This is a genomic window from Pantoea nemavictus, from assembly GCF_037479095.1.
In the GTDB taxonomy this organism is placed as follows: Bacteria; Pseudomonadota; Gammaproteobacteria; order Enterobacterales; family Enterobacteriaceae; genus Pantoea; species Pantoea nemavictus.
On record NZ_JBBGZW010000002.1, the window covers coordinates 576714 to 692056 of the forward strand.

General features: G+C 54.7%; 110 protein-coding genes (2 of these 110 cut by a window edge). 64 read left to right on the forward strand and 46 right to left on the reverse strand.

Going from position 1 to position 115343, the window contains the following annotated elements:
- The 3 genes from WH298_RS22265 to WH298_RS22275 all read right to left on the reverse strand — a co-directional run.
- On the reverse strand, window positions 1-800 hold the 5' portion of the coding sequence (locus WH298_RS22265; protein ID WP_180824092.1) for a mandelate racemase/muconate lactonizing enzyme family protein. It extends 364 nt beyond the left edge of the window; the window shows 800 of its 1164 coding nt (coding positions 1-800); the start codon lies at window positions 798-800; its stop codon lies beyond the left edge, outside the window.
- Window positions 801-817: 17 nt separating this feature from the next.
- Window positions 818-2059 (reverse strand): MFS transporter, encoded by a 1242-nt coding sequence (locus tag WH298_RS22270; RefSeq protein ID WP_180824311.1) that lies wholly within the window; start codon window positions 2057-2059, stop codon window positions 818-820.
- A 526-nt stretch (window positions 2060-2585) separates the two neighbouring features.
- Window positions 2586-2801 carry a YdgH/BhsA/McbA family protein gene (locus tag WH298_RS22275; RefSeq protein WP_049853205.1) on the reverse strand — a complete coding sequence of 72 codons (216 nt, stop codon included), beginning with the start codon at window positions 2799-2801 and terminating at the stop codon, window positions 2586-2588.
- A gap of 138 nt (window positions 2802-2939) precedes the next feature.
- On the opposite strand from WH298_RS22275, the gene WH298_RS22280 reads away from it, so the two are divergent.
- Together WH298_RS22280 and WH298_RS22285 are read left to right on the forward strand one after the other, a co-directional pair.
- The gene (locus WH298_RS22280; RefSeq protein WP_238344508.1) at window positions 2940-3323 is read left to right on the forward strand and encodes an ASCH domain-containing protein; all 384 of its coding nucleotides are present in this window, start codon (window positions 2940-2942) and stop codon (window positions 3321-3323) included.
- A gap of 50 nt (window positions 3324-3373) precedes the next feature.
- Window positions 3374-3730 carry a DUF4440 domain-containing protein gene (locus WH298_RS22285; RefSeq protein ID WP_180824093.1) on the forward strand — a complete coding sequence of 119 codons (357 nt, stop codon included), beginning with the start codon at window positions 3374-3376 and terminating at the stop codon, window positions 3728-3730.
- A gap of 44 nt (window positions 3731-3774) precedes the next feature.
- Here the strand turns inward: WH298_RS22285 and WH298_RS22290 are convergent, their stop codons facing one another.
- The gene (locus tag WH298_RS22290; RefSeq protein WP_180824094.1) at window positions 3775-4041 is read right to left on the reverse strand and encodes a hypothetical protein; all 267 of its coding nucleotides are present in this window, start codon (window positions 4039-4041) and stop codon (window positions 3775-3777) included.
- 154 nt (window positions 4042-4195) lie between these two features.
- Here WH298_RS22290 and araC point away from each other — a divergent pair, with 154 nt between their 5' ends.
- Complete coding sequence (araC, locus tag WH298_RS22295) at window positions 4196-4903, forward strand: arabinose operon transcriptional regulator AraC (RefSeq protein ID WP_238344529.1); 708 nt, start codon at window positions 4196-4198, stop codon at window positions 4901-4903.
- A gap of 126 nt (window positions 4904-5029) precedes the next feature.
- On the opposite strand, the gene WH298_RS22300 is transcribed toward araC, so the two are convergent.
- Window positions 5030-6364: an aminotransferase-like domain-containing protein gene (locus WH298_RS22300; RefSeq protein WP_180824095.1), complete on the reverse strand. Its 1335-nt coding sequence runs from the start codon at window positions 6362-6364 to the stop codon at window positions 5030-5032.
- 112 nt (window positions 6365-6476) lie between these two features.
- Between WH298_RS22300 and WH298_RS22305 the strand changes: the two genes are divergently transcribed.
- Complete coding sequence (locus WH298_RS22305) at window positions 6477-7367, forward strand: EamA family transporter (RefSeq protein ID WP_180824313.1); 891 nt, start codon at window positions 6477-6479, stop codon at window positions 7365-7367.
- A 16-nt stretch (window positions 7368-7383) separates the two neighbouring features.
- Here WH298_RS22305 and WH298_RS22310 read toward each other — a convergent pair whose 3' ends face one another.
- Complete coding sequence (locus tag WH298_RS22310) at window positions 7384-7893, reverse strand: GNAT family N-acetyltransferase (RefSeq protein WP_180824096.1); 510 nt, start codon at window positions 7891-7893, stop codon at window positions 7384-7386.
- Between the two features lie 63 nt (window positions 7894-7956).
- Here WH298_RS22310 and WH298_RS22315 point away from each other — a divergent pair, with 63 nt between their 5' ends.
- Together WH298_RS22315 and WH298_RS22320 are read left to right on the forward strand one after the other, a co-directional pair.
- Window positions 7957-8535, forward strand: coding sequence for a helix-turn-helix domain-containing protein (locus WH298_RS22315; RefSeq protein WP_007885171.1), 579 nt, complete (start codon window positions 7957-7959; stop codon window positions 8533-8535).
- A gap of 325 nt (window positions 8536-8860) precedes the next feature.
- Window positions 8861-9145, forward strand: a complete 285-nt coding sequence (locus WH298_RS22320; protein ID WP_007885172.1) for a biofilm development regulator YmgB/AriR family protein — start codon at window positions 8861-8863, stop codon at window positions 9143-9145.
- Between the two features lie 217 nt (window positions 9146-9362).
- On the opposite strand, the gene WH298_RS22325 is transcribed toward WH298_RS22320, so the two are convergent.
- From WH298_RS22325 to WH298_RS22355, 7 genes are read right to left on the reverse strand one after another with little or no spacing between them, the layout of a single operon-like run.
- Window positions 9363-10238 carry an EamA family transporter gene (locus WH298_RS22325; protein WP_180824097.1) on the reverse strand — a complete coding sequence of 292 codons (876 nt, stop codon included), beginning with the start codon at window positions 10236-10238 and terminating at the stop codon, window positions 9363-9365.
- Window positions 10235-11605, reverse strand: coding sequence for an amidase (locus WH298_RS22330; RefSeq protein ID WP_180824098.1), 1371 nt, complete (start codon window positions 11603-11605; stop codon window positions 10235-10237). The genes WH298_RS22325 and WH298_RS22330 overlap by 4 nt, the downstream gene beginning before the upstream one ends.
- Entirely contained in the window at window positions 11598-11801 is a 204-nt protein-coding gene (locus tag WH298_RS22335) for a hypothetical protein (protein WP_049853146.1), read from the reverse strand. Before WH298_RS22335 ends, WH298_RS22330 begins: the two co-directional genes overlap by 8 nt.
- A gap of 9 nt (window positions 11802-11810) precedes the next feature.
- The gene (locus WH298_RS22340) at window positions 11811-12827 is read right to left on the reverse strand and encodes an ABC transporter substrate-binding protein (protein WP_180824099.1); all 1017 of its coding nucleotides are present in this window, start codon (window positions 12825-12827) and stop codon (window positions 11811-11813) included.
- A gap of 2 nt (window positions 12828-12829) precedes the next feature.
- The gene (locus tag WH298_RS22345; protein WP_235440758.1) at window positions 12830-13666 is read right to left on the reverse strand and encodes an ABC transporter permease; all 837 of its coding nucleotides are present in this window, start codon (window positions 13664-13666) and stop codon (window positions 12830-12832) included.
- Window positions 13667-13684: 18 nt separating this feature from the next.
- Window positions 13685-14467: an ABC transporter ATP-binding protein gene (locus WH298_RS22350; RefSeq protein ID WP_180824100.1), complete on the reverse strand. Its 783-nt coding sequence runs from the start codon at window positions 14465-14467 to the stop codon at window positions 13685-13687.
- Entirely contained in the window at window positions 14460-15377 is a 918-nt protein-coding gene (locus tag WH298_RS22355; protein WP_007885195.1) for a carbon-nitrogen hydrolase family protein, read from the reverse strand. The genes WH298_RS22350 and WH298_RS22355 overlap by 8 nt, the downstream gene beginning before the upstream one ends.
- A 137-nt stretch (window positions 15378-15514) precedes the next feature.
- Between WH298_RS22355 and WH298_RS22360 the strand changes: the two genes are divergently transcribed.
- A complete protein-coding gene (locus WH298_RS22360) occupies window positions 15515-16180 on the forward strand; it encodes a helix-turn-helix domain-containing protein (protein WP_180824101.1) in 666 nt (221 codons plus the stop codon).
- Window positions 16181-16218: 38 nt separating this feature from the next.
- Window positions 16219-16680: an OsmC family protein gene (locus WH298_RS22365; protein ID WP_180824102.1), complete on the forward strand. Its 462-nt coding sequence runs from the start codon at window positions 16219-16221 to the stop codon at window positions 16678-16680.
- Window position 16681: 1 nt separating this feature from the next.
- Here the strand turns inward: WH298_RS22365 and WH298_RS22370 are convergent, their stop codons facing one another.
- From WH298_RS22370 to WH298_RS22385, 4 genes are all read right to left on the reverse strand, one after another.
- Window positions 16682-17758 carry a diguanylate cyclase gene (locus tag WH298_RS22370; RefSeq protein WP_049853140.1) on the reverse strand — a complete coding sequence of 359 codons (1077 nt, stop codon included), beginning with the start codon at window positions 17756-17758 and terminating at the stop codon, window positions 16682-16684.
- 174 nt (window positions 17759-17932) lie between these two features.
- A complete protein-coding gene (locus tag WH298_RS22375) occupies window positions 17933-19768 on the reverse strand; it encodes a methyl-accepting chemotaxis protein (protein WP_180824103.1) in 1836 nt (611 codons plus the stop codon).
- A 216-nt stretch (window positions 19769-19984) separates the two neighbouring features.
- Entirely contained in the window at window positions 19985-20380 is a 396-nt protein-coding gene (locus tag WH298_RS22380) for an FAD synthase family protein (RefSeq protein ID WP_049853457.1), read from the reverse strand.
- A gap of 495 nt (window positions 20381-20875) precedes the next feature.
- Window positions 20876-21925, reverse strand: a complete 1050-nt coding sequence (locus WH298_RS22385) for an NAD(P)-dependent alcohol dehydrogenase (RefSeq protein WP_180824104.1) — start codon at window positions 21923-21925, stop codon at window positions 20876-20878.
- A gap of 111 nt (window positions 21926-22036) precedes the next feature.
- Here WH298_RS22385 and WH298_RS22390 point away from each other — a divergent pair, with 111 nt between their 5' ends.
- Window positions 22037-22468 carry a winged helix-turn-helix transcriptional regulator gene (locus WH298_RS22390; RefSeq protein ID WP_180824105.1) on the forward strand — a complete coding sequence of 144 codons (432 nt, stop codon included), beginning with the start codon at window positions 22037-22039 and terminating at the stop codon, window positions 22466-22468.
- Here WH298_RS22390 and WH298_RS22395 read toward each other — a convergent pair.
- Window positions 22410-23234: a helix-turn-helix transcriptional regulator gene (locus tag WH298_RS22395; RefSeq protein WP_180824106.1), complete on the reverse strand. Its 825-nt coding sequence runs from the start codon at window positions 23232-23234 to the stop codon at window positions 22410-22412. The two genes, WH298_RS22390 and WH298_RS22395, sit on opposite strands and share 59 nt — an antisense overlap.
- A 103-nt stretch (window positions 23235-23337) precedes the next feature.
- Here WH298_RS22395 and WH298_RS22400 point away from each other — a divergent pair, with 103 nt between their 5' ends.
- The gene (locus WH298_RS22400; protein ID WP_180824107.1) at window positions 23338-24225 is read left to right on the forward strand and encodes an SDR family oxidoreductase; all 888 of its coding nucleotides are present in this window, start codon (window positions 23338-23340) and stop codon (window positions 24223-24225) included.
- Between the two features lie 70 nt (window positions 24226-24295).
- Here WH298_RS22400 and WH298_RS22405 read toward each other — a convergent pair whose 3' ends face one another.
- Window positions 24296-25117, reverse strand: coding sequence for a Cof-type HAD-IIB family hydrolase (locus WH298_RS22405; protein ID WP_180824108.1), 822 nt, complete (start codon window positions 25115-25117; stop codon window positions 24296-24298).
- Between the two features lie 127 nt (window positions 25118-25244).
- Window positions 25245-25883: a TetR/AcrR family transcriptional regulator gene (locus WH298_RS22410; protein ID WP_180824109.1), complete on the reverse strand. Its 639-nt coding sequence runs from the start codon at window positions 25881-25883 to the stop codon at window positions 25245-25247.
- A gap of 92 nt (window positions 25884-25975) precedes the next feature.
- Here WH298_RS22410 and WH298_RS22415 point away from each other — a divergent pair, with 92 nt between their 5' ends.
- Window positions 25976-26644: an O-methyltransferase gene (locus WH298_RS22415; protein WP_180824110.1), complete on the forward strand. Its 669-nt coding sequence runs from the start codon at window positions 25976-25978 to the stop codon at window positions 26642-26644.
- Between the two features lie 33 nt (window positions 26645-26677).
- Here WH298_RS22415 and zigA read toward each other — a convergent pair whose 3' ends face one another.
- From zigA to WH298_RS22430, 3 genes are all read right to left on the reverse strand, one after another.
- Entirely contained in the window at window positions 26678-27898 is a 1221-nt protein-coding gene (gene zigA, locus WH298_RS22420) for a zinc metallochaperone GTPase ZigA (RefSeq protein ID WP_180824111.1), read from the reverse strand.
- Window positions 27899-28078: 180 nt separating this feature from the next.
- On the reverse strand, window positions 28079-29185 hold the full coding sequence (locus tag WH298_RS22425) for an ABC transporter substrate-binding protein (protein WP_180824112.1): 1107 nt from the start codon (window positions 29183-29185) through the stop codon (window positions 28079-28081).
- Window positions 29186-29301: 116 nt separating this feature from the next.
- Window positions 29302-30054 (reverse strand): IclR family transcriptional regulator, encoded by a 753-nt coding sequence (locus WH298_RS22430; protein WP_180824113.1) that lies wholly within the window; start codon window positions 30052-30054, stop codon window positions 29302-29304.
- Window positions 30055-30445: 391 nt separating this feature from the next.
- Here WH298_RS22430 and WH298_RS22435 point away from each other — a divergent pair, with 391 nt between their 5' ends.
- The 6 genes from WH298_RS22435 (at window position 30446) to WH298_RS22460 (ending at window position 35261) form a co-directional block, all read left to right on the forward strand.
- Window positions 30446-30838, forward strand: a complete 393-nt coding sequence (locus tag WH298_RS22435; protein WP_180824114.1) for a RidA family protein — start codon at window positions 30446-30448, stop codon at window positions 30836-30838.
- Window positions 30839-30981: 143 nt separating this feature from the next.
- Window positions 30982-31818 carry an ABC transporter substrate-binding protein gene (locus tag WH298_RS22440; protein WP_180824115.1) on the forward strand — a complete coding sequence of 279 codons (837 nt, stop codon included), beginning with the start codon at window positions 30982-30984 and terminating at the stop codon, window positions 31816-31818.
- Between the two features lie 49 nt (window positions 31819-31867).
- Window positions 31868-32605 (forward strand): amino acid ABC transporter permease, encoded by a 738-nt coding sequence (locus tag WH298_RS22445; RefSeq protein ID WP_180824116.1) that lies wholly within the window; start codon window positions 31868-31870, stop codon window positions 32603-32605.
- Window positions 32602-33246, forward strand: a complete 645-nt coding sequence (locus WH298_RS22450) for an amino acid ABC transporter permease (RefSeq protein ID WP_049853125.1) — start codon at window positions 32602-32604, stop codon at window positions 33244-33246. The genes WH298_RS22445 and WH298_RS22450 overlap by 4 nt, the downstream gene beginning before the upstream one ends.
- Window positions 33243-33980: an amino acid ABC transporter ATP-binding protein gene (locus WH298_RS22455; RefSeq protein WP_180824117.1), complete on the forward strand. Its 738-nt coding sequence runs from the start codon at window positions 33243-33245 to the stop codon at window positions 33978-33980. Before WH298_RS22450 ends, WH298_RS22455 begins: the two co-directional genes overlap by 4 nt.
- A gap of 9 nt (window positions 33981-33989) precedes the next feature.
- On the forward strand, window positions 33990-35261 hold the full coding sequence (locus WH298_RS22460) for an alanine racemase (protein ID WP_180824118.1): 1272 nt from the start codon (window positions 33990-33992) through the stop codon (window positions 35259-35261).
- A gap of 188 nt (window positions 35262-35449) precedes the next feature.
- On the opposite strand, the gene WH298_RS22465 is transcribed toward WH298_RS22460, so the two are convergent.
- The gene (locus tag WH298_RS22465; protein WP_180824119.1) at window positions 35450-36139 is read right to left on the reverse strand and encodes an aspartate/glutamate racemase family protein; all 690 of its coding nucleotides are present in this window, start codon (window positions 36137-36139) and stop codon (window positions 35450-35452) included.
- Between the two features lie 15 nt (window positions 36140-36154).
- The gene (locus WH298_RS22470) at window positions 36155-38212 is read right to left on the reverse strand and encodes an FUSC family protein (protein ID WP_180824120.1); all 2058 of its coding nucleotides are present in this window, start codon (window positions 38210-38212) and stop codon (window positions 36155-36157) included.
- Window positions 38213-38475: 263 nt separating this feature from the next.
- Between WH298_RS22470 and WH298_RS22475 the strand changes: the two genes are divergently transcribed.
- Entirely contained in the window at window positions 38476-39423 is a 948-nt protein-coding gene (locus WH298_RS22475) for a sulfonate ABC transporter substrate-binding protein (RefSeq protein WP_180824121.1), read from the forward strand.
- A gap of 357 nt (window positions 39424-39780) precedes the next feature.
- Here the strand turns inward: WH298_RS22475 and WH298_RS22480 are convergent, their stop codons facing one another.
- From WH298_RS22480 to ssuD, 6 genes are all read right to left on the reverse strand, one after another.
- Window positions 39781-40656: a MetQ/NlpA family ABC transporter substrate-binding protein gene (locus WH298_RS22480; RefSeq protein ID WP_180824122.1), complete on the reverse strand. Its 876-nt coding sequence runs from the start codon at window positions 40654-40656 to the stop codon at window positions 39781-39783.
- The gene (locus WH298_RS22485; protein WP_180824123.1) at window positions 40653-41351 is read right to left on the reverse strand and encodes a methionine ABC transporter permease; all 699 of its coding nucleotides are present in this window, start codon (window positions 41349-41351) and stop codon (window positions 40653-40655) included. The genes WH298_RS22480 and WH298_RS22485 overlap by 4 nt, the downstream gene beginning before the upstream one ends.
- Window positions 41348-42367, reverse strand: a complete 1020-nt coding sequence (locus tag WH298_RS22490; protein ID WP_180824124.1) for a methionine ABC transporter ATP-binding protein — start codon at window positions 42365-42367, stop codon at window positions 41348-41350. The genes WH298_RS22485 and WH298_RS22490 overlap by 4 nt, the downstream gene beginning before the upstream one ends.
- Window positions 42364-43758 (reverse strand): LLM class flavin-dependent oxidoreductase, encoded by a 1395-nt coding sequence (locus tag WH298_RS22495; protein WP_180824125.1) that lies wholly within the window; start codon window positions 43756-43758, stop codon window positions 42364-42366. The genes WH298_RS22490 and WH298_RS22495 overlap by 4 nt, the downstream gene beginning before the upstream one ends.
- A 74-nt stretch (window positions 43759-43832) precedes the next feature.
- Window positions 43833-45239 carry an FAD/NAD(P)-binding protein gene (locus tag WH298_RS22500; protein WP_180824126.1) on the reverse strand — a complete coding sequence of 469 codons (1407 nt, stop codon included), beginning with the start codon at window positions 45237-45239 and terminating at the stop codon, window positions 43833-43835.
- Between the two features lie 14 nt (window positions 45240-45253).
- Window positions 45254-46426, reverse strand: coding sequence for an FMNH2-dependent alkanesulfonate monooxygenase (gene ssuD, locus WH298_RS22505; RefSeq protein ID WP_007886124.1), 1173 nt, complete (start codon window positions 46424-46426; stop codon window positions 45254-45256).
- A gap of 274 nt (window positions 46427-46700) precedes the next feature.
- Between ssuD and WH298_RS22510 the strand changes: the two genes are divergently transcribed.
- Complete coding sequence (locus WH298_RS22510) at window positions 46701-48632, forward strand: sigma-54-dependent Fis family transcriptional regulator (RefSeq protein WP_180824127.1); 1932 nt, start codon at window positions 46701-46703, stop codon at window positions 48630-48632.
- Window positions 48633-49081: 449 nt separating this feature from the next.
- Here WH298_RS22510 and WH298_RS22515 read toward each other — a convergent pair whose 3' ends face one another.
- The 3 genes from WH298_RS22515 to WH298_RS22525 all read right to left on the reverse strand — a co-directional run bounded on the left by WH298_RS22515 (window position 49082) and on the right by WH298_RS22525 (window position 53821).
- Entirely contained in the window at window positions 49082-50053 is a 972-nt protein-coding gene (locus tag WH298_RS22515; RefSeq protein WP_180824128.1) for a ParB family protein, read from the reverse strand.
- A gap of 7 nt (window positions 50054-50060) precedes the next feature.
- Window positions 50061-51260, reverse strand: a complete 1200-nt coding sequence (locus tag WH298_RS22520; RefSeq protein WP_007886111.1) for an AAA family ATPase — start codon at window positions 51258-51260, stop codon at window positions 50061-50063.
- Window positions 51261-52891: 1631 nt separating this feature from the next.
- Window positions 52892-53821 carry a RepB family plasmid replication initiator protein gene (locus WH298_RS22525; RefSeq protein ID WP_007886110.1) on the reverse strand — a complete coding sequence of 310 codons (930 nt, stop codon included), beginning with the start codon at window positions 53819-53821 and terminating at the stop codon, window positions 52892-52894.
- Window positions 53822-54301: 480 nt separating this feature from the next.
- Between WH298_RS22525 and WH298_RS22530 the strand changes: the two genes are divergently transcribed.
- The 4 genes from WH298_RS22530 to WH298_RS22545 all read left to right on the forward strand — a co-directional run bounded on the left by WH298_RS22530 (window position 54302) and on the right by WH298_RS22545 (window position 59130).
- The gene (locus tag WH298_RS22530) at window positions 54302-55678 is read left to right on the forward strand and encodes an aldehyde dehydrogenase family protein (RefSeq protein ID WP_180824129.1); all 1377 of its coding nucleotides are present in this window, start codon (window positions 54302-54304) and stop codon (window positions 55676-55678) included.
- A 170-nt stretch (window positions 55679-55848) separates the two neighbouring features.
- Complete coding sequence (locus WH298_RS22535) at window positions 55849-57123, forward strand: nucleoside permease (RefSeq protein WP_180824130.1); 1275 nt, start codon at window positions 55849-55851, stop codon at window positions 57121-57123.
- Window positions 57124-57134: 11 nt separating this feature from the next.
- Window positions 57135-58163 carry an ADP-ribosylglycohydrolase family protein gene (locus tag WH298_RS22540; RefSeq protein ID WP_180824131.1) on the forward strand — a complete coding sequence of 343 codons (1029 nt, stop codon included), beginning with the start codon at window positions 57135-57137 and terminating at the stop codon, window positions 58161-58163.
- Entirely contained in the window at window positions 58150-59130 is a 981-nt protein-coding gene (locus WH298_RS22545) for a PfkB family carbohydrate kinase (RefSeq protein WP_180824132.1), read from the forward strand. Before WH298_RS22540 ends, WH298_RS22545 begins: the two co-directional genes overlap by 14 nt.
- Here WH298_RS22545 and WH298_RS22550 read toward each other — a convergent pair.
- Complete coding sequence (locus WH298_RS22550; protein WP_180824133.1) at window positions 59117-59857, reverse strand: GntR family transcriptional regulator; 741 nt, start codon at window positions 59855-59857, stop codon at window positions 59117-59119. The genes WH298_RS22545 and WH298_RS22550 overlap by 14 nt on opposite strands.
- Before the next feature lie 154 nt (window positions 59858-60011).
- The gene (locus WH298_RS22555) at window positions 60012-60197 is read right to left on the reverse strand and encodes a tautomerase family protein (protein ID WP_007886101.1); all 186 of its coding nucleotides are present in this window, start codon (window positions 60195-60197) and stop codon (window positions 60012-60014) included.
- Window positions 60198-60396: 199 nt separating this feature from the next.
- On the opposite strand from WH298_RS22555, the gene WH298_RS22560 reads away from it, so the two are divergent.
- From WH298_RS22560 to WH298_RS22575, 4 genes are read left to right on the forward strand one after another with little or no spacing between them, the layout of a single operon-like run.
- Complete coding sequence (locus tag WH298_RS22560; RefSeq protein WP_180824134.1) at window positions 60397-61923, forward strand: ABC transporter substrate-binding protein; 1527 nt, start codon at window positions 60397-60399, stop codon at window positions 61921-61923.
- Complete coding sequence (locus tag WH298_RS22565) at window positions 61923-62858, forward strand: ABC transporter permease (RefSeq protein WP_180824135.1); 936 nt, start codon at window positions 61923-61925, stop codon at window positions 62856-62858. The genes WH298_RS22560 and WH298_RS22565 overlap by 1 nt, the downstream gene beginning before the upstream one ends.
- Window positions 62855-63640, forward strand: coding sequence for an ABC transporter permease (locus WH298_RS22570; RefSeq protein ID WP_180824136.1), 786 nt, complete (start codon window positions 62855-62857; stop codon window positions 63638-63640). The genes WH298_RS22565 and WH298_RS22570 overlap by 4 nt, the downstream gene beginning before the upstream one ends.
- Window positions 63637-65040: an ABC transporter ATP-binding protein gene (locus WH298_RS22575; RefSeq protein ID WP_180824137.1), complete on the forward strand. Its 1404-nt coding sequence runs from the start codon at window positions 63637-63639 to the stop codon at window positions 65038-65040. Before WH298_RS22570 ends, WH298_RS22575 begins: the two co-directional genes overlap by 4 nt.
- Here WH298_RS22575 and WH298_RS22580 read toward each other — a convergent pair.
- On the reverse strand, window positions 65037-65558 hold the full coding sequence (locus tag WH298_RS22580; protein WP_180824138.1) for a GNAT family N-acetyltransferase: 522 nt from the start codon (window positions 65556-65558) through the stop codon (window positions 65037-65039). The genes WH298_RS22575 and WH298_RS22580 overlap by 4 nt on opposite strands.
- 141 nt (window positions 65559-65699) lie before the next feature.
- The gene (locus tag WH298_RS22585; RefSeq protein ID WP_180824139.1) at window positions 65700-66248 is read right to left on the reverse strand and encodes a helix-turn-helix domain-containing protein; all 549 of its coding nucleotides are present in this window, start codon (window positions 66246-66248) and stop codon (window positions 65700-65702) included.
- A gap of 102 nt (window positions 66249-66350) precedes the next feature.
- Between WH298_RS22585 and WH298_RS22590 the strand changes: the two genes are divergently transcribed.
- The 5 genes from WH298_RS22590 to WH298_RS22610 all read left to right on the forward strand — a co-directional run bounded on the left by WH298_RS22590 (window position 66351) and on the right by WH298_RS22610 (window position 69661).
- Window positions 66351-67025: an AzlC family ABC transporter permease gene (locus WH298_RS22590; protein WP_180824314.1), complete on the forward strand. Its 675-nt coding sequence runs from the start codon at window positions 66351-66353 to the stop codon at window positions 67023-67025.
- Window positions 67015-67335, forward strand: coding sequence for an AzlD domain-containing protein (locus tag WH298_RS22595; protein ID WP_007886078.1), 321 nt, complete (start codon window positions 67015-67017; stop codon window positions 67333-67335). The genes WH298_RS22590 and WH298_RS22595 overlap by 11 nt, the downstream gene beginning before the upstream one ends.
- Before the next feature lie 51 nt (window positions 67336-67386).
- Window positions 67387-67857 carry a GNAT family N-acetyltransferase gene (locus WH298_RS22600; RefSeq protein ID WP_180824140.1) on the forward strand — a complete coding sequence of 157 codons (471 nt, stop codon included), beginning with the start codon at window positions 67387-67389 and terminating at the stop codon, window positions 67855-67857.
- A 43-nt stretch (window positions 67858-67900) separates the two neighbouring features.
- The gene (corA, locus tag WH298_RS22605) at window positions 67901-68869 is read left to right on the forward strand and encodes a magnesium/cobalt transporter CorA (RefSeq protein WP_049853099.1); all 969 of its coding nucleotides are present in this window, start codon (window positions 67901-67903) and stop codon (window positions 68867-68869) included.
- Between the two features lie 99 nt (window positions 68870-68968).
- Window positions 68969-69661 carry a DJ-1/PfpI family protein gene (locus WH298_RS22610; RefSeq protein ID WP_180824141.1) on the forward strand — a complete coding sequence of 231 codons (693 nt, stop codon included), beginning with the start codon at window positions 68969-68971 and terminating at the stop codon, window positions 69659-69661.
- A gap of 60 nt (window positions 69662-69721) precedes the next feature.
- Here the strand turns inward: WH298_RS22610 and WH298_RS22615 are convergent, their stop codons facing one another.
- Complete coding sequence (locus tag WH298_RS22615) at window positions 69722-70456, reverse strand: SDR family oxidoreductase (RefSeq protein ID WP_180824142.1); 735 nt, start codon at window positions 70454-70456, stop codon at window positions 69722-69724.
- A 160-nt stretch (window positions 70457-70616) separates the two neighbouring features.
- Here WH298_RS22615 and WH298_RS22620 point away from each other — a divergent pair, with 160 nt between their 5' ends.
- The gene (locus WH298_RS22620; protein ID WP_180824143.1) at window positions 70617-71549 is read left to right on the forward strand and encodes an AraC family transcriptional regulator; all 933 of its coding nucleotides are present in this window, start codon (window positions 70617-70619) and stop codon (window positions 71547-71549) included.
- A 1-nt stretch (window position 71550) separates the two neighbouring features.
- On the opposite strand, the gene WH298_RS22625 is transcribed toward WH298_RS22620, so the two are convergent.
- Together WH298_RS22625 and WH298_RS22630 are read right to left on the reverse strand one after the other, a co-directional pair.
- The gene (locus tag WH298_RS22625) at window positions 71551-71682 is read right to left on the reverse strand and encodes a hypothetical protein (protein WP_255438405.1); all 132 of its coding nucleotides are present in this window, start codon (window positions 71680-71682) and stop codon (window positions 71551-71553) included.
- A gap of 207 nt (window positions 71683-71889) precedes the next feature.
- The gene (locus WH298_RS22630) at window positions 71890-72594 is read right to left on the reverse strand and encodes an SDR family oxidoreductase (protein ID WP_180824144.1); all 705 of its coding nucleotides are present in this window, start codon (window positions 72592-72594) and stop codon (window positions 71890-71892) included.
- Between the two features lie 105 nt (window positions 72595-72699).
- Here WH298_RS22630 and WH298_RS22635 point away from each other — a divergent pair, with 105 nt between their 5' ends.
- The 28 genes from WH298_RS22635 (at window position 72700) to WH298_RS22770 (ending at window position 108025) form a co-directional block, all read left to right on the forward strand.
- Window positions 72700-73590 carry a LysR substrate-binding domain-containing protein gene (locus tag WH298_RS22635; protein ID WP_049853094.1) on the forward strand — a complete coding sequence of 297 codons (891 nt, stop codon included), beginning with the start codon at window positions 72700-72702 and terminating at the stop codon, window positions 73588-73590.
- A gap of 251 nt (window positions 73591-73841) precedes the next feature.
- Entirely contained in the window at window positions 73842-75029 is a 1188-nt protein-coding gene (locus tag WH298_RS22640; protein WP_180824145.1) for an amidohydrolase, read from the forward strand.
- Between the two features lie 23 nt (window positions 75030-75052).
- The gene (locus WH298_RS22645; protein WP_180824146.1) at window positions 75053-75901 is read left to right on the forward strand and encodes a transporter substrate-binding domain-containing protein; all 849 of its coding nucleotides are present in this window, start codon (window positions 75053-75055) and stop codon (window positions 75899-75901) included.
- Window positions 75902-75913: 12 nt separating this feature from the next.
- Window positions 75914-76633: an ABC transporter permease gene (locus tag WH298_RS22650; RefSeq protein WP_007886056.1), complete on the forward strand. Its 720-nt coding sequence runs from the start codon at window positions 75914-75916 to the stop codon at window positions 76631-76633.
- A gap of 9 nt (window positions 76634-76642) precedes the next feature.
- Window positions 76643-77329, forward strand: a complete 687-nt coding sequence (locus WH298_RS22655) for an ABC transporter permease (protein ID WP_180824147.1) — start codon at window positions 76643-76645, stop codon at window positions 77327-77329.
- Window positions 77326-78102: an ABC transporter ATP-binding protein gene (locus WH298_RS22660; RefSeq protein WP_180824148.1), complete on the forward strand. Its 777-nt coding sequence runs from the start codon at window positions 77326-77328 to the stop codon at window positions 78100-78102. The genes WH298_RS22655 and WH298_RS22660 overlap by 4 nt, the downstream gene beginning before the upstream one ends.
- A gap of 364 nt (window positions 78103-78466) precedes the next feature.
- On the forward strand, window positions 78467-78964 hold the full coding sequence (tssB, locus tag WH298_RS22665) for a type VI secretion system contractile sheath small subunit (protein WP_180824149.1): 498 nt from the start codon (window positions 78467-78469) through the stop codon (window positions 78962-78964).
- 29 nt (window positions 78965-78993) lie between these two features.
- Entirely contained in the window at window positions 78994-80541 is a 1548-nt protein-coding gene (gene tssC / locus WH298_RS22670; protein ID WP_180824150.1) for a type VI secretion system contractile sheath large subunit, read from the forward strand.
- Between the two features lie 14 nt (window positions 80542-80555).
- Entirely contained in the window at window positions 80556-81896 is a 1341-nt protein-coding gene (gene tssK, locus WH298_RS22675; protein ID WP_180824151.1) for a type VI secretion system baseplate subunit TssK, read from the forward strand.
- The gene (gene tssL, locus WH298_RS22680; RefSeq protein ID WP_180824152.1) at window positions 81893-82567 is read left to right on the forward strand and encodes a type VI secretion system protein TssL, short form; all 675 of its coding nucleotides are present in this window, start codon (window positions 81893-81895) and stop codon (window positions 82565-82567) included. Before tssK ends, tssL begins: the two co-directional genes overlap by 4 nt.
- Window positions 82564-84261 (forward strand): OmpA family protein, encoded by a 1698-nt coding sequence (locus tag WH298_RS22685; protein ID WP_180824153.1) that lies wholly within the window; start codon window positions 82564-82566, stop codon window positions 84259-84261. The genes tssL and WH298_RS22685 overlap by 4 nt, the downstream gene beginning before the upstream one ends.
- Window positions 84262-84265: 4 nt before the next feature.
- Complete coding sequence (hcp, locus tag WH298_RS22690) at window positions 84266-84757, forward strand: type VI secretion system effector Hcp (RefSeq protein ID WP_180824154.1); 492 nt, start codon at window positions 84266-84268, stop codon at window positions 84755-84757.
- A 330-nt stretch (window positions 84758-85087) separates the two neighbouring features.
- The gene (tssH, locus tag WH298_RS22695) at window positions 85088-87688 is read left to right on the forward strand and encodes a type VI secretion system ATPase TssH (protein ID WP_180824155.1); all 2601 of its coding nucleotides are present in this window, start codon (window positions 85088-85090) and stop codon (window positions 87686-87688) included.
- 43 nt (window positions 87689-87731) lie between these two features.
- Complete coding sequence (locus tag WH298_RS22700; protein WP_180824156.1) at window positions 87732-90104, forward strand: type VI secretion system Vgr family protein; 2373 nt, start codon at window positions 87732-87734, stop codon at window positions 90102-90104.
- A 9-nt stretch (window positions 90105-90113) separates the two neighbouring features.
- Window positions 90114-90977, forward strand: a complete 864-nt coding sequence (locus WH298_RS22705) for a DUF4123 domain-containing protein (RefSeq protein ID WP_180824157.1) — start codon at window positions 90114-90116, stop codon at window positions 90975-90977.
- Between the two features lies 1 nt (window position 90978).
- On the forward strand, window positions 90979-93564 hold the full coding sequence (locus tag WH298_RS22710) for a T6SS effector BTH_I2691 family protein (RefSeq protein WP_180824158.1): 2586 nt from the start codon (window positions 90979-90981) through the stop codon (window positions 93562-93564).
- Between the two features lies 1 nt (window position 93565).
- Window positions 93566-94537, forward strand: coding sequence for a DUF6708 domain-containing protein (locus WH298_RS22715; RefSeq protein ID WP_180824159.1), 972 nt, complete (start codon window positions 93566-93568; stop codon window positions 94535-94537).
- A 267-nt stretch (window positions 94538-94804) separates the two neighbouring features.
- On the forward strand, window positions 94805-95071 hold the full coding sequence (locus WH298_RS22720; RefSeq protein WP_180824160.1) for a PAAR domain-containing protein: 267 nt from the start codon (window positions 94805-94807) through the stop codon (window positions 95069-95071).
- Window positions 95071-96282: a hypothetical protein gene (locus WH298_RS22725; RefSeq protein WP_180824161.1), complete on the forward strand. Its 1212-nt coding sequence runs from the start codon at window positions 95071-95073 to the stop codon at window positions 96280-96282. Before WH298_RS22720 ends, WH298_RS22725 begins: the two co-directional genes overlap by 1 nt.
- Before the next feature lie 89 nt (window positions 96283-96371).
- Window positions 96372-99830, forward strand: a complete 3459-nt coding sequence (locus WH298_RS22730) for an ImcF-related family protein (RefSeq protein WP_180824162.1) — start codon at window positions 96372-96374, stop codon at window positions 99828-99830.
- A complete protein-coding gene (gene tssA, locus WH298_RS22735; RefSeq protein WP_180824163.1) occupies window positions 99830-101401 on the forward strand; it encodes a type VI secretion system protein TssA in 1572 nt (523 codons plus the stop codon). Before WH298_RS22730 ends, tssA begins: the two co-directional genes overlap by 1 nt.
- Window positions 101402-101463: 62 nt before the next feature.
- Complete coding sequence (tssF, locus tag WH298_RS22740; RefSeq protein WP_180824164.1) at window positions 101464-103218, forward strand: type VI secretion system baseplate subunit TssF; 1755 nt, start codon at window positions 101464-101466, stop codon at window positions 103216-103218.
- Window positions 103182-104249 carry a type VI secretion system baseplate subunit TssG gene (gene tssG, locus WH298_RS22745; protein WP_180824165.1) on the forward strand — a complete coding sequence of 356 codons (1068 nt, stop codon included), beginning with the start codon at window positions 103182-103184 and terminating at the stop codon, window positions 104247-104249. Before tssF ends, tssG begins: the two co-directional genes overlap by 37 nt.
- Window positions 104227-104763, forward strand: a complete 537-nt coding sequence (tssJ, locus tag WH298_RS22750; protein ID WP_180824166.1) for a type VI secretion system lipoprotein TssJ — start codon at window positions 104227-104229, stop codon at window positions 104761-104763. Before tssG ends, tssJ begins: the two co-directional genes overlap by 23 nt.
- The gene (gene tssE / locus WH298_RS22755; protein WP_180824167.1) at window positions 104760-105215 is read left to right on the forward strand and encodes a type VI secretion system baseplate subunit TssE; all 456 of its coding nucleotides are present in this window, start codon (window positions 104760-104762) and stop codon (window positions 105213-105215) included. The genes tssJ and tssE overlap by 4 nt, the downstream gene beginning before the upstream one ends.
- Window positions 105216-105540: 325 nt before the next feature.
- A complete protein-coding gene (locus WH298_RS22760) occupies window positions 105541-106848 on the forward strand; it encodes a sensor histidine kinase (protein WP_238344511.1) in 1308 nt (435 codons plus the stop codon).
- 4 nt (window positions 106849-106852) lie between these two features.
- Window positions 106853-107464: a response regulator transcription factor gene (locus tag WH298_RS22765; protein ID WP_007889789.1), complete on the forward strand. Its 612-nt coding sequence runs from the start codon at window positions 106853-106855 to the stop codon at window positions 107462-107464.
- An 87-nt stretch (window positions 107465-107551) separates the two neighbouring features.
- Window positions 107552-108025, forward strand: coding sequence for a GlcG/HbpS family heme-binding protein (locus tag WH298_RS22770; protein WP_049853067.1), 474 nt, complete (start codon window positions 107552-107554; stop codon window positions 108023-108025).
- 54 nt (window positions 108026-108079) lie between these two features.
- On the opposite strand, the gene WH298_RS22775 is transcribed toward WH298_RS22770, so the two are convergent.
- From WH298_RS22775 to WH298_RS22785, 3 genes are all read right to left on the reverse strand, one after another.
- The gene (locus WH298_RS22775) at window positions 108080-108835 is read right to left on the reverse strand and encodes a molybdate ABC transporter permease subunit (RefSeq protein WP_180824169.1); all 756 of its coding nucleotides are present in this window, start codon (window positions 108833-108835) and stop codon (window positions 108080-108082) included.
- The gene (locus WH298_RS22780) at window positions 108835-109758 is read right to left on the reverse strand and encodes an extracellular solute-binding protein (protein ID WP_180824170.1); all 924 of its coding nucleotides are present in this window, start codon (window positions 109756-109758) and stop codon (window positions 108835-108837) included. The genes WH298_RS22775 and WH298_RS22780 overlap by 1 nt, the downstream gene beginning before the upstream one ends.
- Window positions 109759-109873: 115 nt before the next feature.
- Window positions 109874-110434, reverse strand: a complete 561-nt coding sequence (locus tag WH298_RS22785; protein WP_049853064.1) for a hypothetical protein — start codon at window positions 110432-110434, stop codon at window positions 109874-109876.
- A 289-nt stretch (window positions 110435-110723) separates the two neighbouring features.
- Here WH298_RS22785 and WH298_RS22790 point away from each other — a divergent pair, with 289 nt between their 5' ends.
- The 3 genes from WH298_RS22790 to ahr (WH298_RS22800) all read left to right on the forward strand — a co-directional run bounded on the left by WH298_RS22790 (window position 110724) and on the right by ahr (WH298_RS22800) (window position 113334).
- The gene (locus WH298_RS22790; RefSeq protein ID WP_180824171.1) at window positions 110724-110993 is read left to right on the forward strand and encodes a hypothetical protein; all 270 of its coding nucleotides are present in this window, start codon (window positions 110724-110726) and stop codon (window positions 110991-110993) included.
- A 122-nt stretch (window positions 110994-111115) separates the two neighbouring features.
- Entirely contained in the window at window positions 111116-112132 is a 1017-nt protein-coding gene (gene ahr, locus WH298_RS22795; RefSeq protein WP_007889780.1) for an NADPH-dependent aldehyde reductase Ahr, read from the forward strand.
- A 185-nt stretch (window positions 112133-112317) separates the two neighbouring features.
- A complete protein-coding gene (gene ahr, locus WH298_RS22800; RefSeq protein WP_180824172.1) occupies window positions 112318-113334 on the forward strand; it encodes an NADPH-dependent aldehyde reductase Ahr in 1017 nt (338 codons plus the stop codon).
- Between the two features lie 101 nt (window positions 113335-113435).
- On the opposite strand, the gene WH298_RS22805 is transcribed toward ahr (WH298_RS22800), so the two are convergent.
- Both WH298_RS22805 and WH298_RS22810 read right to left on the reverse strand, forming a co-directional pair.
- Window positions 113436-115175: a DUF2534 family protein gene (locus WH298_RS22805; RefSeq protein WP_180824173.1), complete on the reverse strand. Its 1740-nt coding sequence runs from the start codon at window positions 115173-115175 to the stop codon at window positions 113436-113438.
- Window positions 115176-115247: 72 nt separating this feature from the next.
- Window positions 115248-115343, reverse strand: partial view of a DUF2946 domain-containing protein gene (locus WH298_RS22810; protein WP_180824174.1) — the end only. 321 nt of this gene lie beyond the right edge of the window; the window shows 96 of its 417 coding nt (coding positions 322-417); its start codon lies off the right edge, out of view; its stop codon occupies window positions 115248-115250.

The window sequence follows — 115343 nt, forward strand, 5'->3', positions numbered from 1 at the left end:
CGCGTACGCTCGGTTTCACCTAACGCAATGCTGACCGCGCTTTTGCCACGTAATTCGCGATGGCCGGCGATATCTTCTGGCAGCAGTGGTGCTTCGAGAAAGCCGACGCCCAGCGCGTGCAGTTGCGCCGCTAAATCGGTAGCCTCTGCCACGCTGTAATTCCAGTGCGCATCAATGAAGACTTGCGCCTCATCGCCGAGCGTTTCACGAATGGCGCGAATATTTTTAATGTCTTCGCGCACGCCGTAACCCAGGGCTAACTTAACGGCATTAAAGCCCTTCTCCTGCCATTGCCTGGCGAGGCGGCAGCGGCTTTCAATGTCGGGCTCAGGTAAACCCGAGACATAGCAAGGAATCACATCGCGGAAAGCACCGCCGAGTAGTTGATGGACCGGAAGACCCAGAATTTTGCCCTTGAGATCCCACAATGCGATATCCACACCAGCAATAGCGTCGATATGATAACCACCGGTATGTCCACGATCGCGCATCGAGTCATACATCCTTGAGTTGAGCACGCCGCTAGAGAATGGCGATTCCCCGATCAACAATGGCGCAAACAGTTGCTTAATCAGTTCCGCGATCACCTGAGGCACCACCGGCGCCAGCGCTTCTCCCCACCCTACATGCCCTTCGCTACTGGTAATTTTCACCAGGCAGGTTTCCATCTTGCGTGAGTAGACGCAGCGGTATTCTGGACGATAGTAATAATCCGGGCCGCTTCCGTCCGACTTACCGCCGAGGTAGGCATGTTCCGGGGTAATTTTGAGTGGGAAACACTCCACTTTCGTTATGTGCATAAAGGCTCCAGTTTCCGTTAATCCAATACTTTTCCGGCAGTTTCTTTGGCAAACCACACTGCAATAAATGAAATGAGGGCGGTGATCATCACGTACCAGGCGGGTGACAGCGGATCTCCCGTTAAGGAGATCAGGCTGGCGGAAGCCAGAGGGGTTACACCGCCAAATACCGCCACAGTCAGGTTGTAGGACATCGCGATGCCGCCATAGCGAATCGCCGTCGGGAACAGTTCGACCATTGCTGCGCCACAGCCGCCATTAAACAGCGCAACACACACACCCAGTACACTCATTGCCGCGATAGAGCTGCCTACCGATCCCTGTGTCATTAGCAGCATGGCGGGATAGGTCAACAGGATGAAACCCGCGCATGCCACCAGCATCAGCGGCCGTCGTCCCCATCTGTCAGACAGGTAGCCCGTGATTGGCATACAAACGGCGACGCTCAGTAAGCCCAGCGTGGTGATGAGATAAGAATCAGTACGGCTGTAGTGCAGATGCGTAGACAAATAGCCGGGCATAAAGGATTGCAGCACCCAGCTGCTGACCGCTTTGATCACGACGAAACCGGTGCAAAACAGCAACGCCGACAATGAGGTTTTGATGGCAGTACGCAGTGGCGATTTTTCGATTTTGCCAGTGGCTTTTAACTTGTGAAATTCCGCCGAATCTTCCATGTTGCGGCGCATATATAACCCACCCAATCCGAGCGGTGCAGCGAGCAGGAAAGGAATGCGCCATCCCCAGTCATTCATTGCCGTCTCACCCAACCAATAGGTCAACAACAGCACCAGTCCAGAGCCGCAAACAAACGCCATAAAACTGAAGTTCTCACTCCAGCAGGTAAGCGTTGCGCGACGATGCGGCTCAGCGCTCTCTGCCAGATAGGTGATTACGCCGGAACTCTCACCACCTGCTGCGAAGCCTTGTACTAATCGAGTCATCACCAGCAGCACCGGTGCGATAATGCCAACCTGATGCCAGGTCGGCAGAATGCCCATCACAAATGTAGATATTGAGGTGATGACAATTACCGTCACCAACACTTTGCGTCGTCCCAGACGATCGCCCATCGAACCGAAAAAGAAGCCACCCAGCGGACGCATTAAAAAGCCGGATCCAAATACAGCAAAAGACTTCAGAAGTGCGGTAGCAGGGTCAGAACTGACAAAGAAGTTGCTGGCAATAATCGCCGCCAGGGTGCCGTATAAGCCAAAATCGAACCACTCGATAAAATGACCAATCCCGGCTGCCATCATGATTTTGGCAGTACGCTTTGGCGGATTATTGGTTTTTGTCGCCACGTACTCACCGCCATACTGACGGGTTGAATTCTCCATACGACCTCCAGAAAGTAAATGTCGCGCCACAGGGAGACGCGTCATGTCTTGGAAGTTAGCGTATGAATTTTGATGGGATGTTGCGCTGGTGATGAGAGATAGCGTGAAGCTAATCAAAGAACAAATCCGGCAATTGCTTCACATAGTGAAGCAGAGAAGTGTTTTCTGCCAAAGTGCTCATTGGAAGCCGGGATTATAGTTAACAGACCATGCCATTACGCATCAACCCAAAGCTTTACCTATACTGCCGGCGGTTTTTTGCAATGCGTATTTGTCATGTCAGCCCACTAAATTTTACAGAACTCAAGGTCATGTTATTACTTTATGAGTACATGGTGATGTCCGTAGCTAAAGGACACACCATGTAGCAGACATTTTAAGCTCAGACGCGAAAAAGGCCGCCATTATGGCGACCTTTTCCGGCACTTCCCTTTGCGACCATCCGTTATTTGTATAATTCTGCGGTCATGTGCACGATATTGTTGGTGTTTGCCTCAGTAATTTTGTACTGAGCACCTTGTTCCTGAGCCTTCGCTGCAATTTTTGCTTCTGCACCATCCAGCGTACCGGAGGTTACTGAAACACTCTGCGCAAAGCTTGCTGCAGACATCAGAGAAAGAGCGGCTACGGCGGCGATAGACATTGCTTTGATAGTTTTCATGGTCATATTCCTTAGTGTGTATGGTTGAAAGCTCGTTCGCTTTCGATGGAATAATAATACCTATAGTTATCATTTCATAATTAACAATAAATGCTGGTATTGTGATCTTGCTAACTATTGCGCCGATAGGCACTTCCTATGGATAACACCTTATCGCAAAGCAGAGTTGAACAAGCACACTACTGCTTTGCAGGAGATAACATGGTTCAAAGCCTTAAAATTGTCCCGCGGCTGCTTTCCGAAGTTCGGACAGGCATAAAAACGCATACCATCCGTTGGCGTGAACAGGAAATAGTTCCTGGTGCGATGATCTATGTGAATGCATCAGATACATCTGACACAGCACGAGTGATGGTGACTAAAGTCAACAGGATGCCGTTGTCTGCTGTTGCAGGTTATCTGGATAAGCGAGATGTGTGGCCTGATAAGGTACTGCTGGCAGGGATGCGTGAACACTATCCTGATATTGAGCTAGATTCTGAGGTAGATGTAATACATCACCTTGCGTCAGCCAACGATTGACACCGAAACGCGGGCAAAATCTAATGCTCATAAGGTCGAGGATATAACCCGTGCTGCTTGAAAAGCTAAAAATTCTGGAGTGCAGCCTTCATGGTGAAAAGCGGAGCGATCGCAACTGGCTTGAGCAAATATTGCATCCACATTTTCACGAAATCACCCGTTCAGGCTTGATGGTTAACCGCATCGAGACCATAGCATCACTCGAGCACGAGAGAGATGCCCCAGATATTCTGAGCGCTGATTTTCAGCTGATCTGCCTGGGTGATGCCTGCGTAATATTGCATTACAGAACCTCCCAATCCGATGGTAGTCGAGCGTCTCTACGCACATCTTATTGGATACTCTGCGAGGAAAACGGCTGGCAGCTCGCTTTTCACCAGGGCACACCAGAAGCAGGTTCAACTTAATAATGCTTATTGAAGCATTAGCAATAAGCTATTTTTGAGGGCCTTTATTTCAGGAACAACGAATTTACCGCGGCCTTCAAGCCAACCGTTAGCGCTACAAACGCTCCACCCGTTGCGAATGCAGACTCCGTCGTCTTTTCTTCCTGGCAAATATCCCTAAAACGTAGCAGTGCAGCTTCAGCATGGGATGCGGTTACTTCTTCAACCTGTTTGTCATATCCCTGACCGATCAGCAACGTTGCTCTGCTTTCATCTGCTCTGTTCACCACCAGGATATGCTTATCCTTCTTATAAAAGCAGTAGTGAGGCATAAGTCGCTCCATTAGCCAAATGCTGTAAACATAATGTACTGCACTGATTAAAGATAAAAGCGATAGCTGTCAAATAGATATCTTCCCCCTCCCCTCTCTGATTGACCACGATACGGAAGCCGTCAGTCTGGCCGGACCCGCGACGTACTATGATCTGAGGGATTCATACTGCACGAACCCTTCTGGAGCAACTGTCAGCTCCGATGGCCCGTATCGACTTTTCCCACCGGGTGTGATTCACCACTACGGCAGGGCAAAGGAGAGCATCGCGTGGGATCATCTCTGGATCTATTTTGTCCCTCGTCCCTACTGGATTGACTGGCTGCGCTGGGATAGCCATCAGGGGAACATTGGTCGCATGAAGCTGCCCGATGATGCCCATAGCCAGCAAATGATTCAGCTCTTTAAAGAGGTCATTGCCAATAATGCGATAGGATCGGCGCTGCCAGAAGCCTTGGCTATGAATGCGCTTGAACGCATCATTTTAAAAACCTTCCAGCTGCAACCCACCAGCAATCGCCACAACAGAGATCCGCGTATTCAGACTGTTTGCGATTACATCAATGAACACCTGTCCGAAGATACGCGTATTGAAGAACTGGCGCGTATGACCTTCCTCTCAACCTCGCGTCTGACCCACATTTTCAGAAAAGAGATTGGCAATACCATCTATGGCTGGCGGGAACAGCAGCGCGTCTCCCGCGCCTGTGATTTACTCCGGCATACCCAGCTCAATGTCACTCAGATCGCGCGGGCGGTGGGCTATGAAGATCCTTTGTACTTTTCACGCGTGTTTAGTCAGCACTATCAGTTGAGCCCGCGCGATTACCGCAAGAAATTTGAGCGCGCGCCACTATTCTGATGAGGCTGGAGCCAATGCCTGGAAGTTGGCGGGGATCGAGCAAGGTCAGGCCGCCAAAGAGATGCAGGCGCTCAGTGACATCCCAGATGCCTTAATTTACTTAATTAACCGGATTGCAGAGTTTCCTTATAAATAGCGCTGATACTCAATCACCTCTCTGACTTTATTTAGCGCGTCTTTCAGCTTATCCAGGCTTACGGAACCCAAGGCGAGGCGAATAGCATGCGGGACGTTTTGAGTCGTACTGAAGGGTTCGGCTGATGAAACAGAAATCTGCTCATTCATCAGCTGGCGTACCACCTGTTCAGCACGAATCTCTTCTGGCAGCGGCAGCCAGATAAAATAAGAGCTGGCATGACTCACATAGTCGAGCGGCGCCAGGCATTCCCGCGCGAGGGTTTGCCGCTGACGAGCATCTTGCCGTTTGAGCGATTCCAGCCGGGTAATCGTTCCATCCTCCAGCCAACCGGATACCAACGCCGTCATCAGCGAGGGCGTGTTCCAGGCAGTGGCACGGATAGCGCGTTCAAGCGCAGGACGAAAAGCCGGCGGACATACCACCGCGCCAACCCGCAGGCCGGTCGCAATGTTTTTAGAAAAGCCGGTTACATACAGGGTTCTTTCCGGTGCGAAATGGGCCAGCGGCGGTGGAGAACCGTGCGCGAGATAAGCATAAGCAGCGTCCTCAATAATCACCAAATCATGTTGACGCGCAATTTCGCTAATCTCACGGCGCTGCGCATGGTCCAATACCCAGCCAAGTGGATTATGCAGGGTTGGCATGGTGTATAGCGCCTTTATGTGGCGACGTTGGCAAAGCTGTCTCAGCGCACTCAGATCTGGACCTGTCGCCGTGACAGGGATGGGAGCCAGCTCCAGATGATAAAGACTGGCCAACGCTTTGAATCCCGAGTAAGTCAGCGCATCCACAGCGACTACATCACCCGGGCGCAGCATCCCCATCGCGGCAACGGTTAATCCATGCTGAGCACCGTTAACGATGAGGATATTTTCAGCCGCCGCCTTGAGACCTGAAGCGGTAAGCCAACTTGCAATGGCCTCGCGATCGTTTTGTCTGCCAGCATGAGGCTGGTAGCGCAGCAAAGAAGCTAAATCACCGGAGGTTGTGAGATGGCGTAGCGCATCGCGCAGTAGTTCTGCCTGGTTTGGTAAGGAGGGATAGTTAAAATTGAGATCCACTACATCGGTGGCTACCACCTGCTGATCCATTCCCAGACCCGGCGGCAGGGAAATCTCCCTGACAAAGGTTCCACGCCCGGTTTCGCCGCTGACCAGCCCCATCACTTCAAGCTCTGCATAAACGCGCGTTGCGGTGGCCAGTGAGATGCGGCGGGACGCAGATAACGCACGGTGAGTCGGCAAACGCGTACCTGCAGACAAACCACCTGCGCGAATAGCAGCCGCGAATTCGTCAACAATTGCCTTATAGCGAGCCTTCATCAAATGTATCCATGACAATATTTTGATTGTTATGGATTTTGGCGTTTACCATCCGCAGCGTCAACGTGTCAGAAAATATTCATCGGTACACATCACTCAAGGGAGTTTTAACGTGGTTAATACGGTGGTTAATAACAGGGACCGAAGCGCCCTGTCGGGCTGGCTGAATGGCCTGCTGGGCGTGATTATTTTCAGCGGCTCACTTCCGGCAACACGCATTGCGGTGCAGGAAATCGACCCGTTCTTTTTGACCTTTATAAGAGCATCCATCGCTGGAGTGTTGGCGCTGATGCTAATTGGTTGCTTCAGAGAAAAGCGCCCTGCTGCTCACCAGTTCGGCTCGTTAATCATCGTATCTTTGGGTGTTGTAATCGGTTTTCCGCTGTTAACTGCAATGGCTTTACAGCACGTTACCTCCGCGCATTCGATTGTATTTCTCGGTCTTCTGCCACTTGCTACCGCTATTTTTGGTGTCATTCGTGGAGGAGAGCGACCACGATTCGCTTTCTGGATATTTTCCATACTGGGCAGTCTCTTCGTGGTGGGGTTCGCGCTGTCACATCAGGTTGCCGTCTCATTAACCGGCGATTTGCTGATGCTCGCATCGGTGGTGGTTTGTGGTTTGGGATATGCCGAGGGGGCCAGACTTTCGCGTCAGCTGGGAGGTTGGCAGGTCATCAGCTGGTCACTGATTCTTTCGCTTCCTTTTATGCTGGCGGCATCATTTGTCACTCTGCCTGAATCCTTTGGCCACATCAGTACATCCGCCTGGTTAGCGCTTGGCTACGTGTCACTGTTTAGCATGCTGATTGGCTTTATTTTCTGGTACAAGGGCCTCGCCATCGGTGGCATCGCCGCTGTGGGTCAGCTACAGCTGCTGCAACCTTTTTTTGGGCTTGGCCTGTCCGCTACATTGCTGGATGAAGCCGTCAGCCCCTTGATGATTGCGGTCACGCTGGGCGTGATCCTCTGCGTTATAGGATCGCGCCGGTTCGCAGGTTAGAAATGTCCTGCCCGTTTCAGCTTGCTTCAGATGTGTTCAAAAACAGCTGCATAAACGTCAGATCTAGCCAGCGGCCAAACTTAGTGCCAACCTCGGCCATGCGGCCCGCTTCGGCAAAACCTAGCTTTTTGTGCAGCGCAATGGATGCGACGTTTTCAGATTCAATGCCAGCGACCATTACGTGCTTGCCCTGTTCTGTCGCCAGCCGGATAAGCTCTTGCATCAGTGCAGTCCCTGCTCCGCTCCCGCGTGCACTCTTATGGACGTATACCGAGTGTTCTACGGTATATCGGTATCCATCCCAGGGACGCCAGTCCCCATAAGACGCATAGCCCAGCACCGCGTCCATTTCGTTTACCGCTACGATGACCGGAAAACCGGCAGCGTGCCGCTCGCTTATCCATTTGATGCGGTTAACAAAATCGACGGTTTTGTCGTTCCAGATTGCGGTGGTGTTAAGCACGGCATCGTTATAAATCTCCGCAATCACTTCCGCATCGCGTTCTGTTGCACTACGAATAAGCATGGTAGACACCTCATCGTTGATTCACTAAAGTAGATAAATCGTACACTATCGTAGTTATCCATTATGTTAGATGAAATGTCCAGTAAAGAAGATCAGCTCAGCGCCCGCATCGGTCAGAAGGTACGACAGGAAAGGGAAAAACGGGGCTGGTCATTAACGGATCTGGCTCAGAACTCAGGCGTTTCGCGGGCGATGATCCACAAAATCGAACGCGGAGAGAGTAGCCCGACCGCCACCCTGCTGGCACGACTTTCAGGATCGTTTGATATGTCCATGTCGCAACTTCTGGCGCTAACAGAGATGCGATCGGGCACGCTGGTCAAATATGAGAATCAGGCTGTCTGGCAGGATCCGGAAACTGGCTACATCCGCCGCCATGTCTCACCAGGACAGATGCCTGTTGATCTTGTCAGCGTTGAACTTCCGCCCAACACGGCGGTGCCGATGCCAGCCATCTCGTATCTTTCACGCCGCCAGCTGATATGGGTGATTGAGGGCAAACTGTCGTTTGAGGAAGGCACGCATACCTTTGAGATGCTAACGGGCGATTGCCTTGAGCTTGGCGATCCCGCCGATTGTGTATTCAGAAATGACACTGACGAAGTGTGCCGCTATGCCGTTATTGTGCTCAAGCCAGCCTGACGGGACTTGCCGATATGCTGGTCATTTTTCTTCACCAAGAGCAAACCCGGCCAGAGGCACACTTCCTCATTTTTGATGAATAATTAGCACTTTTTGCATAAAAAATTAGGTTGTACATAAAGACAATCGCTGTACAAGTTTTCCAGCCATGTATAACTTTACATTTAGACATCACCGGCTATATTTTTAGGAAAGTTCGCCATGCGTCAGCCTGTGGCCTGAAGGTTGATGAGTACCTAGATTGTCTCCGCATGGCTGATAACAGCACAGAGATTCTCTTAATAAGCACACTGCCCCGCCTAACGGACAAAGGAGAGAAAATAAAATGCACCAAAGCACGCAGCAGTCGTCTGTCGAAGCAAATATTATTCACCACTTCCGCAGTGCGGGTGACCAGTTTTCGGCAGAAGCGGCCGTGATGGACGCCGCAATTCGCGACATTATGAATCATGGAGAGAACCTCACCAGCAGCGCCATGATTCTGCATCTCATCGCAGCCATTGAAAACACCTCTGATGAAGCACAACTTGATGTATTAATTAATGCGCTCAAAGTCGTCGTGGGATATACCCCAGGTGAAGAAGAGCGATGGGCCTATTTTGACTGGTGAGTAAATGGTCATGCAGGTCCAACCTGGCATATCTCCCGAATTATGTAAAAGCCGGGAGATATGTCGGGTCGAATTGACATTACCGAACTATTCAACCTTCAGTTCACTTCATTTTCTCGTTCACTTTCTTTGCCTATCCTATTTCGGTAGCGTTACTACTTTATTAAATAACATTGAGTTGGAGCTCAGGCTTATGCCGTGACAGTGCGTCACTTGTTTATGCCAGCACCCGCCGTCTGAACACCTGCCGCCGCACCACCGCCAGCAATATCCCACCCACAATCAGCAGCGTGCCGAGTACTTTGCTGTGATCGAGGGTTTCATGCAGGATTGCCACGCCCAACAGGAGCGCCAGCGCCGGACTAAGCAGCGACCACGGCAAAATCTGGCTGGCGGGATAGCGTTTCAGCAAGCCGTACCACAGCGAATAGGCGAACACCGAAGAACCTAATGCACTGTAAATCACACCCAGCCAGCCACGCCAGCCCGCTTGCAGCAGTAAAGTGAATTGATGTTGCTCGGTGAGTAGCGAACTTATGCCGACCAGCGGGATGGCAAACAACGATAGCCAGCCGGTCATCGCCAGCGGTGCAATGGGCGGCAGACGCTTGATAATCACCGTGCTGCATGCCCAGCCGCAGGCGCTGATCAGCAGCCACATCATGCCCTGCCAGTGCGTAAGCGCAGGAGTGCCCGCCAGAATCATCACGCCGATAAATGCCACCGCCACACCGGAAATTTGCCGATAGCCGAGCCGCTCTTTCAACCAGAACGCCGCCAGCAACATGGCCAGCGGCGTACCCATTTGAATAAACACCGCAGTGGTACCGGCATCAGCGGTTTGCATGCCGATCACCATTAGCCCGAAATGCACAAAGCCGAAGGTGAACGCCAGCAACAACATACCGGGCAGCTGGCGCCGTGTCAGACGGTGAAACGGCAGCAGAATCGCCGCCACCAGCATAAACCGCAGCGTCAACATAAACAGCGGCGGTAGTTCCATGAGGCCGAACTTCATGGCGATGACGTTAAACGCCCAACCGTTGACCACCAGTACCAGAATCAGCACATCGCGCAGCGACAGCGCTTTCACGCGCGCAACCGTCCAGGCGTTTGCTGGTGATAATCGTGCTCCAGCTGGAAGCGGCGTGCCAGTGCCAGCAGCTGACGTTCGGCGCCGTCGCGGCCAATCAGCTGCATACCAATCGGCATGCCGTCGCGATCAAAACCCGCGGGTTGGCTGATGGCCGGTAGCGCCGACAAACTCGCCAGCGCGTTGTAGCGCATGTTGCCGGTCAACACGCTCTCTTCGCGATCGCCCATCTGAATCACTTCCAGACCTTTATGCGGCGCGGTAAACGGCAGCGTCGGCACCAGAATCACATCCACCTGATTAAGCTGTTGCAGCATCTGCATGCGTAACCCGGTACGGAAGCGCTGCGCCTGCAGATACTCCACCGCCGTAATGCTCAACCCGGCCTGTAATAATTTGCGTACGTCCGCGCCGTACTCCTGCGGGCGGTCTGCCAGCCACGCAGCGTGCAGCGAAGCCGGTTCTGCGAGATTGATCAGCACCAGGGCATTCACCGCCTGATCAAGCCCGGTGAAACTTAGCGTCTGGCAACGCGCGCCGGCGGCACTAAACCACTGCACCATTTGATCGTAAGCGCTCGCTACATCCGCTTGCACCTGCTGATGCACATCCGGCAACAAACCGATGCGCAAGCCTGCCAGTTCTGGCATGGCACTGAGTTTTCCTGCTCTGCCCTCAAGCACATCGAACAGTACTTCGCACTCTTCAGCGTAACGCGCCAGCGGACCCACGGTATCGAGGCTGGTGGCCAGCGGGAAAATGCCTTCGGCGGAAAGTCGGCCAACGCCCGGGCGCAAACCGGTGATGCCATTCATCGATGCCGGTAAACGAATCGATCCGCCGGTATCGGTTCCCAGCGTTGCCACGGCGCTGCGCACCGAGGCCGCGACACCCGAGCCGCCGCTCGAACCGGCGGGGATGCGCGAGTTATCCCACGGATTGCTGCTGGCGCCATAATGCGGATTATTGGTGGTGCCTCCCCACGCGAACTCATGCATGTTGGTGCTGCCAATAATCAGCGCGCCCGCCTGCTTTAGACGCTGCACCACCACCGCATCGCGGCTGGCGATGTTACCGCTGAGGATTTTGCTGCCGGCATGCATCTCTTCACCCGCCAGATCGATATTGGCTTTGATGGCGATCGGCATGCCGTGCAACGGGCCAAGATCGTAACCCTGCTCTAGCAGGCGCTGACTGGCTTTGGCCGTTTGCCGCACCTGCGCAGCATAGACCTCAGTAAACGCATTCAGATCGTGGGTGGCCTCTTCGCGTGCCAGACAGGCTTCCACCAGTTCCGGCACGCTGGTCTGTCGCGTGCGCAGCTGCTGCGCCAGCGCCAGCATCGAGGCATAAATAAGTTCAGTCATGCGGCAACTCCAGCGGCGGTTGTAAAGCCGAAACCCACGCTTGCGCCGGCAATAAAGTTGGCGGGAAGTGCTGCGCGGCAAAGGCGCTGACACCCGCCGCACGCGCTTCGCAATCTGTCAGTAAATGCTGCAGCTCAGCGGCATCGGCCGCACAGTGGCGCTGAATCAGCGCCAGCCGTAGTGCAATACTCTCCATGGCGGCTCCTTATTTATCGCCCAGCGCATCAACCGCCGCTTTGGCTTTGGTTGCCAGATCGACATTCACGCTGTTCTGATAAGAGGTGGCTTCCGAGGGATAGGCTTTGATGTTTTTGGCATACAGCGCAATGTTCATGTTGTTGTCCCACGCTTTCTGCGACACCAGTACATTCTCCGGATAACCCTTAGCGTCAATCTCACGCTGTACCGCTTGTTTCACCACCGCTTCCGGCAACGCCGGGAAGTATTTGCGTGCAATCTGTACCGACTCTTCCTGATGCTTATAGATGAAGCGCGAAGCCTGTTCGAATGCGGTCACTACCGCCTGCGCCGCCTGAGGATTTTTGTCGATGTACTGCTGCGTGGTCGTCAGGCTGGAGAAGGCAAACGGATACCAGGATTGTGCCGCCGAAAACGAATAAACCACATGCAAACCGTTCTGCTGCTCGGCCATAGTGACCTGCGGTTCCGCTGCCAGCGCGTAATCGGCTCTCCCCGCCGCCACCGCCGGGATTTCATTGCCGATCGCCACGTGCACCAGCTTCACGTCCTTGAGGTTGTTCTGTTTGATCAGATAACTCATGAACGCCCAGGTGGTATCCGGCTGCGGGCTGGTCACCACGCGTTTACCGGATAACAGCGACAAATTGTCCTGCAGCGAAGCGGCTTCTTTGCCGAAGACAAAGATGGTCGGCGCATTCTGCACACCCGCCACTACCACGCCTTTACCGCCGTTTTCCCGGGTTTTCGGCACAAAAACCGGGTCCTGAATCGAGAAATCCGCCGAGCCGCCAATCACCGCCGCCCAGGATTGCGCCCCGCCACCGCCGGTGCTGATTTTTACCTCAACGCCCTGCTGCTTAAAAAAACCCTGCTCCTGCGCCACGTACAGCGGCAGATAAAGCAGCGACTGGAAAGCCTGGTTGATGCGTACCGGCGTGTCAGCAGCTAACGCCGAATTGACACATACCAATGAAGCCAAAGAAACTGCGGCAGAGATCGTAGCGAAGCGAAATGTTTTCATGATTATTTCCTGTCCCAGGAGAGAATGAGGCGTTCAAGAAAAGCCACCAGCGCGTTAAAACACAGCATCATCAGCATGACCAGCACGATGCCAGCCAGCACAATGTTCATACCGAAGTTGGAGCTGCCGAGCAGGATCATGTGCCCGACGCCCGCATCGGACGAGATGTATTCGCCAACGATGGCACCGACCAGCGCAAAACCCACGTTAAGGCGTAAACCGGAGAGCACCCACAACATCGCTGATGGCACCACCAGCTTGAAGAAAATTGTGCCGCGCCCGGCATTGAAGGAGCGCAGCAGATTAATCAGGTCAGGATCGGTACGCATCGCGCCTTTATATGAGGTGGTCAACGACACCACCACGCAGGAGAACGCCACGATCACCACTTTCGACAGCATTTCGGTGCCGAACCAGATGATGGTCATCGGTGCAATCGCCAGCACCGGAATTGAGCCAATCGCCGCGATAAATGGCGCGGCAAGATCGGAGATAAAGCGGGAATACCACAGCAGCAGGCCAAGGATCGATCCCCCAATCGCGCCCACCGCAAAGCCAACCAGCGTTTCCACTGCGGTGACGCGGATGTCGGTGAGCATTTCGCCGCTGTGGAAGCGTGCCACCAGCACTTCCCAAACCTGCGATGGGCTGGAAAACAGAAACGCGTTGATGTTGCCGCTGCGAACCCCGAGTTCCCAACCGCCAAGCAGCAGCACCACAATCGCAATCTGGAGCACCAGCAGCGTGTAACGGCGCGCGTTAGCCGAGCGGAAGAAGGTTTCGCGGCTGCTGCGATTTGCGGTCGCGCCGACCGTCGGGCGCGAAGACAGCGTATTCATCACCATGTGATCCTCTTGTTAGTTAACCGGCTCAGGTTGCGTGCCGATGCTGCGCCAGATGCGCTCGTAATATTCATTGAAGCGCGGCGCCAGGCGGCGTTCGGGAATGGATAAGCTGTCGGTACCGAGATCGACCTTAATTTCCTGCACGATCTCTCCCGGACGCGCTTTCATTACGTAGACGCGATCCGACATCGTCACCGCCTCTTCGATATCGTGCGTAATGAAAATCACCGTTTTATGCTGCTCCTTCACCACGCTGAGCAACTCGCTCTCCAGCGCGATTTTCAGCGGGTAATCCAGCGCTTTGTAGGCTTCATCCATCAGGATGATTTCCGGGTTGGTCACCATGGTGCGCATTAGCGCCACGCGTTGGCGCATGCCGCCGGACAATTGCGCAGGATATTTCTGTTCAAAGCCGGTCATTTTGTAGAGCTCAAACAGTTCACGCGCTCTGGCGCGCGCTTCGGCTTTCGGCGTGCCGCGTACTTCCAGGCCGAGAATCACGTTGTCGATCACCGTCCGCCACGGAAACAGCAGATCTTTTTGCAGCACATAACCGAGTTCCGGCGATGGCGTGCCGGTGGTTTCACGATTCTTCAGCAGAATGCTGCCGCTGTCGGGCATGAGCAGGCCGGTAATAATGTTGAACAGCGTCGATTTGCCACAGCCGCTCGGCCCCACAAACGAGACGAATTCATTTTGGTTAGCGTGGAAGTTCAGGTTACGCAGAACCGTCACTTCGCCGCCCACCGTCGGATAACTTTTATGGATGCCTGCGGCTTCCAGTACCTTAGTCATGGTTTTCCCCCAGAGGTCGCGCGTGGCGATTGTGAACCGTTAAGGGTGAAGGCGGCGCCTGCACCGGAACGTAATCTTTCAGGAAGTGATAACCGAGATAGTCGCTGCTGCGCGCACGCAGGATGGCGGATTGGATCTCCACGTTGGCCAGCGCCATGCCTTCGCGGCTGCCGCTGTCGGCAATAATCTTGCCGAGCGGATCAATGATGCGACTGTGGCCGTGATAGTGCAGATTGCCGTGCTGCCCGCACAGATTGGATTCGACCATCCAGCACTGATTCTCCAGGGCGCGCACCCGGCCAAACAACGTGTAGCTATCGACCATGGGGTCGGCATCCCCGGCGCTGCCATCACCGCCGTAGCCCCACGCGGTGGGCATGATCATGATGTCCGCCCCTTTCAGCGCCAGCTCGCGCGTACTCTCCGGGAACACCTTGTCGTAACAAATCAGCATGCCGATGCGACCCAGCGCTGTGTTAAACACCGGGAAGTCGCTGCCAGGATAGTAAACGTGCTTCTCATCGCCCGGCTGATGCACCTTGCGATATACGCCGATTAAACCTTGCGGCCCCAGCAGCACCGCGCTGTTGAACAGCACTTCGGCACGTTCGGGGTGGCGCTCCGTCATGCCGAACACCACATGCAGGCCAAGCTGAGTCGCCAGGCGCTGCAGTGCCTGAACGCTTTCACCCTGTGGCACCACTTCAGCCTGTGCCATTTGCCACGCCACCGCATCGCCGTTCCAGTTAAGCGTGTCTGGCAGATAGCCCTGTAAAATCTGCTCTGGAAATACCACCAGATCGGCACCTTCCTGCGCCGCATGCTCCATCCACGCCAGCAGGTTATTGAGATTGCGAGCTTTATCGTAAAACGCCGTTAAGGTGACGCTGGCAATGGTGATGGCGGTCATGACTACAGCTCCCAGAAGTTTTTTTCTAAGCTGCTACGTAACTCACACTATGACCAATACAATTTTCTTATAGGAAATTTTTTATCATATGTGAGAAATTAGTGTTCACATTCACTCTGTTGAAGAGAGTCAGCACGATGAAAACCACCCGACAGCATGAAGCCTCCGGGCTGGGCGCAGCCACCACCGGCGAGCAGGATTTTGGTATGCGCATCAAGACCCTACGTCAGGCGCGTGAACTTACACTGGAGCAGGTTGCCGAGCTCAGCAGCGTATCGATCTCCACGTTGTCGAAGATTGAGAAAGGCCAGGTTTCGGCCTCCTTCGATACCATCGCCAAAATCGCCAGCGCTTTTGATTACTCGCTGGCCGAACTCTTTGCTGAAGAGCTGCCTGATTCACCGCTGACCCGCGGCGCCATTCAGGGGCGTCGCACTTACACGCTGGCGGGCAAAGGAATTGCATTCACCAATCCGTGGTTTCGCTATGAAGTGCACGCCGCCGAGCTGTTGGTAAAAGGTATGATTCCGGTGGTGATGGGCATTGAAACCCAGCAATTGCCGCCGCCAGAAGCCTGGTCGCAGCATGCGGGCGAAGAGTTTATCTACGTGCTAAGTGGTGAAGTGATGTTGCACACGCAGCTGTACGCACCGCTGCGGCTGGCCAAAGGCGATAGCGCCTATATCGACAGCACCATGCGCCATACTTTTGTGCGTCTGAGTGACGAAGCCGCCAGCTTGATCTCCATCTGTCAGACGGAAAAGCTGGATATTGAGGATCTGGCGCGCGGGGCGCCATGTTAGTCTGCTGAGGCATTGTTCATTCGAAAGGAGCTTCAGAAATGGCAGCACGGAAACATCATTATCAGGTCACGGTTCGCTGGACCGGCAATCGCGGCAACGGCACGGCATCCTATACCGCTTACGATCGTAACGCAGAGCTGATTGTCGCAGGAAAAGAGACGGTGGCGTTGAGCGCCGATCCGGCATTTCGTGGCGATGCGGCGCGCTGGAATCCGGAAGAGTTACTGCTGGCTTCAGCCTCGGCCTGCCATAAATTGTGGTATCTGCATCTCTGTTCAGATGCCGGGATTGTGGTGGAAGCGTATGAAGATGCGGCAGAAGGCACCATGATTGAAGGAACGCGCGGTCGCTTTACCCAGATCATCCTGAAACCACGTATTACGCTGCGCGATCCGGCAGATGCGGACCGCGCGCGTGCGCTACATCATCAGGCACATGAGGCCTGTTTTATCGCCAATTCACTTAACTTTCCGGTAACTTGCGCACCCGAGTTCAGTTAAGTCAGGCCGCGCCGGCCAGCGAGGGTTGCCATAAGCGCACACCGTTGCGTCCGGCGCGTTTCACTTCGTATAGCGCCTCATCAGCATGTCGCAGCCATTGACGGATCGATTCCGCATGTGCCGCAGAAGCAATGCCAATACTCACCGAGCAATGAAACTCCGCTGAAGCCGGTAGGCGCACCTGCGCTATTTTCTCTTGCAAACGCCTGGCCAGCGCCACCACCGATTCGTCACTGGCATGGTGCACAATCACGCCCAGTTCATCGCCGCCAAAACGTGCTGGAATATCCTGCAATCCTACATGGTTACGCAGCAACGCCGAGATCTCCGCCAACAGGAAATCGCCCGCCTCGTGGCCCCAGGTATCGTTTACCGATTTGAAATAATCGAGATCCATCAGCAACAAATAGCCCGCGCTATCACCGCGCCGGGTACTGAGAAATTCGCTTTCCAGCCGACGTTCAAACAGGCGACGGTTAGGGATCTCCAGGCCCGGATCCATCAGCGCGATGCGCTCCAGCTCACGATTTCGTTTGCGCAGCTGCCAGGTAAGATTGTATGACGTGACGCTCAACACCAGCATGTAGCAGGTTGCCAGCGGCAACGTTAACCACACGGTTTGCGTGCTAAACGCCAGATGCACGCCTGCGCCATCCACCAGCCATACCAGCACAAACGCAAACAGAAAGGCCTGCATCGCGGCGATTAACTGTGCCGCGCCGCCTGCGGCATAGCGATCGGAGGCCAGCACCGCCATGATGATAAACGAGGGCAGCGGACTTAACGCCATCAGCGCCACCCAGATGCCGCCAAATGCGGCGTCGAGGGTGAGATTATGTCGCTCGCTGGTCGTGGAGTCTTCGGCGCGTAGCGCACGGCGATAAGCCAGCCACGGCCAGAAAAAGGCATTCACGAATAACAGCGCGCTAAATCCCACGCTGCGATTCATCTCCATCAGCACCGATAGAATCGGGAAAAAACATAAAATCGTGCCGAGCTGACGCATGATGAACATGCGACGTACGAAGCGTTGGGAACGCCGCTTCAAATGGCTATCGTCAGGTGAGTAGTAGTTCATGCATGGGAGATATCAGGGCGACAAGAATTGCAGTTTAACGGGAAAAAGTAGCCGCGGATCGCTTTATTTTAAGAATATTTACCTTGCCATTTGTTGGCAGAACAAAAATCTCGCATTGTGTGCAAAAGAGAGGCAGTGGAGATCAATCTGGAGCGACGTCCACTGCCCTGTTGCCTAGCGTGCCGCGCCCTGCAAGCGGAACTGCGCCACCAGCCGTTCCAGCATCATCGCCTGCTCTTCCAGCGAATTCGCCGAGTGTGAAGAGGCGCTTACTAGCGTGGCGTTCTGCTGCGTGGTGGTATCCAGCTCGCCGACCGCTCGGGCGATCTGCTCAATGCCGCGGCTCTGCTCATCGGACGCCGCTGAAATCTCCCCCATAATCTCATTCACGCGCGCAATGCTGCCGAGAATGTGATCCATGGTTTCACCGGCGCGCGCCACCTGCTGGTGGCCATTGCTGATGCGGCCCACCGATTCGCTGATGAGCTGCTCAATATCTTTAGCGGCACCGGCACTGCGCTGGGCCAGATTACGTACCTCGCTGGCGACCACAGCAAAACCGCGTCCTTGTTCGCCGGCACGCGCCGCTTCCACCGCAGCGTTAAGCGCAAGGATGTTAGTCTGGAAAGCAATGCTGTTAATCACGGCGGTGATATCGGCGATTTTCTTCGAGCTTTCAGAGATTTCGCCCATGGTATTCACCACATCGCGCACCGCGATGCCGCCTTTATTGGCATTGTGTGAGGCTTCAGCGGCGATCTGGCTCGCCTGACGCGCATTCGCGGCGTTATTTTTCACCGTGGCGGTGAGCTGTTCCATGCTGGCGGCCGTTTGCACCACCGCCGCAGCCTGTTGCTCGGTGCGCGATGACAAATCCAGGTTACCCTGATTAATCGCGCTGGCCGCCTGCGATACGCTACTGACACTGCTCAACACATCGCCAATCATGCTGCGCAGGCGTTCGTTCATGCGCCCCATCGCCGAAGTCAATTTACCTAATTCATCATGCCGGTCAGTAGCAAACTGCGAACTGAGATCGCCATTGGCGATACGCTCCGCCAGTTCCAGGTTGTGGAAAACCGGACGCGTAATCTGGCGAATGATGTACCACGCCACCAAAACGCCAAACAGAATGGCCAGGCCACCTATCAGAAGCGAAATCGCCGCCGAGCCGTTGGCCAGTTCATCGTTACGCGCTTTAACGATGGTAATAATCTGTTTGATTGCGGCGCTGCTCTTATCGCCCGCCACTTTAACGGTGTCTTCCGCGCTACGCAGTTGCCCATAGGCATCTGCCGCTTGCAGGCTCAAACTTTTGAATTTTTCTGTCTCATTCCACAGCGCGTTAAATTCACCCTGCTGTTCTGGCGGCAGCTGTGCCAGTAAAGCTTTCATACCTTGATCGGCCTGCTGGAAATGGTTCTCCAGCGTTTTACGCAGCGCATCGCTGACGTTAAAGCGCAACGCCCACGCCTCTTCACGGACATTACTGATGGCAAAAAGCTGCTGATAAATTTGGTTGGTGAGATCGGGATTGGTGACGGGAGTGCGAATAAGTTGGGTGTAGCGTGACGTCATATCCTGCTGACTTAAGCTATCAAGCTGCGAGCGCAGGCTGTTGAGTTGCTGCGTGGCCTGCGTCATTGCGCCGATACTGTTGTGGAAACTGGCGAGATGCGTCGTCAATTCATCAACCCGCTCTTTGGCACCTTCTGTCCAGGAGAGCTGTTTCGCTTCACTCGTCAACTGTTGCGCGTGAGTGACGTAGTTCGCCATGACCTGACCGGATTTGTCATCACCATAAAGATATTTGAGGCGATTAATTTTGGCCTGAAACACTTCAATATTGATGTCATAAATCAGGTTGGTTTTCTGATAGATGTCATGAATGGCGTTAAAGCGCTGCACGCTTAATCCGGTGGCTAGCGCCACTAACAACAGTACGATGCCGAATCCTGCCGACAACTTACGGGTAATGCGCACATTACGTAAACGGGATACCAGCCCCATGTTCCCTACTCCTGCGTTTGTTGTTTTTGTAGATTTGTAAGGGAGTTATCGGAACACGGCGGAAAATATTTATTAGGGATTGCGTTAAAAGTGATTGCAGGATGTGACGCACTTCTGAAAGCGGGCCGTGCGAACTAAAACATATAATTTTTATACCATTAGATGATTAGACTGAAACCCATTTTTAAGAACATCAACCCAAACGCAGGAAAGATGTTATAACCGCTTTTTTATCACCTCAATCAGCGATGTGGTAGAAATAGTCGGTGTGCGCTCTAGATAAACGACTTCAGCCAGCGATGAGAAGTGGTCAAACTTGCCTTTCCAGTCATCACCCATAACTAAAATATCTGCGTTATATTGTTTAATATAGTCAGGCTTTAACTCCAAAGACTCTTCCAGAAAAACCTCATCAACATACTTCATGCTCGCGATTATTGATAACCTGTCACTCTCTTCATAGATCGGATAGCGTGCTTTTTTATGGAAATTCAGTGCATCTGATGAAACTCCCACAATCAACCGATCGCCCAGCATTTTTGCGCGTCGCAAAATATTCAGATGCCCTACATGGAAAACGTCAAAGGTGCCAAAGGTAATAATTATTTTCATTTCATAGCCGATTGAAAGAGAGAACAGATAACCTCTTATTTCATCGTGAAAATCATTTCACGCGTCGGAGGTACATCCAACATTACTCCAATCTTTGCAATTTATATGCCATAAAAATAAAAGATTATTTTCAATGACATAGAGTTTTAATTTTAACTTTATAGGAAGAAGTTTTTCCTTGAAAAGGAATTAAACACTAGCGGATTTAAGGGGGAGGATGTCAAAACTTCACCATGTAAAATGCATAGAATTTCATTGTGATTAACCACATCTGCCAACCTCCCCTGATTAAACAATGCATTTGCAGAAGTCAAAATTCGTCGCTATTCAATCTGTGCATTAAAGTATGTTGTAACTATATGGCGTAATTTTGATGAAGGGAGAATTTCAGAACTTTATCTTTGCTTATTTCCAACCACATCAATCAGTTATAGCCCTTCCGATGTGGCGATTTCAGGCTGAAACCGCCCATGCCAAGGCACGGGCGGTACTTTTTTACCAGTGAGTCGCTTGCATATCGATAACGAAGCGATACTTCACCTCGCCTTTCAGCATACGTGCAAAGGCCGTTTCAATCTCTTCACCGGCAATCAGTTCGATATCGGCGGTAATGTTATGCTTGCCGCAGAAATCCAGCATTTCCTGGGTTTCCTGAATGCTGCCAATCGAAGAACCGCTGATGCTTAATCGACGATTTACCATTGGCGTCACGTTAGGCGACTGATGCGGTTGCTCCGGAATCCCCACCAGCACTAAACGGCCGTTGGTTTTCAGCGTGGCGAGATAAGGATCGAGATCGTGTGGTGCAGAAACGCAGTCAACGATGAAATCCAGTGACGTTTGCGCGGCAGCCATCTGCTGCGCATCACGGGAAACGACGACGCGCTTCGCTCCTAAGCGCAATGCGTCCTCACCTTTAGCAGGCGAAGTAGTAAATAGCGTGACCTCTGCGCCCATCGCGCTCGCCAATTTAACCGCCATATGACCCAAGCCGCCCAAACCGACTACGCCAACTTTATCACCGGCTTTGACATTAAAGTGACGCAGCGGTGACCACACCGTTACACCGGCACACAGCAGCGGCGCAACGCCGGCTAACGGCAATGTCTGCGGTACCGAAACCACAAAATGCTGATCAACCACCACGTTTTGCGCATAACCGCCCCAGGTGCTGTCGCCGGTGTATTTATCGATACCGTTGTAAGTCGCGACGAAACCGGATTCGCAATACTGCTCTTCTTTCTGCTGGCAGAAATGGCATTCACGGCAGGAATCCACCATCACGCCCACGCCTACCACATCGCCGGCTTTAAAATTCGTCACATCAGTACCGGTTTCCACCACACGTCCGACGATTTCATGGCCCGGCACCAGCGGATAACGGCTTACCGCCCATTCGTTACGTGCCATATGCAAATCGGAGTGGCATACGCCACAGTAGAGAATTTCAATTTTGACATCCTGCTGCTGCAGCGGACGCAGCGCAATCTGACTGGATGAGAGAGGTTTGGTCGCGTCGTGCGCCACTAATGCATTGATTTTCATACTGCCTCCAAAATGGGCTGGCGTTAGCTAACTGAAGGCGGCAGACTATAGTGAACATGGTGCAGAATTGATAGTAGTTACCATTTGGTAACCATACAGGAGGCGCATACGGTGCCCGCAATCGTTGACGGTAAACTATTTTTTTATGCGGATTCGCCGCCGCGACGCTTAATGGATCTGTTTTCTGTGAAATGGAGCAGCATGGTGCTGCATGCGTTGTATCACTGGCCGAATCACCGCGCACGCACCGGTGAGTTACAGCGCAGCCTGCAGGGGATATCGAAGAAGATGCTGTTTCAAACGTTGAAAGAGCTGGAGCAGCGCGGGCTAATCGCCCGCCATGTCTATGATGTGATACCGCCGAAAGTGGATTACCGCTTAACGCCGCTCGGCATGACGTTCGCGGCACCGATTGAGCAGATGTATCAGTGGGGGCTGGAAAATCAGGCGGCGCTGGATGAAATGGAAACCTGCTATCGCCACGCTAAGAACGCTTCATCAGTCGAGCCACACAATCACGATCGCGCTGCTGACGCGGATTAAATACCACCAGACTCAAGCCGGGTTTGCCCTCCACGGCAAAGGTGCTGTACTCCAGCTCCAGCACGCCTTCGTCCGGCAGCCACAACTGTTTGATGCCTTCGCCATGCTGGCTAACTTCCTGCGATTGCCATAGCTGGCGGAAGGTTTCGCTCATTTCGCTCAGCTCCTCTACCAGCGCGCGCACATGCTCGCTGGCACCGGTGCGCGCCACGTCCGCACGGAAGTTGGCCACCATGCCGCGAGTGACCTGATGCCAATCGGGTAAACGTTTTTTCATCTCTTCGTTGCGGAACATCATCAGCAAAATGTTGCGCTGTTCCGGCGGCAACTCGGCGTAATCCACAAACACTTTGGTGGCGGCACGATTCCACGCCACCACTTGCCACTCAGCGGTCTTCACCAGCGCGGGCGTGTGTTCCATGCTGTCGAGCACGCGTTGCAGCGAAGGCGAAACGTCTACGCCTGCTTGCCAGGTCACGCCCGGCAGCCGGTTCTGCGCCAGCAAAAACAGGTGATCGCGCTCAGCAGCGCTCAATTCTAATGCTTTGGCCAGGCGTTCCAGCACCTCTTCGGAGGGCGCGCCACCTCTGCCCTGCTCCAGCCACGTGTACCATGTGGTACTGACGCAGGCGCGCACCGCCACTTCTTCCCGACGCAGGCCCGGCGTACGACGGCGGAGCAGCGTGTAACCGAGTTTCGCTGCATCCAGCCGCTGGCGGCGTTCACGCAGATAGTTGCCGAGCACATTGTCATCTTGCTGAGTCATGCCTTTATCCTGTTAGTGCGTATACCTGTATAAGCTCACGACTTTTCGCCGCCACGCAGACTTTTATGATAGTGCTTCAACTTTGAAAAAGGGGAGCACGATTATGCGAATTTTTGTGACTGGGGCGAGCGGATTTATTGGTTCCGCCATTGTGAAAAAACTGCAGGCACGAGGCGCTGAAGTGCTGGGTTTAGCACGCAGCGAAGCTTCAGCAGAGAAATTACATCAGCAAGGTGTGCAGGTAATACGCGGTGAGCTGGAAGATCTCGCCAGCTTACGCAGTGCGGTAGAGCAAAGCGACGGCGTCATTCATGCCGGATACATCCACGATTTTAGCCGCATGGATCATGCTGCCGAAGTCGATCAACGCGCTATTCTGGCAATGGGCGACGTGCTGGCTGGCTCCAATCGCCCGCTGATTGTCACCACCGGCACCGCGTTAGTCGCACCGGGACAACTCGCCACCGAACAGATTCGTCCGGCAGCGGGCGCACATCCACGGTCTAATTCTAACGTCGCCGCATTGGCGCTAGCCGATCGCGGTGTGCGCGTGGCGTTAGTTCGCTTGCCGCCGACGGTGCATGGTGCGGGCGACCATGGTTTTATCCCGATGATCATCAATATGGCGAAGGAAAAAGGCGCAGCGGTGTATGTCGGCGAAGGAGAAAATCATTGGCCTGCGGTGCATCGCGACGATGCCGCCGAGCTATTTTGCCTTGCCGCCGAACAGGCTGAACCGGGTGCCATTCTGCATGCCGTGCAGGAGGAAGGTATACCGTTTCGGCAGATTGCCGAAACTATCGGTGCGGGATTAGCGCTGCCGGTGAAGAGCCTGACGCTGGAAGAAGCCAAAACCTGGCTGGGCTGGATGGCTTTCTTTGCGTCGGCTGATAATCCTTCATCCAGTGCGTGGACGCGCCAGACATTTAACTGGCAGCCAAACGGACCGGGTTTACTGCAGGATATGCGTGAGGCGGGATATTTTAGTTAGCCTGTCTTAGGCATTGAAGCGGCGCAATGTATTGCGCCGCTTCAGGATGTGCAGTGAATGAACAGCGTACTTAACTAAATGGCTCTTCGCGCGCCAGCAGGCGGGCTATCACATTCAGTGCGCCTTCATCATTATTGCCTTCGGTTCTGTAACGCGATACCGCGCTCACCGGTGCGGCGGCGTTAGCCATTGAGAAGCTATAACAGGCCTGACGCATCATTTCGATGTCGTTGGCACTGTCACCAATTGCTACCACTTCACAATCATCAATACCCCATTTTTCCTGCAGCAATGCGATGCCGTGTGCTTTATGGCAGCCAGGAATGATCAGGTCGACAAAGCCAAATCCGCTGGAAACCGGATGCATAATGTTTTCAATCGCGCCCAGTTCGGCGTGCAGGCGCTCCATCAAAGCCTCTACGCCTTCATGCGCCAGATTCAGGGAAAACTTGAAGATGGTGTCATCGATATCGTAAAGATTGTCGCGCTTTTCCAGGCGATGGTAGTGATTTGCCAACATGCCAATCACCTCATCGGGCATCGATGTGTGCACATAGGCGCCGTTACGACCGCACACTACCGTGCTAATGTCCGGCTCTTTGGCCAAAATATCGAGGATTTGATGCACACGCTCCGGGGCCAGTTCGCCGCAGAAGATCTCTTCATTATTATCAGAAACCCAGGCGCCGTTTTCCGCTACAAAGGCGATCTCATCTTTGATATCAGGAAAATAGCGCTGCAGTTGATAATATTGATTGCCGCTGGCGACCACGAAACGAATGCCCTTCTCTTTCAACAGCGCATACTGACGCGCAAAGCGTTGCACGTTGTACTGCTTATTGTCGTCGAGAAACGTTCCATCCATGTCCACTGCAATCATTTTCACTGCCATTTTGCTCTCCCGTATTTGCTCGCCATTGGCTTTAAAAAGGTCTTTGTTAAGCTTACTCGCGGTGTGGATTATTGAGAATGTGAATAATGAGTTTGATCACCGCTTTCAGAGATTTCCAGTCCATCTTTTACTGTATGTCAGCGCCTTTTTCTCTGATCCAGGCACAGAACATCTCCGCCATGTCATGTGCATAGGCTTTAATCTCAGCGGCCGTGCGCGGCGATTCGGAAAAATGTTTACCCACATTGCCTAGCGTGCTGTTGATCAGATCGGCGGCACGCGCCCGATCTTCCTCCTCCGAATGCGGCAGCAGTTCAAGCAGGAAATCACTGATAACGTTCTCGCCGGCGGCTTGTGCTTCCTGAACTTCCGGGGCATCGCGATAGAGCGGCGCGGCATCATTAAGCGCCGTGCGCATCGCAGCTTCTTCACATTCCGATTGCAAAAAAGCCAGAGTGAGATCGTGCAAACGCTGGCACGGTGTAGCAGCGCTATTGCGTAATATCGCGCCTAATAGATTGCCGGTGCGCTGCCACTCTTCGCTTTGTAATCTGAAAAGAATAGCTGCCTTATTGGGAAAATATTGGTAAAGCGAGCCAATACTCACGCCCGCGCGCTCCGCCACGCGCGCGGTGGTAAAACGCGTGGCGCCTTCCTGCTCTAAAACCTGAGTAGCGGCTTGTAAAATAGCAGAAACCAACTCGCTGGAGCGCGCTTGCTTAGGCCGTTTTCTCTCAGAAATCTTAGCGTTACGTCTTTCCGTCATCAGTAACTCCAGAACACGAATAGTGAAATGCGAATGATTCATCGTATTCTGTTCGCACAGCTTAATCCACTTTTTGATATACGGAAAAAACCATGAACACCTTAACCTCCGCGCCATTAGCCCCGCTGCTGAACTACCTATTTGAGCTCGCCGATAATATGGCCCATCCCACTAATGAAGCGTTTAGAACGATGTCTGACGCAGAGCAAAATCGCCTGCTGCGTAGCAAAACTGATTACATCGAACTGTATGCTCACCTGAAAGATGTGCCGCTGGCGATATCGCGCGAAACCGGCAAGTTGCTCTATATGCTGGCGCGCAGCAGCAGAGCAAAAACGATCATCGAGTTTGGCACCTCGTTTGGTATTTCCACGCTGCACTTAGCTGCAGCGCTACGTGATAACGGCGGCGGTAACATCATCACCTGCGAATTCGAGCCGGGTAAAGTGGCTCTGGCGCGCAATCATTTTGCTGATGCCGGTGTCAGTGATCTGATTGAAGTGCGCGTGGGTGATGCGTTAGCCACCTTGAGCAGCGATTTACCTGCATCCATTGATATGCTGGTGCTGGACGGTGCGAAAGCGATCTATCCGGAGATTCTGGCGTTAGTGCAACCGTATTTGCGTCCTGGCGCGCTGATTGTCGCGGATGATGCCGACTTCAGCCCGGAATATCTCCAGCTGGTGCACGGCAGCGGCGAATTCATCTCGCTGCCGTTTAATGATGGCGTGGAAGTGTCAGTATGGTTGGGGAAGCCGTAGGGAGCCCGGCAAGCCTCCCGCAGAGGTAACGTATTAATTAAACCACGGCTGGAACGGGTCGGGGAGTTCTACCCAGCGATCCGGCCCAGACGCCATCTCGTCATCGGTTAACAGCGCATTTTCCAGCTTGTCGCGCAGCAACGCTTCATCCATATCGATACCGATAAATACCAGTTCCTGGCGCGCATCACCGCTACCATCAACCCAGTTATCGAGAATGTACTGCAGGTTTTCTTCGTCCTGTGGCCAGCGCTCTTTCGGCACGCTGGCCCACCACATCCCCGCTAAGCCCTGACGTGACACACCACCCGCTTGTGACCATGAACCGGCATGACGTGGACGACTGGCGAGCCAGAAATATCCTTTGGAGCGCACCACGCCGTTGAGCTCGTTTTCAATTACCTGGGAAAAACGCACTGGATGAAAAGGACGGCGCGCACGAAAGACAAAATTGTGAATGCCATACTCTTCGGTTTCCGGCGTGTGTTCGCCACGCAGCTCCTGCAGCCAGCCTGGCGCCTGCGCCGCAGCGTCAAAATCGAATAATCCGGTGTTGAGTACCTGGTCCAGCTCCACTTTGCCATATGCAGAGGTGATGATATTGGCGCGCGGGTTGAGTGAGGTCAGAATCGCCATCAGATGCTCCTTTTCTGCCTCGTTTATTAGATCCGTTTTATTCAGGATCAGCACGTCGCAGAATTCGATTTGATCGACCAGCAGATCCACCACCGTGCGCTCATCTTCTGCACCTAGCGACTCACCACGTGACTGAATACTTTCATTTGATTCATAGTCGCGCAGGAAATTGAAACCATCGACCACCGTCACCATGGTGTCGAGCGACGCCACTGCAGACAAACTCTGCCCTTCTTCATCGGCGAAGGTAAAGGTTTCGGCTACCGGCAGCGGTTCGGAAATCCCGGTGGATTCAATCACCAGGTTATCGAAACGCCCCTCCTTTGCCAGACGGTTCACCTCCAGCAGCAAATCTTCACGCAGCGTGCAGCAGATGCAGCCATTGCTCATTTCCACTAGCTTCTCGTCGGTACGCGATAGCTCCGCCCCGCCGTCGCGCACCAGCGCAGCATCAATATTCACCTCGGACATATCGTTGACGATCACCGCCACGCGAAGGCCTTCGCGGTTATTGAGAATGTGGTTGAGCAGCGTGGTTTTACCCGCGCCGAGGAAACCGGAAAGCACGGTGACCGGCAGTTTTTTGTATTCGCGGGATGGATGGTTTTTTGCAGACATGACAACTCCTTCAAAAGACAAAGTTCACAACATGGAAAGACAAAGGTGCTGATGTTTTCGTTATGTTATAACATAACAATTAATATTGTCATTGAGGAATGTGGGTTGATTGCGGATAGCCGCTATAAAACCAGAGTGGGAGAGGAAAGGTGCGCATTGTGCGCACCAGGCAAAAAAAGATTACTGATTGTTGGGGTAGCTCAAGTCAATCGCGTCATCCGGCAAGGTAGTGAAGGTTTTCACGAGGGTGCGGAAATCTGCAGTCGGTGTCAGGTCGGCAAACTGCTGCGGATAAAGATCTTTCGCCAGAATTTCCATGCCAATGATGTTGTACGGGTGATTATAGAAGTGGTGATAAACGCCATATACGCGCCCTTCTTTCACCGGTTCGATCTGCGCTAAACCGGTGCGCTTCAAAAGCGTCTGGAAGGTTGCTTTAACTTCTTGCGGCTGGACGCCATAACCAAACGGCAGCACGTTGGCATTCGGACGCTTAGAACCGGTCATGATGTAAACATCAGGTTTCATAGCGATGATCTTTTCCAGTGCCACAAACCCGGCATTACCCGGCAGCAACTCCGATCCAATATTCTTCCCGCCCACCGCTTCCACCAGTCCACCCCAGCCGTTGTGGCTGTGCGTGAAGCAGCAGTTATCGCTATTACCGGCGATCGGTTCGATGAAGACGGTCGGCTTGTTTTTCACTTCAGCCACGCCTTTGCTAATGCGTGCAAATTTTTGCTGGTAGAAATCTGTGTAGGCGGCAGCCTGGCTTTCGCGATTCAACACGTTACCCAGCAGCGTGACGCTCGGCGCAGTGTTCTGTGCCGGGTGCAGTTCGTAATCAACAAACACCACAGGAATATGCAGATTATTCAGGGTGCCGAGCACGCCAGACTGCTGTAACGCCGGTTTGGCGCGCAGCTGCGCAATCATCAGGTCCGGCTTCTGCGCCAGTACGCTTTCAAGGTCGACCTGGCCCTGATCGTTAAAGCCCATATCAACAATTTTGCTTGCTTGCGGCCAGCGCCCTTTCAGCACATTCCAGAATTGCGTGTCCTGCTTTTTCGGCAAGTTGTTCCACGCTACCACGCGCTTAAACGGATCGCCCCGATCGAGCAGCGCCAGCGTCAAGATGTCGCGCCCGTCCTGCAAGATGATGTGCTGCGGCTCTTTGCTGATAGTTTGCGTGTTGCCGTCCATATCGGTGACGGTGAGCGGATAGGTGGTGGCGGCAGCCGCCGTTGAAGCCAGTAACCCCATTGCCAAAAGCAGGCGCGTTTTCATGCCAAAACTCCGTGGTAAGAAGAATAGTTATTATTATCAATTACCTTAACACAACCTTAAGTGACGGAAATAAACGCCACTTCAATCAGTTGTAACGGAGTTTTGCATTTGGCTGGCTAGGTGAAATCTGACAGCTTTTGCCCTGAAGTGATCAATTCCTGTAGCAGCATCTGACGCCGTTCCTGCGGCGTATCGCGACTAACCATAAAGCAGATCGCCGCCACCGCCTGGCCGCTGCGCGAACGGATAGGCGCCGCCATGCAGCAGGTGAAGCTCTCGGACAACCCTTCTGTCATGCAGTAGCCGAGTTTACCGGCATGATGGATTTCATCGAGAAACGCCTGTTTGTCGAGAATCTGACCGCTGGCCAGACGATAATCCTCTTCGGGGATCAGCTCCAGGATTGCGCTATCTGACCAATTACTTAGCAGCAAACGGCCCGTTGCCGTCCAGGTAATCGGCACGCGCACGCCAATATCAGAGGTGATTTTAAATGGATGCGCATTACTTTCAGAAAGTACCACGGTGTATTTGTTGCCTTCCAGCATACAGAGCTGAACGGTTTCACCGTGTCGCGCCACAATCTCCACCATCAGCTGATGTGCCCGGCGAATCAGATCATTTTGCGCCATATAATCCGCACCGTAGTAGTGCATCTCCCGGCCAAAAAACACCGCGCCCTCTGCATCCAGCTCAACTAAACCGGCTTCACTCAGCAGGCTGACTAATTCATAAATGCTGGATCGCGGCGCACCTGTCGCTTCGATCAGATCGCGCATTGACATCGGTTGGCGAGCGCTATGCAACTGCCGAAATATATCGATAACCCGGTCAACGCCGCGCGCCCGCGAGGGTTTTTCATCCGGCATACACTCACTCTCCTGTTGCACTGATACCAATAGTTAAGGCGATAAAAGAAAAACATCATACACCGTACACCTGCTTTTACCCATCCCGGATTAAATAAAAATTAATTATGACCACTTTATTAATGCGTTCAGTTTTGGGGCCTCATTATGGCGCATTGCATCTCTACGATTTTTATAAAATCACGATAGCCATCACACTATAATTTTTAATTCTTACTCACAGAGTTTTATTTTGCGATCCCGACGACATCACAAAAAATTAAATAGCCTTTCACATATTGCAAATGAAAACGTCCTGTGCAAATCTTGCCCTATCCGGTATTGCAGATAACAGTCTGGTATACCAGACAACACAGAATGCGCGTCCATGCGCAAAAAGGAGCAGCAGGGAATGACGATTAAACGTTATGGCGTTGAAGGCGGAACAGGAACCGGCGGGCAAAAATTACCGTTCGCTCGGGCAGTTGAGGCTGATGGCTGGCTCTATATCTCCGGCCAAACCCCGATGCGCGACGGTGAAGTGGTAGAAGGCGGCATCATCGAACAGACGCAGCTAGCCTTCGAGAACTGCCTGACCATCATGCGCGAAGCCGGTTACCGTGTAGAAGATGTGGTATACGTTACTGCCGTATTAACCGACGCACGCTATTTCAGTTCATTCAATAAAGTATTCAGTGAGATATTCAGTGGCAATCCGCCAGCGCGTATTTGTAGCGTGCAGGATTTGGTCGTCGACTGCAAAGTTGAAGTAGATATGAAATGTTTCCGCGCCGACCGTAAATAATTATTACCGTTAAATCAGGCTGGCGAAATTTTACTTTCCGCGCTCACACCAGGACAGCCTGTTATTAATTGATGCCTTTCTATTTTGCTGTTGAATAACGGCAATAAGCCGTCTCGTCAAAATTTTTTTAAGAGAGCATAGATATGAAAACAACATCGCTAAAAACAGGCGTCAAGGCGGTAGCCAGTGCGCTGGTATTACTGACTGTGGCGGGTTGTACGCCAACGGAAGAAAAAAAAGAAGCCGGTGCGGCACCGCAATCGGCCCTGCAAAGCGTATTGCAGCGTGGCACCTTGCGCGTGGGTGATTGCCTGAGCTTCGCACCGTTTGGTTTTTACGATAAAGACGGCAACCCGGATGGCTACGATGTTGACCTTGCCAAAGCGCTGGCCAAAGAGATGGGCGTGAAGCTGGAAATGGTCAATACCACCAGCGCCAACCGTATTCCTAATCTGCAAACCAATAAAGTGGATGTTGTGTTCTGTAATTTCACTCGCAATCTGGAGCGCGCCAAAGAGATTGGTTTCACTCATCCGTATGTGGTGGCCAGTGAAGCGATGCTGGTACGCAAAAATAGCGGCATTCAATCGGCCCACGACATGGGCGGCAAAACCATTGCCACAGTGAAAGGCTCGACCAACGGCGACGAAGTGCGCAACCTGGGTATCGACGTGAAGATTCAGGAATATGACTCATCGCAGGCGGCGATTCTCGCGGTGAAACAGGGCCAGGCCGATGCGATGATCGAGGATAACAACTTCCTCGCCTATCAGGCCAAGCTCGACCCCACCTTAACCGTCACCAACGAAGCGCTGGTGCCGCTGGAGTACAACGCTTTCGGCGTGAAACAGGGTGACCAGGTGTGGACCAACTATCTAAACGAATTCCTGTTTGAAATTAACGCCTCTGGCGAAAACGCTCAGCTGTATCAGAAATGGTTTGGTAACAAACCGGCCTACCCGCTGAATCCGCAATTTTGATGGCACGCGGTGCGGCAGTTGATGCTGCGCCGCCCCAAGGAGCAGAACCATGAGTTATCAATGGCTAACCCTGTGGCGCTATGCCGACACCTTCTTCGAAGCCGCATGGCTGACCCTTCAGGTGACGCTTCTGGCGTTCGGGCTGGCGGTCGTTCTCGGCTTGCTGTCTGCGCTGGCAAAATCGTCGCCGCTGGCGCCGCTGCGCTGGATCAGCCACTGCTATGTGGAGTTCATCCGTAATACACCGGTGCTATTGCAGATTTTCATCATCTTCTTTGGCCTGCCTTCGCTCGGCATCACCATGAGCGCCTTTACCGCAGGTGTACTGGCGCTGGGGATAAACGTCGGTGCGTATCTCTCCGAAACCTTCCGTGCGGGTATTCAGTCGGTGCCGAAAGGCCAGCTCGAAGCCGCATGGGTGCTGGGTATTCCGCGTCGTCAGGTGTTTCTCACCGTCGTGCTGCCACAGGCGGCCCGCGCGGTGTGGCCAGCCATCATCAACAACCTGATTCAACTACTGCTCGGCACCTCACTTTTGTCAGCGATTGCGCTGCCAGAACTGACCGGCACCGCCACGGTAATCAACGCACGGACGCTACTGTATATCCAAACCTTCAGCGTGGTTGCGCTGGTTTATCTGGTATTGAGTAATTTGTTCTCATGGTTGGGCACGGTTGCAGGACGGCGCATGTTCCACCCGCCGCTGGTGACACCAGTAAAAAAGTCCGCCTGGTGGTGGGCAAGAAAATGGCTGACTAATCCGATGAAGCGGGAGAACGCGCTATGAATGACCTCATTTTCAGTTCGTTACCGATTCTGTTGAAAGGATTGGGTATCACGCTACTGCTGTCCTTCGCCGCAATTATTGGCAGTACGCTACTCGGCCTACTGGCTGCGGTGCTGCGCACCAGCCGCTTGCCGGTTGCCAAACAAATCGCTGTTATCTACACCGAACTGTTTCGCGGTACGCCGGTGCTGATCACACTGATGTTCATCTACTTCGGTGTGGCCTATTTTGGCTATGACATCAACCTGTTTGCCGCCGGGATTCTGGGCCTGAGCATCTATCAAGGCGCGTATATCGCCGAAGTATTTCGTGCCGGCATTGAAGCGGTGCCGAAAGGCCAGTGGGAAGTGTCATGGATTCTTGGGCTGTCAAAGCGCCAGACGTTTATCAACGTCATCCTGCCGCAAACGCGCGGCATCGTGCTGCCGCCGCTGGCGGGTCAATATCTTTCGCTGATTAAAGACACCTCGATTGTCAGCATGATCGGCATGTCCGAACTGATGCATCAGGGCCAGGCGATTGTCGATCGTATCGGCCAGCCGGTGGTGGTTTATGGCCTGGTGGCCCTGCTCTATTTCGCCATCTGCTTCCCGCTTTCCCGTTGGGTACAACATCATCAAACCAGGAGCCAAATTTCATGAGCAAATCCGCCATTACGCTGAGCCGGATCACCAAATCTTTTGGCTCAACCCAGGTATTGAAAGAGATCAGCCTTGATGTTTCGCCGGGAGAAGTGCTGGTGCTGATTGGCGCCTCCGGTTCCGGCAAAAGTACCGTACTGCGTATTATGAGCGGGCTGGAAGTGGCCGACGGCGGCGAAGTTTGGGTTAACGCAGTGCCGCTGCACGAACGCAAGCGTGCCAGCGAAATCTGCGGTCACGTCGGCATGGTGTTCCAGCAGTTCAATCTCTTCCCGCATAAAACCGCGCTCGGCAACGTCACGCTGGCGCTGATCAAAGCGCAAAAGCTGTCAGAAGCCGAAGCCAACAAACGCGGAATGGCTGCGTTGACGCGCGTTGGGCTCGCTGAACGCGCGCATCACTATCCGGCACAACTCTCCGGCGGGCAGCAGCAGCGCGTAGCGATTGCCCGCGCGCTGGCGGTGGAGCCGAAAATCATGTTCTTCGATGAAGCCACCTCGGCATTGGATCCGGAATTGGTGGGTGAAGTGATGGAAGTGATGCGCAGCCTGGCGCGCGAAGGCATGACGATGGTGGTGGTCACGCACGAAATGGGCTTTGCGCGTAAAACCGCCGACCGCGTGGTGTTTATGGATCAAGGCGTGATTGCTGAACAGGGTTCGCCCGAGCAGATTTTCGTTAATCCGCAGAATCCGCGCACCCAGCAGTTTTTGTCCCGCGTACTTGAGCATTAAGGAGGAGCTATGTCGATTCGTTTTCCACTGCAGGCAGAAGGTTTGCTCGATGCACAACAGCCCGCCCCCCGTTTTAAATCGGTAGCCGGCGCCGGCGATACGCCGCTGGCTCTCGGTACAGCGGTGCTGAGCAGCGATGCGGTATTTTCTCCGCTGATGATCATGAAGCAGTCAGCGCTGGAGAATAATCTGCGTCAGCTGGCGGCCTTCTGCCGCGAAAACGGTGTGCTGCTGGCTGCACACGGTAAAACCTCGATGTCTCCGGCCATTCTGCGCCGCGCTATCACCGAAGGCGGCGCCTGGGGTTTGGGGGCGGCAACGCCGGCGCAGGTGCGTGCACTGCGGCAGTTCGGCATTCGAAATGTGTTTCTTGCCAATCAATTGGTCGATCCGGCGGGCATTCGCTGGATCGCGCAGTGGCAACAGCAGCATCCCGATCACGGCTTCCTCTGCTACGTCGATTCACTGCAAGGCGTGAAACTACTGGCGCAGCATCTCGGCGAAAGCCAGATTTCGGTGCTGCTGGAGATGTCAGTCAGCGGCGGGCGTACCGGTTGCCGTTCCCCGCAGGACGCGGTAGCGATCGCAAAAGCCATCGCCGCCTGCCCTGCGCTCAAGCTGGTTGGCGTAGCCGGTTATGAAGGCGCGCTGGGCGCAGGGCGCGATGCGGCAGGTATTCAGCGAGTAAAAGATTACTGCCAGATGATGATCGCTACTGCAGAACTGCTGGCCGAAAAGCAGCTATTTAGCAGCGATCATATTATTCTCAGCGCCGGTGGCGGTGCCTGGTTTGATGTGGTGACAGCGTGTTTTACTGCCGCCAAACTGCCGCTGCCGATGACGCCGCTGATTCGCTCCGGTGCTTATATGGCGCACGATAGCGGACTGTACGCACGCATTGCACCCTTTGCCCAGCCGGGCGCAAGCCATCATTTTGACGCTGCGCTCGAGATTTGGGGCCGCGTGTTATCACGTCCCGAACCGGGATTAGCCTTCGTGGATTTTGGTCGTCGCGATGTGCCTTTCGACCAGGATTTACCCAATCCTTTATGGATCCGGAATGCCGATGGCAGTGCACCGCGCGCGGCGACTCACCTGCGCATCAGCGACGTTAACGATCAACACGCGTATTTACTGCTGCCAGACGACGAAAAGCTGCAAGTCGGCGATTGGGTAGGCTGCGGTATTTCGCATCCGTGCACTGCCTTCGATAAATGGCGTTATCTGCCGCTGGTGGATGATGATTATTGCGTCACAGATTCACTGGAAACAGCATTTTGAGGAGATTGATCGGTAGTTAACCAGGTCGCCATGAATCGCCTGCTGCCGATCAGTTAAGCGCCGCATCAACACACCGCACATTGCGTAGCGGCGCGATTTATCGCGCAATGAATGGCGCCGCTACAATGTGTGCGCTCGGTAGGCGTTTTCATCTCTAACTGACAAGCATTACGCCATGAATGACGACCCTACGATAACGCAAGCTTTACCGCATCTTCAGCATGAATCAACGTGGTATCAAACAGCGGCACGCTGGCATCTTCGGGCTTCACCAACAGGGTGATTTCAGTGCATCCGAGAATGATGGCTTCGGCACCTTGCTCCACCAGCCCAGCGATAATCTCGCGATAACGCGCCCGCGATTCGTTGCGGATCACGCCAAGACACAGCTCCTGATAGATGATGTCGTGCACCACTTTGCGTTCTGCTGCTTCAGGCACCAACACCTCAATTCCCGACCGATGAAGCCGACCTTTGTAGAATTCCTGCTCCATGGTGAACGCTGTCGCCAGCAAACCCACCTTTTTCACACCAGCCTGCCGAATACGCTGCGCCGTAGCATCAGCGATATGCAGCAGCGGAATATTCACCGCATCTGTAATCTGCTGCGCCACTTTGTGCATAGTATTGGTGCAAAGCACGATGAATTCCGCCCCGCCCTTCTCAAGGCTAATGGCGGCAGCTGCCAGAATTTCACCCGCCTTTTGCCATTCACCCGCGGCCTGCAACTTTTCGATCTCATGGAAATCGACGCTGTACATCAGGCTGCGTGCAGAGTGCAAACCGCCCAACTGCTGTTTCACCTGTTCATTGATAATGCGGTAATAGAGCGCGGTAGATTCCCAGCTCATCCCGCCAATTAATCCGATCACTTTCATCTGCTTAACTCCGTTTTAAACATCCTGTTCAGCACTGTACGGGATTTCCGGCCAGCGCGCTGAGGGAAACAGCGATAGGCGGATATTGAACAGGTGGAACATCGGCGCAAACAGCGAATTCTCCTGCATTGCCGCCGCCTCCAGCCGCAGTAGCAGCGTATTCAATTCCGCCAGTAATTCTGGTTGTGGCACGCTTTGTAACGACTTCAGCCGACGTTTAAGAAACTGGCTTAATTCATGAAACATCGCCGCACTCTCAATGTGATGCGCAAGTAATAGCTCGCGATGACGTGTGTAATAGTCATAGCAATTCGCGCCCAACCAGGCTTCAGCAATCAGATTGCCACCAGAGACCAGCTCCGGTACTGGATCGACACGTTTACGCGGCAGGATAATGTTCACCTTATCCAGCGTGCGCGAGACAAACTGCTGGCGCGCCGTCAACGTGACGCTATTCAGACGTACCGTGGCGATAAAGTGCAGCAGCTCGCGTATACCTTTGCGCACCGCGCGTTTAGCGGTCCATGACGGACGCTTGTTGCGGATCAGCGCCGTAATCACCACCGCGAAAGCAATGCCCACCAGCGTCGAGAGAATAGCGTTCACTATAAGCTGTAAATCGGGTTTGAAATTGTGGCTCATGCCAATTAAGCCTGGAATTTGCGTGGCGACAATCAAACCAATCAGGTTGGTCGACGGATTGGCGATTACCAAGCCCAGCGCCAGCAAACCCGGCGCAAGGCAGATCACCAGCGCTTCGAAGGTGACCGCCTGCGGAATCAACAAGGTGATGTAGAGAAGGCTGATGACCACCGAGATCAACACGCCTTTAAGGAACAACTTCATCGGCGCAATCGGACTGTCCATTCCGGCAAAGAAGGAACAGAGCACGGCCGCCATCATCGGCGCGGTGGCCCCATCAACCCAGCCGCTACCAATCCAGAATACGCAGGTCACAAACGTGGCGATAAAGGCAGTAAACGACGACAGCAACAGCAATCCTTTATCAACATGTTTGTGCGCACGCGCCATTTTTCCGGCTTTCACCGCTGGCGTCCATTCACTCACGCGCTCGCTGACGCTTTGATAGGCATCGACAATGCGCACGAAATTGAGCAAGCGTTCCAGCAAACCCATCAGCAGAATGCTCTCCTCGCTGTTGAGTCGGCCCTCTTGCCACGCAAGTTTTAGCTGCTGTTGCGCACCAGTCAGCTTATCGCGCACCGGCAGCTGATCTTCGCCGTTCAGCCACAGCAAGAACTGCTGGAACACCTCGGCGATGTAGTCAGGAAAGTGGATTTGCTGCTGCGCCAGTAGATTCAGGCGCGATTCAATCGCCGTCAGCGTGGGAATAAAATATGACAGGTGCTGATACTGCACGCTGACTAAGCGCACCAGCCGCCGCGCCGCATCGCCTTCATAGACGCAATGGGTAATTAACGTTTCGACATTCAGCGGATAATTGGCCATCTGCACCAGAATATCCTCGCGCTCGACCGACTTATCGGCCGGCATCACCGTGACCAGTTCGCTGCACAGCTTGCGCGCGTTCTGATACCACAGGTTGACGCTCTGCTCTAACAAATTGCGCATTGAAACCGGCCAAAGCAGCCGATGCACCAGGCTGCTACAAATGATCGCCACGGTAATCTCCTCAATACGGGAAATCACCGTGTAGGTGATGGCCGAGGGCGACACCACATCCGGAAAGCCCATGATCGCCGCGCTATAGCCTGCCAGCATAAACACATAGCTTTTCGGCGTGCGGTCGTGCAGTGAAAGATAGAGGCAAACCGCCACCCACAGCGAGATACACAGGCTAAATAGCAGCGGATCCTGCACCGTAGCGGGATAGATCAACAGGGTAAAAAGCCCGCCCAGCACGGTGCCGAAGAAGCGGAAAATCGATTTCGATACTGTCGACCCCGAATAGAGCTGCGAGGCAACGTACACTGTAGTCAGTGACCAGGCCGGTTTATCGAGATTGAGTTCCAGAGCGATATAAAAAGCCAGAAAGGCAGCAAGACAGGTTTTGGCAGAGAACAGCACTGCGCTTCGTGAAAACCACTTCATAGAACAGGTAAGACCTTATGCAGGCAGCGGAATTACTTATCCTGACAGAAGCTTATCGCAATGGCATTTTGATTTGTTATACAAATTATTACCGTGCTAATTATATGGGCACCTATGGAAATATCTGTGCCCAATTGCGTTGGATACTGATTACAGTGAATGATCTGGATCACATAAAATCAGTTATAAGCGATCGAAATTAGTTATTTATTGGTTATATAAGGCCTTTGCTAAGGTGGCAAAAAAACCACGAGAGAATCATCATGAAAGTAAAACTTCCTGTCCTGAGCGCATTAGCCCTCAGCGTTGGCCTGCTCTCCGCACACGCCTTTGCCGCTAACCCAGAAACCGTCACTATTGGCTATCAAAAAGCCAATATCTTTGCCTTGCTGAAATATCGCGGCACGCTGGATGAAACCTTTAAAAAAGAAGGCATCAACATTCGTTGGGTAGAATTCCCGGCGGGTCCGCAGATGCTGGAAGGATTAAACGTTGGCAGCATTGATTTGGCCGCTACCGGCGATGCCCCACCCGCTTTCGCTCAGGCAGCCAAAGCCGATTTGATCTATCTCGGCCATTCACCAGCCAACCCTAAAACCGAAGCCATTGTGGTGCCAAAAGATTCATCGATTAAAACCGTTGCCGATTTAAAAGGTAAACGTGTTGGCCTGAATAAAGGCTCCGACGTGAACTATCTGCTGGTGAAAGCATTAGAAGATGCTGGACTGAATTATAAGGATGTCACGCCAGTGTATCTGCCGCCGGCTGATGCCCGCGCGGCGTTCCAGAAAGGTGCGATTGATGCATGGGTAATCTGGGATCCGTACCTCGCAGAAGTAGAAGCGAACGCCGATGCGCGTGAAATCCGCAACGCTGAAGGGTTAGTCCCACATTACACCTTCTATCTTGCCAGCCGTCCATTTGCCGAAGGCCATCCTGATACCGCGAAGCAAGTGGTGGATGAGCTCAGCAAACTCAGCGATTGGGCGAATAAGAATCAGGACGAAGCCGCTGCCATTCTATCGAAATCAACCGGCCTGGATAAAGCCATCTGGCAAACCACCATCAAACGTCTGCCCTACGGCGCTTCACGCATGACACCGCAGGTATTTGCTGAGCAGCAGGCATTAGCCGATACCTTTACGCGTGTAGGCTTGTTGCCGGTAAAAGTGGATGTACGCAGCGCAACCTGGTCGCTGGATAAGAAGTAAGTCATCACAAACTAGCTGGTCGCCGTGCAGTTATTTGACGAGGGTTTCGTAGGGTGCGCATTTATGCGCACCTACTTATATGACGTGCAGCCACTGCCTGGCGTCAGCGCGCTACACGTCACTGACCGAACGCACCGGTTCAGAAACCGGTAAGGTGTTTTCTAAAGGAAGAGAACTCATAACGCCTCACGTTGTTGTTTTGTAGTGCAGGAGAGGTTGTTATAAGCGTTTAATTTGTAGGGCAAAAACAACATTTATTGATATTAAATTACATATATATCAATAACATAATTAAAGTTAGGCAACAGAAATACCCGGACGCGCATGCCGAGTCCGGGTGGTAGAAATAAGAAAAAATTAGTCAGCAGAAACCGGCACCAGCACCCCTTTTACCAGCGGATCGTCGGTGGTTTTGAGCCATTGTTGAACGCGCGGATCGGAGAAGGCTTTTTTCAGTTTCACGATATTTTCCTGCTCCAGATACGGCGTACCAATCACCAGCTGCGAAGCGAAGGTACGCGGCGCAGGCGGGAAGAGAATACCTTTCTCGCGCGGTACCTTACCAGCATCGAACTGCGACACATAGCCAATCGCCGCATCTACCGAGTTCAGCGCGCGCGGCATGGTCAACAAATCCAGTTCCTTAAAGACAAAACCGTGTGGATTGCCGACGATATTCTTCAGCTTGGCGGTGCGCGGCTCCACGTTGGGATCGAGCGTGATTAAGCCCTGACGTGCCAGCAGCCATAATGCCTGGCCCTGATTAGCACCGTCATCCGGCACCACAACTGTCGCACCCTGCGGCAAATCGGCCACTGATTTGTAGCGATCGGAATAAATGCCAAACGCCCACTGGAACAGCGGTAATGCCGAAGTCAGCGCAAAGCCATTGGCATCCACCACTTGCTTCAGCCACCACTGATGCTGATACACCGTGGCGGCATACTGCCCTTCCGCCACCGCGCGGTCGGCCTGCACCGGATCCTGCACACCAACGGCTTCAAGTTTTAAGCCGTAATCCGGCGCAATATGCTCGCCAACGTATTCAATCAACTTCTGTTCGCCCGCCATTGCCGGCTCAAAATGCACTTTCAGCGTGCTGCCAAATACCACCGCCTGCGGCTGCTGGCTGCGCCAGAACCAACCGCCTGCCGCCAGTACAACGACCACTATAATCAGTAGCAGCCACGGCCAGCGCCGCGTTTTACGCAGTTCAAAATCTTGTGTTGTCATAATGAGGTCCCCTGAGGATGGCGTAATGCGGTAACCAGGCGGTCGCCGAGAAACTGGATGGTTTGAATTAAGGCGATCAGCACCACGATGGTGGCGATCATGATGTGGTTATCGAAGCGCTGATAGCCGTACACCACCGCCAGATAGCCAATACCGCCCGCGCCGATGGTGCCGGCAATGGCGGAGTACTCAATCATGGAGATCAAATTGAGCGTCACCGCCGCGATAATCGCCGGTAGCGCTTCGCTGAGCTGTGCCGAACGGATGATTTGCCAGCGCGAACCGCCGCATACCAGGCCGACCGCAGTCACTTCGCCAGGCAATTCGCGCAGCGCGTTATCCACCAGACGACCAAAGAACGGAATGCCTGCGGCAATCATCGGCACTACCGCTGCCGGAATGCCGATGGTGGTTCCGGTCAGCCAGAAGGTGAACGGGATGATGGCGGCCATTAACACCAGAAAGGGCAGCGAGCGGCCCATGTTGACGATCCAACTGAGTACGCGATGAATGCCGCGATGTGGAAACAGACCGCGCGGCGAGGTGTTAAACAGCACCACGCCTACTACGCCGCCGAACGTCACCACGAACAGCATCACAATGGCGACCATTAATGCCGTTTCACCGAGTGCGGGCAGCATCAATGCCGGGATTTCTGGCCACGGCGTATCCTGACTTATGACTGATACGCTCATACCGCTTCCCTCAGTGGTAACACGCTGCCCGAAACGCTGGCGATTAAGCCCAGTTGCTCTAATTGCGCCAGCAAACGCGCCAGAGGAACACGCTCATGCTGGAAGTGAATGCCCACCTGCAAGCGTCCGGCCTGCAGACCATTGACCTGCTCGACGTGCGCGCCGAGGAGATCAATACGCAAACCCAACTGCTGGCTGAGGCGTGATATCCAGTCGCTGGCAACTGCCACATCGGTACGATAGCTAAGCTGTAGTATCAGCTCGGCGTCGCCCGCTTGCGGCGTCAGCGGGAACAGGCGCTGACCCAGCACAGAATCCGGCTGTGCCAGCAGCTCTTTCACCACGCCATACCGCACAATTTGACCATCGCGAATTTCGGCGACCGCATCGGCTGCTTGTCTTACCGCGTCCATTTCATGGGTGATCAGGACAATCGCCAGCTTGTAGTCATCGCGCAGTTTTTTTAGCAGATCGAGGATGGTGACGGTGGCTTCAGGATCGAGGCCGGACGTGGCTTCATCGGCCAGCAACACCGAGGGACGCAACGCCAGCGCACGCGCAATGCCAATACGTTGACGTTGGCCGCCGGAGAGCTGACCGGGATAGGCTTGAGCTTTGTGGCTGAGGCCAACGCTCTCCAACAGTTCATTCACGCGCGCGGTGATGTCGCGTTCCACCACGCCGAGATAGTGCAGCGGCAGCGCGATGTTCTCCCACGCCGTTTTGCGTTGAAGCAGTGCGGAAGACTGGAACACCGTGCCGATTGAACGACGCGCCTGGCGCAACGCTTCGCCATCCAGCCGTGAGAGATCGCTGCCGTTAACGCGAATGCTGCCAGAATTCGGTTGCTCCAGCAGGCTGATGCATTTCGCCAGCGTCGATTTCCCCGCGCCGCTCGGCCCCACCACCGCAGTGATGTTGGCTTGCGGTACTTGCAGGCTGATAGCTTTCAGCACCTCGGTCACACGGCCGTCCGGCGCGCGGTAGTGCTTGCTTAGCTGATCTATCTCGATCATGAAACCTCCTGCGGCGTGGAGGTTTTGACGCGATAACCCGCGCCCGGATGCGGTGCCTGCAGCTGTGGACCGGCAGCAAATAACTTCTCGCGCAATGTGCCCTGCGCGTACTCTTTTTTGTAAACGCCGCGCTTCTGCAGTTCCGGGATCAGCAGCTCAACCACATCTTCAAAGGTTTCGTGCGTTATGGCGTAGGCGAAGTTGAAGCCATCGACGTCGGTATCCTCTATCCAGCCCTGCAACTCATCGGCGACGGTTTCTGCGCTGCCAACAATCAATGGGCCAAAGCCGCCGATGCCCACCCAATCCGCCAGCGCTTGCACCGTCCACTGACGATCGGGATCGGCGGTGGAGAAGGTTTCAACCGCCGATTGGATGGCGTTGGTGTGGATGTATTTCAGTACCTGATCCGGCTGATACTGACCGAAGTCGATGCCTGTCCAGCCCGATACCAGCGCCAGCGCGCCTTCGTAGCTCACCCAACTGGTGTACTCCTTCCACTTGGCCTGCGCCGCTAAGTCGGTTTCACCAACAATCACGGTTTGCAGATTGAAGATTTTAATACTGTAGGGATCGCGGCCAGCTTCCACCGCACGACGGCGAATATCGGCGACGGTTTTCTTCAGCAACACTTTCGACGGGGAAGCGACAAATACACATTCAGCGTGTTCTGCGGCAAACTGCTTACCACGGCTGGATGCACCAGCCTGGTACAACACGGGCGTCCGCTGCGGTGACGGTTCGCACAGATGAATGCCTGGCACGTTGAAGAAGGTACCCTGATGATTGATAGGATGGATTTTACGCGGGTCGCTGAAGATACGGCGTTCGCGGTCACGTAACACCGCATCCTGCTCCCAGCTGCCTTCGAGCAGCTTGTACACCACCTGCAGATACTCATCGGCATAATCGTAGCGGCTATCGTGATCGGTCTGCGCTTTGTGGCCAATATTGCGCGCACCGCTCTCCAGATAAGAGGTCACGATGTTCCAGCCAATGCGCCCTTTGGTCAGGTGATCGAGCGTGGATAAGCGGCGGGCAAATGGATAAGGATGTTCAAACGACAATGACGCCGTGAGACCAAAGCCGAGATGTTCGGTGACCAACGCCATCGGGGTGATGAGCGCCAGCGGATCATTAACCGGCACTTGCGTCGCCTGGCGAATGGCCGCATCGCCGTTGCCGTTCAGCACGTCGTAAACGCCGAGCACGTCTGCAATAAACAGACCGTCAAATTTGCCGCGCTCGAGCAGGCGTGCCAAATCCACCCAATATTCCAGATCTTTATACTGCCAGGAACGGTCACGCGGATGCGCCCACAGGCCCGGCGACTGGTGTCCGACACAGTTCATATCAAATGCGTTCAAGCGAATTTCACGTTGCGATGGCATAGCAATCTCCATAGCGAGGCCGTGATCGTGTTACGACCCGGCGTTCGTCAGTTAATTTTTAGGATGTTGAGAGATTAAAGCGCTGAAGGGGGACATCGCTCGACCTGAGCGATTTGCAGTTCTTCTAAAATGTTTTTCGCCACATCGGCGGCGTGATCGGCGACCTGCGGTAAGCCCATCAGTTCACCGAAGCGTGCACGGGCCGCCGGACCCACGACCCACAGACGCGCGTTTACCTCGCCTGAGCGGTTGAGTGCCTGCGACTGACTGTCGACATCAATACCGAAGCCCAGCCGATCGGGGCGCACCAAACCCAGCTGGCTGAGCGATTGCAGCAAAGGTTGGCTGGCGGTTAAGGCTTCATGGCCGGGGCCGGTGGTGACGATCAGATGATCGAGAAGGTGCGTTTGGCGATCGCCCTTGCGTGTGCGGAGTGTAATCTCCAGCTGCTTACCGCGCGCGTCAATAGCGGCCAGGCGCGCGGCCTGCACGCTAAGGCTACCTTGCTGCTGACGCTGGCGGATTACTGCGGAGACCTGCGGGGCGATACGGTAGCGATGCACATCCCACCACGAGCGCAAATGGCGGACAAAACGCTGCTGCTCGCGTAGCGGCAGCGATTGCCAGATGTCCTGACCTTGCACACGCACCTGATCCAACACGCGCTGCCAGGGTAACTGTTGTTGCGCTGCACGCGCAACTTCCGCGCGGATATGACGGAGCCAATGACGTGCGCTGGGCACATCCTGCGGAGCTAACGTCCATTCTGGCCAGTCACCGCTCAGGTTGTCACGCGAGAGCTGTCCACGGCGCGAGAAGGCGATAAGCGGACCACGATGCTGACGCGTTCCCAACGACGCCACCACGTCAGCCATACTTAAACCGGTGCCAATAATCGCTACCGATGCCGCCGGATCGATGGCATCTAACACGCCGTGCTGCCACGGATTGGCTATCAACGCCGGGTGCGCCGTAAAAGGCTGCAACGCACGCGGCAGCGACGGCGGCGGATGGCTGATTGCTAATGCCAGCACATCACCTCGCAGGGTAACACCGTTGCTGAGCAACAACTGCTGCCCTTCCCAGGCAATCGCGCTGGCCTGAATGTGGCGCAACGTGATGTGCGGATGCGCTTGCGCTGCTGCCGCAAACTGTTCTGCCAGATAGCGACCAAACATCCCACGCTGCGGATAGACCGCGCCATCAGCGCAATGCGCTACTGAATCCAGTGAACATTCAGGCTGAGCGCGATACCAGCGATCAAAGGCGCCCTGCTCTTCACCACTCAACTGCATGCGTGATGCAGGCACATTGATGCGGTGCGCAGGCTCCTGCGTGGAATAGGCAACGCCGCCGCCGAGATGATCGCGCGGTTCGACCACTGTAATCAGTAATTCGGATGACGAATGACGTGCGAGATGAATCGCCAACGCAGTACCGCTGAAGCCGCCACCCACAATAATTACCTGTGCCGTTGCCATCGCCTTCTCCTGCATTAGCTGGCGCTTGTCTGTTTTGACGGACGTTTGTCGCCACCAATGGTTTCACCAAACGGGCCGGTATTAATAGTGCGTTCACGCTGCTGCTGACCGTTAGCCAGTGGCAACAGCGGCAGCAGCAGTTCGGCTACGCGATGGGCCTCTTCCAGATGCGGATAACCCGACAGAATGAAGTTAGTAACGCCTAAAGCCTGATATTCACGGATGCGCTCCGCCACCTGCTCTGGGCTGCCAACCAGTGCAGTTCCGGCCCCACCGCGCACCAGCCCCACGCCCGCCCACAGATTGGGGGAGATGTAGAGATTATCGCGCGAGCCGTTGTGCAAGGCACTCATACGCGCCTGACCGGCGGAATCCATACGCGCAAAGATTTTCTGCGCCTGCGCGATGGTCTCTTCATCAAGATGCGCAATCAGTTTATCAGCCGCCGCCTGAGCCTCTTCTTCAGTCTCACGCACAATCACGTGTAAGCGGATGCCATATTCCAGTTTTCGTCCACGCTGTTCAGCACGTGCACGCACAACTTCCAGCTTCTCAGCAACCTGGGCTGGCGGTTCGCCCCAGGTAAGATAGGTATCGATTTGCTCAGCCGCCACATCAATTGCCGCTTCAGAGGAGCCGCCGAAATAGAGCGGTGGGCCATTTTCCTGTACCGGCGGGAACAGCACTTCCGCCCCTTCCACATGAATATGCTTCCCTTCGTAGTCCACTTTCTCACCGCGCATCAGGCGACTGTAGACATCAAGGAACTCTTTGGTGACCTCATAGCGTTCACTGTGGTTGAGGAAAATGCCGTCACCTTTGTTCTCAATCGGATCGCCTCCGGTCACCACGTTAATCAGCAAGCGGCCTTCGGATAGACGATCGAGCGTGGTTGCCATGCGCGCGGCGAGCGTTGGCGGCTGTAAGCCAGGACGCACCGCCACCAGATAGCGTAAGCGGCGGGTGATAGGCGCTAAGGCCGACGCAACCAGCCACGAATCCTCGCAGCTTTTGCCGGTAGGAATTAACACGCCGTAGAAGCCGAGATTGTCGGCGGCCAGCGCCACTTGCTGTAAGTAGGGTAAATCAACCGGGCGTCCACCTTCAGTGGTGCCAAGATACCGTCCATCGCCGTGTGTCGGTAAAAACCAGAAGACATTGATTTTATCGTTCGCGGAATCGGCCATTATGCTTTTCCTATATAACTTTATTAATAAATGATTATTTTGAAGTGTTTATTTAGTTATATAGCTCTTAGCAGGAAGCGTGCCAGGTCACTTTTTCGTACGAATCGCCGTATATCAGACTGTTAGCACTTAGACCCGATTTAATCACAGTCGCGTTTGCAACTCAGGCACAACAGCAATTGCTGCATATGCAACTGCTTATGCTTTTTTCATGGTGTTCTTAGTCTGCGTGAGCATTTAGCGTGGTGCTACGCTCGCTCAAGGATTCACTGCCATGTTAACGCCTTACGCCAACCTTAATGATTCTCCTCGCCTTGTCGATCCCGCTTCTCTGGCGTTCCAGTCGCTGCTGGATAAATTCGCCCCGACTGATGCCACAGTGCTGATTGTCGGCGAGACGGGAACCGGCAAAGAAGTGGTCGCGCGCTATCTTCACCATCACAGCCAGCGACGTCATGGCCCTTTTCTGGCCGTCAACTGCGGAGCACTGACCGAAAGCCTGGCTGAAGCCGAACTGTTTGGCCATGAGAAAGGCGCGTTTACCGGCGCGACTCAATCACATCCCGGCTGGTTCGAATCAGCGCAAGGCGGCACCTTGTTGCTGGATGAAATTGGAGAGCTGAGTCCATCGCTGCAAGTTAAATTGCTGCGCGTTTTACAGGAGCGTGAGATTACGCGAGTGGGTTCGCGCAAACCGATTAAGGTGGATGTGCGCGTGATTGCTGCCACGCATGTGGATCTGGCTCAGGCGATACGCGAGCGACGCTTCCGCGAAGATCTGTTTTATCGGTTAAATATTGCCGTGGTTCCTTTGCCGCCTTTGCGCCAGCGGCGTGACGATATTCCGCTGCTGGCACAACATTTCCTCGCCCTCTACGCACGAAGGCTGGGACGTCCCGCACGTCGACTCTCGCCTGATGCACTTGAAGCGCTGCTTGAGTACAGCTGGCCGGGCAATATCCGTGAACTGGAAAATACGCTACACAATGCCGTATTGCTTAGCCGCGAAGAAACGCTGACACCAGTTCAACTGCGACTTGCTGGTTACAGTGAACGCGGCTTCAACGACACCGCAGATTCCACGCTCGACAACTTTCTCAAGCAGCAGCTAAGTAATCAACCACAGCAGCTGTTTGACCGTGTCATCAACAGCCTGATTAATAATGCGCTGGAGATGACCGAACAGAATCAAACGCAGGCCGCTACGCTGCTGGGTATTAGTCGGCATACGTTACGTACGCATCTGGCAAATCAGGGTGTGATTAAAGGACGCCGCAAGGTCACGCTATCACCAACTGTGTCTGTTCCGCAGGGCACACAAGAGCGTGAACTACGTATTGGTTATCAGAAGTTCGGTAATCTTGGCGTGTTGAAAGCACGCCAGAGCCTTGAACACGGCTTTGCTCAGCAGGGCATTAATGTGGTGTGGAGTGAATTCCCGGCAGGGCCGCAACTGCTGTACGCGCTGCAAAATAATGAGATTGATTTTGGCACCACTGGCGAAGTGCCACCGATCTTCGCACAGGCCAACGGTAGCACAGTGACCTATATCGCCTGGGAACCTCCGGCGCCAAGCAGCGTAGGCATTGTGGTGCCACAAGATAGTGATATTCGCAGCGTCAGTGATCTACGCGGCAAACGCATTTCGGTTAATAAAGGTTCCAACGTTCACTGGTTATTGCTGCAATTACTAGAGGAAGCGGGAGTCGGTCTTGAGGAACTTAAAGTGGTTTACACTCCGCCAAAGTATCCCTTAACGGCCAGTGATTATCTGTCAGTTGATGCGTGGATGATGTGGGATCCACTGCTTAGCACGGCCGAAAGCAATCCAGAGCTGCGCATTTTAGTGAATGGTGAAGGGCGCGTGCGTAATCATCAGTTCTATCTGGCGCGACGTGATTACGTTGAGCAGCATGATGATATTCTCAGGCAGCTAGTTGAAACTTTGCAACAGACGGGATTATTTATTGATAGTCATCGTCACGAAGCTTCCGCTTTATTGGCGCTTGAACTAGGGATGGAAATCGCATCGGTTGAACGTGCACTGACGCGCCGCAGTCATAAAACCCGCGCCATGGCATTTGAAGTGATTAAAGAGCAGCAAATTATTGCTGACCGATTTTATGCGCTGGGGCTGATTAATAAACCTGTTCGCGTACGTGATGCAATCTGGCAGTTTTCATCAGCGTTATCACTGGTTGAGTAATTCTCACGGTTAAAGTTATCCACGCTTTCTGTGGATAAAGCATTGAATATCATCTGGCTAAACGTAATTCGGAAACGAGATTTCAGGCTAAATGAGCGTTATAAGCTGGCGATTTCACCCTGAAATTATTTGTATAAACCCTTTACATTCATATATATAACATTGAAATTCATTGGGCGAATAGCTGAAATTTCACCCTTCTTGCCGATAATTATCTCTTATTAATCTGGCTGCTGTTGTTTGAGCATGCAGCTGGTCAAATAGCCTGCAGTTAGTTAATAAGTACTGGTTAATCAGTTTGGGTAGCCGACATTGATTGGCTTGGAATAGCGGCGATTTCAGCCTGAAATTTCGTTGGCGACAACCTATTTTTCATACAGTTAGGGATGAAATTGGACTGGCGAAGGAAAGAAAAGGGCAAAAAAAACCGCCCGAGGGCGGCATTGCGATTATTGATTTAAATATTTGTTGAGCGTCTCGTTGATTACCCTGTCCAGCTCTTCCTGTAGCTCTTTCGACTGACGATTAAACTCATAGCTAAACATACGTCCACGCGTTTTCTTCCGCGCAAAGCGATCTTTGTCTGCAAAGCTCCACAGCGGGGTTGCGACGGTTTTGTCTTTGGTCGGCGATTGAATCAGCGTCTGGCTGCCGTTGCGCACCAGACGCAGAATGCCATTCTTCACTTCATCTTCTGCCAATCCATCGCGAGCGCATACGGTATCGACATCCATACCAATGGTATCGATCAACGCATCAACCGTTTGGCCGGTTTCCTGCAGTTTTTCGTAGGCCTGCAGCAGCGTTTTGTAATCCGGATAGGTTAATTCAGAGTGATTGGGGAATAACGTTACCAGCTCTAGCGGTACGCTGGCGGCCTGCAAAGCACGCGTCACTTTAGCCTGCGAAAGACCTTCGCTCTGCGCTATTTCCTTTTGCGACAAGCCACCGTCTTTCAGTGCCAGTAGACGCATGCCCACTTCGCGCAGATTATGCTCTCGCGCGGTTTGAATATCCTGAGCCAATCGGCGCGCTTCATCAGCGGTAATAGCGACTTCGGTAACCAACACATCAAGCCCGGTTTTGCAGTGCAGCGCCGCAGCACGACGACGGGAGCCGTCAAGGATTTCAATGCGGTCATCGCGCTTCACGCCAATTGCCGGGAAAAATTGCTGCAGTTTGATGGTGCGGATAATGTCGCGCAATGATTCCGGCGTCAGCCCTGACTGATCACGACCATTGGTTTCCATCTTGACGAAGGTTTTCTCTTCTATTTCCTTCGCCGTGATGTGTTCAAGCGTGAACAGCGCGCGCTTGCCGGTTGAAAGGATGAAGGTCTGAGAATGGCTATCCGCGCTCTCCTCAGTTTGCAAAGGTGTCTGGCTGAAGGTTCGGCCAATAGTGATTCTTTTTGCGCTCATAATAACCTCAGTTCAGGCGAATGAATTCAATACGATCAAATACGGCTTTGGCGAAATCTTCCGCCGCTGAACGCGCATTTTTTAAGGCCTCGGTGCTGCCCACATAGGTTGAGGGATTGGCTGAGATTACCGTGTCAAACGACTCACCACAGCGCTCAAAGCCATCCAGACGCGGTAACGCAGCATCCAGCATATCGCCGCCAAAAATCTCTTTTGCCAGGCTGTGGCACAGTTTGTGGTCGGCTTTATTGGAGAGCTTTGACATAAAACCGATATTGCCCTGTAAGCGGCAGGCTGCGCCTGACTCTTCAATGATGCCAATCAGCTCAGGCAAACGCGTCAGATACTTTAGCGTGGAGTGGAAATCCACCTGCGCGGGGGGCACCGGCGTCATCAGCAGGTCTGAAGCGGCAATGGCGTTCTTCAGGAAGGCATCCAGATGTGGGCCGCTGTCGATAAAGATGAAGTCATAATCTTTCTTCAGCTTGGCCACCACATTTTCATACAGGACCGCGTGAATATTCTGCTCCGGCAAGTGGGCAGCACAAAGCTCTTCCCAGCGCGAGGCAATAAAGGCGTCATCAATCGAAGCCGGCAGCACATCGACGCCGGGAATAATCGACGAAACGATAAACTCATTGAGCAATTCTTCACGGCTGACGTTTTGCAGCATAGCCTGGGCGGCTGTCGCTTCCACTAATCCCACTGAACGCTGATGATTCAGGAACATGGTGGCTGAAGATTGCGGGTCAAGATCGATGACCAGAATACGCAAATCTTCAAACAGCAAATGAGGATGCGCACGCAAAGCATGGGCAAGCGAGACAGTGGATACCGTTTTCGACACGCCGCCTTTCAGGTTACCCACAAACATTGTGAACGCTTCGGCGTGACGATCGCGATATTTGGGTACGCCGCGATGATGATAGATGTCGATGATGTTTTGAATCGACATCGCATACTTGGTAGAGCTTCCCGCCGCGCGTTTATCGAATGGATAGCCATTTTCCTCCATCTCATTCACCGCATAATCAACGCTCGCACGCGTCAATTTAGGCAGTTTGGCTAACGCCGCTTTCGCGTAAACCTGATAAAACGTGTTTTCACGCAACTCTTCTTTTTGTGCCTGAATCTGTTCGGTCAGGCTCATTAGCATGCGCTCTGAACGTTGTGCGACTTTCAAAACCTGCTTCTCATCGTTAGCCATACTTGCTCCACACATGTAGGATTTATGACTTTATACATAAATCCTGCACATGAGGCAAATATATCTCTTCTGCACAGGAACAATATGTTTTGCGAAATCACCTTGATTAAGATGGGCTTATCGCAAACGTTCACTGTAATCAGTGATCACATTTTAATCTTTCAGGTTATTTCGCTCAGAAATGAATCGCTGGTTCTTTCTTCGTTACGTAAAGATTCACTGTAATCAGCAACTGGATTCTTACTTTTGCTGCTTTAAAGAAAAGACAGAGGAGGGCGATTACGACTGAAATAGGCCAATCATTCACTGTAATCAGCAAAGGTTATCAGCTGAAAGCTAACGTTCACTGCAATCAGTAAAAGGTTTACTGTAATCAGTAATTCTCCGATAAAGATTCACTGTAATCAGGAGATCTCATTTGTTCTTTCCGTTCTGGAACATACGCTACGGTTTAACCTTGACCAACCGAGCGTTCACTGTAATCAGCACATTTGGATGGTAACGAGCTAAAGGCAGTAAACATTCACTGTAATCAGCAAAATGGCTTGAGCGCCATTCCAGCAAACATTCACTGTAATCAGTGGATAACCTCTTGGCTTGGTTTAACGTTCACTGTAATCAGTAACTTAAATCGGAAAGATGAGCTGGGCATTCACTGTAATCAGTAAATGTTATGACGCGAGGAAGAACATTCACTGTAATCAGTAGAAGTGAATTTGCTTCTTATAAGGAGTGTTCACTGTAATCAGTAGGGCATCTTCTGGCAGTCTGCATCAGAGAATGTAATGCCGGAAAAAGGATGCTGCGCTTCGTGCGTGCGTTGAGTGAAACATTCACTGTAATCAGTACGCACTTCACTTTTATTCGGTCAGATTAACTCGGGGTTTTGGTATTGGTGTTCACTGTAATCAGTAAACTTACCACGAGAAACTCAGCCGGGAACGTTCACTGTATTCAGTAAAACGGATGCAATTCCGATGATGGTTATTTTGCTTCAAATCCGGATAGGGCAGGGGAGGAGAGACAAACCTTCACTGTAATCAGTGGCAGCGTGACGTTGTTTTAAAATGACACTTTAGTCCTTAATAGAGTGCTTCAACTACGTTCACTGTAATAAGCAGACGAGCCCAACGTTCACTGTAATCAGTGTTGTGACCAACCCTGTCACTTTTACTGTTCGTATCAACAGGATAAATGCTGATTACAATGAACGCTGACAACAAAAGCAATAAAAAGATAGTTTTTTCAAAAATTTACAACTAAACGTTCACTGTAATCAGGAATACTTTAAGTCTACGTCATTCACTGCAATCAGCATAACTACTAGTGGTATTTGACGTTCACTGTGAACAGTAGAATAAGGATATAAGCCTGTATGACGTGATGCAGAACCGCCCTTGTAAGTACTCACTATCACTAATCATCAATGAAAACGTGGATTCTTTGAAATGATATTCTTACGATGAATGGGATGTGGCAATGAGTTGCTGATTACAGTGAACACTACTGATTACAGTGAATGCCGCGAGGATTGCTGATTACAGTGAATGAAGGGGAAAAAGCAGGTGTCACTTTTGCTCAAAAAGTGACACCGCTGATGGGCGATTACTGATTACAGTGAACAGAGCGCATCACTCTTCAAACTCGATATCTTCCAGCGAATCGATGCTTTCAAGATTGCTAATGCCATCAAGTTTTGGTGTTCTGCTATGAATGATAAAAAACACCGAGCGGCCACGTTTCACTTCCGAGTAGTCGAGATAGCCAATCTCTTTCAGTTGCTCCATTGCACGTCGAACCACGTGATTCTGCGTTGTAGTCTTAGAACCAAGATTGAGTCGCATACGCAAACGAGCAAGTGAAATCGGCGCGGGGTTCGTCGGCAGACTTTCAAGATAGGTGTATAACGCTTGCGCCGACTCTTTGCGTTTGAGGCGTGAAATCGCACGCAGCTGTAACAACACCTTGTGGTCAAAGTTATACAGTTCAAATAGCTTTGGATCGGCCTGGATTCGCACCAGATCCTTCTCACGATCGTAATACGCCGATTGCACAAGGTGAGTGTGATAGGCTTTGCCATTACCTTCAAAGGATAACGTGTTGGTTGCGATGCGTCGCAAAGAAGCATCTAAACGCTTACGTAGCGCTGCTGACGAGTTCGCTGACGGGATCCCGCACATCTTAACAAAATCGATGAACGGCAGCGTCACGGTATCGCCCTTTGAGGGATAACGCGAGAAAGACTGAATGATGCCAGCCCAGGTTTTGAAATCATTATCCATATCCAGCCTTGCGCCGGTAATGGTAATCTTTTCATAGCCTTCAGACTTCACCAGTGAAAGGTTCTTCAACTCTTTTGTCGCATCTGTCGATGCCATCGCACCGGACTTACCGCGCGCAGTTGATTTCAATGTAGGAACAAACAGACCCAGGCGCATCAAAGCGACCGGTTGTACGGTGTTATTTTTATTTGGGTGCAGTTGAATAACTTCACCACTGTTTTTTGTCACCGACAGAAAAGGCTCGAGTAACGCCTTGTTTTCACTCTCTTTATCTGCCATAGCCTGAGATCTTCATTCTGTGGATGAAAAGGGTCGTTTTCTGATTACAGTGAACATTAACACTGTTTATAGTGAACATTCTACTCTCTATAGTGAATAAACTACTGACTACAGTGGACACTTTACTCATTATAGTGAACGCGATCACCTTCTGAGGCCTTGTGGGGTGCGGCCTGCGACGATCGGGGATCTCTTAGGATCTCTTTAAGATCTCTATATGATCTTTCTTTAAGATCTATTCACTGTATAACTGAATAACATCAGTTCTGAAGCGGCTTGCACCCCTTAAAACACCTAAAACACCTTCATCGCGTCAACATACCTTTCGATCCCTTAAAACCATCAGTTCCTGGCAAGGAAGATCCTTCCACTTCTCCTGATGTGAGCAACTTCCTCATTATTATTCATTTTAAAGAAACTTCTGTCGAGCGTAAGGTAAACACCATTGAGCATCACTTCACTAAGGCAGAGGACATTTCCATGACTGACAACGTTATTTCTCGCAATCCGACCAACGGCGAAATCATTGCGACCTATCCGCTGCAAAGCCCAGCTCAGCTTCAATCTGCACTGCAAGAAAGCGCAAATGCATTCGCTGAATGGCGTTACACCGCAATGCCACAACGTGTAAAAGTATTGCGTCAGCTGTCAGAGCAAATTCGTCAGCGTCAGGATGAGCTGGCAACAATGGCCACACTGGAAATGGGCAAGCCCATCGCTCAGGCGCGCGCTGAAGTTCTTAAGTGCGCCAACCTTTGTGACTGGTACGCAGAGCATGGTCCCGCGATCCTCGCCGACAAACCGACGCTGGTAGAAAATCAGCAGGCATGGCAGTCATTTCGACCGCTAGGTGTGATCCTCGCAGTCATGCCGTGGAACTTCCCTTATTGGCAAGTGCTGCGTGGCGCAGTGAGCATGCTGCTGGCCGGTAATACCTATGTGCTAAAACATGCGCCAAGCGTCATGGGATCAGCGAATCTGATGACTTCACTGTTTGATGCGACCGATCTGCCAAAAGGTGGATTCACCGTAATTAACGTCGACAACGATGGTGTCTCTGCCGCGATCAAGGATCCGCGCATTGCCGCGGTAGCGGTCACCGGCAGCGTACGTGCTGGTGGCGCAATTGCAGCACAAGCCGGTGCGGTACTAAAGAAAACGGTATTAGAGTTGGGCGGCGCGGATCCTTTCATTGTACTGGCAGATGCAGACCTCGATGCTGCAGTGGCCTCAGCGGTCACAGGACGCTACCAGAACACCGGACAGGTCTGCATGGCAGCCAAGCGCTTCATCATTGAAGAAAGCGTCGCAGAAGCGTTTGAGGCGCGTTTCAGCGCAGCGGTTCAGGCACTGAAGATCGGCGATCCTTTAGATGAAGAAACCTACATCGGCCCAATGGCGCGTTACGATCTGCGCGATGAACTCGATAATCAGGTTCAGCAAACCATCAGAGAAGGTGCGCGTTTAGTGTTAGGTGGTCATAAGATCGATGGCGTTGGTAACTATTACGCTCCAACGATCCTTGCAGATGTCACGCCAGCCATGACCGCTTTCCAGCAGGAAATTTTTGGCCCAGTTGCCGCAATTACCGTAGCGCGAGATGCGCAGCACGCGCTTGAACTGGCCAATAACAGCGAATTCGGCCTGAGCGCCACGGTGTGGAGTAGTAATGAAGCCGTTGCTAATGAACTGGCAGAAAAGCTGGAAACTGGCGCGGTCTTCATCAACGGCAATGGCGCATCGGATCCGCGTGTCGCTATTGGTGGCGTGAAGAAAAGCGGCTATGGCCGTGAGCTATCAAGTTTTGGTGTCCATGAGTTCTGTAACATTCAAACCGTGTGGAAAAACCGCCGTTAATTATCCAGGGGCGCGTTAACCGCGCCCTTACTCCTGCCTGCATCCCGCCTAAGACCGTTACACACCCGTTAAAATGTTGTGGACCAGTTCAAAAAATCCACCAGTGGTATTATAAAGGTATTACATCTGGTGTTAGATTTTCCCCACCTACACCGGGGAGTCCAATTTAAATGAAAACAACAATCCCAAAACTGTCATTCATGATGTTTCTTCAATGGTTTATCTGGGGCGCATGGTTTGTGCCGCTCTGGGCATTTCTCAGCAAAAACGGCTTCTCGCCGGTTGAGATCGCCTGGTGCTACGCCTGCACCTCGATAGCTGCCATCCTGTCACCGATCCTGGTAGGATCGCTGGCCGATCGCTTCTTCCAGGCACAGAAAGTACTGTCGCTACTGACCATCGTCGGATCGATTCTGATGTTTCTTGCCGCCCAGCAAACGTATTTCAGCGGCTTCTTCCCTTTGCTGTTGCTGTATGCACTCACTTATATGCCAACCATTGCGCTCACCAACAGCATCGCTTTTTCGCATGTCGCTGATGTGGAGCGTGATTATCCCCGCATTCGTGTGATGGGGACGATTGGCTGGATCGCGTCTGGCATCATTTGCGGTTTTCTGCCGCCGCTGCTGGGATATGGCGATATCTCCGCAAGTAATGTGCCGCTATTGATCACCTCCGCCAGCTCACTGTTACTGGGCATTTTCGCACTGACACTGCCCGCAACGGAGCCAAAAAGTAGCGGAAAATTCAGCCTGCGCGTAGCGCTTGGCCTGGATGCGTTGCATTTGCTCAAAGATCGTAGCTTCCTCGTCTTCTTCATCTGTTCGTTCCTGTTCAGCATGCCGCTGGCGTTCTACTACATCTTTGCTGAAGGCTATCTGACTGAAGTCGGCTTGCCGCACGCGACCGGCTGGATGACGCTTGGACAGGTATCTGAAATCTTCTTCCTGCTGGCGCTGCCCTTCTTCATTAAGCGCTTTGGCATCGGCAAAGTGCTGCTGCTGGGGTTAACCACCGCTGCACTGCGCTATGTGTTCTTTGTGTTCGGCGGCGATCAAAACATGCTGACTTACGGTTTGCTGTTTATGGGCATTCTGCTGCATGGCGTCAGCTACGATTTCTACTTCATTACGGCCTATATCTACGTTGATAAGAAAGCGCCCGTAGCGATGCGCAATGCCGCGCAAGGTTTGATAACGCTCGCCTGCCAGGGCATCGGCAGCCTGCTCGGTTATCGTCTTGGCGGCTATCTGATGCAGGAAATGTTCGCCTATGACCAGCCGCGCAATGGCCAGACGTTCAACTGGGCGGGCATGTGGATGTTTGGCAGCGTGATGATTGTGATAATCACCATCGCCTTTATTGTGCTGTTCCGCGACGGCAAAAAACGCAGCGATGAATTGACCGCTTTTGATAACTCAGCAACTGCTGAAAGCCATAAATAAGAGATTTCACCATGACGATGACACTGCAAGAAAAACGGATTTTAGGCGCGTTTTATGGCCAGGCGCTGGGCGATGCGATGGGCATGCCATCAGAATTATGGCCGCGATCGCGCGTGAAACAACATTTTGGCTGGATCGATCGTTTCCTGCCCGGTCCGGCAGAAAATAACGCCGCCTGTTACTTTGGACGCGCATCTTTCACTGACGATACGTCGATGGCGCTGGCATTAGCTGATGCGATCGTGACTCATCATGGCGAGATCAATGCGGAAACCATTGGCGCGAATATTTTGCACTGGGCGGAGTCGTTTGATGCCTTCAATAAAAACGTACTGGGGCCAACATCAAAAATCGCGCTTAATGCCATGAAAGCCGGTACGCCGGTGTCGCAGCTGGAAAATAATGGTATGACCAACGGCGCGGCAATGCGCGTCTCGCCGCTCGGTTGCCTGCTACCAGCCCGTGATCTCTCCGCTTTTATTGATGCCGTCGCGCTGGCATCGAGCCCAACGCATAAATCAGATGTTGCGATTTCCGGTGCTACGGTGATTGCCTGGGCGGTGTCGCGCGCTATTGATGGCGCTAGCTGGGCAACCATCTGCGATGAACTACCAGCCGTCGCGCGTACGGCGCAGGAAAAGCGCGTGACTACCTTTAGCGCGTCAATGGCGGCGCGTCTGGAGCTGGCGTTGGGCGTGGTTAAGCAGGGCAGGGGCGTGGAATCCAGCATGCAGCAGATTTACGATCTGGTCGGCACCGGCACCAGCACTATTGAATCGGTACCGGCAGCGATTGCCATGGTGGAGCTGGCAGAAACCGATCCTAATCGCTGTGCGATTCTCTGCGCTAACCTCGGCGGCGATACCGACACGATTGGCGCGATGGCGGTGGCTATTTGCGGCGCGTTACACGGTATCGATAGCATTGATACTGAGCTGAAAGCCGAACTTGATGCCGCTAACGCACTGGATTTCACGCGCTACAGCCAAGCCTTTCTCGTTTTCCGCCAGCAGCGCGAGGCCGCTTATGCTGACGCCTGACGATTTGCAGCGGCTTGAAGCGCACCTGCCGGTGTGCGTAATTGGTGCGGCAGTGGTGGATGTGATTGCCGATGCGTACTCGTTGCCGCATCGCGGCAGCGATATCGAGCTCCACCAGCAGGGCGTCAATGTAGGCGGCTGTGCATTGAATGTAGCGATTGCGCTGCATCGACTCGCTATTCCATCAACCAACGCGCTGCCGCTCGGCAATGGCATCTGGGCGAGCATCGTGCGGCAGAAGCTAACGGAATACGGGATTCACAGCGTACTGGAAACAGCGAAAGGCGATAACGGTTGGTGCCTGGCATTAGTTGAACCGGATGGCGAGCGCACCTTTCTTTCAGTAAGCGGCGTGGAAAACCAGTGGGATGCTGCACTGCTCAGCTCGCTGCCGCAGCCGGCTAATCGCTGGATCTACCTTTCAGGTTATCAACTCACCAGCAAAAGCGGTGAAGTGCTGATCGATTGGCTGGAGCAGCAAACTCAGCCCTATCAGCTGCTGGTGGATTTTGGACCACGGCTGGCTGATATCGCTAATACACATTTTGATCGCATTATGGCCTGCCATCCACTGATTACAGTGAACAGACAGGAAGCAGAACTGCTGTGGCATGAACGTCTCGATGAGCATCAAGCCTTTGATGTGCAGCAGTTAATGACGCGCTGGCAGCAGCGTTTTGATGCTGCGCTGGTGGTGCGGCTTGATAGCGAAGGTGCGGGTTTCGTTGACGCTGACGCTCAGGGCTGGATACCGGCGCTGCCGACTCAGGTCGTTGACACCATTGGTGCAGGCGACAGCCACGCTGGTGGTCTATTGGCGGGATTGGCTTCAGGTTGGTCGCTGGCGAAGAGCGTCGCGCTGGGCAACATCGTCGCATCTTATGTGGTTTCACAACGCGGCGGCGACTGCGCGCCTGATCGCGCCACGTTAAGCAACTATTGGCAGCAGCGCCTTACTCAGCAATAAACACATACATGTCGCTACGACAGTAGCTAATGCTGTACTCCAGCGGATTGCCCTGCGCATCCAACGCCAGCTGCTTAATAACCAAAATGGGTACGTTGTCGGGCAAGGCGATCTGCTGCTGGAGCGCCTCATCAGGCATGCGAGCACTCACTCTACTTTGCGATTTCACCGGCAGGATTTGCTGCTGGTGGAAATAGTCGTAAAGCGAAATACCAATCTCATCTACATCAGCGATCAAGCGCGCCGGCACCCAGGATTCTTCAACGGACACCGCCTGTTGATCAACATAGCGAATTCGCTTCAGCAGAAAAACCTCACTGCCTATACTCACGCCCAGCTTACCGGCAATTTCGGCGCTACAGTGGATTTTACTTTTGTTAATCCACACCGTATCCGGCTTCTTACCGCGTAATACCGCTTGTTGCGACAAACCTTTCGGCTCTTTCAGTGAATACTCAAACTGGCTGCAAATCTGCGTGCCGTAGCCGCGTGAGCGCAGCACCACCCCCTCTTTTTCCAGTGCATCCATGGCCTTACGGACCGTAATACGCGAAATACTCAGCGATTGACTGAATTCGCGTTCACTCGGCAGGATCTCTTCATGCACCAGCACGCCATCGCGCACCGCATCTTTAATCGCGCTAGCGAAGCGTTTGTACAGCGGCGTGCGGCTCTCATCGGCAAGGGTAGAAGTAAGCCGCGAAAATAGTGCTGTTGGGTCGGTCATAGCAGGTTGGTTCACTCAATCCGGTAAGCGGCAGAACGCTATGATACTGACTTTTTGCGGCGGGCGAAGTATTCGATCAGCATGGATATCACGAATAAATGCTTTAAAAACAATAAAAGCCCCTTTGGGGCTTTTCATAATGCGAAACTCAAAATCAACGCTCATCAAACGGCACGCCGCCTTTTGACTTATGGTGTTTTGGCGTTTCGATGATGGAAACCGTCACCGAATTGGCATCGATCTCGAACGAATCCGCCACCGCTGCGGTGACGGCCCTTAATAACTTTTTCTTCTGCTCCACGGTGCGACCTTCTGCCGCATAAACAACGATTTCTGGCATATCTGCTTCTCCTTCACAGTGAATATCGATTTTCAGCATACCTCAGGCAAAGGCAATCCGGCAGCGTGAATCTCAGCGCAACGCAGCCTGGCGCTAATCCGTTCAGCGTTTCTAAATGCAATCTGTGTTGAAATGTGAAATGTTATGTTATAACGTAATTATAGCGTTCTTTTTGTCGCGATATTTTACGGAAAACATAATGAAATCAATTAAAAATTTGCTTATCGCCTCGGCGCTAGGCCTGGCTTCTTGCGCCACATTGGCGGCGGAACATCAGGATAAACCGGTGCGTATTGCGGCACCGTTCGAAATCAAAGGTGCCGATCCCGCGCTCTCCGGTGACATTCTGCTACGCATGGATGTGGTCGAAACGCTGGTGGAAGTTAACGAACGCGCCGAGCCTATCCCGGCGCTAGCCGCAAGCTGGCAAGTCTCTGCTGATGGTTTGCGCTGGCAATTACAGCTGCGCGATAACGTCCGTTTCCATGATGGATCGCCGCTGGATGCCGCCGCTGTGGTGAAATCACTGAACACCGCGCGGAGTAAAGCGGGTCTACTGGATAAAACGCCGATTACCGAAATCAGCGGAGAAGGGCAACAGGTCACCATCACTTTACGCGAACCCTTCGTCCCCTTGCTTTCGGTGCTGGCAGACAGTCGTTCGCAGATTCTTGCTTTAGCCAGCTGGGATGCGCAGGACAAGATCACTCGTATCATCGGTAGCGGTCCGTTCATGCTGACATCGTTTCAGCCACCACAGTCGCTGACGGTGAAACGCTTCGATGATTACTGGGGCGAAAAGCCTGCCATTGCAGCCGCCAGTTATCTCTCCTCTGGACGTGCTGAAACTCGCGCGTTGCTGGCGGAAAGCGGTGATGCAGATTACGTTTTCAATCTTGATGCCGCCAGCCGTCAGCGCTTAGCCCGCAAGCCATCGCTGCAACTGCCGGCCATTCCGGTGCCGCGCACCCTAATGCTAAAGCTGAACCTGGGCGATCCGCTGTTAGCCGAACAGCCGGTGCGAGAAGCGATCAGCATGGCGATTGATCGTAACGCGCTGGCGATGGCGGTGCTGCGTTACCCGGGCGCGGCCAGCCAACTGTTTCCACCCAATATGGGCGCCTGGCATAACGGCAACCTGCAACCGCTGCAGTTCAACCTGCAACAGGCAGCACAACAGCTGCAGGCTGCGGGGTGGAAAGTGGGGACCGATGGCGTCTTAGTGCGCAACGGTCAGCGCTTCAGCCTGACGCTGCTGACGTTCCCGGATCGTCCCGAACTGCCGCTAATGGCGATGGTGATCCAGCAGCAACTGCGCAAAGTGGGCATTGAAGTGAAGATCAACGCCACCAACGCCAGCGAAATTCCTGCACAGCATCACAGTAATCGTCTGCAGCTGGCGCTGTTCTCCCGCAACTTTGCCCTAACGCCCGATCCAACCGGCACCTTACTGCAGGATTACGCCACCCACGGCGGCGACTGGGGGGCGATGAACTGGCATCCGGCAGGGTTTAACGCGGCGTTGCATACGCTCACCCAGTCCACCGATGAGGCTGCACGTGCGCAGGCCCGTCATCTGATCACCGCCTCACTGCAGCAGGATTTGCCGGTGATCCCTATCGCCTGGTATCAGCAATCGGCCGCGATTAACAGCAAGCTGAAAAACGTCACGCTTGATGCGTTTGAACGTCACTTTGGTCTGCGTCAGATGCAGTGGGAGCAATGATGATAAAGCTTCTTGGCTGGCGCCTTGGACAAGCGGTTTTTGTGATGCTGGCGGTCGGTTTACTCACCTGGTTTTTGGTGCAGGCGCTACCGGGCGACATGGCCTGGCGTATTGCCAGCGGTCGCTATGGCTACGATCGCGTGGATGCCCAAGCAGTGGCGCGGGTACAGCAGGAGTTGAGTGGATCATTACAGCAGGGCAGCGCGTTGCTGCACTGGTTGTTCGATCTGCTGCAGTTCAATTTTGGCCGTTCGCTGGTATCGGGTGAGCCGGTAATGGATGAGCTGCGCTGGCAGCTTAGCCAGACGCTGGCGCTCGCTGGCACATCGCTTGTTCTGACCCTATTGCTCACCTTGCCGTTAGGTATTTGGGCGGGATGCCACGCCAACGGTAAGCTTGATCGTGTGTTGTTCTGGCTGAGCGCGCTGCTGAAATCGGTACCGCATTTCGCGCTGGGTATGCTGCTTATCGTGTTGCTGGCACTTCAGCTTGATTGGCTACCCAGCGCCGGTTACGGCGAGCTGCGTCATTTCCTGTTACCGGCGTTGACGCTGGCGTTATCGTTAACCGCCGTTGGCGTCCGCGTGGTGCGTGAAGCCACTTTTCAGGTTGTCACGTCCGGTTATTACCGCTGGGGCGCGCAAAAAGGTTTAGCGCCCGCCACGTTGTTGCGCCGTCATGGGTTACGAAATCTGGCATCGCCGGTAATGACCTGGTTCGGCATGCAGTTCGTCTGGCTGGTGGAAGGGGTCGTCGTGGTAGAAACGCTGTTCGCCTGGCCGGGCATTGGCCACGCGCTGGTGCATGCTATTTTTGCGCGCGATGTGCCGGTGATTCAGGCGAGCGCCATGACGCTCGGCCTGCTGTTTGTCTTGCTCAACATGCTGGTGGATGCGGGTTGTCATCTACTTGATCCAAGAGGGAGACGCGCATGATGCTTTCGCCTGCACGTCTGATTGGCTGGCTGATGTTGTGCTCACTGCTCGGCTTCGCCTTCTTGCTGCCACTGGTTCATCACGGCGATCCGCTGGAACAGGATCTATTGCAGATCCTGCATGCGCCCAGCAGCGGCCACCTTCTCGGGTTTGATCATCTTGGTCGCGACATGATGTCGCGCCTCAGTGCGGCATTGCGTCTGTCCCTCGGCCTCGCGGCGCTGTGCGTAATAAGCGCCATGCTGGTCGGTGTATTAGCTGGCGTAATAAGTGCGCTCTATGGCGGCTGGCTCGATCGCGCACTCAGCATGCTCGGCGACATGTGCCTCGCGCTGCCGGGTTTGCTGCTGGTATTACTTTTAGCCGCGATTGCGCCCGATTCCCCAGGCATGCTGTGGCTGGGCATTTCATTGGTGCTTTGGGTGGAATTTTTCCGCGTGACGCGTGCCACCTTACGTCCAGTGGTGCATGCGCCCGGTATGCAGGCGGCAATGCTGCTTGGCTTCTCGGCGTTCTACCGTTTCCGCCGACATCTGTTGCCAGCCTTAGCGCCAGTGTTAACGACGTTGACGTTGTTCTCTTTCAGTAGCGCCATCATGGCGGTGTCGGCACTCGGTTTTATCAGCGTTGGCGTGCGCCCACCCACGCCGGAACTGGGATTGATGATGACTGAGCTACTGCCATTTGCCTGGGAAGCGCCGTGGTTGCTGATGCAGCCGGTGATTGCGCTATTTCTGCTGCTCATTAGCCTGAATCTCTTAATGAAAAAGGAGCGTCGATGAAAGGATTACACGCCATCGGCATCACCGTTACCGCCGCCAGCCAGACGCTGGTGGAACCGGTAGATCTCACCTTGCTGCCAGGTCAGCCACTCACGTTACTGGGCGAAACGGGTTCGGGTAAAAGCCTGTTGGCGCAGGCCATCATGGGCATTTTGCCAGACGATCTGCAGGCGAGCGGCACGCTTATCATCAACGATCGATGCTTCACTCTACCGCAGGATGTCGCGCTATTACGCACTTTGTGGGGCCACACCTTAGCTTCGTTGCCGCAGGAACCCTGGTTATCGCTCGATCCCACCATGTCAGTGCTACAGCAGGTGGCGGAAGGCTATCGTTTTGTGCGCGGACAAACAAAAGCAGACAGCGAAAACGCTGCCAGCAGTGATTTACAGCAGCTGGGCCTGGCGCAATCGACATCCCGTTATCCGTGGCAACTCTCCGGCGGTATGGCGCAGCGCGCCGCCTTTGCAGCCGCTCGCGCAGGCGGTGCGCAGATATTGCTAGCCGATGAGCCAACCAAAGGACTGGATGTGGCGCGTCGTGATGAGGTAGCGGCCTTGCTGCGCAGAGAAGTGGCTGAGGGCGGCACGCTACTCACCATCACGCACGATATCGCCCTGGCCCGACAGCTGGGCGGCGAGGTGATCGTGATGCACAAAGGGAAAGTCATTGAACAGGGCAGGGCGGAGCAGGTAATGCATTCACCGCAGCAAAGCTACACGCGCAAATTGCTCGCCGCCGATCCGGCCGCATGGCCCGCGCGGCAGCAAACTTTCATTGCAAGTAAACCAGTAGTCAGTGCCGAGGGGATTCAGCTGCAGCGCGGAGGGAAAATGCTCGGGGTGCCGGAAAACTTCACGCTGCACGCGGGTGAAGTCGTTGGGCTATACGGTGCCAGCGGTAGCGGGAAAAGTAGCTTTGGCGATGTACTGCTCGGATTATTAACGCCGCAGCAAGGCCGCATTACGCGCCATGTTGCGGTGGATACGCTGAAATATCAGAAGATTTATCAGGATCCATCCGCGTTATTTCCACCAACCCGCACGCTAGGGCAGAGCCTGAACGATCTGTTGCGGCGGCATCGCATTGCTTCACCAAGGCGAGATGCGTTGATGGAACAGTTGGCGCTGGCACCGGATCTGTTGAAACGGCGGCCCGATGCGCTCTCGGGCGGCGAGTTACAGCGCCTCTCGTTGCTACGCGTAATGCTGCTGGAACCGGTGTTTCTCTTCGCCGATGAACCCACATCGCGGCTTGATCCGCGGGTGCAACAGCAAACCATTCAGCTCATCACCTCACTGGCAAGCGAGCAGCAATGCGCGGTGCTGCTGGTGAGCCACGATCGCGATCTGCTGGAAAAAGGCACGCATCGGGTAATCGCGATGGAAACCCGGAATTAGCGCTCTGGCGGCTGGCTATCACCGAGACCGAGGGAACGCTGCATCACCACGGTATCGAGCCAGCGGCCATGTTTGAAACCCACCGACTTCATTACGCCGGTGTGCTCAAAACCGAGCGCCCGGTGTAACCCCAGCGATCCTGCGTTGGCGCTATCGCCAACGATCGCAATGATTTGGCGAAATCCTGCCGCTTCCGCCAGCGCAATGGCCTTTTGCAGCAGCGCGCGTCCAATGCCTCTACCCGTTTGCTGCTGATCGAGGTAAATCGAATCCTCCAGCGTGAAGCGATAAGCGTAACGCGGGCGGTACGGTGCCAGATAGCAATAACCCAGCACCTGTTCATTCTCTTGTGCCACCAGCCAGAAACCGCCGCGCTGCTGCACATCCTGCACGCGATTAAGCATTTCGCTCGCAGAAGGCGGTTCGGTTTCAAAAGTTGCGGTGCCGTGCAGCACATGCCAGGCGTAGATCTTCTGAATGGCCGCTGCGTGATGCGGTCTGGCGGGAAGAATGTCCATATGTTCCTGATTATCAGCGTAGAAAATCACAGCATGCCACCACGCCGCACGCTAATCATCGGATTTAACAATAGGAAATTGTGATGGCTGATATCCTGCATCGCCGGGCTGCCATTCATGGCGACCTGGAACAATCCGCAATTAATTTTGCTCAGAAAGCTGCACCGCCATGGTATCTGGCTCTAAGGCTTCGAACACGTGCGGTTCGTCGGCGGGGTAACAAATATAGTCGCCCGGATGCAATTCAACCGGTGCATCGCTGGGGCCAACCAGCGCCCGGCCGCGGGCGATGATGATATGTTCAACTGAACCCGGCGGATGGGGTTCGGAAGCGCGCGGCGCGCCAGGTTGACTGGTCACCAGATAAAGATCGCGTCGCCCGCCGGGTGGGCAACTGGCCAGTAATGCCGCCTGATAATCTGCCATCTCCGCCGACACAATCATTCCTTCGCCACGGCGAATGATCTGTAAGCGCTTCACTTCCGGCTCCATCAGACGCGCAAAAGGTATATTCAGCGCCACGCACAGCGCCCACAAGGTTTCGAGGCTGGGATTGCCGTTACCTGCTTCAAGCTGCGAAAGTGTTGATTTAGCAATCCCGGCGCGGCGCGCCACTTCTGTCAGCGACAGCCCCGCACGCTGGCGTTCACGTAATAACCCGGCAGCAATAATATCAATTGGCGTGGTCAAACCTACTCCTGTTCTTTATATCGAACGATTTGTTCGTCTTGTAAAACAATCACACTGCGTTCATTATAACGGCTTTCCTGTTCGATATGAGATCAAATTGTGATGCGTCTGGGTGCAGTGCCGCTTGATCGCGGAGTAATAAAAGCCATTTTCCTGGTGTGTCTGGCCGACGGTATTGTCGGGCTTTCGTATGGTTCGCTGGCAGCAGCAGAAGGTTTTCCGCTGTGGGTGCCGATTGCCCTCTCGACGTTGGTGCTGGCAGGCGCATCGGAATTTCTGTTTATCGGCATTGTGGCCGGTGGCGGCAGTCCGCTGACGGCGGCAGCGGCCGGTTTGCTGGTCAATGCGCGTCATCTGCCGTTTGGTATTGCGGTGAAAGATCTGGTCGGTAAGGGCAGTCGCAGCCTTTTGGGCTGCCACATCATGAATGATGAAAGCGTGGTGTTCGGCATTTCTCAACCCAAACTGGCACAGCGGCGGGCGGCGTTCTGGATCTGTGGCTTAGGCATTTTCACCATCTGGCCATTGTCAGTGATTGGCGGTGCGGTGATCGGACGTTTTATTCCTGACGTTTCTTCTATTGGCCTTGATGCGGTGTTTCCGGCGATCCTGATTGCCTTGATTTTCCCCGCGCTGCGCCAGCGTCGTACGCTGATTCCGGCGACGCTTGGCACGGCATTGTCGGTACTGGCGACACCGTTTGTTCCGGCGGGGATGCCGGTGCTGTTTTCACTACTCGGATTATTGAGCTGGCGGGAGCGTAAGAATGCAAAATAATCTGATCATCGCGGGCATAGCGCTGCTGGCGGTTGGCACCTATGCCATCCGCTTTGCGGGTTACCGCCTTGGCAGCCGCATGCAGATGTCGGAACGGGTACGCAGCATGTTATCTGATGCCGCCACCGTTTTGCTGTTGGCGGTGGCGGTCACCACCGCACTGTTTGAAGGCACCCACTTCGCCGGAGTGGCGCGTATCGCCGGCGTGCTGTTTGCGGTGTTTCTCGCGTGGCGTCGCACCCCGTTGATTTTAGTCATCATTGGCGCTGCGCTGATGACGGCATTGCTGCGTTATTTAGGCGTGCCTTAAACCTTTTTGCTACTGTGTGATATCCCGGAACAACAGCAAACAGGAACCTATATGAAACCGCGTTTAGCCCGCTGCGATGAAACTGCCGCGTTGTGGCGCATTCGCAATCTCGCCATACGCCACGGTTGTCAGGGTGTTTATCCGGCAGAAGTCATCAGCGCATGGACGCCCGATGCGTTACCCGCTGGTTACTTTGCGGCGGTAAAACGCAATCCGTTCTTTGTGATAGACGATCCTGAACACGGCGTGGCCGCTACCGGTTTTCTCGATCTCCATAACGGCAGCGTTGAGGCTATTTTCACGCTGCCCGCCTGTAATGGCAAAGGCTATGCCAGCGCGATCATGCAGGCGATCATTGAGGAAGCACGGCAGCGCGGTTTTAAACAATTGACGCTCGCCGCCACGCCCAACGCCAGCAGTTTCTATCAACGCCACGGTTTTCACGTGGTGCGTGACGCGTTATACCCTTCGGCGCTGGCGCAAGCCGATCTCGCCTGTGTTGAAATGGTCCGCGAGCTTTAAGGCTAAAATGATAAACAGTGCAAACAACAAGGATCGCGCGAATATGGTAATTAACTGCGTTGCGTATCGCCACGGTAAGCGTGAAGAGCATGTTGATGTTGCGGACATCAGCGAAGTGCTGAAAGAGGAGAAATCCTTTGTCTGGATGGGATTGTACCAACCTGAACCGGCCTTTATGCAGACGCTGCAACAGGAGTTCAGCCTGCACGAGCTGGCGATAGAAGATGCGCTAGTGGCACATCAGCGACCGAAGATTGAGCAATATGGCGATTCAGTATTTATCGTGGTGAAGACCGCACATATGGACGATCTGCAGCGCATCACTTTTGGTGAAACGCACTTCTTCCTTGGCAAAAACTTCTTGATAACCGTGCGTCATGGATCGTCAGAAGGCTATGCTGCGATTCGCACTAAAGCGGAAAAAAATCAATCGATGTTGTGTGAAGGTCCGGGCTATGCGCTTTATTGCATCCTCGATTTCATCGTTGATCACTACAGCAAAATCACCGAATCCCTAAACGATCGAATTGGTGGGCTGGAAGAGGGCATGTTTACCACTCGCTTCGACAGCGATGCGTTGCAAAACGTTTACCACCTGCGTCGCGAACTATTAGCGCTGCGCAATGCGGCGCTGCCGGTGACAGAAATTTGTCAGCAGCTGGTGCGGTTTCATGAAGATATCATCCCGAAAAATCTGCGCGCCTATCTGCGTGATGTGCAGGATCATGCGCATCACGTGATGATTGATGCGGAAGATATGCGTGAGATGCTCACCAGCGCGATGCAGGTCAATCTGGCGCTGGTGTCGGTGCAGCAGAGCGAAGTGAATAAAAAGCTCGCCGGCTGGGGTGCGATCCTGATTGTACCAACGATTATTTTCAGTATGTATGGCATGAACTTTCCCGATATGCCGGAATTGCACACGCACTTTGGTTATCCGGCGGTGGTGGGCGTGACAATCGTCATCTGCTGCGTGATGTGGTGGCGGTTGAAAAAGGCCGGCTGGCTGTAACGTGGCCGTATTGGTCGTGTGCAGTAGGCTGAATTAATCCATTGCGTTCACTTTAAAAGCAAGGCCATGATAACACTCTGATTGCTCAAGGAGATTGTCATGGCTTCTTCGCCTTTCACTATTGGTCTGCTGCTGTTCCCCAACCTCACGCAACTCGATCTCACCGGCCCGTGGGAAGTGTTTGCCCGCATGCCCAACGTCAAAAATTATCTGATTTGGAAAGACCGCCAGCCGGTGATGTCCGATCGTGGCATGGCGATTGTGCCAACCGCGACCTTTGCCGACTGTCCCCAACTTGATCTGATTTGCATTCCCGGCGGTCCCGGACAAATCGCACTGATGGACGACGACGAAACGCTGGATTTTGTGCGGCGCATGGCGCAAAACGCGCAATGGGTGACATCGGTGTGCACTGGCTCGCTGGTGTTAGGCGCTGCGGGATTACTGCAAGGATATCGGGCAACTTCGCACTGGGGATCGCTGGATCAGCTCAGCCTTTTAGGCGCCACGCTGGTAGCGGAACGCGTGGTGCGTGACCGCAACCGCATCACCGGCGCGGGCGTCACCTCAGGCATTGATTTTGCCTTAACGGTGGCGCAGGAGTTGTTTGGGCGCGAGGTTGCGGAGAATATTCAGCTGCAGATGGAGTACGATCCGGCGCCGCCATTCCACTCTGGCTCTCCGCGCAGCGCCTCACCAGCGCGACTGGCCGAGGCGAAAAATCAGATGCAGGATTTTATTGCCCGACGCCGTTTGGCAACCGAGCAGGCAGCGGCAAGGCTAAAGCGCTAATACGACAGATGAGTATGAAATCTGGCGATTTCAGCCTGAAATCGCCACGGATTTTCACCCTCAATGTGCGCTGGCAGTAGGGCGCACGGTGATTTCACTGGTATCAACCTCGCCAGGTTGTTCGATGGCCCAACTCACCGCTTTGGCAATCGCTTCCGGCTGCAGTGCAATCTGGCGATAACTCTTCATCGCCTCACGCGCAACACGGTCGCTGATGCTATCGGCGAGTTCAGACTCCACCACGCCCGGATTGAGCACCGTAACGCGCAGATGCTGTGATTCCTGGCGCAGACCATCGGAAATGGCACGCACCGCGAATTTAGTAGCGCAATACACCGCCGCGGTGGGGGAAACCGTCAGGGCGCCAACCGACGCGATGTTGATGATGTGGCCAAACTGCTGGGTCTGCAGGGTAGGAAGCACTGCCGCGATACCATACAGCACGCCGCGAATGTTGACGTCCAGCATCAAATCCCACTCTTCGACCTTCATAGAACTCATCGGCGACAGCGGCATGACACCTGCATTGTTAATCATCACATCAATGCGGCCATATTTCTCCAGCGCAAAATCGGCCAGCTGCTGTGTATCGGCACGCCGTGTGACATCGGTAAGCAAATAATCCACGCTTGCGCCCGCTAAACGCAGCTCATCGCAAAGCGCCGTCAAGCGATCGGCGCGACGTGCACCGAGAATCAGTTTGTGACCTTGCTGCGCCAGATGACGTGCAATGCCTTCGCCTATGCCGCTACTGGCGCCGGTTAAAATAATCACTTTAGGATTTGAGTGGGTCATGACGTACTCCTCGTTAAGTTGACGAGGCTATTGTTGATAAATCATACGTTAGACGACAGACCCGATCGTGGCGCATGTTTGCCTGATTCTCTCGCTACCATTGTGTATTTATCACCTTGATGGCTATGCTTTGCCTGAATCTCTCTGCGGAACATCATTTATGGCGCTCTCAGTTCAACAACGTACCTGCGCATTGCTCAGTCAGCTGGCACGTCAGGAAGGCTATACCGAATCGCTGCTGGAAAGCGTGCGCTTTATGCGTGCCGATCGGCAGTGGGCACGCACGCCGGTGCTGTATGAACCCAGCATCATTATTATTTGCCAGGGTTCGAAACGCGCGTTTCTGGCCGACAAAATGTATCGCTACGATGCACAGCATTTTCTGGTGCTGTCGGTACCGTTGCCATTCTCTGCTGAGACTGAGGCAACCTCCGAAGAGCCGTTGCTGGGCATCGCCGTTCGCCTGGATGTTGCCATGGTGGCGCGGCTGGTGGCGCAACTGGCCAGCGTTGAAACGGCGATGAGTGCGGCACAAGCGGGCATTATCTCGACGCCCATTGATCAGGCATTAGCGGAAAGTACCTTACGCTTGCTGGAAGCGCTGAGCGATCCACTCGAAGCCAAAATATTGGCGCCAGCGCGGGTTGAAGAGATCTGTTTTCGCGTGCTGATGGGCGAGCAGGGCGGCGCGGTGCGCGCGGCGTTAACCTATCAAGGCCATTTTGGCCGCATCGCCCGTGCTCTGCAGCGTATTCATCAGGACTGGCGTCAGCCGCTAAATGTGCCGCATCTGGCAAACGAAGCCGGAATGAGCGTGCCGCGTTTTCATCTGCATTTCAAAACCGTCACGCAAACCTCGCCGATTCAATATGTTAAATCGCTGCGTTTACATCAGGCGCGTTTGATGATGATCCGCGATAATCTCACCGCCGCTGGCGCGGCAGCGCGCGTAGGTTATGAGAGCGACTCGCAGTTTAATCGTGAGTTCAAACGGATGTTTGGTCGAAGCCCCGCAGAAGAGGCGCGGATAATGAAGCGGGCGTTTGAGTTGTTACCGCCGGAGCAGTTGTCCGGCTGTTTACTGGCACATTAACTTAACGAATCGCCATGACGGCGACGACAGCCAAAATCCAGAACAGCGCGCAACCGGACAATACCAGTTGCCAAACACGGTGACGTTCGACGTTAAAAATAGTAGAAAAGTGAGTGCGTAAAAGGGTTTGCATAGTGACCTCAGTTCCGAAAATTAAATGATTAACTCGCAAGCTGCAGTAAGAAGATACTGTCAGCGAATGAGAACATTCTGACTGCTTTTAAGGAATGAGATCGACAAGACCAGTCTTGGTTTTGTGCGCAAATGATGAACAGCTAATCAAGATAAAACCGCGAATGGACCTGATCCATGCGCGGAATTTCGGTAAGGAATTGTCTGGTTATACGTTGCGTGTTACGCCACCATCTACGCGAATATTCTGAGCGGTAATGTAGGCCGCGCCCGGCGAGGCGAGGAAAGCAATGGTCGCCGCCACTTCTGCAGACGTACCGTAGCGCTGCAATGGCACGCTATCGCGGCGTTCATCGGTTTTCGGCAGGCTGTCTATCCAGCCAGGCAGCACGTTGTTGATGCGAATATTATCGGCCGCGTAGGTGTCAGCGAAGATTTTAGTGAACGAGGCTAAACCAGCGCGGAACACCGCGGAGGTCGGGAACATATCGGTGGGCTCAAAGGTCCACGCTGATGAGATGTTAATAATGCTGCCGCCGCCTTGTTTCTGCATGATTGGCGTCACCAGTCGCGTGGCGCGCACCACATTTAAAAAATACGTTTCCATGCCGAGCTGCCACTGCTCATCACTCAGCTCCAGAATCGGTGCGCGTGGACCGTGTCCGGCGCTGTTAACCAGCACATCGATACGGCCCCAGCGTGCCAGCGTGTGTTCCACCAGCTGGTGCAGATCGTCTACCGATTGGTTGGAGCCCGTTACGCCCAACCCACCCAGCCGTTCTGCCAGCGCTTCGCCTTTACCGGACGAAGAGAGAATCGCCACTTTATAGCCGTCACTTGCCAGCTTTTCGGCAGCTGCCGCCCCCATACCGCTGCCGCCAGCGACAATCACTGCAACTTTTTCTACTGTCATAATCCGCTATCCTCTCAATTAAAAATCGATTTAAGCCAGTATAAAAGGTAATTTCAGCCACAGAGAGTCAGTTTGATTGTCATTTGACGATAGGAAAACTACAGGATGAGTCACGGATTTAGCCAGCTTCCGCCGTTGAATGCGTTAAAGGTTTTCGAAGCCGTCACGCGTCATCTTAATTTCCGTCTGGCGGCGGAAGAGCTAGGCGTGACACAAGGCGCGGTCGCGCAGCAAATTCGTGGGTTGGAAGCCAGCCTGGGTCTAAAACTGTTTGAGCGATTGCCGCGCAGTCTGGCGTTGACGGGTGCGGGTGCAGGTTATGCGGTCAGTATTCGCCAGGCATTTGAGCTGATTGATGAGGCCACGCGGACATTACGCCCGGAGCCAAATCGGTTAACCCTGAGCGTGACGCCCACCTTTGCCAGCCGCTGGATGCTGCCGCGCCTGCCGGGTTTTACCGCCGCCTGGCCAGATATCGATTTGCGCGTGCTGGCCTCGGAACGGCTGGTTCAGTTTCATCATGAAGGCGTTGATTTGGCGGTACGCTATGGTCGCCCGCCGTTCGGCGCCGGCCTCGATGCTACATTGCTGTTTAGCCAAACGGTGCTGGCGGTGGTAAGCCCCACCTTACTGGCCGAGCTGGGCGATCCGGCCGAGAGTCAGAACTTCCAGCGCTACGCTCTGGTGCATGATGGGCATCACCTGTGGCCGGCATTTCTCGCGTTTATCTTTCCCAGCCTGTCGCTGCAACACGCGCATCATCTCCGTTTCAATCAAACCGCGCTGGCGCTTGAGGCAGCAATCGGCGGACAAGGTATGGCGCTCACTAGCCCACATTTTGTTCAGAACGATTTGGCGAGCGGGCGATTGGTGGCGGCGTTTAGCAGGCAAATGGCCCTGGATGCGGGTTGGTATCTGGTTTGGCCAAAGCGTCCGCGTGAGCAAGCGACGGTGAAAGCGGTGCGCGACTGGCTATTAGCCCAGGTTAACGGCTGATATTTGTTCAATAACGAAATCAGTAAAACTGATGATCCGCCGTGGATCATGAATGTTATAACTGCTTAATGATGCAGACATGGGCTTTTATCCTGCTTGCGCAGTGGATTAGCAAAATATCGCGCAAATTCAGCAAGTAACCAAAAATATTGCGCGTTGCATTCTGCTGGGTGCTGTGAATAAATACGGAATCAATTTTAATAAAAATGCCATAAAGGCCAGGCTCGCGCCTGAGAAAGATCTTCGCAAATATGACCGATCATAAAGATGTTTTAGCCAGGAACATCAGCGCCAAAAGCGAAAGCATGCAAGCGCATCTCATTGCCATTCGCCGTGACATTCACGCGCACCCAGAGTTGGGTTTCGACACCGTGCGCACCGCTCACATCGTTGAACAGGAGCTGTTACGCCTTGGACTGACGCCAAAAACCGGCGTCGGCAGAACCGGCGTCGTGGTAGATATTGTTGGCGCGCATCCCGGCAAAACCGTGCTGTTACGCGCCGATATGGATGCCTTGCCGATTCACGAACAAACGGGCCTGCCCTTTAGCAGCCAATATCCCGGTAAAATGCACGCCTGCGGCCACGATATTCACACCGCCACCATGCTGGGTGTCGCGGCGATTGTGCCGCACTACCGCGAGCAGCTACATGGCACCTTACGTTTGATTTTCCAGCCTGCGGAAGAGACGCCCGATAGCGGTGCTGAAGCGATGATCGCCGACGGCGCGGCAGAAGGTGTTGACCTTGCCATCACGCTACACAACAAACCGGAACTGGCCGCCGGTGAAATTGGTCTGACGCGCGGTGCCAGCACCGCTTCCAGCGACGAGTTTGATGTGGTGGTGCACGGTAAATCCACCCACGCCGCCCGGCCGCACATGGGCACCGATCCCATCATTGCGGCGGTGAATCTGGTCAGCCAGCTGCAAACCATTATTTCGCGCGAACTTGATCCCGCTAATTCGGCGGTGCTGACCATTGGTCACATTCATGGTGGCACCACTCACAACATCATTTCCGACAGCTGTCTGCTTCAGGGCACGGTGCGCGCTAAATCTCCTGCCGCACGTGCGCATATTGAAGAAGCGTTTAAACGTATCTGCGCCGGCGTGGCGCTGTCGCTGAACGTGCGCGTTGAGGTCAATTATCAACGTGGCGTGCCGCCGTTGATGAATGATGATGCGTTGATTGATGCGCTGGAACCGATTTTGTCGCACCAGTTTGGTAAAGCCATTGTTGCTAAACCGAGCGCCAGCTTTGGGGCCGAAGATTTCGCCCTGTTTACCGAGCGTGCGCCAGGCTGCCAGATCCACATTGGATCCGGCGCTCCGGGACGCGACGACCATCTGCACAACTCGGATTATCAACCCGACGAGCGCAGTATCCATGCCGGCACGCAGGCGCTAGCCCGTTTAGCCATTGATTTACTCTCTTAAAAAATAACCAACTCTGAGGTCTTATGATGATGCGTAAAGGACTGTTTACCGCTTCTGTTGGCATGCTGCTGCTTGCCTCTTCCGCTCTGGTACAGGCTAAAGATTTTGGTACGCTGAAATTCGCTACTGAAGCGGCTTATCCCCCGTTTAACCAATCGACGCCAAGCGGCAAAATCGTTGGTTATGAACCGGATATGGTGGCTGAAATCGCCAAACGTGCCGGTTTCAAATATGAAATCGTGGCGCAGAAATGGTCCGGTATGATTCCAGGTTTGGTTGACGGCAAATATGACGCGGTGATAGATGCGGTGACCGTGACGCCAAAGCGTGAAGAAGTGGTGGATTTCTCGCGCCAATACACCGTGAGTATTTCGGGTTTCGTCACTCTGAAGGGCAGCGCGGTGGATACGCTGCCGGGCAATGGCGAAGTGGTGCTGGCGGATGACGAAGCCGGCATGACCAAATCTATTGATGCGCTAAAAGCGAAATTCAAAGGCAAAACCATCGCGGTGCAGGTTGCCACCATTCAGGCTGACTTCCTGAATAAATACCTGGCCGACGTGGCGACGATTCGCACCTATCAGGCCGGTCCGGAAACCTTCGCTGACCTGCTGAACGGGCGCGTTGATGCGGTCATGGCGTCTCGTACTAACCTCAACGCTTACGTGAAAAAACATGCGGATACCGTGAACAGCACCGGCTATGGTTTCTCGGGCGGCGTGCTCGGCCAGGGCTCGGCGATTGCGATTCAGAAAAACAATCCTGAGCTGAAAGCGGCGCTGGATAGCGCGTTAAATTCGATGATCAAAGATGGCACGCTGAAGCAGCTGTCTGAAAAATGGTTCGGCGAAAACGTCGCACCTAAAGAGTAATTCCAGGCGCTTATGGCTATTGATTGGCAAATTTTAGGTTTTGGTGACGAAGGTTGGGGCGGCGTGTTGCTTAACGCCGCCACGGTGACCGTCACCGTTTCGTTATGTGCGTGGCTGCTCGGGGCAATCCTCGGCAGCCTATTGTGCTGGATGCAGATTGGCGGTGCGCGCTGGCAACAGCGCCTCGCCAACGGCTACATCACGCTATTTCGTGGCGTGCCGGAGCTGCTGGTGATCTATCTGTTCTATTTTGGTGGTCGTCAGGTGGTGTCGTTTGTGGGGGAAAGCCTTGGCCTGCAAGGCCCGTTCGATGTAAACGGCTTTGTCGCCGGCGCGATCGCCATCGGCCTGATCTCTGGCGCCTATCAAAGTAGCGTGTTCCGCGGGGCATTTTACGCGATTCCGAAAGGGACGCTGGAAGCCGCCACGGTGACCGGGATGGGACGTCTGATGCTATTCCGCCGCATGATTGTGCCGCAGGCGTTGAAAACCGCGCTGCCGGGCATGGGCAATCAGTGGCAATCGGTGATCAAGGAGTCGGCGCTGGTTTCAGTGACCGGTTTGGTGGAAACCATGAACCAGATCTCCACTGCTTCGAACTCCACGCAGATGCCGTTCTTCTTCTACAGCGTTGGCGCGGTGATCTATCTGATCATCACCACCTGTTCCGATTTTGTTTTCCGCTATGTGGAAAAAGTGGCCATGCGCGGGCAACAACGCGCGCGGTTGTAAGGAGCCACGATGGATGTCACCTTCCTGCAGCACACCTTAGCTGCTTTACTGCGCGGCCTGCCGCTGACGCTCAACCTGGCGCTACTGTCGCTATTGGGCGGTGGCGTATTGGCGCTGCTGCTGAATTTGCTGCGGCAGCATCGGCTTGGCAGTTACGTTACGCGTTTCTACGTTTGGGTATTTCGCGGCACGCCGCTGCTGATACAGATCTTCATGATCTATTACGGCCTTGGCAGCTTGCCGACGGTACGCGAAAGCGTGCTGTGGCCGCTGCTGCGCGATCCGTACTGGTGCGGTTTGATTGCGCTGGTGCTTAACGATGCGGCCTATACCTCGGAGATATTGCGCGGTGGCCTCAATGCGGTGAGCGTGCAGTCGCTGGAAGCGGCCAAAGTGAGCGGCATGTCGCGCTTTACTGTACTCCGGCGCATCACGCTGCCGCTGGCGGTGCGTCAGGCGCTGCCGGCTTACAGCAATGAAATTATCTCGATGATCAAATCAACCTCGCTGGTGAGCACCATCAGCCTGATGGAGATGACCGGCATTGCCGACTCGATCGTCTCTGAGACGTTCCGCGCGCTGGAGGTGTTTATCAGCGCGGCAATTATCTATCTGCTACTGACCGTGCTGGTGAGTAAAGCGGTGGCGCTGCTGGAGCGCCGTTTGTCCCCTTATCACGTTGGAGCACGTCCATGAGTAAACCCACTATTGCCCTGAGCCATCTCAGAAAAAGTTATAGCGGGCACGAAGTGCTGCACGACATCAGCCTGACGGCGCAGGATGGCGACGTGATTTCGCTGATTGGTGCCAGCGGTTCAGGCAAAAGTACCCTGTTGCGCTGCATTCCGTTTTTGGAAGTACCGCAGGGCGGCGAAATTGCGGTGGGCGACGAAGTGGTCACTATCGATAATCCCGATGAGAAGCTCAGCCGCGAACAGCAGCGTCGTATCAAGTTGATGCGCATGCAGCTGGGTTTTGTCTTCCAGAGCTTCAATCTGTGGCCACACAAAACGGTATTGCAGAACATCATCGAAGCGCCAGTACATGTGCAAAAGCGCAGCAGTAAACAGGCGATAGAAGAGGCTGAGGCGCTGCTGCATAAGGTAGGTTTGTACGAAAAGCGCAATGCCTGGCCGTCGCAACTTTCTGGTGGCCAGCAGCAACGCGTCGCGATTGCTCGAGCGCTGGCGCAACAGCCGAAAGCGATTCTGTTCGATGAGCCAACGTCAGCGCTGGATCCTGAGCTGGTAGGTGAAGTGCTGCGCGTGATTCGTAGCCTGGCCGAAGAGGGGCGCACCATGATTATTGTGACGCATGAAATGGGCTTCGCGCGCGATGTGTCGAACAAAGCGGTGTTCCTGCATCAGGGCAAGATTGAGGAAGCCGGTTCGCCGCAGCAGGTATTTAGCGATCCCATCTCCCCGCGCTGCCGCGCATTTGTAAGCAGTCACTTACAGCGCAACAGTTAACCTGCCGATAACTCCCCTTTGCACCAGCTTTCAACTGAGCTGGTGCTCTTTTCCGCAATTGACAAGCCTCACCCCTCTCAATTCATTAAGAATTAGCGAAATTGAATTATTTATTCGCGTAAAAGTATCACTTGTATTAAATCAACGTGATTTAAAAAAACTTACATTGAGATTAATCTTAGGTGCACTTCCAGCGTCAATCAATGAGTTAACCTAGGAAGCAAGAATTTTCCTATAAAAATCAGATGAAAATCATCGCTCCGCTTTATTGCCTTCCAAATTATTCAGTTATATATTCACGCGGTAACACACAGGGGAAGTGTGCCTACGCGTGCTTTCCACGCCATTTTTACAAGGAGTAAACATGAGCAACTCTTATCAGAATGAAATCCCTAAAGCCCGTATAAATTTGAAGCTCGACCTGCACACCGGCGGCGCAGCCAAAAAAACCGAGCTGCCGCTTAAGCTGCTGGTGACCGGCGATTTCAGTAACGGCGCAGAAGATCGCCCGCTGTCTGAACGCGAAAAAATCAACGTCAACAAAAACAACTTCAACAGCGTGCTGGCCGATATCGCGCCTGCCGTCTCCTTTGCCGTGCCGAATACGCTGGCCGGCGACGGCAGCAAAGAGAGCGTGGCGCTTAACTTCCGCGACATGAAGGACTTCGAGCCGGAGCAGGTTGCGCGCCAAATCCCGCAGCTGCGCGCCATGCTGGCGATGCGCAATCTGCTGCGCGACCTCAAATCCAACCTGCTGGATAACGTCACCTTCCGCAAGGAGCTGGAAGTTATCCTGAAAGATCCCGCCCTCAGCGACGAACTGCGCAGCGAACTGTCTGCGTTAGCCACCGATCAAGCCTAAACATCCCCGTAACGGACTATTGAGAGAGAATGCTGATGTCAGTTCAGAATGAAACCCATGCCAATGGCGCAACCACCGTGTTGGATCGCCCTGCTGCGGGCGGCGTCTATGCGTCGCTGTTTGAAAAAATTAACCTCATTCCGGTGTCAGAGTTGAGTGACCTGAATGTCTGGCAGGACAACCAGGCGATGTCGGATGCCACCGCTGACGAGCGCGTCACCGCGGCGATGCAGGTGTTCCTGACGCGTCTGAAAATCAGCGGCGCGAAAGTGGAAAAGCTGGATAAAAACCTGCTGGATCACCACATCGCCGAGCTGGATCGCCAGATCAGCCGCCAGCTGGACGCGGTTATGCATCACGATGAATTCCAGAAGGTGGAATCGGCGTGGCGCGGCCTGAAGTCGCTGGTGGATAAAACTGACTTCCGCCAGAACGTGAAAATCGAAGTGCTGGACGTGTCGAAAGACGATTTGCGTCAGGACTTTGAAGACGCGCCGGAAATTATCCAGAGCGGCCTTTACCTGCAAACTTATGTTGCGGAATACGACACGCCGGGCGGTGAGCCGATTGGTGCGGTGATCTCTGCTTACGAGTTCGATGCCTCGGCGCAGGACGTGGCGCTGCTGCGTAACCTGTCCAAAGTCGCCGCTTCGGCGCACATGCCGTTTATCGGTTCGGTTGGCCCGCAGTTCTTCCTGAAAGATTCGATGGAAGAGGTGGCGGCGATCAAAGACATCGGCAACTACTTTGACCGCGCTGAATACATCAAGTGGAAATCATTCCGCGACACCGACGACTCACGCTACATCGGCCTGACCATGCCGCGCGTGCTTGGTCGTCTGCCGTACGGCCCGGACACCGTGCCGGTGCGCAGCTTCAACTACGTTGAAGAGGTGAAAGGCCCGGACCACGACAAATATCTGTGGACCAACGCCTCGTTCGCTTTTGCTGCCAATATGGTGCAGAGCTTCATCAGCAACGGCTGGTGCGTGCAAATTCGCGGCCCGCAAGCGGGCGGTGCGGTGCAGGATCTGCCGATCCATCTCTACGATCTCGGCACCGGCAACCAGGTGAAAATCCCGTCTGAGGTGATGATCCCGGAAACCCGCGAGTTTGAGTTCGCCAACCTCGGCTTCATCCCGCTTTCTTACTATAAGAACCGCGATTACGCCTGCTTCTTCTCGGCCAATTCCACGCAGAAACCGGCAATCTACGACACCGCCGATGCCACCGCTAACAGCCGCATCAACGCGCGTCTGCCGTATATCTTCCTGCTGTCACGCATCGCGCACTACCTGAAGCTGATCCAGCGCGAAAACATCGGCACCACCAAGGATCGCCGCCTGCTGGAGCTGGAGCTCAACACCTGGGTGCGCACGCTGGTGACCGAGATGACCGATCCCGGCGATGAGCTGCAGTCTTCACATCCGCTACGCGATGCCAAAGTGCTGGTGGAAGATATCGAAGACAACCCGGGCTTCTTCCGCGTCAAGCTGTTCGCCATCCCGCACTTCCAGGTGGAAGGCATGGACGTGAACCTGTCGCTGGTGTCGCAGATGCCGAAAGCTAAAGCGTAAGGCGGAACTCAGGGATGAAAACAGAACAACCACTTTGGGGCCGGGGCACCATGATCTCGCCCCAGCACTTTCAGCAGCAGTCCGCCTGGCAGGCGTGGCAAAGCGAGTGCATTGCGCGCATGGGGCTTAATCAGCCTTGGGGCGTATTTCAGGTTGAGTTTGAGCCGGAAGCGCTGAAGCTTGGCCGGCTTAAGCCGCGCCATCTGCATCTGCGCTTTCGCGACGGCACGCTGGTGGATACGCACAACGCCGATCCGCTGCCACCGACGCTGACGCTTGAGGCGGAGCAGAAGGAAGTGACGGTTGTTCTGGCGCTGCCGCAGCTCTATGCCAACGGCGGCAACTGCCTGCAGGAGAGCGACGTGGCCGAGCGCCCGGTGCGATTCCGCCAGCGCTGGCGGGATATCCGCAATCTGTTCGGGGATGACACCCGACAGATTGCGGTATTGCAGCCTGAACTGACGCTGCGCTATGCACATCAGGACAACAGCGACTGGCTGACCTGCCCGGTGGCGCGTCTGCTGCAGGATGCGCAGGGCGGCTGGGTGCTGGACAGCCAGTTCCTGCCGCCACTTTTGACGCTGCAATCCAGCCCGTGGCTGGTGACAGCACTTGAACAGCTGGTGACGCAGCTGCGTGCCCGTCTGGTACGTCTGATGGCGATGCGCCGCGAAAGCAACCAGCGCATGGCCGATTTCGCCGTCGCTGACGTGTCGCTGTTCTGGCTGCTCAACGCGCTCAACAGTGCCGAACCGCTGCTGGCTGATTTTCTGCGCCATCCGCAAAGCCCGCCGGAACGGCTTTATCCGGAGCTGGCGCGCCTGGCGGGCAGTCTGCTGACGTTCTCGCTGGAGCATCAGGTGAGCGCCATCCCGGCTTACCGGCATGACAACCTCAATGAGGTGTTCCCGCCGCTGTTCAACCTGCTCGGCACGCTGCTGGAGGCGAGTCTGCCTTCGCGCATGGTTGCGATAGAGATGAGCCACGATCGTCGACTGCGCCAGTGGCAGGCGCGTCTCAACGATCCACGCCTGCGCGAGGAAGCGGATTTCTACCTGTCGGTGCGCTCGCCGCTGCCGGTGGCGCAACTTCAAGAGCAGTTCCCGCGCCAGTGCAAAGTGGGCAGTCCGGATGACGTGACTGCGCTGGTCAACAGCTCACAGCTGGGTATTCCACTGAAACCGCTCAGCCACGTGCCGGCCGCCATTCCGCTGCGCCTGGAGAACCAATACTTTTCACTGGATCTGTCGCATCCGGCGGCTCGCGCCATGCTCGAGAGCGCCAGCTGCATGTTTTATGTCCCCGGCACGCTGGGTGACCCGGAACTGGAACTCTTCGCGGTGCTGAGATCATGAGTGCTGAAGCAAAAAATATCGATATTGATGCGCTGCTGCAAAACACCTGGCTGCAGGTGATCAGCCTGCGACACGGCCCGGAATTTGCCGACGGTGAAGGGCTGGTGCTGTGGCAGCGTTGCGTCGCTGATGCGGAGCGGGTGCAGCTGGCGCTGCGTGACGCGGGCGTCAGCCGCGAGAGCTGTCAGGACATTCTGCTGGCGCAGTGCGCACTGCTGGATGAGGCGGTGAAAGGGCGCGGCGTGCAGGATGATGCCTGCCTGCAGTGGTATCACATGCCGCTGCAGGGCCATTTTTTGCAAACCATGGACGCGGGTGAAACGCTGTGCGATCGCATGCAGCAGGTTCTCGCACAGCCGGAAGCCGACGAGAGGGTGCTGACCTGCTTTCATCGCGTGATGATGCTGGGATTTCTTGGCGGTTATGTGTCTGCTGATACGCCCGCACGCCAGCAACTGATGAGCGCGCTGACTAAACGCGTCCCCCCTTTCACGCGAGCGGCGGATGCGCCGTTGTTATCGCTGGCAAGCGGTGGGCTGCGCGCGGGCTGGCTCAGTAGCTGGCCTGCACGTCTAGGTCTGACCGCGCTGCTGCTGGCCGCGCTATGGTGGGGACTGAATCACTGGCTCGATCACCTCATCACGACGCTGCTGCCCGGAGTTAAAGGATGAAGCCGCTGCTTCCCCGCCTGCTGGTGCTCTGGATCTGGCTGCTTGCAGCGGTGTTGTGCACGCAGTTTCTAAGCTTTGCGCGCAGCAGCGATTTTCTCGTGCTGCTGGCGATACTGCTGGTTGCTGGCACGGTAACGTTCAGAGTGCTGCGCCGCCGCAGGCAGGTAGTGAGTCAGGAATGGACTGATTTACCCGATGCCGCTTACCGCCAGCCGGTGGTGCTGTGCTGCGATGCAGGTGGACTGTCAAACGAGGAAGCGGTACGCGTGCTGCCGCAGGGCTGTTTTATTCGCGTGAAAGACAACAGCGAACTGCAACACAGCGTGCGCCAGCTGCTGCAGCAACGCCCTGACTGGGGCCGCCAGATTTCCATTTCTCTTAGTATTAGTCCACAGCAACAGCAGGACAGCGCAGTGCTGGAAAATGCGCTGTTTGCTCTGCGCTGGCAAATCGCGCTGCTGCGCCGTGAAACCCGCCAGTCGCTGCCGCTGCTGCTTAATGTCGGTGTTGCCGGCGAGATGACGCAGTGTGCTACACCGCTTTGGCAGGTGCAGCTGGCGGGAAACAGCCCACAAATCTGGCTGGATGACGCCGCGCCGCGCGGCGTGAGCGAATGGCTGCAGTCGGGTGGCAGCGTGGCGATGCAGCAGCAGGTCCTGCTCAACTCGCTGGATGCGTGGACGCGCCAGCATGTGCTGCGCGTGCTGTCGGAGGCACACAGTGATGTCGCTGCCGTGATACCCGCCGCATATGTGTTGCAGCTGCAACCCGCTACGCCTGGCACTGGCAATGACTCTCTGTGGTGCGCCTGGCTGTGGCAGCACACCACCATCCGCAGCGCCGGTGCCGCAGCGAATACAGCCGTCATCCTGCCTGACTTTATCCTTCCGCTGCTTCCAGAAGGCCGTGGCGTGACGCCAGTCATCCGTGCGTTGCACAGGGGGATCACGGCCTTCGCCGTTGCCGCTGTCATTGCACTCTGTGCGGTGGCCTGGAATAACCAGTCGCTGATCCGGCGCATTGTATTCGACCTCGAACACTACCACCGCATTGCTATGACGGATTACGCGCCGAAGCTTGCTGCTGTGCAGGTGCTGCGCGAGGACGTCAGCCAGCTTGATAACTATGCGCGTCAGGGCGTGCCGCTGCGCCTGGGGCTGGGACTGTATCAGGGCGGTCATCTGCGTCTACCGGTGCTGCATGCCATCAGTTCATGGGTTCCTGAACCTAAGCCTGAACCTAAACCGGCGCCGAAGCCCAAACCGCAGCCGACGCTGGTGCGTCTGGATGCGATGTCGCTGTTCGATTCCGGCAAATCCGATCTGAAAACGGACTCGACCAAAGTGATGGTGAACGCGCTGGTCAACATCAAAGCGCGCGCGGGCTGGCTGATTGTGGTCGCGGGTTATACCGACGATACCGGCAATCCGGCGCTGAATCAGCGCCTGTCGCTGAAGCGCGCGGAAGCTGTGCGTGACTGGATGCGCGACACCGGTGATGTAGATGAGAGCTGTTTCGCGGTACAGGGCTTTGGCCAGCGTCGCCCAATGGCGTCCAACGATACCACCGAAGGCCGCGCAGCCAACCGGCGCGTTGAAATCAGTCTGGTTCCGCAGGCCGACGCCTGCCAGGCACCGGACGCAATCCCTCCGTCATCACAGGATGGTGACGGCAATCATGAAGAAAAGGAGTAACAACATGGCAATTCCCGTTTATCTGTGGCTGAAGGACGACGGCGGTGCGGACATCAAGGGATCGGTGGACGTGCAGGACCGTGAGGGCAGCATTGAGGTGGTGGCGCAGGAACATAACCTGTACATCCCGACCGACAACAACACCGGCAAACTGACCGGCACGCGTATTCATACGCCGTGCCTGTTCACCAAAGAGATCGATTCTTCCAGCCCGTACCTCTACAAAGCGGTGACCACCGGTCAGACGCTGAAGTCGGCGGAGTTCAAATGGTATCGCATCAGCGATGCTGGTCAGGAAGTGGAGTACTTCAACACTAAGCTGGAGAACGTGAAGGTGGTGAAGGTCAATCCGATCATGCATGACGTCAAAGACCCGTCGAAAGAGAAGCACAACCATCTGGAGCAGATTGAGCTGCGCTACGAAAAAATCACCTGGACCTATAAAGACGGCAACATTATTCATTCCGACTCGTGGAACGAACGCGCCACCGCCTGATTACGCGTCATATTTCGCGCCGCAGGTGCGTTGGCTGCGCTCGCGCACCCCGGTCACTTACTTATGTAAGCTCCCGGGGCTGCACTCGCTTGCCGCCTTCCTGCGACACGAACTATTTAGCGTAATCCCTCCGCCGGGCGGAGATTTCTACACCCGCCGGATCGTAGGGTCGCCATTTATGGCGACCTTAATACCCACCACGCCAGATGCCTGGTGATTTCATCTTCGACGGGTGAAACCACAAGTCATTTCCACCTCAGACCTGCTGACCTTATGCGCTTCGGTTCACGGCGAGGGGCGGTAGCGTGCCCCCAATCAGGAGAACTTGCTATGGATAGTCAGTCAGCCGCCTTGCTGCGTCGTCTTAACCCGTTCTGTGCGCAGGCGCTGGAAGCCGCCGCGTCGCTGTGTCAGACCCGCGCACACGCAGAAATCCAGCCGGAACACTGGCTGCTCAAGCTGCTGGAGCAGGGCGAGGGCGACATCACCGTCATCGCGCGCCGCTATGAGTGGGATATGGACGCCATCTGGCAGGATTTGCTGGCGTTTCTCGACCGCCAGCCGCGCGCGGTGCGCGGACGTCCGCAGCTTTCCACTCCATTAGAAGCGCTGTTAAAACAGGCGTGGCTGATGGCGTCGGCTTCCGATAACGCCCCACAAATCCGCAGCATCCATCTGCTGATGGCGCTGGCCGAACAGCCGTCGCTGGTGCGCTGCGAAGGGCTGTGGCCGCTGCTCAGTCTACGCATGAGCCAGCTTGAGCGTTTACAGCCGATGCTGGAAGCGCAGTCCGACGAGCGTGCAGAAGCGGAGCAGCCGGACATGCCGGTCAGCACTATCGAGAAAGCTCCCGCAGGCGAAGCCAAAGCTGCATCAACCGAAGCCCTTGCCCGCTTTACCCGCGACGTCACCGCCGATGCGCGCAGCGGCAAAATCGACCCGGTCTTTGGCCGCGACAACGAAATCCGCCAGATGGTCGATATTCTGTCGCGTCGCCGCAAAAACAACCCGATTCTGGTCGGCGAGCCGGGCGTGGGTAAAACCGCGCTGGTCGAAGGGCTGGCGCTGCGCATTGTTGAAGGTAACGTGCCGGACAGCCTCAAGCCGGTCAGCGTGCATACGCTGGATCTCGGCATGCTGCAGGCGGGCGCGGGCGTGAAGGGCGAATTCGAGCAGCGCCTGAAAAACATCATCACCGAAGTGCAGGCCGCGCCACGTCCGGTGCTGCTGTTTATCGACGAAGCGCACACCATCATCGGCGCGGGCAACCAGGCGGGCGGCGCGGACGCGGCCAACCTGCTGAAACCGGCGCTGGCGCGCGGCGAGCTGCGTACCATCGCGGCCACCACCTGGAGCGAGTACAAACAGTATTTCGAGAAGGACGCCGCACTGGAGCGCCGCTTCCAGATGGTCAAAGTCGACGAGCCGGATGACGATACCGCCTGCCTGATGCTGCGCGGCCTGAAATCACGCTACGCCGAACATCACGGCGTGCACATCTCCGACGCGGCGGTGCGCGCCGCCGTCACCCTTTCGCGCCGTTATCTCACCGGCCGCCAGCTGCCGGACAAGGCGGTTGACCTGCTCGACACCGCCGCCGCGCGCGTGCGAATGAGCCAGGACACGGTGCCAGAAGCCATCACACGACTCAGAGCAAAACTCGACGCGCTCAATATTGAGAAGCGCGCCATCCTCGACGATGAAGCGCTCGGCGGCGCCATTCCGCAGGAGCGACTGGCCGACATCGCGACGCAGATTGCGTTCACTGATGAAGAGCTGGAGGCGCTGGAGCAGCGCTATGGCATCGTACAGTCGCTGATGCAAGAGCTACTGGAAGGGCGCAAAGACGCCAGCCAGCGCGGCGCCATCGCACAGCTCCAGACCGACCTCGACGCGCTGCAGCCCGGCGAGCCTCTGCTCACCGCTGACGTCGACGCGCGCATCGTGGCGGGCGTGATTGCCGACTGGACTGGCGTACCGCTCTCTTCATTAATGAAGGATGAGCAGGCGGAGCTGCTGACGCTGGAAACCCAGCTCGCGACGCGTGTGGTGGGGCAGGATGCGGCGCTCAGCGCCATCGCGCAGCGCCTGCGCGCCGCCAAAACCGGACTCACCTCGGAAAACGGCCCGCAGGGCGTGTTCCTGCTGGTCGGCACCAGCGGCACCGGCAAAACCGAAACCGCGCTGGCGCTGGCCGATTTGCTGTACGGCGGCGAGAAGTCGTTAATTACCATCAACCTCAGCGAATACCAGGAAGCGCACACCGTTTCCCAGCTGAAAGGCTCGCCGCCGGGCTACGTTGGCTACGGCCAGGGCGGCATCCTCACCGAAGCGGTGCGCAAGCGCCCGTACAGCGTGGTGCTGCTCGACGAGGTGGAAAAAGCGCACCGCGACGTCATCAACCTGTTTTATCAGGTGTTTGACCGTGGCTTTATGCGCGACGGCGAAGGGCGCGAAATCGACTTCCGCAACACGGTAATCCTAATGACCTCGAACCTCGGCAGCGACCATCTGATGCAGCTGCTGGACGAAACGCCGGACGCTACCGAATCCGACCTGCAGGAGTGCCTGCGCCCGATACTGCGCGACCACTTCCAGCCCGCGCTGCTGGCGCGCTTCCAGACGGTGATTTACCGTCCGCTGGCGCGCGACGCAATGCGCATCATCGTGGAAATGAAGCTGAAGCAGGTCAGCCAGCGGCTGCAACGCCATTACGGCATCCGCACCACCATCGGCGAAGGTCTGTACGACATGCTCACCGACGCCTGTCTGCTGCCGGACACCGGCGCGCGCAACGTCGACAGCCTGCTCAATCAGCAGATTCTGCCGGTGCTGAGCCAGATGATTTTGCAGCACCGCGCCAGCGGCACCTTAAGCGACAGCCTGACGCTGGACATCAGTGAAGAAGGCGATGTGACCTTTACGTTCTGAGTGAACGACGGTTTTCTGTACGCGGCAATAAAAGGATTTCACCATGACAGATACGGCCATTATCACCTTCAGCCACAGCCATCATCTGCTGAAGGTCACCGACAGCACCTCACCGCTGGACGTGCTCAGCTTCGAAGGCACGGAGGCGCTGAGCGCGCCGTTCAGCTGGAACATCATCTTCACCAGCGCCGACAAAAATATCAGCCGCGAAGCGATGCTGCTGAAACCGGCGTCGCTGACGCTGCAGCCGTCGCCGCAGAGCCTTAGCGACCTGCTGCACAAAGCCGGGCCGCTGCGCGTGGTGCAGGGCGTGGTAACCGGCTTTGATGCGCTCGGGGTCTCGGCGGACGAAGCGCGCTACGCCATCACGCTGCAGCCGCGCCTGGCGCTGCTTTCCCGCACCCGTCAGAACGCCATCTGGCAGGACATGTCGGTGCCGCAGATTGTCGAAGCCATCCTGCGCGACCGCCACGGCATGCGCGGGCAGGACTTTGAATTTAACCTCAGCCGCGACTACCCGAAGCGCGAGCAGGTGATGCAGTTTGACGAGGACGACCTGCGCTTCATCTCGCGCCTGCTGGCGGAGGTCGGCATCTGGTTCCGCTTCACCACCGACACGCGCCTCAACATCGACGTGGTGGAGTTTTACAACGGCCCGCAGGGCTACGTGACCGGCCTGACGCTGCCCGCCGTGCCGCCGTCCGGCCTGCACGACAGCGGCGTGGAGTCGGTATGGGCGATGGAAAGCCGCTTCCGCGTGGTGGAAAAAACCGTCAGCACCCGCGACTACAACTACCGCGACGCCACCGCCGACATGAACGCGCAGGCCGACGTCACCGGCGGCGACGACACCACTTACGGCGAAGCCTATCATTGGGCGGATAACTATCTGCAGGCGGGCGAGGTTTACAGCGCAACGCCTGCAACCGAAAGCGGCGCGTTCTACGCCCGGCTGCGCCACGAGCGCTACCTCAACGGGCAGACGCAGCTGAGCGCCAAATCCAGCAGCGCTCAGCTGATGCCCGGCGTGGTGGTGCGCGCCAGCGGCAGCAACGCGGCGGAGGCATTCCGCAGCGGCGTGGTTATCACCGCGCTGGTCTGCCGCGCGGCGCGCGACAGCAGCATGGAAACCGCCTTCCGCGGCATCCCGGCGGAGGGCCGCTACGGCTATCGCCCGGAGCCCGCACCGCGCCCGGTGATGGCGGGCACCTTACCGGCGCGCGTCACCAGCACCACCGTTAATGACACCTACGGACACATCGACCGCGACGGACGTTATCGCGTCAATATGCTGTTTGACCGCGCGGGCTGGGAGAGCGGCTTCGAAAGCCTGTGGGTGCGCCAGGCGCGGCCGTTCGCCGGCGACACCTACGGCCTGCACCTGCCGCTGCTGGCGGGCACCGAGGTGGCGATTGGCTTCGAGCACGGCAACCCGGACCGTCCCTACATCGCCGGCGTGCTGCACGACTCCTCGCGCGCGGACCACGTCAGCATACGCAACTTCAGGCGCAACGTGCTGCGCACGCCGGCCAACAACAAGCTGCGCCTCGACGACACGCGCGGCCAGGAGCACATCAAGCTCAGCACCGAGTACGGCGGCAAGAGCCAGCTTAACCTCGGGCATCTGGTGGACGGCGAGGGCCAGGCGCGCGGCGAAGGCTTCGAGCTGCGCAGCGACAGCTGGGGGGCGATACGTGGCGGTAAAGGGCTGCTGCTGACCACGCAGTTACAGCCAAAGGCCATGGCGAAGCAGCTGGATATGGATGAAATCAAGCGTCAGTTAACGGATGCGCTGTCGCTGGCACAATCTCTCTCCGGGCTGTTAGATACGGCCCAGATTGATCCTATGGATAACAGTACGCAGCAGCAGTTTTTGCAACAGACCATCGATCAGTTGCAGCAACCTGCGATTGTCGCCGGAGCGCCTGCCGGGATAGCGTTATCTACTCCGCAACATATCCAGCTGAGCGCCAACCGCAATCAGATCATTACTGCCGGTGGAAACACTGAAATCAGCGCACTTAAACGCATGGTTCTGGCCGCGAGAAAAGGCTTTGTCGCTTTCGCTCATGAGATGGGTATGAAGCTGGTTGCCGCTACCGGCAAAGTAGAAATTCAGGCTCAGACTGATGCCTTGGATCTCATAGCCAGCAAAGCGCTCACCATTAGCAGTACCAGCGATGAAATCATCATATCGGCGAAGAAGAAAATTACGCTGCAGTGTGGCGGTTCTTCCCTGACGATCGACCCGAGCAAAATCGAACATGGCACGGGTGGGCAATTTAATGTCAAAAGCGCCGAATTTGATTATGCCGCAGCGGCAAAAATGGAGATGCCGTTCCCGAAATTCACCGCCTGTGAATCTGCAGCCTCCGATGCGGCGAGCAACGGTGATGCCACGGTGCCACTTAACTAAGGATTGGTTATGACGATTGAATATCTCTCTCCACACCGGGCTTTAGGAACACATCAGTATGCGGTTATTGACCGCAAGCTTGTCCCTGAACTACCCAATTCCTGGCCGGTCATTGAGCTGATATTGCCGATGCTGGCTCCGCAGGCTCATCTTTATCCCTGGCTAATACCGCTGAGTGAGATGCCGTCGCAGGAGTGGAAAACGTTTATGGCAGACCTCTCCGTACATGTCGGGCCTCGTTATCCAGAATTTTGCAGTTTGCTGCTGTCCAGCACTCTTTCTCCACAGCAGATTCAAAGCGCACTGGTCAACGCGCTCTACTTTAAGGATGCCTGGCACAACGGCCATATTCTGCGCTTTTATGATCCCAGAGTGTTGTTTCACCTGCACTGGATGCTGAGCCCATGGCAGTTATCTAATCTGCTTTCGACAAGGGATATTCCCTGCTGGACGTTCTGGCTGGAAGGTGGCTGGCATACCCTTGAGTTCACTGACTATACGTCCGTTAAGCCGACAGACACCGCAGCTATCAGCCTACATCAACTCGCGCATTGCGGGCTGATAAACCAGGCGCTGCAGCAGTTGCCGTCGTATCCAGATATGCAGCAGCGTCAGCAGATCAGTCGTCGACTGGAGATATTCATGCTTCAGGCTGCGAAGTGCGGTCTTTCCACTGATGAAGATCGTATAGCGTTTGCACTGCATGGCCTGATTCAGCCTGAAGGGTTCTGGGCTGCACGAAATATGTCCGTTTTTTTACAGCAGGTCAGTCACTGTCCTGATTTATATAGAAATGAAACCCACTCATGGGATGAAAGTCGCTGGCAGGAAATGATCGGAACGCAGAGTAATAACGCAGGGAGCACCTTCTGAAATGAGCACGAAAAAAGGCTGTAAATTCTGTACCCGCCACGGTCTGCCCCTGTTGCCCGTGCGTCCGGCGGTGATGTCGCAGGACGACGTGTTACCTCACCTGCCTTCCTCCCTGACGCCGCCGCTCGCGGCACAGGGTGAAACCGCCTGGACCGCGCGGCTGCTGCGCGAAGGTTTTCTGTATATCTGGGCAGAATCCGGCCAGTACTGGAAAAGTTATTTCGCCACTGCCGACGGCTATTACTATCCGCTGCCAGAACATGGTGATGTGCCGGCGGATATTGTCAGCGGCAGGGTGAAGCCGTGCATCAGCGAACCCGCCGAGCTGGCGGCAGCGTCGCTGGTGACGCTGCCGGTGAAGCCAGCGGGCATGAAAAACGGCCTGTTCTGGTTTAGCTGGTCTGAGGTGGAGTGGACAGACGCGGTGCGCAAACAGCATGAGGATGCCGCTTACCGCAGCCGGTACATGCAGCTGTTTGACATGGATGCGTGGGTGAACAGCGGTAAGGCGGAGCAGGCGCTGCCGATTAGCGGATTAGGCGACATCGTGGCGGAGTACAGTGCAAAGGCGGCAAGCTGTAAGGTCAAAAAGTGGTCCCCATCACCATGGAAAAATACCCCCCCAATAGCAGGAGCGAATATCCAGCTGGCGGCCGATTCACTGTATGCAGGCAAAGGCGCGATCCTGCTGCTGCAGGATCCCCCGGCGATTCTTCAGGAGCTGTCCGCACTGATTGATTATGACTTACAGGATCAGGTCTATAACAATCCCCTTTATAAACGCGAGCTGGCACTGTCTTCTGCGATTAGCGGCCTGAAAGAGGCGATGACGCGCCAGTTTGAGCGTGACTATATCGAGAAAAGCGAGAGTGAAGAGCGTGTGGCGTTGCACGGTCCTTTTGGCTACAGCGCCAACGGCGACCTGTCGGACAGCATGTACACCCCGATTGCTGACAGGAAGATGAACAGTACAGTTGCCAGAAAATGGGCGGAGTATGAGCAATATTACGACCCGGAGAAAATGGCGGCCTTCCAGCAGCGGTTCAGTCAGGCTCTGACGCAATACAACGAGCGTATCGTCAGCCTGCGCACCGGAATGTATCTCGACTGGATTAAAAGCGAGGGGCTGCTGAAATACTTCAGGCAAAACTTTGATACCGCAGAGCTGAGCAGCGGCATCGCGTACGTGCAGACACTTAATTACTGCATTACTGGTATGCAGGACAAAACGGGCGTTATTCGTCATTTCACTGATTTGTTGTCAGGCCTGCCCACGGACCCGGGGAATATTCTGGCCCGCGCGCTGGTGCTGAATCAGGATGTTTTAGCCGATAAATTAATGAAATCCATCGAAGGTTCTACTGACTGGATAGCACTCCCCTGGAGTGGGATTGCGGACGTCTTTAACGCCGGAATGGATAACTTCAGAGAGGGGGTGCTCAACGCGGTTTCGAGCACAGTGGGTATGCTTTCCGGGATAGTGGCCCGGCTGGTTATCCAGTCGATGGAATCGAAACAAGTGTTTGCCAGCCTGGTTGCAATGGGCGCATTAACCAATAAAGCCTATGTCACGCTGGAAAAAACCGGCACCTACAAGCAGTTTGTGACGGAAGTGGTTGCGCAGCTGGCGAAAGAAAGCGGGTTAGCTGGCAGGTCAAACAGCGATAAGCTGCGCCATCATGTTCGCCAGGAGCTCAGACGGCTGAGAATAAGCGGATTGCCTATGGAGGGTGTGGAGGTTAAACGCTTCCTCGTCATGGTTGATATTGACAAAGTTCACGCGCTGCAGGCGCTACCGTCAGAAGCGCGCGCCGCCGAACTGGTCAAGCTGCTGAGGCTTTCAGCTGACGTTGAAGCCCAGCAGTTCAGCCAGTGGCAGGGCGCGGTCCGGCGTGGCGTCAGTCAGGTAGGAGATGCAATGCCGTTTGCCATCGGCGTGATGTCTGCTGCGCTACAGACCGCCGCATTGTTTGCCAGTGCCGATATAAAAAACAAAAAAACGCTGACGGCAGACCAGAGCGAGGCACATGCCAAGTTCTGGGCCGGAGTGGTGGGCCTGACAAGTGCCAGCCTCAGTATTGTGGAAACCGGGATCAAGCAGTTCAATCTGTTTGCCAGCGCTTCATCTAGATTTCAGGGATTGCGCTCGCCCATGGTTCAAAAGTGGATTTTTGGTATTGCAGGGAAATCACTGGGGGTTGTCGCGGGTGCGGTTGCCGCAGGTTTTGATTTTTATCACATGTATGATGAAAATAGAAAGGGGCACTATGGGCTTGCCTTTACTTATGGTCTATCAGCCGCAGCAGGATTGTGGTTGATGGCTGCTATATTTTCTAGCGCAATACCTGTTTTAGGTACAGTTGTCGCGGTGATTGTGTTAATTGGTACAGCAATTTATCTTGCACTCAATAGCAGAGATAATATCCAGAAGTGGTTGATCCAATGTTTATGGAGAAGGATCCCTATGAACGTAGAAAGTGCCAATAAAGAGGTTTTCATGTCACGGGAAGCCGCTGATCTGCCTGTCTGGCCCGATATGGTGATGGAAATGAATGAGCTTAAGTTAGCTTTGGGAGTTAGTATATAAAATGGATTATTACGGACTATTCCCTAAATTTAAATTTAATCGTAAGCTCAATATAGATGAAAAAAACAATAAACTAAAAAATAATCAACGAATCGATGCATCAGAACAGTCATTAATATCAGATGCTAAAGTGATATCAATGAATTCTCATTATCTTGAGTTGGTTGATAAATATTATTCTGCAAAAGGGATGATTGGGTTTATAGGTGCTGTAGCAGTGATTATGCTAACCCCCTCTATTTTGTTCCTTTCATATTCAATTTTTTTTGAGTATGGATGGAGTGATTTGAGTGCGGTTAGCATGTATTCATTTCTCATTTTTATATTTTTAGTTACCGACGCATGGTTTTTTAAAATGTTAAAAACGGAATGGTTTGCTTTGACGCATTACCCTGTTCGTTTTGACCGGAAAAATCGACTGGTACATTTTATACGGCTGGATGGTAGCGCACGGAGTGTGGAGTGGGATAAGGTATTCTTTACTTCCGGCCTCAGCCACCGAAAAGACTTTAATAAAGATTACTACATCAGCGGTCATATTCTGGCGGACGATAATGAAACGGTAGTGGATACCTTCTGCCTGCCGGCGACGAGTTCAGACCGCAAGGAGCTGGAGCGCCACTGGGAATTTGTGCGCCGCTACATGGAGGAAGGCCCGGAGTCTGTGGTGCATGTAGTAAAAGACTGCCTGCCGATAGCCGGTAAGCGCGAAGGATACCAGTTCGGGCTGATTTACTTAATGTCGGCGTATAATGGTGCACCGATTTTTCTTTTTCCTCTGATATTTACGCTTAGCTTTATTTTCAGTATTCCGCGCTATATCGCAATGGTTACCAGTAAAGTACCTGTCTGGCCGAAAGATATCGAAGCACAATGTGAATTATTGAAAAATGATCCTTTCGCAATTGATGCCTCATTAAATTCAAAGCATCCATGGCGTGACATGTTTCGCAAAACGCCAGAAAATGAGTGAATACAAAGAAGTATTCGTGCGAGTTGAACCTAATGTAGCTCTGACCGCACGACACTTGCTTGTTTAGTGCATTATCTCAGATTAAAAGTCACGTTATGATGGTATCGCACAAAGTAAATTAATTTAATGTTTATAGCTTGATTCAGTAATTCTCAAACCATCCGAATCCGATAAGAAATGTGTTTTCCGAAAAAGAATTATTTATGTCTGCAATCATCAGGTATCAATCGTTTTAATTATAATATATGTGAGGAATCAGGAATTAAAATGAAAGGGATTATTCGTGTTGGTGATAAAACCACCGGTGGTGGTCAGGTGAAATCTGGTTCTGAAAAAATGATTTTTCAGGCAATTGGCGTGGCACGTATCAATGATCCTGTAAGCTGCCCGATTCTGGGACATAGCCCATCGTATATTGCACAGGGACATCCGACAATGAAGGACAATGGTGTCGCTGTTGCTTTCGATGGTTATAAGTGCAGTTGTGGCTGCACATTAATATCTTCATTAACGAATGCAACGACGAGTAAATAATGCCGGTCGATCTCTCCGCTATTCTTCCCGTTGCTAAACGGAAGAAATCCCCTTCACTTAAACGCTGGTCAGTGGCTTTACTGATTTTGCTTCTGTGTGGGGGATTTATCACCCTGAAACTATGGCCTTCAGATCAGGCAACGAACGGTGCGCTTTTCTGGCACTGCGTGATAAGTGCGCCGCTCTTATTATGGTTAATTGTTTTTAGCCTTCGCTGGCTGATATGGCTGGTTTCCGAGTGGCTGGCTGATGGCTGGGATAGCGAGAGGGAAGCGGATATGGCTGCGGAGATTTACCGGGGCCAACGTTTTTTCTCACTTGAGGCGACTAGTATACGATTACCGCACGTTGTCGGATCTGAGGCGCTCACAGAGCAATTTCTGCTGCCAAAAGCGGTTGTTTTGCCTGTTGTTATAGATGAAAGTACGCGTGCCGTAAGTCATCAGGCCAGTTTTAATAACACCGGGCAGCCTTTTCTGGACCGGATTATGATGCTTTTCATATCTCTATTAGATGGATCCAAACTCAATACACAATTAACGAAACGTAATGTGGCAGATAAATTACCCGCCATCATTCAGATTGATACCGATTCAACCCTGTCAGAGGAAGAGTTGTTGACGGTAAAAAATAAGATTGAGATATTATATCCCATTTTATCACCTTTGAATGTTGAACCTCGCCTCTCACTGGATGAGATCGATAATCTACTTGATTCGCAGCCAGCGATGGATGAATTATTAATTATCTCTGTCAGGTTATTACAGGCTCCTCAGGATGGAGATGCAGAAGCTGGCGTAGCATTGCTATTAGGTAGTAAAAAAGATGATCAGCCTCCGGCAGGATGTGCCTGCCTTCACAGGCCCGAGCTTACGAAAAATATCGCGGCATTGGATCAATCAATTGAGCAGTCACTGCAGTGGGGAGACACCTGCCGTGAAGGCATAACACATTTGTGGCTGGCGGGATTTGGTATTGACAATAAGGCACAAAACTTCCTGGCAAATCACAACCTCAAATTCCCGCATATCAATGCTGAAGGTACATTTACTGATGTAGATATGAAAAGCGGCTTCACGGGGCAAGTTTCTCCCTGGTTAGCCATCGCCCTGGCGGCAGGCAACACGGCCGAAAAGTCTTCTCCTCAGCTGGTGATGAGTATGCCCGACACGGGCAACCGGCCCTGGTGGTTAGTTGTTCACCCTGCCTGAATTCTGATGTTAAGCAGAATTTATAACCAATCAATTTAAACGTTATTGCTTGCGAGAATGCGGCAGCTCTTATATTCAGGGAGGATAATGTGAAGCACATTACCAAGGGAATAAAGAATTCAAATTTCCAGCTGTGGTTAATATTGTTTGTATTGCTGTGTATTGGTGTAGCACTTTGCTTCATCATTAAAAATGACCCAACGCAATTGGGAATATCTCAGGATTCGCTCTGGCAGGAGCGACTATTCATTACCGCCCTGATGTGTACTGGCGGTTTGCTGCTATTTATTATCCTGTTGTTTATTACCACGCGAATTTTTGGTGCTCAGTCTTATCGGAAGATCAAAAACTATTCGAATGGGGATGATGCCAGCATTGCTGACACCGCCATAAAATCAGAATCGCCTCACATCACTGGCATCAGGCAACTCAAAAAGCACCTCCGCTCCCGCTACCGTCTTTTCTGGCGCTATAAAGTCCGCCTGCTGCTGGTTGTCGGTGATGATGCTGCCCGCGCTGCCCTGCTACCCGGCTTGCAGGAACAACAGTGGCTTGAAGGCTCGCGGACTGTGCTGATAGATGGTGGCAGTCTGAATGAGGAGCCTGATGCCGATAAATTCGCGGTGCTGCGTAAACTTCGCCGTGGCCGCCCGCTGGATGGCATCATTTACGTGCTTGAAAGCGGGCAGGAACTCACGCCGAAGCAAAGCGATCACGATCTGCGAGCACTTGAAGCGATTGGTGCATTACTGCGCTGGCAGCCGCCGGTGTGGTTGTGGCAGCTGTGTAGCAGCGACTGGTCGCAGACTGGAAGAACTGAACAGGCAATCGGGGCGACATTTCCACCGCGCGCGCAACCACAGGATATTAGTAGCCAGCTCAACGGTCTGCTGCTGCCGCTGCGTGAGCTGGGCATTACGCAGATTGCGAAGAACCCGTCCTGTGATTTTGCACTGCGTCTCGGAAATCGATTGGAGCTGGGCGGTAACAAGCGTTGGCAAACCCTGCTGACGCCATGGCTGCACGCTGCACAGCAACGCATTTTTCTGCGAGGCCTGATGTTCAGCCTGCCGGAAAGCAACATGGCAACAGCAGCATCCGGAAATGCGCTGCACCGTCATGCCCTGACGCTTCCGGCCAGCTGGCAGGGAATTGTGAATGACTGTACCTATTTGCGCGGCCGTCGCGTCGGCATGCCTTGGCAGCAAATGCTGGCCTGGTCGCTGATGAGCCTGATGCTGCTCGGCGGCGCGGGCATGCTGGCCTCCTCATTGTTCAACCGTCATGAGGTTGTCAGTGCGGCGGAGAAAGCACAGGTACTGGTGAATTCAACGAAGGTTGATGATGCGCAGCTGATTGCGCTGCATGGCCTGCGTAACGATCTCGGGCAGCAGCAGAACTGGCTGCAGCACGGTGCGCTCTGGTATCAGCGCTTCGGCATTAACCATACGCAGCAGCTGCATGATGCGCTGCTGCCGTGGTACGGCGTCGCGGCGCAGCGGCTGATCCACGAACCGGCGCGCATCGCGCTGGAAGATAAGCTGACTTATCTGGCCGGCCTGCCTGCCGCCAGCCCGCAGCGCGCCACGCTGGCGCAGCCGGGTTATAAGCAGTTAAAGGCCTGGCTGATGATGGCGCGCCCGGAGCGCGCTGAACCGGCGTTTTATGCTCAGACCATGGCGACCGTTCAGCCGGAATATCCCGGCATTTCAACATCGCTGTGGCAGACGCTGGCACCGGATTTATGGGCATTCTATGCCGCGTCGTTGCCGTCGCAGCCGGGCTGGCGCATCAAGCCCGATGCGTCGCTGCTGAGTCAGGCGCGTCAGGTACTGCTGCTGCAGACCGGCCAGCGCAACGCCGAGATGACGCTGTATCAGAACGTCCTGCGCGACGTGCGTCGCAACTATACCGATCTGACGCTGGAAGATATGACGCCGGGCACCGATATGCGCCGGCTGTTCAGCAGCGACGACAAAGTGCCCGGCGTATTTACGCGCCAGGCGTGGGAAGGCGGCGTGCGCCAGGAGATTGAGAAAGCGGCCAACACCCGGCGCGATGAAATCGACTGGGTGCTCAGTGACACCCGCAGCGCCGTGCCGCAGGAAATTTCCCCGGAAGCACTGAAGGCCCGGTTAACCCAACGCTATTTCAGTGACTTTGCCGCCAGCTGGCTCAACTTCCTCAACGGTATCCGGCTCAATCCGGCGCAGAACATTGCCGACGTCACGGACCAGCTGACGCTGATGAGCGACGTGCGTCAGTCGCCGCTGATTGCGCTGATGAACACGCTGGCGTGGCAGGGTCAGACCGGTCAGCAGCGCGAGGCGCTGTCCGACACGCTGATCAATTCGGCCAGAGACCTGATCGGCCAGAAAGACAAGCCGGTTATCAGCCAGAAGGCTACCGGACCTGAAGGTCCTCTGGATATGACCTTCGGCCCGCTGCTGGCGCTGACCGGCAAAAACAGCGGTTCGCAGCTGATGGCCGCCGACAGCAGCCTGACGCTGCAGACCTTTTTAACCCGCATCACGCGCGTGCGCCTGCGTCTGCAGCAGGTTGCCGCTGCACCGGATCCACAGGAGATGCTGCAAACCCTGGCGCAGACGGTGTTCCAGGGTAAAAGCGTCGATCTCACCGACACCCAGCAGTACGGCAGCCTGATGGCGGCGAGCCTCGGCGAAGAGTGGAGCGGATTCGGGCAGACGATGTTCGTGCAGCCGCTGACGCAGGCGTGGGAAACCATCCTGCAGCCATCGGCGGTGAGCCTGAATGCGCAGTGGCAGCGCTCCATCGTGGAAAACTGGCGCACTGCGTTTGACGGGCGCTATCCGTTTGCCGCCGGGCAAAGCGACGCATCACTGCCGATGCTGGCGGAGTTTATCCGCCGCGACGCCGGGCGCATCGACAGCTTCCTCAGCAGCCGTCTCGGTGGCGTGTTGCAAAAAGAGGGCAGCAGCTGGGTACCGGATGCGGCGCACAGCCAGGGATTGACCTTCAATCCTGCTTTCCTCAAGGCGGTAAATCAGCTGCGCGAGCTGTCTGATATCCTGTTTACCGACGGCACGCAGGGCATCAGCTTTGAATTGCAGGGCCGCGCTGCGCCAGACGTGGTGGAAACCCAGCTGATGCTCGACGGTCAGCTGCTGCGTTATTTCAATCAGATGGCGACGTGGCAGGCGATGCGCTGGCCGGGTGACAGCCTGAAACCGGGCACGCTGCTGACCTGGACCGGCGTGAAAAGCAGCGCACAGATATACGGCGATTATCCCGGCACCTGGGGCTTTATCCGCTGGCTGGAACAGGGTAAACGTGAGCGCCTCGATCGCAGTCGCTGGTTGCTGAGTTTCACCACGCCGGATAAACGCACCCTGACGTGGGTGCTGCGTACGCAGATGCGCGACGGCCCGCTGGCGCTGCTGCGCCTGCGCGGGTTTACGCTGCCGACGGAAATATTCAGCGTGGATGCGGCGAGTGCTTCAGAAGCGATGGCCCCGCGCGACGCCGTTACGGATGACGTTACTACCGACATGGATGGAGCAGAATAATGAGCGCAATGATCGAACTGGTGCACGCCTGCGGCGTGGATGAGTCCACGCTGAGAACCGATGCACAACAGCGCCGCAGCGACTGGGCGCGCTGGCTGGAACCGATCAGTCAAGCGTTGCCCGCCGGAGACGATCCGGCTTATGACGATCAGTTTATGCAGATCCGTGAAGAGGTGAATAAGCTTTCCGGCTTTGATACCGAGACCATCGCCCGCCTGTCGGAATCGCTGCTGACAACCGTGAGCAAGGACATCCGGGTGATTACCTTTTACGCGTGGGCGCGCCTGCATCAGGACGGCGAGCAGGGGCTGGCGGAAGGACTGGAACTGCTGGCAGCCGCGCTACACCAGTATGGTGACCAGCTTCATCCGCAGCGCAGCCGCAGTCGCCAGGGCGCGCTGGCCTGGCTCGGCAGCGCCAGAATGCTCGACAGCCTGACGCTGTGGCCCGAAGCCGATATCGTGCGGGTTTGTCGTATCAACGGCGCGCTGCTGCTGATTGAAGATGCGCTCAGCGAAGACGAGCGTAACGGACTTCAGCCGCTGTTGCGTGCGCTGGAGCTGCGGCTGGCGCAGAACGGCGGAGCCAGCGCCATGGTGCCGCTTAACAGCCCGGCGTATGCGGACGTGGATGATTCAGCCCTTGCCGCACTCGCGCCGGTCAACTCCGGCGAAACGCTGAAGGCGCAGGCAAAAGTGCTGGCAAACTACCTGCGCGAGCAGCCCGGCGGCTGGCTTTCGGCACATCATCTGATGAAAAGCGTGCGCTGGGATACCATCCTCAATCTTCCCGCGCTCGGACCCGGCGGCAATACGCGTTTGCCACCGCCGAAACCCGATCATCGTGCGCACCTCAAGCGCCTGTATCTGCAGCAAAGCTGGACGGAAATGCTGGAACTGACGGACTCGCTTTTTGCGCAGGCCATCAATCACGTGTGGTTCGATCTGCAGTGGTACGCCTGTGAAGCGCTGAATCGTCAGGAAAAGGGCGCGGCGCTGGCGAACATTGTGCAGCAGGATTTGCATGGGCTTCTATCAAGGCTGCCGGGACTGGAAACGCTCTGCTATTCAGACGGCACGCCGTTTGCCGATGAGGTGACCCGCAGCTGGATCGCGCAGAAAGTGATGGGCGATGTGCGATTAACAGAGAGCGACGCGCCGTTTGCCGGGCCAGGCAACGACATTCTGTCGCTGGAAAGTGAAGCGGTGGAAAAAGCGGAAGCGGAAAGCGTCGAGGCCGCACTCGCCTGGCTGCAAATGCGTCCGGGCACCAGCAATACGAAAGATCAGTGGCTGCTGCGCCTGCTTATGGCGCGAGTATGCGAGCAGTTTGGGAAGAGCGAAATGGCACTGCATCTGCTGGATGAACTTAACCAGCAGGCAGGTGCACTGACGCTTACACAGTGGGAACCGACGTTACTGTTCGAAGTGCGCGCCCGACGGCTGAAGCTGCTGCGTGCCCGGGCTGCGCGCAGTGAAAGTGAACGCTCGCGCATTCAGCCGGAAATGGACGCGCTGTTGTCCGGCCTTATCACGCTTGACCCGGTCAGGGCCGCCATCCTCTGCAGCTGACATCCGCCTTTCAACTTTCTGTCGCCTGATTCTCACCGGCGGCACATCACTTAGTGAATACCATGGACGACTTAACCCTGCGTTATTACGACGCTGAAATGCGCTACCTGCAGGAAGCGGGCGAAGAGTTCGCTCGCGCACACCCTGAACAGGCGGCGATGCTCAATCTCGACAAAGCCGGCGCCCGCGACCCTTACGTTGAACGACTGTTCGAAGGCTTTGCCTTTATGGTCGGCCGGCTGCGGGAAAAGCTCGATGATGACCTGCCGGAACTGACCGAAGGTCTGGTGAGCCTGTTGTGGCCACACTACTTGCGCACCATTCCGTCGATGTCGGTGGTGGAGTTCACGCCCGACTGGCGTGAAATGAAGGAGCCGATGCGGCTGGCGCGCGGTTTTGAGGTGATTTCGCGTCCGGTGGGTGAGAAAGGTACGCGCTGTCGCTACACCACCACCCGCGACGTAACGGTTTTGCCGCTGGCGCTGGAATCGACGGTGCTGTCAACCGATGCCACCGGACGCTCAGTGATCCGCCTGCGCTTTAACGGTAGCGCGCTGGCCGACTGGAGCCGCATTGATGTCAGCCACATTCCGCTCTATCTCAACGCGGATGCGCCACTGGCCTGCGCGCTGCACGAAGCATTAACGCTCAACGTCGCCAGCATGGCACTGCGTCTGCCTGGCGAACCCGACAGCCGCCGCTTTGACGGGCACTTCAGCGCGCAGGGCTTCAGCGAGGAAGATCGGCTGTGGCCGGGCGATGAGGGCAGCTTTAGCGGCTATCAGCTGCTGCTGGAATACTTCACCTTCCGCGAGAAGTTTATGGCGGTGAATCTGCGCGGACTGGAGCAGGTGGCGCTGCCTGCCTCTCTGCCGTGGTTTGAACTCGATGTGGTGCTGGCCCAGCGCTGGGAGCATGATTTCCAGTTCAGCGAAAAGCATCTGCGCCTCAACGCCGTGCCGGTGATTAATCTTTTCGCGATGGAATCTGATCCGCTGATGATCAACGGATTACAGACCGAATATATGCTGCGCCCGATGCGCGTTCAGGACGGACACACCGAAATTTACTCGGTGGATTCAGTGATTTCCTCGAAAGGTCTGCCGTACGTACCGTTCAGCAGCTTCCGCCATAAAGGCGGCATGCTGCGTCACGAAGCGCCGGAACATTACTATCACACGCGCGTGCGGCGCGGCCCGTCCGGGCTGCATGAAACCTGGATGATCCTCGGCGGCGAAGCCTTTGATAATCACAGCCAGCCGGAAAACGAAAGCCTGTCGGTGAGCGTCACCGGCACCAACGGCCAGCTGCCGCGACGCGCGTTGCAGAGCACGTTGCTGGATACCGCCGTCAGCAGTACCGACGTGGCGATGCAGGTGCGCAACCTGTGTGCGCCAACGCTGCCGTGTTATCCGCCCAATCGCGACCGTTTTCACTGGCGCGTGCTAAGCCATCTCGGCTCAAGTTTTCTGTGGATGATGGATAACGCCGAAGTGCTGCGCGGCACGCTGGCGCTGTATGACTGGACGAACAGCGAAATGAATCGCCGTCGTCTGGAAGCGATACTGCACGTTTGCCATAAAGAGACCGAACGCTTTGAGCAGGGCTATTTGCTGCGCGGCGTGCAGATTGAAATCACCCTCGACAGCAGCGGCTTTGCCGGCAGCGGCGATATCTGCCTGTTTGGCGAAATGCTCAGCCGCTTCTTCGCGTTGTATACCGATATCCACCTGTTTAACCGTCTGATTTTAATCCTGCAGCCAACCGGAGAGCGCCTCGAATGGGAAGAGAAGCACAATCGCCGCATTTCCGGCTGACACCACGGCTGGAGCAGGAGCTGACGCGGCTGAACTTTTACCGCTTCTGTCAGCTGATAGAGCATCAACACAAAGATAAGCCGCCGCTGGGCAGCACTAACAAACCGGAAAACGACGCGGTGCGGCTGCTGCCGCATCCCGGCATGGGTTTTCCGGCTGGCGAGCTGAAAGCGGTTGAATACCCTGAAACCGATGCCGCCGCGCCGCCGGTGGTACGCACCACGTTTTTGGGTTTATACGGCGTGGATTCGCCGCTGCCCGGCAGCTATATCGATGACATCACCCAGCGCGATGAAGGGCATGAAGCGCTGCAGGGTTTTCTCGATATTTTCAATCATCGCATCCTGACGCAGTTTTATCGCATCTGGCGCAAATACTCGTATCCGGCAACTTTTGAAGCGGGCGGCAGCGATAAGACCTCGCAGTCGCTGCTCGGGCTGGTGGGGCTGGGTATTCCGGGCACCGGCAGGCATATCGCCACGCCGGTTTCGCGCTTTCTGGCGCTACTCGGCGTCATGCGCCAGCCGGGCAGAACGGAAGAGGGCATTCGCGCGCTGGTGCGTTTACTGGCGCCTGGCACCTCGGTTCGCGTGCAGCCGCACTGTCTGCGCCCGGTGCCGGTAAGCCATCCGCTGGAATGCGAGTTCGTACTCGACGGCAATGCGCCGCTCGGCGATGAAGCGATGGATGCTAACAGCCAGCTACTGATTGAACTGCAGACCGCCTGCCCGGATGAGGCTCATCGCTGGCTGCCGGATGGCCAGCTGTATCAGGACTTTCTGGTGATGCTGCGCGTCTATCTTGGCTGGCGCTATCGCGCGCGCATCCGGCTGTGTCTTGATACCCAACTGCTGGCCCCGCCGGAACTGGGCGATGCGCCGTTCTGGCTCGGCATGACCGGCGTGCTCGGCGCGGACCACGGGTGCAGCGATATCCCCCAAACCTTTACCACTGAACTGGGCTGCTATGCAGGCATGAGCCCGGTCAAACCCTGCGAGGAGCAGCGACGTGTCAGTTACCACTTTGATTAACATTATGATGTGCAGCGCACTGTTACTGCTTGGCGGCTGCGGTTTGCAGCAGAAAGTCACTGAGGGATCCGTCGCGGCGTTTGACGCGATTTTCTACAAGCAGATTAAAACCCTGCACCTTGATTTCAGCGCGCGTGAAAGCCTCAACAGCGACAGCCGCGAGCATAATCCGCTGTCGCAGCCGGTGATGGTGCGCGTGTTCCAGCTCAGCGAGCGTAAGGCGTTCGACGGCGCGGTATATCAGCAACTGACCGGCGATGCAGCGAACGTGCTCAAGTCAGAACTCCTCGCCGATCGTGACGTGGTGCTGACGCCGGGCGGCGACGTGTCGCTGAATATGCCGATGGAAAAAGAAGCAAAATTTGTCGCGGTAGTCGCACTGTTCCAGCAGCCGGATATGACGAAAAACAGCTGGCGGCTGGTGCTGGAGCGCAACGATTTGGATCCGGATAAAGCACGCGTGATTGAGTTAAGCAGCAACAGCCTGCGCCTGATCAGCGAGGCAAAACCATGAGTGGCGGCAATCATCAACCTTCGCTGTATGAGCTGCTGAAAGGCAGCTTTTCTGGTGGTCTTGAGCTGGATCGCGTGAAGGAGCAGGATCAGGTGATCCTCTCCGTGCTCGATAACATGCAGCGCATCCTCAATACCCGCGCCGGATCGCTATCGCATATCCCCGATTACGGCCTGCCCGATATGACGCGCATCCTGCAGGGCATGCCCGGCACCGCGCATCAACTGCTGTATACGCTCTCTGCGGTGCTGCTGAAATACGAGCCGCGCCTGAAGCGCCTTGACGTGGTGTTGCTGGAACAGAATATGCCCGGCGAGCTGCGTTATGCCATTGATGCCGAACTTAAAGAGATCGGGCTGGTTCGCTTCGGCACCGAATTTATGCCGGAAGGCCGCATGATGATCCGCCATATGAAACAGCAGCACTATCTGGATGCCCGTGCACCCCTTTGAGCCATCACCGAATACAGCAATGACTTCATCTCAACATCACTATCTAACGACCGGCGTAGAGCCCTGCTCATGGCATGCAGCCTGGATTGCTGTAATGCTAAAATCTTACCTTCACCATCCATAGCAAGATCCACTGATAATTATGGTCAATCCAGGTAGACTTCTGAAAACCATAGCAATCCAGGGAAAGTCATTGAATCCCTATACGGCGCGGGTTACAACGTTTGACTTAACTCGTTAAGAGCTGACCTCCTCGCTATGCGCAATGGAGGTTTTTTTGACTGCAGAGCGATGGAAATTTATGCCTCACACTTACCGACCATGGATGAAAAGGTATTGGCTGGTCTGGCTGTTGTTAACGTTGATCACCTTGATCGCACTGTTCGCCGATCAAATTTTGCAGCAACAGCGCGCGGGCGAAGCGCATTTCAACCAACAGTTTAATCGACTCGCGGCCTATCAAACGCAGAATGAAACGCTGTTGCCGTTACTGACCGGTGACGAAGATCTTGCCTTGTTACAGTCGAAATTTCCGCAGCTGGTTTTGATCGAACACACGGTGAATCGTGCGTTAACAGCGCCGCGTTTTGAAGAGGTCAGCGGCGGTCAATACTGGCTTTACAATCCCTATCGTCAGATACGCATGCTGGTGGATTTGCATTTTGCGCTGCAAACCTCGGACGTGGCGCTGGCACTGGCCTTTCATATTCATGCGCCAACGGCGATTCAGACGCCAAACTATGATGCAAATGCCCGCTGGCAATGGCAGCGACCGTTCATTAATCACTATCAACCGTTTTTACTCAAAGGCAGCGCTAATCCTGATCTGCGCGCGCTGCATGCGCTGCCGTTTATGTTGGCGCTGCTATTGTGGCTGGTGATCGGCGGACTCGGCTGGTGGCTGCTGCGCCACTGGCGCCAGCACATAGAGATGCGATTGCGCGCCGACTATTTTCAGCGCACGCGTCGCGAAGCCTTGGGCGAGTTCACCGCGGGCATTATCCATGAAATTAACCAGCCGCTGACCGCGATCAACACCTGGCTGCACAGCAGCCAACTGCTGCTGAAACAGGGCAAACACGAGAATCTGCCGCAAGCGCTCAATGCTATGAGTCTGCAAACCGAGCGCCTTGCAGGATTGCTGCAACGTTTTCGCGACATCGTCAGTGAACGTCCGGTGGCAATGACTGCCGTTAACCCCGAAGCGGTATGGCGGCGCGTGACGCTCCTGCTGCAGCAGGAGCTGGATGATGGTGATGTGGCGTTGCGCCAGCAGTTTCAGCATGGTCAGGCCAAGGTGCTCAGCGATCCCCAGTGGCTGGAGCAGGTGTTTCATAACCTGCTGCAAAACGCGATTCACATGCAGCAGGGACGCCCGGATGCGTGGGTGAAAATTGCATCGGAACAGGTTCCGCAAGGTATCAAAATCATCATCAGCGATAACGGCCCGGGTTTCTCTGCGGAAGGATTAGCGCAGGCCTGTATGCCGTTTTATAGCTCGCGCGCCAACAGCATGGGATTAGGCATGACGCTGGTCGAGAGTTTGATGTTACGTATGAATGGCCAGCTTAGGCTGGGGAATCGCGCTGAGGGCGGCGCGGAAATCACCTTAATTTTCCAACTGGCGGAGTAAAGGAATGGGCGCGAAGGTTTGGTTAGTGGACGATGATTTATCGGTACGGGAATCGCTCGGTTTTCTGCTGAAAACACTGGAATACGACGTGGCAGATTTTGCTGATTTGGCCTCGTTTGAAGCGGCCACTCAAGCGCTGGAGCCGCTGCGCGGCTGTTTGCTGTTGGATGTGCGCATGCCGGGCATTAGCGGTCTGAGCTGGCTGGCGGAGCAGGGCGATCGTCATCCGCTGCTGCCGGTGATCATTATGACTGGCCACGGCACCATTGAAGCCTGCCGTCGCGCGTTTCGTCAGGGCGCGTTTGAGTTCTTCACCAAGCCGCTGGATATTGAACCGCTGCTGGAAACCATTCACCAGGCGATAAACGAAAGTGAGCAGCGTGCGCAACGCTGGCAATCGCAACAGGGTTTGCAGGCGCGTTTTGCCCTGCTATCCGCGCGCGAAAGTGAAGTGATGCAGTTGATGATTGCCGGGCAAACCAGCAAAGAGATCGCGCGGGATTTATCGCTGTCACCGCGCACCGTTGAAGCGCACCGGGCCGCGGTGTTTGCCAAGCTTGAGCTGAGTAATCTCGCCCAGCTGATTCACGCCTGGCAGCAGCTGAACCAGGTATAACTACCAGGTCGAACGCGTAATCGCCCGAATATTTCTTTCCCGCTCTGCACCGTAAAGTGTCACTCATCAACTACTCAGGAGTGACCCATGAACATTCGCCTTTCTCTGATTGCCGCTGCGGCGGCCTTTATTTCCTTCGGTAGCCACGCGGCATTAACCGCATCCAACCTTTCGCTGGAAGATGCACAGAAGCTGGCAAGCGCCGCGATTCAGTCGTGCGCAGCGAAAAACTATAACGTTACCGTGACCGTCGTGGATCGCGCTGGTCTGGTTAAAGCCGTGCAGCGCATGGATAACGCCGGTCCGCATACCGTCGAAGCCAGTCAGATGAAAGCTTACACCGCGCTGAGCACCAAAAACCCAAGCGGTAAAGTGATGGAAGCGGCGCAGAACAATGCCGGTGCGCAGAATATGCGTGATATTCCAGGCTTCCTGCTGCTGGCTGGCGGTGTGCCAGTGAAAAGCGGCGATCAGGTGATTGGCGCGATTGGTATCGGCGGTGCGCCGGGCGGTAATCTGGATGAAGCCTGTGCGATGGATGCGCTGAAAGCGATTCAGTAATCGTTTTGCGTAAGGTGCGCATGGATGCGCACCTGGTCGCCATCAATGACGACCTTACACGCGTCGTGACAGCGCAAAGCTGATCAACGGCACCGGCAAAGTAAACAGCAGCAGCAGCCACAGCAGTACATAAACCGCATCAATACCGTTGTTTTGCAGGTTGTTATACAGCTGAACCGGCATGCCTTGGGGGAAATAAGCAAAGATCATCACGATGCCAAATTCGCCCATTGCTCGCGCCCATGCTAATGCGCTAGCGGAGGCCAATCCCGGCGCGGCCAGCGGTATCGACAAACGCCAGAAACGTTGCCACGCAGAAGCGCCAAGCGTGCGACCCGCTTCCAGAATATCCTGCGGTACGCCGGCAAACGCGGAACGTGCGGTGGTGACGAAGTAGGGCAGCGCGCCATACCATTGCGCGAGAATAAACGCGGCAGGATTGTTAACCAGCGTCCAGCCAAACCTCCCCAACAGCTCACCTGGCAAACTGTAAGGGCCGTAAGCGCTGACCAGCAAAATGCCCATTGCCAGCGGCGGCGTCAGCAGCGGAATCATCACCAGCAATTCAACGATCAATCGCGCACGACCGCGTGCCTGCGACAACCACCACGCCACCGGCAATCCACTGACAAAAATCAGTATCAGCGCGACAGCACCCAGGCCAAGCGAGGTCGCGATGGCATTGCCATCGCCCCACGCCAGCTGCAGATGCTGCCAGTGCGTAACGCCAATCAACGTGATAAAGGGCACCGCCAACAGCAGCAGTGCCGGCAGTGACAGCCACAGCGCAGTGGCGTGACGGGTTTTCATTACGGGTAGAGGGAACCGCCTTTCGGCGCGGCATAACCATTCTGTTTAAACAGCGCCTGGCCCGGCTGGCTCAGCATAAAATCCACAAAGGCTTGACCTGCAGCCGCGCCGTGTGGGGCATTTTTCAGCACCGCGGCGTAGTAAACCAGCGGCTGGGTGTGCAGCACTTTGTCTTTGCCTGCGCTGTCTTTCACATTGAAACTCACCGTGTCGTACCACTGTTTCGCCATCGCCGGATTACTCAGATTAATCTCGTCGGGCAGCGCCACGTAGGGCAGGTGTGCGGAGATCACCTCGCTCTCATACCCCGCCGCAGCATCCACCTGGCCGCTCTCCAGACGCGTCAGCAGGCCGCCTTCCAGATGGGTTTGCGCCGGGTTTTGATAGCCGCCCATGATTTTATCGGCGATGCCTGGCTGCTGATAATATTTCTCAGCCAGCAGCAGGGTAAAGATGATGTTCTGACCTTTGGGATCGTTGATCGGATCGGTGCGACCAAATTTAATGCCCGGCGTTGCCAATACCTTCAGCCAGCTGGCATCACTGCCTTTGGCCTGCGCGAACTGCTGCGCGTATTTGCCTTTCGGGCTATAGGCCACCACCATGCTGGTGCTCGCCACTGGAATCGCGTCATCAATCAATCCCGCATCCTTCAGGATTTGCATCGGCCCCGGCGTAATCGAGACAAACACATCAGCGGTGATTTTCTTGCTCGCCAGCAAACGTGCCATGCCATAGGCGCCCTGACCCTGGCCTTCATAGTTGCCGTTGTTTTGTTTAGCGAAAGCTGGACCTAAAGATTGATCCATCACTTTACCCATCGAACCGGCATAAGTGACGCGGATATCGGTATTGGCTTGTGCATGCAGCGTTAAGCCCGCGCCGACGGTAAGCAGCAGCGCGCTGAGGTGAGTAAATCGCATTCCCTTTCTCGCTATATAATTAGGTAGATAGCGATTATCGGAATTGGTGCAGACAGTGCAAGCGAAAATCTATTGCGAAATCATACCAAAGGCCCGTCGCAACGGGCCGAAGCGGCTAAGCGAGGATGCGCTTTGCCCAGGATTCGATGTCGTCACCGCTGCCAATATCCAGCTGCACCAAACCGTTGGTGATGAAAGTCGGCGACACATGAATGCCATTTTGACGCGAATATTTACTGTGCCATTTAATCTCGTTCTGCAACTCGGCGCGCAGGAAAGGCTCGCGAGCGTTTACGCCGCTGTATTTCTCCAGACGATCGAGTATCTGATTGGGCGTGGCATCCATATTTGGACCGTGGCTGTGATCGGTAAACTCGAACTCTTCACGATGATCGGCGACCGCCTGCAGCACCTTTTTAGCGGCCGCTTTGCCCTCAGGCAAAGTGGAAGCGGCAAGGATGTAACGCACAATCACGCCGGAATACATGTGCCATGGCTGCGATTGCAGACGAATCTTCAGCGTCATCTTCTCTTCTCCCACTAACTGCAGCAGCGCATCCAGTTTATTGAATGCGCGTACCGAGAACGGGCAGGTCGGCTCCAGAAACACTTCAAACACCTTCGGGCCGTGGCCCCAAACCAGCGGGTCGGCATGTAATGCGGCGGATTGGTTCATTGTTATTCCCTGTAGAAAATGGAGTTGAACGGATAACGCTGCCTTACTTTGGCAAAGCGCTGCGCCGACAGCCAGTGCAGGCTTGTGCTTTTTTGTTACAAGGCCATTCGGCTGGCGAAAATGTGCTGAAATAAAAATCGTTTTATAGATCCGCGAGCTACAAGAAAGTCAGTCCGCAGCGCCTTTGTGCAGAAAATAAGCGGCTATAGTTAGTTCTGTTTCAATTTTATTTCTTGCAGCATTTTTGATTCATTTGCCTGGAGCCAAACGTTAAGCATCGAGGTTCAATGTGTTTGCCAATCTCTCCTGGAAAATCATCCATCATGTTCTCAATGAAACCATTGCAGAACTTATGGATGAGCAACAAACGCTGGACGTCCCCACACTGCGCGAGCGGCTGCTGGAGATGGCTGAAAGCGAAACAGATGAATTAATGGTGCTCTGTTACTGGCAAGCGAGCAAAGTGCTGATGCGCTTACCGCCCACGGTCACCGCCAGCCAACTGATAGAAGAAGCGCGCGTGGCGTACCGCTCGCCGCTTAATCACGATCCTCTTTAACCCTGGATGCTTTTCCCCTGTCTATTCGCGGCAAAGTGACTAAGTGGCGGATTTATGGTCATGAGCGGTAAACACGCTCTGCTAGACTTGCCCTGTCAAAAACGTAGATACAGAGGACAGTAATGAAAATCAAAAGTTATGCCGCCTTGAATGCGGGTGAAGCGCTGGTGCCTTACGAGTATGAGGCAGGTGAACTGGCTGCGGAAGAGGTGCAGGTTGAGGTCGATTACTGCGGAGTGTGCCACTCAGATCTATCGATGATTGATAACGAATGGGGCATCTCCTCCTTTCCGGTGATTGCCGGCCATGAAGTGATTGGTCGTATCAGCGCGTTAGGTGCTGCAGCGCAGACCAAAGGGTTGAAAGTCGGCCAGCGTGTGGGCATCGGCTGGACGGCAAAAAGCTGTCAGCACTGTAATGCCTGCATCAACGGCGAACACGTCAACTGTGAAAATGGTTCCGTGCCCACCATCATGAACAAGGGCGGTTTTGCCAGCCATCTGCGTGCCGACTGGCAATGGGTGATCCCGCTGCCAGAAGCGATGGATTACACCTCAGCAGGCCCGCTGCTGTGCGGCGGCATCACCGTGTTTAAACCACTGTTGATGCATCATGTCACCGCCACCAGCCGCGTCGGCGTGATTGGCATTGGTGGCTTAGGCCACATGGCGATCAAACTGCTGCGCGCGATGGGTGCCGAAGTGACGGCGTTCAGCTCCAACGCCAGCAAAACCGAGTCAATTAAAGCGATGGGTGCCGATCGTGTGGTGAATAGCCGCGATCCGCAGGCGCTGAATGCACTGGCCGGACAATTTGATCTGATTATCAGCACGGTCGCGGTCGATCTTGACTGGCAGCCGTACTTCCAGGCGTTGGCGCCGCATGGCAAGTTCCACACCGTTGGCGCGGTGATGAAACCGTTCGAAGTACCCGCGTTTAGCCTGATTATGGGCGATCGTGCGGTGACCGGTTCATCCACCGGTTCGCCAGGCCAGCTGCGTTCACTGATGAAACTGGCATCGCGTGCGGATATCGCGCCGCAGGTTGAAGAGTTCCCGATGTCAAAAATCAATGAAGCGCTGGATCACGTGCGCGCGGGTAAAGCCAATTACCGCGTGGTTCTGAAAGCTGATTTCTAACCTCAGATGACCAGGTCGGCATGAATGCCGACCTCAGGTCGCAAGGTGCGCACGCCTGCGCACCGTTTTACTGCACTCACCTCCCTTCAAACAGCATCCACCCTCTTAATCAACTGATTATTCGGCACAATATTACGTGGTGCTTTGATAAACTGCTGCCAGCAAACCCAACATTGAGGACAGCAATGAAGATTTCCAGCTATGCCGCTCTGCAGGCGGGTGAGGCGCTGGTGCCTTACGAATATGATGCCGGTCCACTGGCCGCGGAAGATGTGCAGGTTGAGGTGGATTATTGCGGCGTCTGCCACTCCGATTTGTCGATGATTGATAACGAATGGGGCGGTTCGCGCTATCCCTTGATCGCTGGCCACGAAGTGATTGGTCGCGTCGTGGCGTTGGGTGATGCGGCGCACAATAAAGGGCTGAAATTAGGCCAACGCGTGGGTATCGGCTGGACGGCGAAAAGCTGTCAGCACTGCGATGCCTGCATTGAAGGCGATCAGGTGAACTGCGAAAACGGTAAAACCTCGACCATTAATAATCACGGCGGTTTTGCCAGCCATCTGCGTGCCAACTGGCAATGGGTGATTCCGCTACCGGAGGCGCTGGATATCGCCACTGCCGGCCCTTTACTGTGCGGCGGTATCACCGTGTTCAAACCGCTATTGATGCACAACATTTCCGCCACCAGTCGCGTTGGTGTGATTGGCATCGGTGGACTGGGGCATATGGCGATCAAATTGCTACGCGCCATGGGCGCTCAGGTTACTGCGTTCAGCTCCTCAGCGACGAAAACCGATTCGATCAAGGCGATGGGCGCCGATCGGGTGGTAAACAGTCGTGATCCGCAGGCGTTAAGCGCATTGGCTGGGCAGTTTGACCTGATTATTAGCACCGTGGCGGTGGATTTGGACTGGAGGCCCTATTATCAGGCGCTGGCACGCAAAGGCGCGTTTCACACTGTCGGCGCGGTGATGAAGCCATTTGAAGTGCCGGCATTCAGTTTGATTGTGGGCGATCGGGCGTTAACGGGTTCGTCTACCGGTTCGCCGGGACAACTGCGTGCGTTATTGAAACTGGCATCGCGCACTGATATTGCGCCACAGGTGGAGGCGTTTCCGATGTCGCAGGTGAATGCCGCACTGGATCACGTGCGCGCGGGTAAAGCGCATTATCGTGTGGTGTTGAAAGCGGATTTTTAAACGCGTATTAGCACATACCGTAGCGGCGCGATTTATCGCGCAATAAATTGCGCCGCTACAACTTAGTGCATTGATAAAGAAAAAGTGCGCACCGTTTTACATCAGCCCCGCGAATCATCCTTCTCGCCGAGGAAGAAATACCACAATGGAATCGACGTTAGCGCGGTAAACACCGTGGTATATAACGCGATCATAAAGCCCTGCGTGATATACATGGTTAGCGACCAATGGCTAAACGGAATGCCATATTGATCGATCACGCCACCGATAATGGCGTTGCTCATCACGGTACCAACAATCAGCGCCAGAATAAACAAACCGCGCAGGAAGTAGCGCATCTCTTTACGCTTCACCGCAAAACGCGCGCGGATAATGCCCAGCGGCGATTGCTGTGAGGCCAGCAGGGCCGCCTCATCCAGCGGTGCACGTTGCTGCTTGCGCCAGCGTAGAATATCCACCAGCAGGAAGGCCAGCAAACTCGCCCCCATCACCGGCAGCGCATAGCCAAGCGCCAGCGCTACCATCAACCAGGCACCTTTCGCATAATGCGGCAGCACCATCCAGCTTTCGGTCAGGGTTTGTGCCGGGTTCGCTTCCACATCTTTCGGGCGACGAATCCACCACATGCGATAACCCAACACGATCATGCTGCACAAACCCAAACCAAAGAACGCCAGCAACAGCTGATTAGGCAAACCAAACAGCACGCCCATGTGTGCGTCGACGCCCCAGCGCGTCAGCTTCGCAACTAACGGGAAACGATCGAAATAGACGTGGTCCACCACGCTAAAGTCCTGTGGATTAACCGAAACCGCATCCACCTGAGTTGGCCAACTGCGGTCAATTTCCGTTACTGCCCACGCTTTTTCCGCGCTTTTCGGCTGACGTAGTTCAAGTTTGGACGCGCTGAGTCCATCCTGACGCGCCGCATTTAGGACGCGATCCCAATCGGCATCGGCGGCGTTATTACGCATCGGTTTTGCTGGCGCCGCCGCCGGTTTGGTCATGGATGACATCGACATATTCATGCCCGCCATATCCATATCCGGCATATGATCGGCATGCGGATCGGCGGGGGCTGCGGGCGCATCACTGTTCAGCGACGTATTAACCTGCGGCGTCAGCCAGTTTAGCTCGGTACGCATGCGATCAATATTGCCGCCCGCCCACTGCGACCACGTCAGGCCAGTGACCGAGAAAAACACCAGTCCGACCACCAGCGTTAAACCGAGCGTGACATGCCAGTGGCGGCTGAAGGCAAATCCTTTGCGCGGCTGTTTTAGCTTACGTTTTGGACGCGTTCCCAACCACAACACTACACCGCCAAGTGCGGCTACCCACAGCCAGGATGCGGCCAGTTCGCTGTAATTGCGCCCGAAATCGCCAAGCAGCAGGCTACTGTGAAGTAAGTCGATGGTAGTACGCAGCGGCAATACGCCGCTGGTGCCATACACCGGCAGATCACCAACAACTTTCAGGCTGTAAGGATCGATAAACACCGCGCGTGACTGCGAAGTGCCGAGTGACGAATCGCTGAATTGCACGCGCGTGGTGTCCGTTGCGCCGGGCGCCGGACGTACCGCGAAGATGTGCTGGTTCTCCCCAGCATAAGCGCGCGCGGCAGTGATTTGTGCCGACAGCGGCTGCGCATTGCCGTGCGGTTCGGCGGTCAGCGCATCGGCATAAATCAGGTTTTCCAGCTGGGGTGTTAACACGTAAAGCGTGCCGCTGAGTGCCGCGATAAAGATGAACGGGGCGACAAACAGACCGATGTAAAAATGTAAGCGACGTAGCAAATTAAGCACCGCACCGCGCGGTGCTGCAGAGTGAGCAGCAGACAAAGCCGTCTTCCTTCCAAAAAGAAATTGTCTTAGCGCAACGCTACAGTTGAGCGTGCACTGCAATAAATTAAGTCAGCAGGGAAGAAGTGCAGGTGGGGCGCGCGGTCGATGGATGCTGCTAACGCGACGTACAATCGGCGCAACCACATGTGGCAGCGGCGGCGCACG

What these genes read in the sequence shown, in the direction of transcription:
- WH298_RS22555 (WP_007886101.1), bottom strand. Translation starts at nt 60,197, where the DNA reads ATGCCAGAAATCGTTGTTTATGCGGCAGAAGGTCGCACCGTGGAGCAG.
- WH298_RS22650 (WP_007886056.1), top strand. Translation starts at nt 75,914, where the DNA reads ATGGCTATTGATTGGCAAATTTTAGGTTTTGGTGACGAAGGTTGGGGC.
- WH298_RS22715 (WP_180824159.1), top strand. Translation starts at nt 93,566, where the DNA reads ATGGATTATTACGGACTATTCCCTAAATTTAAATTTAATCGTAAGCTC.
- WH298_RS22290 (WP_180824094.1), bottom strand. Translation starts at nt 4,041, where the DNA reads ATGCCTCACTACTGCTTTTATAAGAAGGATAAGCATATCCTGGTGGTG.
- WH298_RS22475 (WP_180824121.1), top strand. Translation starts at nt 38,476, where the DNA reads ATGAAAGTAAAACTTCCTGTCCTGAGCGCATTAGCCCTCAGCGTTGGC.
- WH298_RS22335 (WP_049853146.1), bottom strand. Translation starts at nt 11,801, where the DNA reads ATGGAGAGTATTGCACTACGGCTGGCGCTGATTCAGCGCCACTGTGCG.
- WH298_RS22625 (WP_255438405.1), bottom strand. Translation starts at nt 71,682, where the DNA reads ATGCAAACCCTTTTACGCACTCACTTTTCTACTATTTTTAACGTCGAA.
- WH298_RS22330 (WP_180824098.1), bottom strand. Translation starts at nt 11,605, where the DNA reads ATGACTGAACTTATTTATGCCTCGATGCTGGCGCTGGCGCAGCAGCTG.
- WH298_RS22610 (WP_180824141.1), top strand. Translation starts at nt 68,969, where the DNA reads ATGGCTTCTTCGCCTTTCACTATTGGTCTGCTGCTGTTCCCCAACCTC.
- WH298_RS22710 (WP_180824158.1), top strand. Translation starts at nt 90,979, where the DNA reads ATGAGCACGAAAAAAGGCTGTAAATTCTGTACCCGCCACGGTCTGCCC.
- WH298_RS22460 (WP_180824118.1), top strand. Translation starts at nt 33,990, where the DNA reads ATGTCGATTCGTTTTCCACTGCAGGCAGAAGGTTTGCTCGATGCACAA.
- WH298_RS22415 (WP_180824110.1), top strand. Translation starts at nt 25,976, where the DNA reads ATGAACACCTTAACCTCCGCGCCATTAGCCCCGCTGCTGAACTACCTA.
- WH298_RS22655 (WP_180824147.1), top strand. Translation starts at nt 76,643, where the DNA reads ATGGATGTCACCTTCCTGCAGCACACCTTAGCTGCTTTACTGCGCGGC.
- WH298_RS22445 (WP_180824116.1), top strand. Translation starts at nt 31,868, where the DNA reads ATGAGTTATCAATGGCTAACCCTGTGGCGCTATGCCGACACCTTCTTC.
- WH298_RS22365 (WP_180824102.1), top strand. Translation starts at nt 16,219, where the DNA reads ATGGCAGCACGGAAACATCATTATCAGGTCACGGTTCGCTGGACCGGC.
- WH298_RS22765 (WP_007889789.1), top strand. Translation starts at nt 106,853, where the DNA reads ATGGGCGCGAAGGTTTGGTTAGTGGACGATGATTTATCGGTACGGGAA.
- WH298_RS22540 (WP_180824131.1), top strand. Translation starts at nt 57,135, where the DNA reads ATGACGATGACACTGCAAGAAAAACGGATTTTAGGCGCGTTTTATGGC.
- WH298_RS22600 (WP_180824140.1), top strand. Translation starts at nt 67,387, where the DNA reads ATGAAACCGCGTTTAGCCCGCTGCGATGAAACTGCCGCGTTGTGGCGC.
- WH298_RS22525 (WP_007886110.1), bottom strand. Translation starts at nt 53,821, where the DNA reads ATGGCAGATAAAGAGAGTGAAAACAAGGCGTTACTCGAGCCTTTTCTG.
- WH298_RS22615 (WP_180824142.1), bottom strand. Translation starts at nt 70,456, where the DNA reads ATGACCCACTCAAATCCTAAAGTGATTATTTTAACCGGCGCCAGTAGC.
- WH298_RS22535 (WP_180824130.1), top strand. Translation starts at nt 55,849, where the DNA reads ATGAAAACAACAATCCCAAAACTGTCATTCATGATGTTTCTTCAATGG.
- WH298_RS22340 (WP_180824099.1), bottom strand. Translation starts at nt 12,827, where the DNA reads ATGAAAACATTTCGCTTCGCTACGATCTCTGCCGCAGTTTCTTTGGCT.
- tssK (WP_180824151.1), top strand. Translation starts at nt 80,556, where the DNA reads ATGAAAACAGAACAACCACTTTGGGGCCGGGGCACCATGATCTCGCCC.
- ahr (WP_180824172.1), top strand. Translation starts at nt 112,318, where the DNA reads ATGAAGATTTCCAGCTATGCCGCTCTGCAGGCGGGTGAGGCGCTGGTG.
- WH298_RS22705 (WP_180824157.1), top strand. Translation starts at nt 90,114, where the DNA reads ATGACGATTGAATATCTCTCTCCACACCGGGCTTTAGGAACACATCAG.
- WH298_RS22635 (WP_049853094.1), top strand. Translation starts at nt 72,700, where the DNA reads ATGAGTCACGGATTTAGCCAGCTTCCGCCGTTGAATGCGTTAAAGGTT.
- WH298_RS22495 (WP_180824125.1), bottom strand. Translation starts at nt 43,758, where the DNA reads ATGCCATCGCAACGTGAAATTCGCTTGAACGCATTTGATATGAACTGT.
- WH298_RS22310 (WP_180824096.1), bottom strand. Translation starts at nt 7,893, where the DNA reads ATGCTTATTCGTAGTGCAACAGAACGCGATGCGGAAGTGATTGCGGAG.
- tssL (WP_180824152.1), top strand. Translation starts at nt 81,893, where the DNA reads ATGAGTGCTGAAGCAAAAAATATCGATATTGATGCGCTGCTGCAAAAC.
- WH298_RS22775 (WP_180824169.1), bottom strand. Translation starts at nt 108,835, where the DNA reads ATGAAAACCCGTCACGCCACTGCGCTGTGGCTGTCACTGCCGGCACTG.
- WH298_RS22440 (WP_180824115.1), top strand. Translation starts at nt 30,982, where the DNA reads ATGAAAACAACATCGCTAAAAACAGGCGTCAAGGCGGTAGCCAGTGCG.
- WH298_RS22785 (WP_049853064.1), bottom strand. Translation starts at nt 110,434, where the DNA reads ATGAACCAATCCGCCGCATTACATGCCGACCCGCTGGTTTGGGGCCAC.
- WH298_RS22685 (WP_180824153.1), top strand. Translation starts at nt 82,564, where the DNA reads ATGAAGCCGCTGCTTCCCCGCCTGCTGGTGCTCTGGATCTGGCTGCTT.
- WH298_RS22410 (WP_180824109.1), bottom strand. Translation starts at nt 25,883, where the DNA reads ATGACGGAAAGACGTAACGCTAAGATTTCTGAGAGAAAACGGCCTAAG.
- WH298_RS22725 (WP_180824161.1), top strand. Translation starts at nt 95,071, where the DNA reads ATGCCGGTCGATCTCTCCGCTATTCTTCCCGTTGCTAAACGGAAGAAA.
- WH298_RS22405 (WP_180824108.1), bottom strand. Translation starts at nt 25,117, where the DNA reads ATGGCAGTGAAAATGATTGCAGTGGACATGGATGGAACGTTTCTCGAC.
- WH298_RS22560 (WP_180824134.1), top strand. Translation starts at nt 60,397, where the DNA reads ATGAAATCAATTAAAAATTTGCTTATCGCCTCGGCGCTAGGCCTGGCT.
- WH298_RS22770 (WP_049853067.1), top strand. Translation starts at nt 107,552, where the DNA reads ATGAACATTCGCCTTTCTCTGATTGCCGCTGCGGCGGCCTTTATTTCC.
- WH298_RS22510 (WP_180824127.1), top strand. Translation starts at nt 46,701, where the DNA reads ATGTTAACGCCTTACGCCAACCTTAATGATTCTCCTCGCCTTGTCGAT.
- WH298_RS22660 (WP_180824148.1), top strand. Translation starts at nt 77,326, where the DNA reads ATGAGTAAACCCACTATTGCCCTGAGCCATCTCAGAAAAAGTTATAGC.
- WH298_RS22575 (WP_180824137.1), top strand. Translation starts at nt 63,637, where the DNA reads ATGAAAGGATTACACGCCATCGGCATCACCGTTACCGCCGCCAGCCAG.
- WH298_RS22320 (WP_007885172.1), top strand. Translation starts at nt 8,861, where the DNA reads ATGCACCAAAGCACGCAGCAGTCGTCTGTCGAAGCAAATATTATTCAC.
- WH298_RS22595 (WP_007886078.1), top strand. Translation starts at nt 67,015, where the DNA reads ATGCAAAATAATCTGATCATCGCGGGCATAGCGCTGCTGGCGGTTGGC.
- WH298_RS22465 (WP_180824119.1), bottom strand. Translation starts at nt 36,139, where the DNA reads ATGAAAGTGATCGGATTAATTGGCGGGATGAGCTGGGAATCTACCGCG.
- hcp (WP_180824154.1), top strand. Translation starts at nt 84,266, where the DNA reads ATGGCAATTCCCGTTTATCTGTGGCTGAAGGACGACGGCGGTGCGGAC.
- WH298_RS22760 (WP_238344511.1), top strand. Translation starts at nt 105,541, where the DNA reads ATGAAAAGGTATTGGCTGGTCTGGCTGTTGTTAACGTTGATCACCTTG.
- corA (WP_049853099.1), top strand. Translation starts at nt 67,901, where the DNA reads ATGGTAATTAACTGCGTTGCGTATCGCCACGGTAAGCGTGAAGAGCAT.
- WH298_RS22530 (WP_180824129.1), top strand. Translation starts at nt 54,302, where the DNA reads ATGACTGACAACGTTATTTCTCGCAATCCGACCAACGGCGAAATCATT.
- WH298_RS22500 (WP_180824126.1), bottom strand. Translation starts at nt 45,239, where the DNA reads ATGGCAACGGCACAGGTAATTATTGTGGGTGGCGGCTTCAGCGGTACT.
- WH298_RS22480 (WP_180824122.1), bottom strand. Translation starts at nt 40,656, where the DNA reads ATGACAACACAAGATTTTGAACTGCGTAAAACGCGGCGCTGGCCGTGG.
- WH298_RS22455 (WP_180824117.1), top strand. Translation starts at nt 33,243, where the DNA reads ATGAGCAAATCCGCCATTACGCTGAGCCGGATCACCAAATCTTTTGGC.
- WH298_RS22280 (WP_238344508.1), top strand. Translation starts at nt 2,940, where the DNA reads ATGGATAACACCTTATCGCAAAGCAGAGTTGAACAAGCACACTACTGC.
- WH298_RS22385 (WP_180824104.1), bottom strand. Translation starts at nt 21,925, where the DNA reads ATGAAAATCAATGCATTAGTGGCGCACGACGCGACCAAACCTCTCTCA.
- WH298_RS22370 (WP_049853140.1), bottom strand. Translation starts at nt 17,758, where the DNA reads ATGAACTACTACTCACCTGACGATAGCCATTTGAAGCGGCGTTCCCAA.
- WH298_RS22345 (WP_235440758.1), bottom strand. Translation starts at nt 13,666, where the DNA reads ATGAATACGCTGTCTTCGCGCCCGACGGTCGGCGCGACCGCAAATCGC.
- WH298_RS22375 (WP_180824103.1), bottom strand. Translation starts at nt 19,768, where the DNA reads ATGGGGCTGGTATCCCGTTTACGTAATGTGCGCATTACCCGTAAGTTG.
- WH298_RS22435 (WP_180824114.1), top strand. Translation starts at nt 30,446, where the DNA reads ATGACGATTAAACGTTATGGCGTTGAAGGCGGAACAGGAACCGGCGGG.
- WH298_RS22570 (WP_180824136.1), top strand. Translation starts at nt 62,855, where the DNA reads ATGATGCTTTCGCCTGCACGTCTGATTGGCTGGCTGATGTTGTGCTCA.
- WH298_RS22590 (WP_180824314.1), top strand. Translation starts at nt 66,351, where the DNA reads ATGCGTCTGGGTGCAGTGCCGCTTGATCGCGGAGTAATAAAAGCCATT.
- WH298_RS22300 (WP_180824095.1), bottom strand. Translation starts at nt 6,364, where the DNA reads ATGAAGGCTCGCTATAAGGCAATTGTTGACGAATTCGCGGCTGCTATT.
- WH298_RS22720 (WP_180824160.1), top strand. Translation starts at nt 94,805, where the DNA reads ATGAAAGGGATTATTCGTGTTGGTGATAAAACCACCGGTGGTGGTCAG.
- WH298_RS22400 (WP_180824107.1), top strand. Translation starts at nt 23,338, where the DNA reads ATGCGAATTTTTGTGACTGGGGCGAGCGGATTTATTGGTTCCGCCATT.
- tssE (WP_180824167.1), top strand. Translation starts at nt 104,760, where the DNA reads ATGAGTGGCGGCAATCATCAACCTTCGCTGTATGAGCTGCTGAAAGGC.
- WH298_RS22645 (WP_180824146.1), top strand. Translation starts at nt 75,053, where the DNA reads ATGATGATGCGTAAAGGACTGTTTACCGCTTCTGTTGGCATGCTGCTG.
- tssF (WP_180824164.1), top strand. Translation starts at nt 101,464, where the DNA reads ATGGACGACTTAACCCTGCGTTATTACGACGCTGAAATGCGCTACCTG.
- WH298_RS22275 (WP_049853205.1), bottom strand. Translation starts at nt 2,801, where the DNA reads ATGAAAACTATCAAAGCAATGTCTATCGCCGCCGTAGCCGCTCTTTCT.
- WH298_RS22580 (WP_180824138.1), bottom strand. Translation starts at nt 65,558, where the DNA reads ATGGACATTCTTCCCGCCAGACCGCATCACGCAGCGGCCATTCAGAAG.
- WH298_RS22550 (WP_180824133.1), bottom strand. Translation starts at nt 59,857, where the DNA reads ATGACCGACCCAACAGCACTATTTTCGCGGCTTACTTCTACCCTTGCC.
- WH298_RS22630 (WP_180824144.1), bottom strand. Translation starts at nt 72,594, where the DNA reads ATGACAGTAGAAAAAGTTGCAGTGATTGTCGCTGGCGGCAGCGGTATG.
- WH298_RS22355 (WP_007885195.1), bottom strand. Translation starts at nt 15,377, where the DNA reads ATGACCGCCATCACCATTGCCAGCGTCACCTTAACGGCGTTTTACGAT.
- WH298_RS22395 (WP_180824106.1), bottom strand. Translation starts at nt 23,234, where the DNA reads ATGACTCAGCAAGATGACAATGTGCTCGGCAACTATCTGCGTGAACGC.
- WH298_RS22315 (WP_007885171.1), top strand. Translation starts at nt 7,957, where the DNA reads ATGTTAGATGAAATGTCCAGTAAAGAAGATCAGCTCAGCGCCCGCATC.
- WH298_RS22490 (WP_180824124.1), bottom strand. Translation starts at nt 42,367, where the DNA reads ATGATCGAGATAGATCAGCTAAGCAAGCACTACCGCGCGCCGGACGGC.
- ahr (WP_007889780.1), top strand. Translation starts at nt 111,116, where the DNA reads ATGAAAATCAAAAGTTATGCCGCCTTGAATGCGGGTGAAGCGCTGGTG.
- WH298_RS22430 (WP_180824113.1), bottom strand. Translation starts at nt 30,054, where the DNA reads ATGCCGGATGAAAAACCCTCGCGGGCGCGCGGCGTTGACCGGGTTATC.
- WH298_RS22380 (WP_049853457.1), bottom strand. Translation starts at nt 20,380, where the DNA reads ATGAAAATAATTATTACCTTTGGCACCTTTGACGTTTTCCATGTAGGG.
- WH298_RS22470 (WP_180824120.1), bottom strand. Translation starts at nt 38,212, where the DNA reads ATGAAGTGGTTTTCACGAAGCGCAGTGCTGTTCTCTGCCAAAACCTGT.
- WH298_RS22425 (WP_180824112.1), bottom strand. Translation starts at nt 29,185, where the DNA reads ATGAAAACGCGCCTGCTTTTGGCAATGGGGTTACTGGCTTCAACGGCG.
- tssC (WP_180824150.1), top strand. Translation starts at nt 78,994, where the DNA reads ATGCTGATGTCAGTTCAGAATGAAACCCATGCCAATGGCGCAACCACC.
- WH298_RS22640 (WP_180824145.1), top strand. Translation starts at nt 73,842, where the DNA reads ATGACCGATCATAAAGATGTTTTAGCCAGGAACATCAGCGCCAAAAGC.
- WH298_RS22545 (WP_180824132.1), top strand. Translation starts at nt 58,150, where the DNA reads ATGCTGACGCCTGACGATTTGCAGCGGCTTGAAGCGCACCTGCCGGTG.
- ssuD (WP_007886124.1), bottom strand. Translation starts at nt 46,426, where the DNA reads ATGGCCGATTCCGCGAACGATAAAATCAATGTCTTCTGGTTTTTACCG.
- WH298_RS22700 (WP_180824156.1), top strand. Translation starts at nt 87,732, where the DNA reads ATGACAGATACGGCCATTATCACCTTCAGCCACAGCCATCATCTGCTG.
- tssG (WP_180824165.1), top strand. Translation starts at nt 103,182, where the DNA reads ATGGGAAGAGAAGCACAATCGCCGCATTTCCGGCTGACACCACGGCTG.
- zigA (WP_180824111.1), bottom strand. Translation starts at nt 27,898, where the DNA reads ATGTCTGCAAAAAACCATCCATCCCGCGAATACAAAAAACTGCCGGTC.
- WH298_RS22450 (WP_049853125.1), top strand. Translation starts at nt 32,602, where the DNA reads ATGAATGACCTCATTTTCAGTTCGTTACCGATTCTGTTGAAAGGATTG.
- WH298_RS22515 (WP_180824128.1), bottom strand. Translation starts at nt 50,053, where the DNA reads ATGAGCGCAAAAAGAATCACTATTGGCCGAACCTTCAGCCAGACACCT.
- WH298_RS22350 (WP_180824100.1), bottom strand. Translation starts at nt 14,467, where the DNA reads ATGACTAAGGTACTGGAAGCCGCAGGCATCCATAAAAGTTATCCGACG.
- WH298_RS22620 (WP_180824143.1), top strand. Translation starts at nt 70,617, where the DNA reads ATGGCGCTCTCAGTTCAACAACGTACCTGCGCATTGCTCAGTCAGCTG.
- WH298_RS22520 (WP_007886111.1), bottom strand. Translation starts at nt 51,260, where the DNA reads ATGGCTAACGATGAGAAGCAGGTTTTGAAAGTCGCACAACGTTCAGAG.
- WH298_RS22565 (WP_180824135.1), top strand. Translation starts at nt 61,923, where the DNA reads ATGATAAAGCTTCTTGGCTGGCGCCTTGGACAAGCGGTTTTTGTGATG.
- WH298_RS22360 (WP_180824101.1), top strand. Translation starts at nt 15,515, where the DNA reads ATGAAAACCACCCGACAGCATGAAGCCTCCGGGCTGGGCGCAGCCACC.
- WH298_RS22485 (WP_180824123.1), bottom strand. Translation starts at nt 41,351, where the DNA reads ATGAGCGTATCAGTCATAAGTCAGGATACGCCGTGGCCAGAAATCCCG.
- tssA (WP_180824163.1), top strand. Translation starts at nt 99,830, where the DNA reads ATGAGCGCAATGATCGAACTGGTGCACGCCTGCGGCGTGGATGAGTCC.
- tssB (WP_180824149.1), top strand. Translation starts at nt 78,467, where the DNA reads ATGAGCAACTCTTATCAGAATGAAATCCCTAAAGCCCGTATAAATTTG.
- WH298_RS22270 (WP_180824311.1), bottom strand. Translation starts at nt 2,059, where the DNA reads ATGATGGCAGCCGGGATTGGTCATTTTATCGAGTGGTTCGATTTTGGC.
- WH298_RS22780 (WP_180824170.1), bottom strand. Translation starts at nt 109,758, where the DNA reads ATGCGATTTACTCACCTCAGCGCGCTGCTGCTTACCGTCGGCGCGGGC.
- tssH (WP_180824155.1), top strand. Translation starts at nt 85,088, where the DNA reads ATGGATAGTCAGTCAGCCGCCTTGCTGCGTCGTCTTAACCCGTTCTGT.